This window comes from Robiginitalea sediminis (assembly GCF_002198115.1).
GTDB classification, from domain to species: Bacteria; Bacteroidota; Bacteroidia; order Flavobacteriales; family Flavobacteriaceae; genus Robiginitalea; species Robiginitalea sediminis.
Map to the genome: position 1 here is coordinate 984656 of NZ_NGNR01000001.1, position 115343 is coordinate 1099998.

97 protein-coding genes, 3 tRNA genes and 1 pseudogene (2 of these 101 running past the window's edge) are annotated in these 115343 nt (G+C 56.4%); 49 read left to right on the forward strand and 52 right to left on the reverse strand.

The annotated features are described in order from the left end of the window. A protein-coding gene (locus tag CA832_RS04410; RefSeq protein WP_088340327.1) for a tetratricopeptide repeat protein crosses the window boundary here: on the reverse strand, positions 1-668 show its 5' portion. 1336 nt of this gene lie to the left of the window's left edge; only the first 668 of its 2004 coding nucleotides appear in the window; the start codon lies at positions 666-668; the stop codon falls past the left edge of the window. A 468-nt stretch (positions 669-1136) separates the two neighbouring features. Between CA832_RS04410 and CA832_RS04415 the strand changes: the two genes are divergently transcribed. Further along, positions 1137-1466 carry a hypothetical protein gene (locus tag CA832_RS04415; RefSeq protein ID WP_088340328.1) on the forward strand — a complete coding sequence of 110 codons (330 nt, stop codon included), beginning with the start codon at positions 1137-1139 and terminating at the stop codon, positions 1464-1466. A 97-nt stretch (positions 1467-1563) separates the two neighbouring features. Here the strand turns inward: CA832_RS04415 and CA832_RS04420 are convergent, their stop codons facing one another. Beyond that, positions 1564-3063 carry an NADP-dependent isocitrate dehydrogenase gene (locus CA832_RS04420; protein WP_088340329.1) on the reverse strand — a complete coding sequence of 500 codons (1500 nt, stop codon included), beginning with the start codon at positions 3061-3063 and terminating at the stop codon, positions 1564-1566. Positions 3064-3263: 200 nt separating this feature from the next. On the opposite strand from CA832_RS04420, the gene CA832_RS04425 reads away from it, so the two are divergent. From CA832_RS04425 to CA832_RS04435, 3 genes are all read left to right on the forward strand, one after another. After that, the gene (locus CA832_RS04425) at positions 3264-3590 is read left to right on the forward strand and encodes a TerB family tellurite resistance protein (protein ID WP_088340330.1); all 327 of its coding nucleotides are present in this window, start codon (positions 3264-3266) and stop codon (positions 3588-3590) included. A gap of 94 nt (positions 3591-3684) precedes the next feature. Then, a complete protein-coding gene (locus CA832_RS04430; RefSeq protein WP_088340331.1) occupies positions 3685-4197 on the forward strand; it encodes an AAA family ATPase in 513 nt (170 codons plus the stop codon). Continuing rightward, positions 4190-5197: a phosphotransferase gene (locus CA832_RS04435; RefSeq protein WP_088340332.1), complete on the forward strand. Its 1008-nt coding sequence runs from the start codon at positions 4190-4192 to the stop codon at positions 5195-5197. Before CA832_RS04430 ends, CA832_RS04435 begins: the two co-directional genes overlap by 8 nt. A 6-nt stretch (positions 5198-5203) precedes the next feature. Here CA832_RS04435 and CA832_RS04440 read toward each other — a convergent pair whose 3' ends face one another. From CA832_RS04440 to CA832_RS04450, 3 genes are all read right to left on the reverse strand, one after another. Next, a complete protein-coding gene (locus CA832_RS04440) occupies positions 5204-7567 on the reverse strand; it encodes an nSTAND1 domain-containing NTPase (protein WP_143542331.1) in 2364 nt (787 codons plus the stop codon). A 26-nt stretch (positions 7568-7593) separates the two neighbouring features. Continuing rightward, entirely contained in the window at positions 7594-8937 is a 1344-nt protein-coding gene (locus CA832_RS04445; protein WP_088340334.1) for a toll/interleukin-1 receptor domain-containing protein, read from the reverse strand. Positions 8938-9199: 262 nt separating this feature from the next. Next, positions 9200-10687 (reverse strand): sulfatase family protein, encoded by a 1488-nt coding sequence (locus CA832_RS04450; RefSeq protein ID WP_088340335.1) that lies wholly within the window; start codon positions 10685-10687, stop codon positions 9200-9202. Between the two features lie 84 nt (positions 10688-10771). Here CA832_RS04450 and CA832_RS04455 point away from each other — a divergent pair, with 84 nt between their 5' ends. After that, positions 10772-12223, forward strand: coding sequence for a sulfatase family protein (locus CA832_RS04455; protein ID WP_233131730.1), 1452 nt, complete (start codon positions 10772-10774; stop codon positions 12221-12223). Positions 12224-12273: 50 nt separating this feature from the next. On the opposite strand, the gene CA832_RS04460 is transcribed toward CA832_RS04455, so the two are convergent. Continuing rightward, a complete protein-coding gene (locus CA832_RS04460; RefSeq protein WP_088340337.1) occupies positions 12274-14472 on the reverse strand; it encodes a xanthine dehydrogenase family protein molybdopterin-binding subunit in 2199 nt (732 codons plus the stop codon). 17 nt (positions 14473-14489) lie between these two features. Beyond that, complete coding sequence (locus CA832_RS04465) at positions 14490-14948, reverse strand: (2Fe-2S)-binding protein (RefSeq protein WP_088340338.1); 459 nt, start codon at positions 14946-14948, stop codon at positions 14490-14492. Positions 14949-15053: 105 nt separating this feature from the next. Here CA832_RS04465 and CA832_RS04470 point away from each other — a divergent pair. After that, positions 15054-15161, forward strand: a pseudogene (locus CA832_RS04470) (helix-turn-helix domain-containing protein); the annotation flags it as partial. Positions 15162-15269: 108 nt separating this feature from the next. On the opposite strand, the gene CA832_RS04475 reads toward CA832_RS04470, so the two are convergent. From CA832_RS04475 to CA832_RS04495, 5 genes are all read right to left on the reverse strand, one after another. Next, entirely contained in the window at positions 15270-17546 is a 2277-nt protein-coding gene (locus CA832_RS04475) for a serine hydrolase (protein ID WP_158211880.1), read from the reverse strand. Between the two features lie 126 nt (positions 17547-17672). Next, positions 17673-18509, reverse strand: a complete 837-nt coding sequence (locus CA832_RS04480) for a Rossmann-fold NAD(P)-binding domain-containing protein (protein WP_088340340.1) — start codon at positions 18507-18509, stop codon at positions 17673-17675. A 27-nt stretch (positions 18510-18536) separates the two neighbouring features. Then, on the reverse strand, positions 18537-19028 hold the full coding sequence (locus CA832_RS04485; protein ID WP_088340341.1) for an anthrone oxygenase family protein: 492 nt from the start codon (positions 19026-19028) through the stop codon (positions 18537-18539). A 22-nt stretch (positions 19029-19050) separates the two neighbouring features. Further along, positions 19051-19449: a DUF5367 family protein gene (locus CA832_RS04490; protein ID WP_088340342.1), complete on the reverse strand. Its 399-nt coding sequence runs from the start codon at positions 19447-19449 to the stop codon at positions 19051-19053. An 88-nt stretch (positions 19450-19537) separates the two neighbouring features. Further along, entirely contained in the window at positions 19538-20395 is an 858-nt protein-coding gene (locus CA832_RS04495) for a helix-turn-helix transcriptional regulator (RefSeq protein ID WP_088340343.1), read from the reverse strand. 102 nt (positions 20396-20497) lie between these two features. Between CA832_RS04495 and CA832_RS04500 the strand changes: the two genes are divergently transcribed. Beyond that, on the forward strand, positions 20498-21478 hold the full coding sequence (locus CA832_RS04500; protein ID WP_088340757.1) for a sugar phosphate isomerase/epimerase family protein: 981 nt from the start codon (positions 20498-20500) through the stop codon (positions 21476-21478). A 564-nt stretch (positions 21479-22042) separates the two neighbouring features. On the opposite strand, the gene CA832_RS04510 is transcribed toward CA832_RS04500, so the two are convergent. From CA832_RS04510 to CA832_RS04520, 3 genes are all read right to left on the reverse strand, one after another. Continuing rightward, a tRNA-Asp gene (locus CA832_RS04510) sits at positions 22043-22116 on the reverse strand. Between the two features lie 134 nt (positions 22117-22250). After that, the gene (locus CA832_RS04515; RefSeq protein WP_088340345.1) at positions 22251-23180 is read right to left on the reverse strand and encodes a DUF58 domain-containing protein; all 930 of its coding nucleotides are present in this window, start codon (positions 23178-23180) and stop codon (positions 22251-22253) included. A 20-nt stretch (positions 23181-23200) separates the two neighbouring features. After that, a complete protein-coding gene (locus CA832_RS04520; protein WP_088340346.1) occupies positions 23201-24952 on the reverse strand; it encodes a S41 family peptidase in 1752 nt (583 codons plus the stop codon). Positions 24953-25117: 165 nt separating this feature from the next. On the opposite strand from CA832_RS04520, the gene CA832_RS04525 reads away from it, so the two are divergent. After that, a complete protein-coding gene (locus CA832_RS04525) occupies positions 25118-25996 on the forward strand; it encodes a winged helix-turn-helix domain-containing protein (RefSeq protein ID WP_088340347.1) in 879 nt (292 codons plus the stop codon). Positions 25997-26048: 52 nt separating this feature from the next. Here CA832_RS04525 and trxA read toward each other — a convergent pair whose 3' ends face one another. The 4 genes from trxA to CA832_RS04545 all read right to left on the reverse strand — a co-directional run bounded on the left by trxA (position 26049) and on the right by CA832_RS04545 (position 32289). After that, positions 26049-26366: a thioredoxin gene (gene trxA, locus CA832_RS04530; protein WP_088340348.1), complete on the reverse strand. Its 318-nt coding sequence runs from the start codon at positions 26364-26366 to the stop codon at positions 26049-26051. 115 nt (positions 26367-26481) lie between these two features. Beyond that, a complete protein-coding gene (gene dnaE / locus CA832_RS04535; RefSeq protein ID WP_088340349.1) occupies positions 26482-30843 on the reverse strand; it encodes a DNA polymerase III subunit alpha in 4362 nt (1453 codons plus the stop codon). 145 nt (positions 30844-30988) lie between these two features. Further along, the gene (locus CA832_RS04540) at positions 30989-31681 is read right to left on the reverse strand and encodes a hypothetical protein (RefSeq protein WP_088340350.1); all 693 of its coding nucleotides are present in this window, start codon (positions 31679-31681) and stop codon (positions 30989-30991) included. 152 nt (positions 31682-31833) lie between these two features. Continuing rightward, positions 31834-32289, reverse strand: coding sequence for a ferritin-like domain-containing protein (locus CA832_RS04545; RefSeq protein ID WP_088340351.1), 456 nt, complete (start codon positions 32287-32289; stop codon positions 31834-31836). Positions 32290-32587: 298 nt separating this feature from the next. Between CA832_RS04545 and CA832_RS04550 the strand changes: the two genes are divergently transcribed. From CA832_RS04550 to CA832_RS04560, 3 genes are all read left to right on the forward strand, one after another. Beyond that, positions 32588-33196: a 30S ribosomal protein S16 gene (locus CA832_RS04550; protein WP_088340352.1), complete on the forward strand. Its 609-nt coding sequence runs from the start codon at positions 32588-32590 to the stop codon at positions 33194-33196. Between the two features lie 11 nt (positions 33197-33207). Beyond that, a complete protein-coding gene (rimM, locus tag CA832_RS04555) occupies positions 33208-33741 on the forward strand; it encodes a ribosome maturation factor RimM (protein WP_088340353.1) in 534 nt (177 codons plus the stop codon). 85 nt (positions 33742-33826) lie between these two features. Continuing rightward, entirely contained in the window at positions 33827-36793 is a 2967-nt protein-coding gene (locus tag CA832_RS04560) for a PVC-type heme-binding CxxCH protein (protein WP_088340354.1), read from the forward strand. A 1-nt stretch (position 36794) separates the two neighbouring features. Here the strand turns inward: CA832_RS04560 and CA832_RS04565 are convergent, their stop codons facing one another. After that, entirely contained in the window at positions 36795-37838 is a 1044-nt protein-coding gene (locus CA832_RS04565) for a sugar phosphate isomerase/epimerase family protein (RefSeq protein ID WP_088340355.1), read from the reverse strand. Next, positions 37835-40612, reverse strand: coding sequence for a DUF7133 domain-containing protein (locus tag CA832_RS04570; RefSeq protein ID WP_088340356.1), 2778 nt, complete (start codon positions 40610-40612; stop codon positions 37835-37837). Before CA832_RS04570 ends, CA832_RS04565 begins: the two co-directional genes overlap by 4 nt. A 117-nt stretch (positions 40613-40729) precedes the next feature. On the opposite strand from CA832_RS04570, the gene CA832_RS04575 reads away from it, so the two are divergent. Together CA832_RS04575 and CA832_RS04580 are read left to right on the forward strand one after the other, a co-directional pair. After that, positions 40730-42163 carry a sulfatase family protein gene (locus CA832_RS04575; RefSeq protein ID WP_198944439.1) on the forward strand — a complete coding sequence of 478 codons (1434 nt, stop codon included), beginning with the start codon at positions 40730-40732 and terminating at the stop codon, positions 42161-42163. A 1-nt stretch (position 42164) separates the two neighbouring features. Next, complete coding sequence (locus CA832_RS04580; protein WP_088340358.1) at positions 42165-42869, forward strand: tRNA1(Val) (adenine(37)-N6)-methyltransferase; 705 nt, start codon at positions 42165-42167, stop codon at positions 42867-42869. On the opposite strand, the gene CA832_RS04585 is transcribed toward CA832_RS04580, so the two are convergent. Then, positions 42847-44178, reverse strand: coding sequence for an amino acid permease (locus CA832_RS04585; protein ID WP_088340359.1), 1332 nt, complete (start codon positions 44176-44178; stop codon positions 42847-42849). The genes CA832_RS04580 and CA832_RS04585 overlap by 23 nt on opposite strands. A gap of 52 nt (positions 44179-44230) precedes the next feature. On the opposite strand from CA832_RS04585, the gene CA832_RS04590 reads away from it, so the two are divergent. Both CA832_RS04590 and CA832_RS04595 read left to right on the forward strand, forming a co-directional pair. After that, entirely contained in the window at positions 44231-45319 is a 1089-nt protein-coding gene (locus CA832_RS04590) for an aromatic ring-hydroxylating oxygenase subunit alpha (protein ID WP_088340360.1), read from the forward strand. A gap of 102 nt (positions 45320-45421) precedes the next feature. Continuing rightward, positions 45422-46600, forward strand: a complete 1179-nt coding sequence (locus tag CA832_RS04595; RefSeq protein ID WP_088340361.1) for an acyl-CoA dehydrogenase family protein — start codon at positions 45422-45424, stop codon at positions 46598-46600. A gap of 3 nt (positions 46601-46603) precedes the next feature. On the opposite strand, the gene CA832_RS04600 is transcribed toward CA832_RS04595, so the two are convergent. Further along, a complete protein-coding gene (locus tag CA832_RS04600; protein ID WP_088340362.1) occupies positions 46604-47644 on the reverse strand; it encodes a phosphotransferase enzyme family protein in 1041 nt (346 codons plus the stop codon). Between the two features lie 12 nt (positions 47645-47656). Further along, the gene (locus CA832_RS04605) at positions 47657-48538 is read right to left on the reverse strand and encodes a nucleotidyltransferase family protein (RefSeq protein ID WP_088340363.1); all 882 of its coding nucleotides are present in this window, start codon (positions 48536-48538) and stop codon (positions 47657-47659) included. A 105-nt stretch (positions 48539-48643) separates the two neighbouring features. On the opposite strand from CA832_RS04605, the gene CA832_RS04610 reads away from it, so the two are divergent. From CA832_RS04610 to CA832_RS04620, 3 genes are all read left to right on the forward strand, one after another. After that, on the forward strand, positions 48644-49999 hold the full coding sequence (locus CA832_RS04610; RefSeq protein ID WP_088340364.1) for a Gfo/Idh/MocA family protein: 1356 nt from the start codon (positions 48644-48646) through the stop codon (positions 49997-49999). A 68-nt stretch (positions 50000-50067) separates the two neighbouring features. Further along, positions 50068-51426 carry an oxygen-independent coproporphyrinogen III oxidase gene (hemN, locus tag CA832_RS04615; protein ID WP_088340365.1) on the forward strand — a complete coding sequence of 453 codons (1359 nt, stop codon included), beginning with the start codon at positions 50068-50070 and terminating at the stop codon, positions 51424-51426. 17 nt (positions 51427-51443) lie between these two features. Then, the gene (locus tag CA832_RS04620; RefSeq protein ID WP_088340758.1) at positions 51444-52265 is read left to right on the forward strand and encodes a universal stress protein; all 822 of its coding nucleotides are present in this window, start codon (positions 51444-51446) and stop codon (positions 52263-52265) included. A gap of 73 nt (positions 52266-52338) precedes the next feature. Here CA832_RS04620 and CA832_RS04625 read toward each other — a convergent pair whose 3' ends face one another. The 11 genes from CA832_RS04625 to CA832_RS04675 all read right to left on the reverse strand — a co-directional run bounded on the left by CA832_RS04625 (position 52339) and on the right by CA832_RS04675 (position 65420). Further along, positions 52339-53727, reverse strand: coding sequence for a Gfo/Idh/MocA family protein (locus tag CA832_RS04625; protein WP_088340366.1), 1389 nt, complete (start codon positions 53725-53727; stop codon positions 52339-52341). Between the two features lie 71 nt (positions 53728-53798). Then, on the reverse strand, positions 53799-55064 hold the full coding sequence (locus CA832_RS04630; RefSeq protein WP_088340367.1) for an acetyl-CoA hydrolase/transferase family protein: 1266 nt from the start codon (positions 55062-55064) through the stop codon (positions 53799-53801). Positions 55065-55096: 32 nt separating this feature from the next. Next, positions 55097-56566, reverse strand: a complete 1470-nt coding sequence (locus tag CA832_RS04635; RefSeq protein WP_088340368.1) for a vanadium-dependent haloperoxidase — start codon at positions 56564-56566, stop codon at positions 55097-55099. Between the two features lie 43 nt (positions 56567-56609). Beyond that, complete coding sequence (locus CA832_RS04640; RefSeq protein WP_088340369.1) at positions 56610-57314, reverse strand: sulfite exporter TauE/SafE family protein; 705 nt, start codon at positions 57312-57314, stop codon at positions 56610-56612. Between the two features lie 154 nt (positions 57315-57468). Next, positions 57469-57915: a FixH family protein gene (locus CA832_RS04645; RefSeq protein WP_088340370.1), complete on the reverse strand. Its 447-nt coding sequence runs from the start codon at positions 57913-57915 to the stop codon at positions 57469-57471. A gap of 5 nt (positions 57916-57920) precedes the next feature. Next, positions 57921-59339: a cytochrome c oxidase accessory protein CcoG gene (ccoG, locus tag CA832_RS04650; RefSeq protein ID WP_088340371.1), complete on the reverse strand. Its 1419-nt coding sequence runs from the start codon at positions 59337-59339 to the stop codon at positions 57921-57923. Positions 59340-59389: 50 nt separating this feature from the next. Beyond that, positions 59390-60364, reverse strand: coding sequence for a cbb3-type cytochrome c oxidase N-terminal domain-containing protein (locus tag CA832_RS04655; protein WP_088340372.1), 975 nt, complete (start codon positions 60362-60364; stop codon positions 59390-59392). Then, positions 60361-60552, reverse strand: a complete 192-nt coding sequence (locus CA832_RS04660; RefSeq protein ID WP_088340373.1) for a CcoQ/FixQ family Cbb3-type cytochrome c oxidase assembly chaperone — start codon at positions 60550-60552, stop codon at positions 60361-60363. The genes CA832_RS04655 and CA832_RS04660 overlap by 4 nt, the downstream gene beginning before the upstream one ends. A 3-nt stretch (positions 60553-60555) precedes the next feature. Then, on the reverse strand, positions 60556-62757 hold the full coding sequence (gene ccoN / locus CA832_RS04665) for a cytochrome-c oxidase, cbb3-type subunit I (RefSeq protein WP_088340374.1): 2202 nt from the start codon (positions 62755-62757) through the stop codon (positions 60556-60558). A gap of 10 nt (positions 62758-62767) precedes the next feature. Further along, complete coding sequence (gene ccoS, locus CA832_RS04670) at positions 62768-62962, reverse strand: cbb3-type cytochrome oxidase assembly protein CcoS (RefSeq protein WP_088340375.1); 195 nt, start codon at positions 62960-62962, stop codon at positions 62768-62770. Between the two features lie 85 nt (positions 62963-63047). After that, complete coding sequence (locus CA832_RS04675; RefSeq protein WP_088340376.1) at positions 63048-65420, reverse strand: heavy metal translocating P-type ATPase; 2373 nt, start codon at positions 65418-65420, stop codon at positions 63048-63050. A 199-nt stretch (positions 65421-65619) separates the two neighbouring features. On the opposite strand from CA832_RS04675, the gene CA832_RS04680 reads away from it, so the two are divergent. Continuing rightward, positions 65620-66255 (forward strand): Crp/Fnr family transcriptional regulator, encoded by a 636-nt coding sequence (locus tag CA832_RS04680; RefSeq protein ID WP_088340759.1) that lies wholly within the window; start codon positions 65620-65622, stop codon positions 66253-66255. Between the two features lie 91 nt (positions 66256-66346). Next, a complete protein-coding gene (locus CA832_RS04685) occupies positions 66347-67204 on the forward strand; it encodes a universal stress protein (RefSeq protein WP_088340377.1) in 858 nt (285 codons plus the stop codon). On the opposite strand, the gene CA832_RS04690 is transcribed toward CA832_RS04685, so the two are convergent. Both CA832_RS04690 and CA832_RS04695 read right to left on the reverse strand, forming a co-directional pair. Beyond that, positions 67201-67437, reverse strand: coding sequence for a hypothetical protein (locus CA832_RS04690; protein ID WP_088340378.1), 237 nt, complete (start codon positions 67435-67437; stop codon positions 67201-67203). The two genes, CA832_RS04685 and CA832_RS04690, sit on opposite strands and share 4 nt — an antisense overlap. A 61-nt stretch (positions 67438-67498) precedes the next feature. Next, positions 67499-68653 carry a hypothetical protein gene (locus CA832_RS04695; protein ID WP_088340379.1) on the reverse strand — a complete coding sequence of 385 codons (1155 nt, stop codon included), beginning with the start codon at positions 68651-68653 and terminating at the stop codon, positions 67499-67501. Between the two features lie 598 nt (positions 68654-69251). Here CA832_RS04695 and CA832_RS04700 point away from each other — a divergent pair. Next, positions 69252-70409: a homogentisate 1,2-dioxygenase gene (locus CA832_RS04700; RefSeq protein ID WP_088340760.1), complete on the forward strand. Its 1158-nt coding sequence runs from the start codon at positions 69252-69254 to the stop codon at positions 70407-70409. Here CA832_RS04700 and hutG read toward each other — a convergent pair. The 4 genes from hutG to hutH are packed head-to-tail and all read right to left on the reverse strand — an operon-like array spanning position 70401 to position 76254. Next, complete coding sequence (gene hutG / locus CA832_RS04705; protein WP_088340380.1) at positions 70401-71363, reverse strand: formimidoylglutamase; 963 nt, start codon at positions 71361-71363, stop codon at positions 70401-70403. The two genes, CA832_RS04700 and hutG, sit on opposite strands and share 9 nt — an antisense overlap. A 6-nt stretch (positions 71364-71369) precedes the next feature. Beyond that, the gene (locus CA832_RS04710; RefSeq protein ID WP_088340381.1) at positions 71370-73403 is read right to left on the reverse strand and encodes a urocanate hydratase; all 2034 of its coding nucleotides are present in this window, start codon (positions 73401-73403) and stop codon (positions 71370-71372) included. Beyond that, on the reverse strand, positions 73396-74664 hold the full coding sequence (gene hutI, locus CA832_RS04715) for an imidazolonepropionase (RefSeq protein ID WP_088340382.1): 1269 nt from the start codon (positions 74662-74664) through the stop codon (positions 73396-73398). Before hutI ends, CA832_RS04710 begins: the two co-directional genes overlap by 8 nt. A 9-nt stretch (positions 74665-74673) precedes the next feature. Next, positions 74674-76254, reverse strand: a complete 1581-nt coding sequence (gene hutH, locus CA832_RS04720; RefSeq protein WP_088340383.1) for a histidine ammonia-lyase — start codon at positions 76252-76254, stop codon at positions 74674-74676. A gap of 77 nt (positions 76255-76331) precedes the next feature. Between hutH and CA832_RS04725 the strand changes: the two genes are divergently transcribed. After that, positions 76332-77225, forward strand: a complete 894-nt coding sequence (locus tag CA832_RS04725; RefSeq protein WP_088340384.1) for a LysR family transcriptional regulator — start codon at positions 76332-76334, stop codon at positions 77223-77225. 33 nt (positions 77226-77258) lie between these two features. Further along, on the forward strand, positions 77259-77825 hold the full coding sequence (locus tag CA832_RS04730) for a nitroreductase family protein (protein WP_088340761.1): 567 nt from the start codon (positions 77259-77261) through the stop codon (positions 77823-77825). Here CA832_RS04730 and CA832_RS04735 read toward each other — a convergent pair. Then, positions 77813-78334 (reverse strand): DUF456 domain-containing protein, encoded by a 522-nt coding sequence (locus CA832_RS04735; protein ID WP_088340385.1) that lies wholly within the window; start codon positions 78332-78334, stop codon positions 77813-77815. The genes CA832_RS04730 and CA832_RS04735 overlap by 13 nt on opposite strands. Positions 78335-78498: 164 nt before the next feature. On the opposite strand from CA832_RS04735, the gene CA832_RS04740 reads away from it, so the two are divergent. The 7 genes from CA832_RS04740 to CA832_RS04770 all read left to right on the forward strand — a co-directional run bounded on the left by CA832_RS04740 (position 78499) and on the right by CA832_RS04770 (position 83130). Continuing rightward, a complete protein-coding gene (locus CA832_RS04740) occupies positions 78499-78987 on the forward strand; it encodes a hypothetical protein (protein ID WP_233131731.1) in 489 nt (162 codons plus the stop codon). Then, complete coding sequence (gene ruvC / locus CA832_RS04745) at positions 78980-79546, forward strand: crossover junction endodeoxyribonuclease RuvC (RefSeq protein WP_088340387.1); 567 nt, start codon at positions 78980-78982, stop codon at positions 79544-79546. The genes CA832_RS04740 and ruvC overlap by 8 nt, the downstream gene beginning before the upstream one ends. A gap of 169 nt (positions 79547-79715) precedes the next feature. Beyond that, a complete protein-coding gene (gene hemW / locus CA832_RS04750; RefSeq protein ID WP_088340388.1) occupies positions 79716-80852 on the forward strand; it encodes a radical SAM family heme chaperone HemW in 1137 nt (378 codons plus the stop codon). 9 nt (positions 80853-80861) lie between these two features. Continuing rightward, the gene (locus CA832_RS04755; RefSeq protein ID WP_088340389.1) at positions 80862-81629 is read left to right on the forward strand and encodes a cyclase family protein; all 768 of its coding nucleotides are present in this window, start codon (positions 80862-80864) and stop codon (positions 81627-81629) included. A gap of 60 nt (positions 81630-81689) precedes the next feature. Beyond that, positions 81690-82352, forward strand: a complete 663-nt coding sequence (locus CA832_RS04760; protein ID WP_088340390.1) for a DUF4230 domain-containing protein — start codon at positions 81690-81692, stop codon at positions 82350-82352. After that, positions 82349-82756, forward strand: a complete 408-nt coding sequence (locus tag CA832_RS04765; RefSeq protein ID WP_088340391.1) for a Dabb family protein — start codon at positions 82349-82351, stop codon at positions 82754-82756. The genes CA832_RS04760 and CA832_RS04765 overlap by 4 nt, the downstream gene beginning before the upstream one ends. A gap of 8 nt (positions 82757-82764) precedes the next feature. Continuing rightward, positions 82765-83130, forward strand: coding sequence for an MmcQ/YjbR family DNA-binding protein (locus CA832_RS04770; protein ID WP_088340392.1), 366 nt, complete (start codon positions 82765-82767; stop codon positions 83128-83130). 147 nt (positions 83131-83277) lie between these two features. Here CA832_RS04770 and CA832_RS04775 read toward each other — a convergent pair whose 3' ends face one another. Both CA832_RS04775 and CA832_RS04780 read right to left on the reverse strand, forming a co-directional pair. Beyond that, positions 83278-84378 (reverse strand): DUF4407 domain-containing protein, encoded by a 1101-nt coding sequence (locus CA832_RS04775; RefSeq protein ID WP_088340393.1) that lies wholly within the window; start codon positions 84376-84378, stop codon positions 83278-83280. Between the two features lie 79 nt (positions 84379-84457). Then, positions 84458-85855, reverse strand: a complete 1398-nt coding sequence (locus CA832_RS04780) for a dipeptidase (RefSeq protein WP_088340394.1) — start codon at positions 85853-85855, stop codon at positions 84458-84460. A 194-nt stretch (positions 85856-86049) separates the two neighbouring features. Here CA832_RS04780 and CA832_RS04785 point away from each other — a divergent pair. Further along, positions 86050-86131, forward strand: a tRNA-Leu gene (locus tag CA832_RS04785). Between the two features lie 142 nt (positions 86132-86273). Here the strand turns inward: CA832_RS04785 and CA832_RS04790 are convergent. Beyond that, the gene (locus CA832_RS04790) at positions 86274-86741 is read right to left on the reverse strand and encodes a hypothetical protein (protein ID WP_088340395.1); all 468 of its coding nucleotides are present in this window, start codon (positions 86739-86741) and stop codon (positions 86274-86276) included. Between the two features lie 185 nt (positions 86742-86926). On the opposite strand from CA832_RS04790, the gene CA832_RS04795 reads away from it, so the two are divergent. The 9 genes from CA832_RS04795 (at position 86927) to CA832_RS04835 (ending at position 95872) form a co-directional block, all read left to right on the forward strand. After that, the gene (locus tag CA832_RS04795) at positions 86927-87148 is read left to right on the forward strand and encodes a hypothetical protein (RefSeq protein WP_088340396.1); all 222 of its coding nucleotides are present in this window, start codon (positions 86927-86929) and stop codon (positions 87146-87148) included. A 122-nt stretch (positions 87149-87270) separates the two neighbouring features. Next, positions 87271-88689, forward strand: coding sequence for a glucuronate isomerase (gene uxaC / locus CA832_RS04800; RefSeq protein ID WP_233131732.1), 1419 nt, complete (start codon positions 87271-87273; stop codon positions 88687-88689). Positions 88690-88691: 2 nt separating this feature from the next. Next, positions 88692-89732 (forward strand): sugar kinase, encoded by a 1041-nt coding sequence (locus tag CA832_RS04805; RefSeq protein ID WP_088340398.1) that lies wholly within the window; start codon positions 88692-88694, stop codon positions 89730-89732. A gap of 18 nt (positions 89733-89750) precedes the next feature. Further along, entirely contained in the window at positions 89751-90428 is a 678-nt protein-coding gene (locus CA832_RS04810; RefSeq protein ID WP_088340399.1) for a bifunctional 4-hydroxy-2-oxoglutarate aldolase/2-dehydro-3-deoxy-phosphogluconate aldolase, read from the forward strand. 26 nt (positions 90429-90454) lie between these two features. Beyond that, positions 90455-91399: a TRAP transporter substrate-binding protein gene (locus CA832_RS04815; RefSeq protein ID WP_233131733.1), complete on the forward strand. Its 945-nt coding sequence runs from the start codon at positions 90455-90457 to the stop codon at positions 91397-91399. Then, positions 91396-91854: a TRAP transporter small permease gene (locus CA832_RS04820; protein WP_088340401.1), complete on the forward strand. Its 459-nt coding sequence runs from the start codon at positions 91396-91398 to the stop codon at positions 91852-91854. The genes CA832_RS04815 and CA832_RS04820 overlap by 4 nt, the downstream gene beginning before the upstream one ends. A gap of 4 nt (positions 91855-91858) precedes the next feature. After that, complete coding sequence (locus tag CA832_RS04825) at positions 91859-93154, forward strand: TRAP transporter large permease (protein ID WP_088340402.1); 1296 nt, start codon at positions 91859-91861, stop codon at positions 93152-93154. 18 nt (positions 93155-93172) lie between these two features. After that, positions 93173-94540: a 3-keto-disaccharide hydrolase gene (locus CA832_RS04830; protein WP_088340403.1), complete on the forward strand. Its 1368-nt coding sequence runs from the start codon at positions 93173-93175 to the stop codon at positions 94538-94540. A 3-nt stretch (positions 94541-94543) separates the two neighbouring features. Then, complete coding sequence (locus tag CA832_RS04835) at positions 94544-95872, forward strand: Gfo/Idh/MocA family protein (protein WP_088340404.1); 1329 nt, start codon at positions 94544-94546, stop codon at positions 95870-95872. Positions 95873-95885: 13 nt separating this feature from the next. Here the strand turns inward: CA832_RS04835 and CA832_RS04840 are convergent, their stop codons facing one another. The 3 genes from CA832_RS04840 to CA832_RS04850 are packed head-to-tail and all read right to left on the reverse strand — an operon-like array spanning position 95886 to position 99795. Then, positions 95886-96722, reverse strand: coding sequence for a fumarylacetoacetate hydrolase family protein (locus CA832_RS04840; protein ID WP_088340405.1), 837 nt, complete (start codon positions 96720-96722; stop codon positions 95886-95888). Between the two features lie 10 nt (positions 96723-96732). Next, positions 96733-98067, reverse strand: a complete 1335-nt coding sequence (locus CA832_RS04845) for a GntP family permease (protein ID WP_088340406.1) — start codon at positions 98065-98067, stop codon at positions 96733-96735. A 9-nt stretch (positions 98068-98076) separates the two neighbouring features. After that, positions 98077-99795 (reverse strand): IlvD/Edd family dehydratase, encoded by a 1719-nt coding sequence (locus CA832_RS04850; protein WP_088340407.1) that lies wholly within the window; start codon positions 99793-99795, stop codon positions 98077-98079. 236 nt (positions 99796-100031) lie between these two features. On the opposite strand from CA832_RS04850, the gene CA832_RS04855 reads away from it, so the two are divergent. The 3 genes from CA832_RS04855 (at position 100032) to CA832_RS04865 (ending at position 102039) form a co-directional block, all read left to right on the forward strand. After that, positions 100032-100113, forward strand: a tRNA-Leu gene (locus CA832_RS04855). 67 nt (positions 100114-100180) lie between these two features. Beyond that, positions 100181-101131, forward strand: a complete 951-nt coding sequence (locus CA832_RS04860; RefSeq protein ID WP_088340408.1) for an L-threonylcarbamoyladenylate synthase — start codon at positions 100181-100183, stop codon at positions 101129-101131. A 44-nt stretch (positions 101132-101175) separates the two neighbouring features. After that, the gene (locus CA832_RS04865; protein WP_088340409.1) at positions 101176-102039 is read left to right on the forward strand and encodes a hypothetical protein; all 864 of its coding nucleotides are present in this window, start codon (positions 101176-101178) and stop codon (positions 102037-102039) included. Positions 102040-102106: 67 nt separating this feature from the next. On the opposite strand, the gene CA832_RS15260 is transcribed toward CA832_RS04865, so the two are convergent. From CA832_RS15260 to CA832_RS04900, 4 genes are all read right to left on the reverse strand, one after another. Then, the gene (locus CA832_RS15260) at positions 102107-102235 is read right to left on the reverse strand and encodes a hypothetical protein (protein WP_262502080.1); all 129 of its coding nucleotides are present in this window, start codon (positions 102233-102235) and stop codon (positions 102107-102109) included. A gap of 187 nt (positions 102236-102422) precedes the next feature. After that, positions 102423-104978: an Ig-like domain-containing protein gene (locus tag CA832_RS14995; protein ID WP_158211881.1), complete on the reverse strand. Its 2556-nt coding sequence runs from the start codon at positions 104976-104978 to the stop codon at positions 102423-102425. Positions 104979-105285: 307 nt separating this feature from the next. Next, entirely contained in the window at positions 105286-106635 is a 1350-nt protein-coding gene (locus CA832_RS04890; protein ID WP_088340414.1) for a sugar porter family MFS transporter, read from the reverse strand. Positions 106636-106940: 305 nt separating this feature from the next. Beyond that, positions 106941-108179 carry a 3-deoxy-D-manno-octulosonic acid transferase gene (locus tag CA832_RS04900; protein ID WP_088340416.1) on the reverse strand — a complete coding sequence of 413 codons (1239 nt, stop codon included), beginning with the start codon at positions 108177-108179 and terminating at the stop codon, positions 106941-106943. Positions 108180-108273: 94 nt separating this feature from the next. Between CA832_RS04900 and CA832_RS04905 the strand changes: the two genes are divergently transcribed. The 6 genes from CA832_RS04905 to odhB all read left to right on the forward strand — a co-directional run. Continuing rightward, positions 108274-109434: a DegT/DnrJ/EryC1/StrS family aminotransferase gene (locus CA832_RS04905; protein ID WP_088340417.1), complete on the forward strand. Its 1161-nt coding sequence runs from the start codon at positions 108274-108276 to the stop codon at positions 109432-109434. 27 nt (positions 109435-109461) lie between these two features. Next, positions 109462-110481, forward strand: coding sequence for a UDP-glucose 4-epimerase GalE (gene galE, locus CA832_RS04910; RefSeq protein WP_088340418.1), 1020 nt, complete (start codon positions 109462-109464; stop codon positions 110479-110481). A gap of 25 nt (positions 110482-110506) precedes the next feature. Then, positions 110507-111784, forward strand: a complete 1278-nt coding sequence (locus CA832_RS04915; RefSeq protein WP_088340419.1) for a metal-dependent hydrolase family protein — start codon at positions 110507-110509, stop codon at positions 111782-111784. 25 nt (positions 111785-111809) lie between these two features. Beyond that, on the forward strand, positions 111810-112181 hold the full coding sequence (locus tag CA832_RS04920; RefSeq protein ID WP_088340420.1) for a hypothetical protein: 372 nt from the start codon (positions 111810-111812) through the stop codon (positions 112179-112181). 126 nt (positions 112182-112307) lie between these two features. Beyond that, positions 112308-115124, forward strand: a complete 2817-nt coding sequence (locus CA832_RS04925) for a 2-oxoglutarate dehydrogenase E1 component (RefSeq protein ID WP_088340421.1) — start codon at positions 112308-112310, stop codon at positions 115122-115124. A gap of 56 nt (positions 115125-115180) precedes the next feature. Beyond that, positions 115181-115343, forward strand: partial view of a 2-oxoglutarate dehydrogenase complex dihydrolipoyllysine-residue succinyltransferase gene (gene odhB, locus CA832_RS04930; protein WP_088340422.1) — the beginning only. It continues 1061 nt past the right edge of the window; only the first 163 of its 1224 coding nucleotides appear in the window; the start codon lies at positions 115181-115183; the stop codon falls past the right edge of the window.

Here is a 115343-nt window from a genome sequence, read left to right on the forward strand (position 1 = left end):
CTCAGGTAGTAATCCCCTTCAATGATTTTGGAGGGTTTCAGGTATTCCGTTACCCGGATATTGTTCCTGACCACACTGTTGTCTGCAGGGAGCACGCTGGCGCGTAGGACCTTGGAATAGTCGTCTATGATCTGGGGGGAGATCACCTGCCCCAGTTTGTTGCGCGTAATCCCATGGATAATCCAGTCCACGGCCATTTCCCCGATGATATTCTTGGTGGAATCCCCGGTGAGGTTCTCAAATTGCAACACGGCAATCTTGTTGCTCTGCTCGAAAGTGACCTCGAAGGTGGGTTTTACAAAATTCCGGTTTACGATGACCAGCACGATCCCCGTACAGATCAGGGCGATGATCGCCAGAAAGGAAAAATACAGTTGCTGGAAGGGGCTCTTCTGGAATTTGCCGGGCACCGGGACTCCCTCCGGGTCCAGCAGGGGTTTTTTATTGAGGTTAGGGGCCAGCTGGAATTTCCATACCCCGTAGATGTAAAGTGGAAAGCCTATGAGCAGGGCAATGAGCCCGTATGCGACGATCTTAAGGGAAAAACCCAGGGGTTCTGCGATAAGGGCAATGACCTGAAGCAACACCCAGCTCGATACGATATAGATGGATAGGTTCTTCAGTACATTGTTTTCCCTGCATTCCCGGATGAATTTGTTGAGCTTCATTGCAGCGCGGAGGGGTTGGTTTCAATGAGAGGGAAAGCTCCGATATTGTTTGGTTTAGTGGCTATTTTTAACTAATATAGTGAATATTCAAACCAATCGACAACAATCACATGTCCGATCAGAAACAACCAAACCATCCCCTGAAGCCCAAAAGTGGTCCGGGGGTAAAATCGAAGTCAGGACCCGGGGTAAAGTCCAAATCCGGCCCAGGGGTCAAATCCAAGAGCGGGCCCGGGGTTAAATCCAAAAGTGGCCCTGGGGTAAAGTCCAAATCAGGACCAGGAGTGAAATCCAAATCGGGCCCTGGAGTTAAATCCAAAGGGGGCCCGGGGTTAAAGTCCCAATAGGGCAGTAAGCGCTGTTCCGGTTCTGGCCCCACAGTGTCGGATCAGCATGTATGGCAGTTGATGGCAGGCCCTGGTCCCAGCTGCAGGTAAACCTATGGGATAGTCTTAAAATTCAAGTTTAGTGAAATTCAACCTGGCCGAGCAATTGGCCGTAATCAAGATAGTGGAACAGGTTATCCGGGCGGACAACCTGATCTACGAAGGGGAAGCGGTGTTTATTTCCCAATTGGCAAGTGTCCTCCAGTTCGACCCGAAGCTCTTTAAAAAGGCCCGGGAAGTAGAGGAGGAGCAAGCACTTGCGGTATTGTCGGAAATGCCCGAAAACAAGAAACACGCCCTGGCCATCCTCCTCAACGAGGCGGCAAGTGCCGACGGGCGGGTATCGGAACGAGAGTTGCAACTCATCGCCGGGATCTTCGACAATGTCGGAATCCGGGTAGAGCGGTTGTAATTCCGCCCTTAATAGTCGGGCTGGAATATAAAAAAGGCCCTGGGAATTTTCCCAGGGCCTTTTTTTGGCAATGGTTTTACTGTACTTAGCTAATTCATCATTGCCCCTGCCCGAGGGAATACCCGCGCACGCCGTCGAACCGGTAGAGGTTTTCGGTCTTGATTACGTCGACTTCCGTCAGGGCAGCTTTGTGGAGGAGCTCGATGATGTCCTGGGGCCGGACCCGAACGCCCTCCCCAGAGCTAAAGCGGCACCTCCAGTGGTCCGTGCAGAAGGTTTCCTCAAAACCTTTGGGCCAAACCATAACCCCCCGGTTGGTAATCATGGCAAGTTTCAGGGTGGCATTCTCCAGCAGTTGCAGTTTGTAGGCGAGGTCCCTGGCATCCTGCCCACGCCAATCCACGAACAGGTCTACCCCGTCCAGAGTTTTGGTTTTTTCCTTTGCCCGCCGGTATGCGGGGATTTCAATCCGTTCGAACCCGGAATAATCCGCGGCCTGGAAGCGTCTGGGTTTCTGCCCCAGGTTCTGGCAGACGGCTTCCGCAAATTCCCGGGTCCCTACTTTGCGGGTACTCAGGTCCGGGCGGTAGATATCCCCGGTATGGATCCCGGATTCCAAAGTCCGCAGCCAGGCGTTCTGGATGCGTTCGGCTACTTCGAACTGCCCCAGGTAGTTAAGCATCAGGATAGCAGCCTGCAGCAGGCCGGAGGGGTTGGCTACATCCTTGCCGGCCAGGTCGGGGGCGCTGCCGTGAATGGCCTCGAACATGGCACATTCCCGGCCGATATTGGATGAGCCTCCAAGACCAACCGAACCGGATATCTGCCCCGTGATGTCCGAAACAATATCGCCGTACAGGTTAGGCATGACCACCACATCGAAATCTTCGGGTCTGTCCGCAATCAGGGCCGCCCCGATATCTATGATCATGTGGTTGCTCTCGATGTCCGGATACTCGGCTGCGATTTCGTCAAATACCCTGTGGAAGAGCCCGTCAGTCTGCTTCATGATGTTGTCCTTGGTCAGGCAGGTTAGCTTTTTGCGGTTCTGGCTGCGGGCGTATTCGAAGGCGTAGCGGATGATCTGTTCGCAGCCCGGGCGGGTAATCAGTTTCAGGCACTGTACCACTTCCTGGGTTTGCTGGTGCTCGATGCCTGCATAGAGATCCTCCTCGTTTTCCCGGATAATGACCACATCCATCTCCGGGTGCTTGGTACGGACGTAGGGGGCGTAACTCCTGCAAGCCCTTGTATTGGCAAAAAGACCGAGGCTCTTGCGCAGGGTTACGTTCAGGCTTTTGTACCCTCCGCCCTGGGGCGTGGTAATGGGGCCCTTCAACAGGATCCGGTGTTTCCGGATGGCATCCCAGGCCTCGGAAGGAATCCCGGAACTCACCCCGCTCAGGTAGGCGCGTTCCCCCATTTCGATTTCCTCGAATGCTAAAGGGGCGCCGGCAGCCTTAAGGATTTTCAGAACGGCCGCCATAATCTCCGGGCCAATCCCGTCCCCATGCGAGACGGCTACGGGGATTGGGGTTTCGGAATAGAATTCAGGGGCAGAAGAACCCTGGGTGTACGAAAGGGTAGTGGAACTCATCGGGTGGTATTTTACATTTGTCGGGGACAAAGATGCGGGATTTAATACATATATTTTTATTTATCTTTAATATGTAAAACATAAGCATAATATATGTAAAGAGTATTTTCCTTCATCTAGCAATGGCACCGCCGTTCTGATTTAGTTCGTATATTGTGCGTTCGAAAACGTACCGTTATCCACCTTTACTGATTAACCCCATGGAGTTCAACCTACTAGAAAAGCTCGCTGTTTTAAAGGCCATAGACGAGGTCATTCAAATGGACAATACCGTAAAGCGCGGTGAAGTCCGCTTTATGGACCGCCTGGCCGACGCCATGGATTTCCAACCAGAACTCATCCTGGAGGCCCGCAAGGCGGAACCCGCCGAGGCCCTTGCCGTACTTCGCGAGATGCCCGATCCGCAAAAGCAAACCCTGGCCCGGCTGATGAACGAAGCCGCCAATGCGGATGGGGATGTAGATGAGCGCGAAATTCAGTTTATCTACAGGGTATTCTCTGCTGCAGGAATAGAGCTGGATCTCTGACCCTTTACCTTAATTTTTAGCCTGAGGCGCCTCCGCCTGTCATTTATCATGCTGCCGGCCGCATTTTCTGCGTAGCTTCCCGGAAAGGAAGCCCATGACCCGTAGTACGCCCGTATTGCTGATTGTTTTCGGCCTTCCCGGAACCGGGAAGACCACCCTGGCCGAAGCCCTGGCGGAGCGCCTGGGCTGGCCTCATGCCAATACCGATGAATTACGGGCTTGCCTCGGGCTTCGCGGGCAGTATGACCCCACTACAAAGGAGCAGGTGTATACAGCGCTGGAAACCTGGGTGCGTGAAAGACTCCAAAAAGGGATTAGTGTGGTCATTGATGCCACTTTTCACAGGGCAACCCGGCGGGAACGGTTTATGGCGCTTGCGGCGGGATTAGGAGTAGATTGCATATGGATATGTACAGAAGCCTCCGAAGAAGCCGTTCGCGGACGGGTATCCCGTAGCAGGCCTTTAACCGAAGCGGATTTTGAGGTATTTCTAAGCGTACGCGAGGCCTTTGAACCGCCGGCAACTCCCGTAATCAGGGTCAATACAGAGACCGAGCCGGTTTTCGGGGCAGTTGGGCGGATCCTCAAAATGCTGGGTTATGAATAGGGATGAGGTCCTATCCTTGCTCAAGTATCTAGAGGGCTCTTCCCCTGGCGGGGCCATGCTGGTCGAAACTCATGCTTCCTGGGTACTGCTTACCGACACCCTGGCCTACAAGATCAAAAAGCCCATCCGATTCAGTTTCCTGGATTTTTCCACGAAAGCGCTTCGTAAGATGTATTGCGAAAGGGAGGTAGCGCTCAACAGGAGGCTGGCACCGGACATGTACATAGGTGTTGTTCCGCTATGCAGGGAGGGATCCGGAATACGGATAGGAGCGACGGGCGAAAAAGGGGTCGATTTTGCTGTAAAAATGCGCCGGATGGACGATTCGCGCCAACTGGACCTGCTGCTGGCCAAAGCGGAGGTTTCCGTTGCGGAAATCCGGGAATTGGCCCGGATGGTGGCCGGCTTCCACCGCCAGGCCACCAGGGTTTGGCAGGCCGAAGGCTGGGAGGACCACTTCCGGGAGTTTGCAGACCTCCTATCGGTTAAGGAAACCCTTGAATCTGTTCTTGGGCAAGGCACTGCTTCTTTTTTGGCCCGGGTCATATCCCGGGCGGAAGGCTTTCTTCGGGACCGTTCCCCCCGCATTGAAGCGCGGAAGGCCGCGGGCTTTGTGATCGACGGACATGGGGACCTGCACGGCCGCAATGTGCTCATGACCAACCCGCCTGTGGTTTTTGACTGTATCGAGTTCAGCGATGAACTGCGTACCCTCGATGTCCTGAGCGAAATCGGGTTCCTGATTATGGACCTGGAGCGATTTGGCCGGGAGGATTTGGCCGAGGCGTTCCTGGAGGCGTACCGGAGCCAGTTCGAATGTATCCTATGCGATACCGATCATGAGCTGTTGCTGTTTTACAAGCTCTACCGCGCCAATGTGCGCCTGAAGGTCGGGGCCCTGGCCTTGGGTCCCGAACCACAGCTGGCAGCCAGGGATATGCTGCAGGGCTATTTCAATCTATTCAGGGCTTATGCCGGGGAGCTGTTGGGGGAAGGCTGAGGGGGCTCAGTCCAGGCCGGTTTTCAGGCGGTTGATATCCCGGATGATTTCTTCCTGCTGGCTCTCGCTGAAGTCGGAAAGATCCACCACGGTATAGTGGACCTCGGTCCCTTCGGGATGGTTCCAAAGCACCGCCCCAAAAATATTAAAGGCATTGGTGGTGCCGGACCCATCGTTGCCGCCAACCACATTGTTAAAGGCATTCAGGTAGTACCGGTCGAAGATGAGTTGCTGCCCGGGCTGGTCGATGGTATTGCCGGTAATCCAGCGGATGGCCACGTCGGTTTGGGGGGAATTGTAGAACCCGTTGGTGATATCGGACCCGGAAAGGGATCCATCGGAGTTCAGATCCCTGATGAGTTGTACCCCATTGCGGTAGGGCATCAGGGCCCACCCTGCTTCGGTGGTTTCCTTCCGCAACAGGTGTTGGCCCTTGGGTAGGAATGCCAGGTCCTTACCGTCCGCAAAGTACCCTGTGCCCCCGAGGAAGCGGTAGACCTTTTCGTTGGCCAGTAGGATAAAGTAGGCCTTGGGGTTACGGGCATCGAAAATCCTGCGCGCCGTATTGATCCTGACAGCCACCAGGTGTACGTCTCCCGGGGCGAATTCCCATTGGGAAGGCCCACGGCTGTCGGAGGACCCCTGCCTGGAGGCTACCCCTGTATATTCCGCATCAGGGTTTGCCCTTACCCTGCCTTTAAGGGCGTTGAGTTTATCGATCCATTCGGAATGCCACTGGGCGGGCAGCTTAACGGCTATATTGTCGTTGATGGGGGCCGGAGGGGTTACGGATTTCCCTGTGTCATCGATAAAAACCGTATCGATCCGGACTCCCCGGGCAATCCCCCCGATACTGTCCAGGTCCTGGCGCAGTCCTTCCAGACTGTCGCGCTGTTGCTCGGTGAGCAGCACCAGGGAATCGATCACCGTGACCTCCCCCACAAGGGTATTGGTAACGGTGTCTCTGGGCATGTTCCGGATAACCCCGTTAAGGCTGTCGATCTGCCCTTCCAGGCTTTTAATTTCACGGTACTCCACTATGCCCCAGGAGGCAAAGCCCACGATGGCCAGCAGCATGAGCAGCCCCGCCAGGCGGAGGCGCCGCCACAGGACTTTCTGCCGGTGTTTCCGTGCGGTTTTCTGTATGGGTGCCACCAGGGTATCGTGACTGAGCTCCAGGCTGGTGCCCCCGGTGGAATCCAGTTGGGAACGCAGCAGGCGCCGCTCCACCAGGGTGTTGAGCAGGGCCACGGGAACCTGGTACTGGTGGGTTATGAGACGCTCCGGTAAGGGAATCCGGTTTCCGTTGATGATAAGCCTACTTTCGACCAGGTTCCTGGCTTTACCCCGGTTTTTTCGCGGTAGGCCTTCAATAATTTCCCGGTAGTGGTCTTCAAAGATCGTTTCAGGGTTCCCCAGGTCTGAAGGCGTCAGTTCCAGGGAGGCCGCCCCGGGTTGTTTTTGTGCTTTGGCCATGATGGCTTCCTCCGCATGCTGGGCAATGAGTTGCAACTGGAAGGTTTCAATGCGCTGGGTGCGTTTGTCTTTCAGGCTGGAGAGGATCTTATCCAGGGCACCTTGCGAATAGGTGAAAACGGGGGATGTATAGGGGCCTTCCAATGCGGCGGGCTTTTGGAGGGCCTCCAGGGCCTGCATCCCATTGAGGGGCTTGAGCTCGTAGGTGTGCCTGAAAATATACGGGATATTGGGTTTGAGGGCGTCCAGGGAGCCCAGGTGGTCGTGGCGGACCGAAAGCAGGACCTTGCAATTGAGCGGGGCCAGCCAGCTCTCCAGGTCACTTTCGGTAAAGGTGCCCGCCCCGGAAAGATGATGCGCTTTTATAATCCGGCGGATGGCCTTTGGCGGCTTGGGCCTCAGGACATCTGCCAAAGCCCTCCCAAAGGATTCCACATGGGGTTGGTGAAAATGGAATAACTCCTCAAACTGGTCGAAGACCAGGGTGTTCCAGGGGGTTTCAGGCCCGGCAATCTGCAGGGACTTCAGGTAGCACCAGAGCAGGGCGGAAAGATCGTCCGGAAGTTCCTCGGAGACCTGAAGGGTATCTCCCAGAAAAGGAGCCGCACCCAGATGGGTTTTGAGCTGCTCCAGGACCAGGTCCAAGGGGTTTTTATCCGGCTCGTTGAAGCGAAGTTCCAGGATACGGTGGTTTTCTGTATCGCGCAACCTGGGCAGGACCCCGGCCTGCAGCAGGGATGTCTTCCCGTATCCCGACTTGCCGAAGAGGACCACCAGGGGTTCCAGGGCCACCCGCGCAGACAGGGCGCGAATGTCCGCATCCCTGCCGAAGAACAACTTGCGGTCTTCTTCGGAGAAGGGTCTTGCACCGGGATATCTGAATTGTTTTTCCACTGCTTTTTCCTTGCGGGCCTTTTGGGCTACCGGGTACCTTCCCGGATTGCTTTTATGAGTTCCTCAAAATGGGTGCTTTTGTGAATGTCCGGCGTGAGGACATTCATGTCGGCCACCTTGTTGATGATGGTGTCGAAATCGTCGTAAATCCGCTTGAAGCGTTCGTATTCCACCCCGATGGTCTTCAGGGCTTCGGCCCCGGAGCGCTTGATTTCCTCATCGAGTTCATCGAGCTTCTTTTTCCATTCCTGTTTGTATTCCAGGCGCTTGTTCACGTCAAAAATCATGGCATCTTCCAATACGATGGGGAAGATGCGGCCTTCAAAGTCTTTGTGCCGGTAGATTTCCGTCAGCTCATACATACAGTACCCGGATTTCAGGTATTTATCGCTGACGATAACCACTACCCCCTTGGCCTCCCCGATCCGGTTCATGAATTCCATAATGCCGCCCTTGTACCCCAGGTCGTTCTTGTCCCGTACCAGGCGGATCTGGTTGGCCTCCAGGGTGGTTTCAATCAGGTTGGCCATTTCCTCGCTGGCGCCCTTCCAGGCATAGGAGATAAAAATTTCGGTAGGGGCAACCTTTTGTGCGGGTGGTTCTCCTATTTGCCCCTCGCTCCAGGCCTGGTGAAGGGCATTGATAATCTCTGCCGCTGTGCTGTTTTCAAAAAATTCCACATCGAATTCCGCATGGAAGAAATTCTTGATGTTGTCCTGGGTGATATCGTGGGAGTTCAGGAGTTTGTCCTCTATCTGCATGAGCCAGAGCAGCAGCTGGAAATACCATTTATCGAAGCTGAACCCGAAAAAGAGGACCGTTTTGGCTTCCCGAAGGATGCTTTTAATCTTCAGTCCGTTGTCTCCCATAATGCTGTGGAGGTACTCATAGAGGTCCCGGTAGGTGAGGATCATGGAGTCCAGCTCCCGGTGGTCCCCAAAGATGTTGTAGATGTATCGGGCCTGGGTTTTGTTGGGCTCCTTGGGCGCCTGCCCCTTGTGGTAGAAATCATAGTCGAACCCAATACCCTTGTCTTTCAGCACCTTGTTGAGGGTAACGTCCGGGGCGGTATTGATGATTAGGGGGAAGGGGATGTCCGCAATTTTCTGGTACAGCTCGTTGGGCTGCAGGGCTTCGAAGAAATCCGATACTTCATCCTCTATTAGGAGCTCCCTGGTTTTGGTATCGAAACTCACAAATTCCTGGTCGTCGTAGTAGCGCACCTTGTCGCCCAGGCTTTCCGCTAGGTACTCGTTCAGCCGGGCATGGATACTCCGGCCGTCTTCGCTGAGCAATTGCGGGCCCAGGATCACCAGGCAGGAACCTTCGTTGATCCGTTTTACAATACGCTGTAAGGTGGCGTCCTTCATATCCGGGGCATTAGCCCCCGGAAGCCAGAGGGTCCTGAGTGCTTCATAGGGTGCGAGTAACCTGTTTTAGCAGGCAATAACTGAATAACCGAAGCAAAGTCGGGTGGAACGGGGCAAGAAGATGGGGGCTCGGCCTGGGGCCGGAGTTCTACAATTTAACAGTTTTCCGCAAACGGCCGCCGGAATTCGGACAAAATAACGCTTTGGTCGGTCGAAAACCGCTGATAGCAGTCCTTTTGTAGGAAAATACGCCAGTCCTTGTTTAATATTCCCCCTGGTGTTTAAAATCGCCCCACCGCGGCCTTGAAGTGCGTTTCAGGGGGATTTGCATCCCACCGGTTCCTTCGAGCCAGGTATAAAGGGAGTCCAGCATGCTTTTGGCCAGCTCCTGTTTGTCCGGGTCCCCGATGAGGTTGTACATTTCAAAGGGGTCGTTTTCCAGGTCGTAGAGCTCGTTCTGGTCCCATACCCCGTTGTAGCGGATGTATTTGTACTTGTCGGTCCGCATCCCAAAGACAGTAGGGGTCATGGGGAAATCGTTTTCCCAGTAATACTCATAGAAAATCTTGTCGCGGTTGCCCCCGGGCTTTTCCCCTGTAAGGATGGGGATAAATGATACCCCTGGCATGTGATCCGGTTTAGCGACCCCGGCCTCTGCCAGGATGGTGGGCCCGATATCGATGTTCTGCACCATGGCCGTTGGTGTCTTGCCGCCCTCAAAGAGATCCGGGCAACGCACCAGCAGAGGGACTTTCACCGATTCCTCGTAAAAGTGCCGCTTGTCTATAAGTCCGTGTTCGCCCCAGCTGAAGCCATTGTCTCCCATATAGATCACCATGGTTTCGTCTGCCAATCCTTCCGCTTCCAGGTACCCCAGTACGGAACCAATGCTCTCGTCTACCCCAAGCAGGGTTTCGCAATAGGCCTGTACCAACTCCTGCATATCCGTATTGCTGTGGTACATATAGTCTACCCCATGCCAGCTGACCCGCTGTTTGGCCACCCATTCCGGCCATTTGAGCTTGCGCCATTCCCCGGTTTTGGTCTGGTCGTAGGTAGGGGGCAGGGCAATTTGCTTGCCGGCATACCTTCCCTTATGCCGACGGGCCGGCTGGAATTCGGCATGGACGGCTTTGTGGGAGAGGTACAGGAAAAAGGGTTTGTTTCTGTCGCGGTTTTTAAGCCACTCCACGGCATGTTCGGTAAGCAGGTCGGTAATATAGGTGGAGTCTTTGTAGGCGATGCGTTCCCCGTTGATGTTCAGGGTAGGGTTGTAGTAGACCCCCTGTCCGAAAAAGCTCTCCCAATGGTCAAAGCCCGGGCGGGGCTCATCGGTGTGGCTGCCCATGTGCCATTTGCCCAGGAAGGCGGTCTGGTAACCTGCCTTTTGCAGGTATTCCGGAAAATAGGTGAGGTTCCCCGGGTTAGGCGCCTGGTTGTCTACGATGGTATGGGTATGGGAATAGAGGCCTGTTAGGATGGAAGCCCGACTGGGGGAGCAGAGGGAAGTGGTCACAAAGGCGTTCGGCAAATAGGCCCCTTCCGCAGCCATCCGGTCCATATTGGGGGTTTCCAGCCACGGGACCTTCCCTGTAAAGCCCATGTAGTCGAAGCGATGGTCATCGGTGAGGATAAAGATCACATTGCGCTGTTTCTTTTGGGGTCCGGGGCCTGCGGTCAGGGTGGAGGGTATCAGGACAAAGCCCAGTAACAAGGTAGTTAAACACAGGCGTAAGCGGCTCTTTTCCATGGTTTGGTTGGTTGGTTCCTCCTAAAATAAACAATTGTGCTTAAATTGATAGGTATCTGGTTATTTCCTTAAAATCAACCAACTATGAAAGCAACAAACCCACTCCAAAAGATCCGTATTCCCACTTGTCTGACCAGGCCCCTGTGCTTTCTGGGAATGATGCTCCTGCTCCAGGCGGTAATGTTAGGTCAGCAAGGGTCCTCTACCCCCAACTTTATCGTCGTGTTTGCTGACGACCTGGGGTATGGGGACCTTGGGGTCTTCGGGCATCCGACCATTCGTACCCCAAACCTGGACCGAATGGCCGCCCAGGGGCAGAAATGGACGAATTTCTATGCCGCAGCCAGTGTGTGCACGCCCAGCCGGGCTGGGTTGATGACCGGCAGGCTGCCCGTCCGCAGTGGCATGGCCTCCTCAGTAAATAGGGTGCTCTTCCCGGATTCGCACCACGGCCTGCCCCAGTCGGAGGTTACCTTGGCAGAACAGCTTCGAAAGGCGGGTTATGCTACAGGGATGGTCGGGAAATGGCACCTGGGCCATCAAGAGCAGTACCTGCCCACTAACCATGGGTTTGACTATTATTTCGGGATCCCGTATTCCAACGATATGGATAGGACCCGTCCGCTTACTTCCGCCAGGGGGTACTGGGAACTCTGGACCCGGGAATGGGATAACCTGACCCCGACGGATTTTAATGTCCCGCTCATGCGGGGAACCGAAATCGTTGAAAGGCCGGCCGACCAGAATACGCTTACAAGGCGGTATACCGAAGATGCGATTAGATGGATACGCGAGCATAAGGACGGTCCGTTCTTTATGTATCTGGCGCACAACCTTCCCCATGTTCCTCTTTTTGCCTCCGAGGCGTTTCGAGGTACCAGCCGAAGGGGCCTGTATGGTGATGTGGTGGAGGAGATCGACCACGGGATTGGGCTGATACTAAAAATGCTCGAGGAAGAAGGCCTGGTGGGCAATACCATTGTGGTCTTTACCTCGGATAACGGTCCCTGGCTGCCCACGGAAATCTCGGGCGGTACGGCAGGTATGTTGCGCGAAGGCAAAGGAAGCACTTGGGAAGGGGGGATGCGCGAACCGACAATCTTCTGGGGCCCCAGGCTCATCCAACCCGGAGTGGTCATGGATATGGGCAGCACCCTCGACTTGCTCCCGACTTTCAGTAGTTTGGCTGGGGTTCCGGTACCCGGGGACCGGATTCTGGACGGGACGGACTTGGGGCCGGTGTTGCGGGGTAACGGGCAAAGCCCCAGGAAGACGATGTTCTATTACAGGGGAAGTGAACTCTATGCCGTACGGATGGGCCCTTATAAGGCCCACTTTATAACAGAAGCAGGCTACCGTCCGAATACGCGCCAAGAACATCAGGTGCCATTGCTGTTCAATGTGGAAGAAGACCCTTCAGAGCGGTTTGATATTTCGGAGGCCCACCCTGATATTTTGGCCGTCATCCGCAAGATGGTTGCCGAACACCAGGCAAATATGGTGCGTTTACCAGACCAGCTGAAAGACAGGGGTTAAAAAAACGGCGGGGTATCCCCGCCGTTTTTCAATGGTTGAATCGGTCCGATCTACCCTACCAGAGGGGGTTTGTCGGTTGCGAAAGGGATGTTGTATACGCGGCGTCCTGTGGCCTTGTACATGGCACTGGCCATAGCCCCGGCAGCTGGTGGCAACCCGGGTTCCCCCAGTCCGGTGGGGGAGACGTCGCTGTCCACGAAGAACACCTCGATCTCCTTGGGCGCCTGACTGTGCCGTATAAGCTGGTACCGGTCGAAATTCTGTTGCTGGGGCACGCCATTCTCGAAGGTGAGCTGGCTGTACATGGCATGGCCAATCCCGTCTACCACGCCCCCCTGGATCATGTTGGCGGCTGCATCCGGGTTAATTACGATCCCGCAATCTACGGCACACCATACTTTCTGGACCTTGAGTTCCCCGTCTTCCTGCACCATATCGAAGACTTCGGCCACATAGCTGTTGTGGCAGAAATAGGCGGCTACTCCGCGGAAAACCCCGGGGGTATTGGTGCCCCATCCGGCTTTTTCCTTGACCAGTTTCAGTACCCCGGCATAGCGCTCGGCATCGTAGTCGTGCTCCTCCCCAACAGGGTTGTTCTTGGCTCGTTCAAAGAGCTCCAGGCGGAACTCGATGGGGTCCTTGCCGGCAGCTTCCGCTACCTCGTCCAGGAAGGACTGTTCCGCCCCGGCTGTAAAATGGGAACGGGGGGCGCGCCATGCTCCTGTGGAGATATTGGTTTCGGACATGATGTTCTCGGCAAGGTAATTGTCCACCGTCCCGGCCGGGAAACGACTCGGGAAAATGGCTCCTTCCGGCAATCCGGTACCCCGTACGGAAAAGGCGATCAGGTTGTTATTTTCGTCCAGGCCTGCCTTGTAGGTGCTGGCGTATGCCGGGCGGTATACCCCGTTGGCCATATCGTCCTCCCGGGTGTAAATCAGTTTAACCGGGACGCCGGCCTGTTTGGAGATGGCGGCGGCCCTCAGGCCGAAGTGCGTGTAGAGCCTGCGGCCGAAACCACCCCCCATCCGCGTCATCCCCACGCTGAATTTTTCTTTGTCCATATCCAGCAACAGGGCAGCCAGGTCCCGCAGTGCGTTCGGCGTCTGGGTGGGCCCGAATAATTCGGCCCCGTCTGCCGTTACATGCGCAAAGAAATTCATGGGCTCCATGGTGTTGTGTGCCTGGAAGGGCGAGGTATACGTCCTTTCAATCACCTTGGCCGCGCGGGCAAAGGCCGCTTCCGGATCCCCGTCCCGGCGGACATCCCGGGGGGTGCCGCTGCGCAGGACTTCCTCCATCCGCTCGGTATGCATGCGGGAATCCTCCAGGGCGCCAACGGTTTCCCATTGGGCGCGGACGGCTTTTTTGGCCTGCATCAATTCCCAGGTGGTGTCTCCCACAATGGCGATACATTTGGGGAAGGCGCTCACGTTTCCGAAGAGTTCGGAATCGATCCCGGTATCGATCATAAAGGCGTCGGTCACGCCATTCATACCTTTGATCTCCTCCTGGTTAAAACCGGTAGGCGTCATCCCGAAGGCGGGCGGCTGCACGATCATGGCGAGTTTCATGCCTTCCCGCTGGTAATCCAGCCCGAAAAGCGGCTTCCCGGTAACGATATCCTTGCCCACCACGTTTTTCTGGGTGGTACCAATAAGGGTAAATGTTGTCGGGTCCTTCAACTCCACCTCCTCGGGGATTTCTATACCCACGGCCTTGGAGGCGATTTCCCCGTAACCGATGCTGCGCTCCCCGTTAACTTCTTTGATGATACCCTGGCTGGCGGAAAGGTCCGAAACGGCAACTCCCCATTCTTTGGCAGCAGCCTCCAGGAGCATCCTCCTGCCGGCGGCCCCGGCCATGCGGAGTGGTTCCCACCCGAGCATGATGGAAAGACTTCCCCCTGCAAATTGCGGGTTTTTGAAGGCATCGGAATCCAGCATGCCCTGTTCCACTACCACGTGGTCCCACGGGACATCCAGTTCCTCGGCCACGATCATGGGCATGGAGGTCATTACGTTCTGGCCGATTTCCGGGTTCGGGTTGTAAATGGTTACCATTCCGGTATCCCCGATTTTGATATACCCGTTAATCTCAAACCATTCGTTGGGGATGGCGATGGCTGGTTTTTCTTCTGCCCGGGTGCAACTCATCATCCAGTTGAACCCAATCAGCATCCCGCCCCCCGCGGCTGCGGAGACCTTCAGGAAGGAACGGCGGTTATATTGTGTCTTAATACGTGTCATGTCTCAGCGTTTTGGGTTCAGGAATTGGCGGCTGCTTTCTTGATGGCTTCTTTGATGCGCACATAGGTGCCACACCGGCAGAGGTTGCCGTTCATGGCCATTTCGATCTCGGCATCGCTCGGGTTGGGGTTTTGCTTGAGCAGGGCGGCCGCAGCCATGATCTGCCCTGACTGGCAGTACCCGCACTGGGGCACGTCCACCTCCAGCCAGGCTTGCTGTACCGGGTGGTCGCCGTTTTCAGAAAGCCCCTCGATGGTGGTCACCTTCTGGTTACCAACAGAGGAAACCGGGAGCATACAGGAATAGGTTGCGGTATCCCCCAGGTGCACCATACAGGAGCCGCATTGCGCAATGCCGCAGCCATATTTGGCGCCGACGAGGTTCAGGTGGTCCCTCAGGACCCAGAGCAGCGGGGTGGAGGGGTCTACGTCCACTTCCCGCTGGGTGCCGTTGATGTTTAAGTTGAATTTTGCCATGGTCGTTTTATATTCCCTGGAAGATACGGATTTTCATTCAAAGAATCGGTTTAAATTATCGGGAGCCCCGGGGGCGGTGGGGAGGAATTTAAACCCGGAATCGGGATCCGGGAAATAGCCTACGAACTGGGCTTTAAATACCCCCAGCACTTTACCCGCCTGTTTAAAAAGAAGACCGGGCATTCCCCAAATGCGTTCCGGATGCTGAAGTAGGGGGGTGGTCAACTCCTGCAATCAGTCGGAATAAGGGAATTCTACCCATGCTTTCTAATGGGTTGACCGGTTTTCAGCCGAGTCCCTTTTGGTCCTTACATGCGCCTGCTAGTTGTTTCTCAACCCCTCCAGCACCCCGGCATCCACCCAATGAATATTGGCAAATCGGATGGGCCGGGTGGTATCGATGGTCTGGTAGATCAAATAGTTCCCGTCCGGGGTCACGCTGCCGAAAATGTCCTCGTGCTCGGTATTGATTTCCGGGCCCAGGTTCAGTGCCGGCCCCCACGACCCATCCGCCTGCCGGAAACTCACATATAAGTCCGAGTCCCCGAAGCCGCCTTCGCGCTCGGCATCCCAAATGAGATAGCTTTCGTCCGGGGCAATAAAGGGGTGGGCAATCCATTTCCCGGAGTTGATGGTTTCGGGGAGGACCTCCGGGGGTTGGCGCGTGCCGGCAACCAGGCGGGAAACCCGGATGGCACCGACCTCCTCCCGTACATCGAAGAAAAAGGTGCCCGCCTCCGATGCGGTCAGGCGCATGATGGGGTAGGGCTCAAAGTGCGTCCCCAGGGATTGGGGCCCAGACCAACCGGAAGGCAGACGCTCCCTGTAGGTGTTGCCGTGGTACATGGTTCGGTTGTCTGGTGCAATAAAGACCTCGCCCCCCTGGGAGGTCTCGATTTCCTCCGGGCCTGACCAGGTCCCATCCTGGTAGTGCATTACATAGTTCTTCGGGGCCTCGCCTTCCCGTTGGCGCATAAAATAGAACTCCCTGCCATCCGGGGAAAAGGCCGCCTCGGCCTCCAAATGTTCCGTGGAGACTATCCCGGGGGCGAATACTTCCGGGTTCTGTCCAGGCGGGTCCTGCCCCATGTAAGGCCCTTTGGCTGCTGCTTTGGCATCTTCCAGGGTCTGCAGGCGCTGTATGGCATTCCCGCACCAATGGCAAGGGACCCCATCCCCCAGTTCCAGGGCGTGGGTGAAGGCCGCGGCAGCTTCCGACTTCCTGCCCAGGAGGTAGTATGCTTCTCCAAGGGAATCCCACAGGTTCCCGTCTCCCGGGAACACCTCCGTGTTCAGGCGGAGCAGGGCAAGACCCCATTTGGCATCCCGCCCATGGGTAATCTGACGCAGGCCGATGCGGTTCAGCAGCCCTTTGTCCGGGATACCCGAACCGGTACGCTCTGTTAGGAACTCGTTTAACCCGGAAGCCTGGGCAGGGGAATGGCTGCGGATATATTCAAAGACGAGTTCATGGGTGTTTTTCGGGATGGATGCCGGCTGATAGGCAGTGTCGGAGATCATCCGGGATACCTCCCAGGCCACTCCTTCCGAGGCATTGTTAAGCCGGATGTTCGAAAGGGATATCACCACCCACCCGCTGTCTACAAACCTCAGCAAATCGGCAAAGTAGATCCCGTTGCTCCCGTTGTGGGTGACGACTTTCCCCAGGGCTGGGTCTTCCATGATGGCCCAGCCATACCCGTAAAAGGAGGTACCCCCTTCGGATTCCGGTACGTGTGGGGTTTGTAAGAGCGCTGTGGAAGCCTCTCCCAGCACGCGCCTCTCCTGCAAGGCCTGGTGCCAGGTCAGCAGGTCGCCTGCCGTGGAATACAAGTCCCCTTTCCCAATGCTGAACCAGTGGTATTCCGGGGCGGGCAAGTGGTCCTGGGTGGTCCCCCAGTCCTGCCAGGCCCCGCGGACATCATCGAAATAGTACCCGTGGGCCAGCCGGGCAGTGTCCCGGACGCCTTGCCGGTACCCTGTATCCGCCATTCCAAGCGGTTCGAAAAAGGTTTGCCGCAGGTAGGTTTCATAGGCCATTTCGGCGGCGGCCTCTACGGCGGCGGCAAGCAGGATATAGTTGGCATTGGCATAGGTGTGCCGGGTTCCGGGTGCGTATAACAGTTCGGATGCTGCCACTACCCCGATAAAGTCCTCCAGGCTGGCCGCATCGTACCGGAACCCGCCGGTTGCGGGAGAAATCCCGGAGATCTGCACAATGAGCTGGTGCAGGGTTATGTTCGCTTTACCTTCGGGCAGCCCCGGGACGTAGCGCCCTATAGGGTCGGAGGGGTGCAGTTTTCCTGCTTCCGCGAGTTTCAGGACGGCAGCGGCGGTAAACTGCTTGGTGACGGAGCCGATATTGAAAACGGTCTCCGGGGTATTGCGGATCCCGGCTTCCCGGTAGGCCATTCCGTAGCCTTTGGTAAATATGATGTCTTTGTTATGGGCGACCAGAATTGTGCCGGAATACCCGTTGGCCTCCGCCTGAGTCAGGTAGGAATCGATCCGGCTGGCTAACGCTATTTTGTGTTGACTGCCCTGGCCTGAAACCCAACAGGCACCCAGGAGCCAAAAGAATATAATGAGATATTTCATGACGGTTGTTTTTTGATTATCCATCCCTTTCAGGCAGATGTGATGAAGAAAAGGAAGGGGGCAGGCTTCCTGCCCCCTTTAGTAGGTGTGGTAATTGCCTCTGGTGTTACAGGAGGCACCCCGGGTTTATTCCGCGGCAACGGCATCCCAGATACCACTGGCGGCCGTTTCCCGGGCAAAATCGGCAAAGTCTTTGGGCTTGCGGCCCAGGATCTTTTCGATATCCCCGGTAACCACCTGGTTTTTCGGATTGGCCAGCACCTCGGTAAAGAGGTATTCCATGAGCCAGATGAGGTCCTCCGGGAGGCCCTGCTGGCGCATGCCTTCCACGTATTCCGGAAGGGTAATGGGGATAAAGGTGAGCTCCCTTCCCGTGGCTTGGGCTATCTCGGCTGTAACCTCCCGGAAGGAGAGCAGGCGGGGCCCGGTAAGCTCATAGATTTTACCTCCATGTCCTTCTCCGGTCAAAACGGCCACGGCAGCGTCTGCCAGGTCGTTGGCATCTACGTAAGGGGCCTTGCTATCTGCCTTGGGCAGGGCCACAACCCCTTGCAGGATGGGCTCCAGGAAAAAGCTCTCGCTGAAATTCTGGTTGAACCAGCTGGCCCGGATAATGGTGCTTTCTATTCCGGAGCCCAGGACGATCTGCTCGCACTGCTCGGCTTCCGTTTCGCCTTTTCCGGAGAGCAAGACCAGTTGCTGTACCCCTTTTTCACGTGCAACCCTGGTCAGGGCGGCAATGGCCTCCTTGGCTCCGGGTACAGCCAGATCCGGCTGGTAGGTAATGTAGACCTTTTCCATCCCCTCAAGGACAGCAGGCCAGCCGGCAGGGTGGTGCCAGTCGAAGGACGGGGTGGCACCCCGGGACCCGATGCGTACGTGGTGGCCCTGGGCGGTTAATTTTTCTGCGATGCGGCGCCCGGTTTTACCGGTGCCTCCTAAAACTAAAATGTTGCGTTTCATAGTATGATGGTTTTAATGATGAGATACTTATTTCATGAGGCCTGCCAGCGCCAGCAGCGCAAAAGACAGGATACTGCTTACCACCCGGATGCTGTGAAAGCGGTTCCAGGGGGTTTCAAATTTTTTGCGAAGGGCTGCCAGCTCCTCCAGGGTACTGCCGGCCAGCTCCGTCTTGTCCAGAATCTGGTTGAGCGGGACATTCCCGAAAACCGTCACCAGGACCACCCCGATGCCGTAGAGGATGACCGCGACCAGTACCAGGCGGAAGTGCAGGGGCGACTCTCCCCGGGCAGCCAGGACTGCTGCAATTCCCACGGGCAGGGCTCCCAGGAAAACCAAAAAGAAAGGCGGGTTAAGGATGCTCCGGTTCATTTGCTGGAAGGCCTGCAGAAACCCCGTGTCGTCCAGGTTTCCGATGCCGGGGGTTACGGCATTGCCCCAGGTGAAGCACAGTCCGGCCGAGAGCCCGACCAGAATTATGGTGGCCAGGAGAGAAATGTTGCTGATAGAAAATTCCATGATATTGGTTTTTAGCTGTGGATTAAAGTGTCTTAAGGGTTCTGGGATAGACCTTGATGTAGTAATAGGCCGTGGCTACCGCCAGGAATTCCAGGGCAATGATCCAGAACCCGGGGTCGGTGAAGAATTCGTAATGGCTGCCGCCGCTGGGAATGATCAGCAAGGGCACTGTAATGAGGGCGTCCAGGAAGGCAGCGGTCAAGAGGAAGGTCTGGCCCACGAGGTAACCGTGGGTTTTGGATCCGCTCTTATAGTAGATTCGCGACCCGAACCAAACCAGGGGGCCAACCAGGAGGAACAGCACGAGGTTCCCCTGCCGTGCGGCATCTTCCATAACAGGGATGGAATAGGAAAGGAGGAAGGCGCCCACGCCGAGGAACCAGATCCCCGCTCCGATTGAAATTGCTCTTTGTGTTTTCATGTCCGTAGGTTTTTAAGTACGGAACAAAACTAGAGCACCCCCGGGCGGGGCATTTGTCCGGGAAGGAGTAAGATTTGTTCGAAAAGGATCAGGCCTTTATTTCGCTGGGTCGGAAGCCGAATTTCTTCTGGAAGGCATTGGAAAAGGAACTCAGGCTGTCGTAGCCCACGTGCCAGGCGGCTTCCTGGACTGTGGCCTTCTGGGTGCGGATCAGGTCGTGGGCGGTAGTCATGCGCTCGTTCTGCAGGTACTTGAAGACGGGGACGCCGAAGTACTCCTTGAATTCCTTTTTCAGTTTAAAGGTGTTCAGCCCGATTTGCCGGGCCAGCTCGGCCAGGGAAGGGGGGGCGTCCAGGTTCTGGGCCAGGATCTCCTTGGCCTGGTAGAGCTTTTCGCGTTCCGGGGTTTTGATCGCTTCGGATTCCCGGGTGGAGAGCTGCCAGAAGAAGTGGGAGAGCAGGGCAGTGATCTGTGACCGGAAGAACATCATTTTTGCCTTCCCCTCATACTGGTTGTTGAAGATATTGTCTACGATCTGTTCCATTTCCGGGGTCATATAGAAGCGGGGGCCCTCCACGTAGGCGTCTTTGGGTTTTACCAGCTGCTGGAGCAGGTCGGTGAAGAGTTCGCCTTCCCCGTTGGGCAGGTTCTGCAGGTTCCTGGGGGCCGTGGCGATCAGGACACATTGCAAGGGTTTGCCTGCAGACACCGTATGAATGGACTCTACGGTGGTATCGGCATAGAAAGAGATGGCCAGCCCCTTGGTATTGGTGTAATCGGCCTGGGTATCCCCGTATTTCATGCTGAGCTGTACATTGCCCGACCCGTAAAAGGCCACGGCAATAAGGGGCTCGTCAAAATAGCAGGAATCCACCACCACCTTGTCGGAATGGGCTTCTTCCACCAGGACGATAAAGTCGTTGATGTTGATGATGTCGCGGACCATGGCACGTGAAGGTACTAAAAAATGCAGGGAGTCCGGGTCCTGGAAATTTTAGTACTTTGGAACGATGGGGCTATTACTATGCTCCCTATAACCCACAAGCGTATGTCAACTTCTTCCTTCTCCCGCAGAAACGCACTGAAAACCGGCCTTGCCGCCTCCCTGGGCCTATCTTCCGGGCTGGCCTTTTCCATGGACACCAAAGTGTCCCGGAAGGAGTCCGACACCAAGGGACACAACCTACCGTTCCGGGTAAGCCTGAATACCTCTACGCTCATGGCCTACGAGTTGCCGGTAGACCAGCAAATTGACCTGATTGCCGGGGCGGGCTTTGACGGAACCGAACTCTGGATGCGGGACATACAGGCGTACCTGGAAAAAGGGGGTTCCAGGGCCGGACTTAGGGAAAAACTGGAGGCCGGAAACCTGGTCCTGGAGAATATCATTGGCTTTTCCAACTGGTGCCACGATGATCCGGAGGAGCGCAAAAAGGCCCTTGAAGTATTGCGCCAGGAGATGGAAATTATCGCCGACCTGGGCGGGGGCTACATCGCCACCCCGGTAATGGGAATGACCCAACTGGACCCCGCCAACTTCGACGCCTATGCCGAACGCTACCGGGCCATCCTGGAACTGGGAGACCAGACGGGGGTATACCCCCTGCTGGAACTCTGGGGGATGGGCGCCCTGCACAAAGTGTCCGACTGTGCGCAGATAACCATTGCCTCCGGCCACCCGAAAGCGGCCATGTTACTGGACATCTACCACGTGCACCGGGGCGGGAATACCTGGGATACGGTGGATGTGCTCAACGGCGGCCGCATGCCCGTGATCCACATGAACGATTACCCTGCCACCCCGGCCTGGAACGAACTCACAGATGGGGATCGGGTGCTTCCCGGGGAAGGGTCCTGCCCGTTCGGGACCGTGATCCCCAAACTCTACCACGCCGGCTTCCGCGGCGGGTTTTCCGTGGAACTCTTCAACCAGGGATACTGGGCCAAATGGGATGCAGCGGAAATGCTGGCGCAGAGTTATGCCTGTACGGTTGAGGTGCTGAGGAAGGCGATGGAGGGGGTGGGCTAGAATAGTGACGGGATTCTTTTCTCGCCTGTGGCTCGAAAGCGGCCTGGGGGGTGGGCCTGCAGAGAAGCCGAGCCCTCTCTTGGAATTTGGTGTTTGGGATTTGGAATTTGGCCGCAGTGGCCGGGATTGTTTTTCCGCCTTCAGCGGAAAAACGGCCCATGGGGGTGGGCCTGCTGAGAAGTGTGGCCGAGCCCTCTCTTGGAATTTAGCCCCGATAGCTATCGGGGTGGGATTAGGAATTTGGCCGCAGTGGCCGGGATTGTTTTTCCGCCTTCAGCGGAAAAACGGCCCATGGGGGTGGGCCTGCAGAGAAGCCGAGCCCTCTCTTGGAATTTGGCCCCGATAGCTATCGGGGTGGGATTTGGAATTTGGCCGCAGTGGCCGGGATTGCTTTCTCGCCTGTGGCTCGAAAGCGGCCTGGGGGTGGCCCTGCTGTGAATCAAAACCCTTCCGCCAACTACGTTGGCGACGGATTTTTTCTTTTATCCGCGCTTTTGAGCAAGCTCAAGCGCTCCTAAAAGAAAAAACCCTCCACGCTTTCGCGTGAAGGGCTCTGCTTTACAGCGGTCTGGACGGGACTCGAACCCGCGACCCCCTGCGTGACAGGCAGGTATTCTAACCAACTGAACTACCAGACCAATATTCCAACCCGAGGGTACTAACAACAGTTAGTTTTGTGGAAATTGTCAGCGCTTTTTCTTCAAAAGCGTGGGCAAATATACGGTACTATTTCAATCCCGCAAACAAAAAACCCATTTTTAGGGGAGGGATTTCAGGCGAAGCGCTGGCGCTGTACCATAAAGCTGTTGAAGACCCGGGCAAAGGGCTCTGCAATGTCCACGCCCACGTAGGTAATACCATAGCGGGCACAGACCAGTTTGATCTCCCGCAGGTACCCCGTTACGGCCTCCCGGTAGGCCTCCCGCACTGCGTCCGGGTAAAGGTCCACGGTTTGCCCGCTTTCAACGTCTACGAATTTGCGCGGGGTATTCTCAAAGTCGAATTCCAGTTCCGAGGCCCCGTCGGTCACGTGGAAAATCACCACCTCGTGTTTGTTGTATTTCAGGTGGCGGAGGGCCTCAAAGAGCTGCTCGTCTTCTACCCGGTCCTGGAAGAGGTCCGAGAAGAGGACGACCAGGCTGCGGCGCTTGAGTTTCTCCGCAATTAAGTGCAGGTGGGTGTGCAGGTCCGTCCCGGCGGGTTTGCCCGGGTCCGAACCGATGCGGCCCAGGGCGGCCAGGAGCATCTGGTAGTGCCGTTCACTGCCCTTTTCCGGGGCATAGTAGGGGTAATGGTCGGAAAAGACGCTCAGCCCTACCGCGTCCCGTTGTTTTTTGAGCAGTTCCATCAGGGCGGCGCAGGCCAGGACGGAAAACCCCATCTTGTTGAGGCGGTCCAGGCCCTGGCTGGCAAGAGCAGGGTAGTACATGGAGGCGGAACTGTCCAGGATGAGGTGGCAGCGCAGGTTGGTCTCCTCCTCGTAGCGCTTGGTGTAAAGTTTGTCCGTGCGGGCGTAGAGCTTCCAGTCGATGTGCTTGGTGCTCTCCCCCGGGTTATAGATCTTGTGTTCGGCGAACTCGGCCGAATAGCCGTGGAAGGGGCTTTTGTGGATCCCGCTGATGTAGCCTTCCACCACCTGCCGGGCCAGCAGCTGCAGGTTCTCAAAAAGGGGGGCCTTATGGAGTTCGCCTTTCAGATCCATGTCCTAAAGATACGAAAGCATCATGGTACGAGTTCCATCGCATATTTCAGAACGGTGTCGATACCATTCAGGTAGTCATCAATATCTTGATTTATGGCGAAATCCGGAAGTATCCCACGATCGTCCGGAAGGGATTTGACCAGTACACTTGAGGCTGTGTTAGCCACATAAAATTCCAGTCGGGTGTTTTTAAGTCTCAGCAAGGTTTGGCCCGCGGTACAAAAGTGATTGGATCCCAATTCCTCTCCTACGATTATCCCTAATTTATGTTCTTTAACAAGAGCCATTACATGCCCGGTGGTAGATTTGCCGTCACCATCGATTAGGAAAAGTACCTTACCGCCAAACCGGTTTTCAATGGGTTGCACGGTTTGTGTGTCATTATCTGCCTGTGGGAAGTAAACAAAGGGCTTTTCTGTCAAATGGCGGAGCAGATAGACGCCAGCCTGGGGAGAACCGCCTCCATTACCCCTAAGATCAATAATCAGCTTTTCGGTTGTGTTCTCACGGATCTGGGCAAAGCTGGAATCCAGGAATTCTTCGAATAAATCCAGGTTATTCCAGGGATAAAAATTGAAAGAAGGAAGTGTAAGGACAGCAGTTTTCTTGGCATCCAACCAGTCAAGACAAAAGTCTTTCATACAAGTTGTATAGGGAGCGTCCATAGTGGGTGCCCCGGCGGAAGCACTTGCGGAAATAGCGATCGGTTTGGGATGGGAAGCTATCTGAATTTCGAAGTGCTCTGGAAAGTCCAGGGCGTAGGGGATTAGCACACTGGACCACCGGTTGAAACTATGCACTTTGGAAGTGGAAACATTCCCCTGGGATTGCATGTGCCTGAAAACGTCTTGTACAAGATCCGGGACAGATTCGCCGTTTATGGCAACTATTCGGTCTTTGGTTATTATACCTGCTTCAGGGGCGTCTTTCGTCAGGTACAGCTCATTTTCAATAAGACGAACTCTCAGGGGGAAGCGCCTGTCTGGCGGTAGCATTTCCGATTCCAGGAAAAAACTCCCCATCCCGGTATGGGAGCACTTGATCAGGGCGATCAATTCGCTGCAATGCCATGCAAATTCGGCAAAGGTCGTTGTCTCATCTATCAAACGTTGCTTTGCATTTAGGGTGCGTTGGAATTCTTCCAGGGTTGTAAACTTAAGCGCATGTGGATGATACTTAAGTAGTTTTTCACCGAGTTCCACAAGGTCTTCCCGATAGGCTGCGGCGCCGTATTGCATGCGGAATTTTTCACTGAGGCTTGGAAACTTGATGCCCGGGTTTTGGATTCTTGCTATCTGGTCTTCGGCATTAAAATTCTCCGGGTTTATCTTAAGGGATATGTTATAATTTTTGAGGGCGCGAAGAGAATCCCCTAGAACCAAATAAGCCTCTCCCAGGCTGTCATAGGGGTTCGAAGATTCCGGGAATACCTCCACGATCAGCTTAAAAATTTGAAGGGCTTTATCCGGCTCATCGTTCCATAGAAGGCGATAACCGTACATGGTCATTTCGTCCTCATTGTCAAAATTATATCCCATGGGATCTTCTTTTCGCAACCTCCGATATAGGGCAATCTGTTCATCGATAGAAAGGTCAGGCCTGCCCTGCAAGGTTTGGGCTATGGATTTTTTTATTGTAGGCGGTGCAAAACCAGGATCATCAGACGCATAGCCGGTAGGGATACGGTTTGTTTCTTTATCCTGCGTCAGGCAATTGAAGCATAACAGTGTGCAAAGGAGCGGCAGTAACGGGAAGCGTGGAACGTACTTCATGCGGGGAGTGTTCTGGTAGATTAAATCCTTGTGTTATTCTACAAAGGCATGTGAAATGTATTGAGACCAAAACTAGAGGAAGTAGGGATTCAAGATGTCAAAAAAGTGTCAAAAGGAAGTAAAATAAGAGTCATTTCTGGGGAAATTTCGCTTCTTTGAACCACTATGGAAATTAAGAGGACGTTCTTATTTGCTTTTCTGGCCGTTCTTACGGGCTTACTTTGGTTTATGGCTATTAAATATAGTCCCAACCGAACCGATCCAAAGATGGTAAAGGTGGCACTTAGGGAGGTCGGGCACCACATCCTGTTAGCCAACAAGGATACCACATCGAGAGTTTTGCCAGTAAGGGCAAACCCTGCCCAAACGTTTGAGTTATCATTCGAGCGCGACGTTCCTATCCACCCGGATACCTTGGTGTTTCATGTTAAATCCAGTATTGCCCGGGCCGGTTTGAGTGAGAATTATTTGGTAGAGGTGCGGGACTGCGATTCAGAGGAAGTTGTGTATAGTTATCGCATTCAGGAAGAAAAGAATCAAATTGTTGTCCCATGCGGTAGTCGGGTGCTACCTGAGTCTTGCTATCTGATAAATCTGAGCTTTATCCCCCTGCCAAGGCTGTTGTCCTGGGTAACCATATTTCCGATAGCCTTACTAGTATTTCTTGCGCTATTGATTTGGGAATTGGTATCTACAGTCCGATTTAGGAACTTGGATGTGACGGCTGGCGAGCCGAATTGTCTTACCCTCGGGAAATTCCGGTTTTACCCGGAGCAACATACCTTGGTTTATCAGGAAAGTCAGGTAAATCTGTCTCGTAAGGAGGGGGAGGTCCTGGCTATTCTGGCCGATCAGGTAAATCAGGTCGTACGCCGGGAGGAATTATCAAAAAGAGTATGGGAAGATCAAGGTGTTGTGGTAGGCCGCAGTTTGGACACTTATATTTCTAAACTTCGCAAGCACCTGAAAAAGGATCAGACCATTCAACTTACCAATGTCCATGGGGTAGGATATAAACTTGTAGATCAGAACAAGGCCAAATAAAAATCCCGGCTTTCTGCGCCGGGATTTTTAATGTATTCAGGGTAGGGAAGGCCTACATGGCCGCGTCGATGGCATCGGCGTACACCTGCTTGGGGCTCACCCCAACCTGGCGGTTTACGATTTCACCATTTTTAAACACCAGTACAGTGGGGATGTTGCGCACGCCGTACTTGGCGGCGAACTCCATATTGGCATCCACGTCTACTTTGCCTACCACGGCCTTGCCGTTGTATTCCTGGCTCAGCTCCTCGATGATCGGGCCCACCATACGGCAGGGGCCGCACCAGGCTGCCCAGAAATCGACCAGAACCGGTTTATCGCTTTTCAGTACTACCTCGTCGAAGGTAGCATCGGTTATTTCTAAAGCCATTGTAAATCAGATTTTGTTATTGTGCAAAGTTAGTCAATAAATCTGCCCGAACATTACAGCCGGGGCATTCGTTTTGGCTATCAGCCCATTGACCCAGGCTATTTGCGCCACCTGGCTAGTTGAGTTTGTAATGCACCTCCTGGGCCTTGAGGTGATCCAATAGCTCCGAGGTAATATGCACTTTCTGCTTCCTGCTGGCCAGATTTACCTTAAGGGCCTCCTCGGGCTGGTACACCACAAAACTAAGGGGGTGCTTCCCCTTGTGGGAGCGCAGCGTGTCCTTGAGGGTCTGGATCCGGCTTTCCTGCAACTGGTGGATGTCCAACTGGATGGTAAGCTTCTTGGCGTAGGTTTCCATTACATCCTGCAGCAGCATGATGTGGTTGTACTGGATGCGCGGGTCGGACTTGGCCCCGGTGTCGTGGTTGGTCCACCCTTCCCGTACAAAGACCTTCATATAGGCAAAGGCATTGATGGTGAGGAAGTGGCGGAATTTCAGGTAGTCCTCCCCGAAAATCCGGAATTCCTTGCTGTCGGTATAGTCCTCCAGGGTAAAGAGGCCCCAACCCTTGCCGTTCTTGGAAACCCGGTGTTGCACATCGGTGATGACACCTGCCAGGGAAACCTCCCGGTTGATGAGGGGCTGGAGGTCCTGCAGGTCCTGGAGGGTGGCATTGCAGAAGCACTGCATTTCGGTCTTGAAGTCGTCCAGGGGGTGCCCAGAGATATAGATGCCCACCACTTCCTTTTCCCGTTTGAGCGTTTCCAGGGTCCCCCAGGTCTCGCAGGGCGGGATTTCCGGTTCGGCGATCTGCACTTCGCTGCTGGCCCCGAAGAGGCTCACCTGGGAAGAGTTCTCGCTTTCCTGGAACCGCGCCCCAAAGCGGATGACCTTTTCCAGGAAACTCACCCCGTCATTCTCGGCGTGGAAGAACTGGGCCCGGTGGGCGTCGCCCAGGGAGTCGAAGCCCCCGGCCAGGGCCAGGTTCTCAAAAGCCTTTTTGTTGGCGGCCCTGAGGTCGATGCGTTTGGCCAGGTCGAAAATACTGCTGTACGGGCCGTCCTTTTTGCGGTTCTCCACGATGGTTTCCACGGCGGAGCGCCCCACCCCCTTGATGGCCCCCATCCCAAAGCGGATCTGGTTTTCCTTGTTTACGGCAAACTTGTAATAGGATTCGTTGACATCCGGACCAAGCACGTCCAGGCCCATGCGCCGGCATTCCTCCATAAAGAAGGTCACCTGCTTGATGTCGTTCATGTTGTTGGAAAGCACCGCCGCCATGTATTCGGCCGGGTAGTGGGCCTTCAGGTAGGCTGTCTGGTAGGCGATGTAGGCGTAGCAGGTGGAGTGGCTCTTGTTGAAGGCGTAGGAGGCAAAGGCTTCCCAGTCCTTCCAGATTTTCTCCAGTACCTCCCTGGGATGGCCGTTGCCCTCTCCCCCGTCCAGGAACTTCGGTTTGAGTTTCTGCAGCAGGGCAAAGATCTTTTTCCCCATGGCCTTCCGCAGCACGTCGGCCTCGCCCTTGGTAAAACCGGCGAGTTTCTGTGAAAGCAGCATCACCTGCTCCTGGTATACGGTAATCCCGTAAGTCTCCTTGAGGTACTCTGCCATCTCCGGCAGGTCGTAGGTGATCTCCTCCCTCCCGTGCTTGCGGGCCACGAAACTGGGGATGTATTCCATGGGCCCTGGCCGGTAGAGGGCGTTCATGGCAATAAGGTCGTCGAAGACGGTGGGCTTGAGTTCCTTGAGGTATTTCTGCATTCCCGGGGATTCGTACTGGAAAATCCCCACGGTGTCGCCCCGCTGGAAGAGTTCGTAGGTGGCCACATCGTCCAGGGGGAATTCGTCCGGGACCAGTTCGATGCCCTGGCGTGCCTTGACGATTTTCACCGTATCCTTGATCAGGGTAAGGGTCTTCAGCCCCAGGAAGTCCATTTTCAGCAGGCCGGCGCTCTCCACCACGGAGTTGTCGAACTGGGTTACGTAAAGTTCGGAATCCTTGGCCGTGGCCACGGGCACGAAGTTGGTGATGTCGTCCGGGGTAATGATCACCCCGCAGGCGTGGATGCCGGTGTTGCGCAGGGAGCCCTCCAGCACCCGGGCCATGTTGACAGTCTGGGCCTCCAGGTCATCCCCTTCCGAGATATTCAGCAGCTGGTTGACCTTGTCCAGCTCGTCCGAGCGGAACTTCTTGCGCAGGGCATCCTCCGGCTGGCCGAAGATCTTGCCCAGTTTGGACATGTTCGGGATGAGTTTGGCAATCCGGTCGGCATCGCCCAGGGGCAGGTCCAGCACCCTGGCTGTATCGCGGATGGAGGACTTGGCCGCCATGGTGCCGTAGGTGATGATCTGGGCCACCTGGTTGGCCCCGTATTTCCCGATCACGTAATCCATGACCTTGGAGCGGCCCTCGTCGTCGAAGTCGATATCGATATCGGGCATGGATACCCGGTCCGGGTTGAGGAAACGCTCAAAAAGCAGGTCGTACTTCAGGGGGTCAATGTTGGTAATCCCCAGGCAGTAGGCCACCACCGACCCGGCGGCAGAACCCCGCCCCGGGCCCACGGAGACCCCCATATTACGGGCCTCCCGGATAAAGTCCTCCACAATGAGGAAATACCCCGGGTACCCGGAGTTCCGGATCGTATCCAGCTCAAACTCGATGCGCTCGCGGATTTCTTCGGTAATTTCCCCGTAGCGTTTTTCCGCTCCCTGGTAGGTGATGTGTTTCAGGTAGGCATTTTCCCCCCTTTTGCCCCCGTCCTGTTCGTCTTCGGCCACCCGGAAGTCTTCCGGGATTTCGAATTTGGGGAGGAGTACGTCCCGCGCCAGATCATAGGGTTCTATTTTTTCGATAATCCCTTCAATGGATTGGATGCTCTCCGGGAGGTCGCTGAAGAGTTCCTTCATCTCCTCGGGGGACTTGAAGTAGTATTCCTGGTTGGGCAGCCCGAACCGGTAGCCCCGCCCCCGCCCGATAGGGGTGGCCTGTTTTTCCCCTTCCTTCACACAGAGGAGGATGTCGTGGGCCTCGGCTTCCTGCTTTTCGCAGTAGTAGGTGTTGTTGGTGGCCACCAGGGGTACCCCGTGTTTCCGGGCCAGGGCCACCAGGGTCTGGTTGGCCCGGTCCTCGTCTTCCTGCCCGTGCCGCATGAGCTCCACATAGAGGTCGTCCCCGAAGCGCTCCTTCCACCAGAGCAGGGCTTCCTCGGCCTGTTTTTCCCCTTGGTTGAGCACCTTGGAGGGCACTTCCCCATAGAGGTTTCCGGTAAGTACAATGACATCCTTGCCATATTGTTCCACTACTTCCCGGTCTATGCGGGGGACATAATAGAAACCTTCGGTATAGGCAATAGAGGACATCTTGGCCAGGTTGTGGTAGCCCTGTTTGTTCTTTGCCAGCATTACAATCTGGTACCCGTAGTCCTTAACGGATTTGTTGTGCCGGTCCTCGCAGACAAAGAATTCGCAACCCAGAATGGGGATGAGGTCTTCCTTGCCCGCCGCCCGGTCTTCTTCGGTGAGGGAGGCATTATGCGTCCGCACCTCCCGGACAAAGTGGAAGGCGCCCATCATGTTGGCGTGGTCGGTAAGGGCAACGGCCGGCATATTGTGCCGGGCTGCCGCAGCTACCAGGTCTTTGATCCGGATGGTCGATTGCAGTACCGAGAACTGGCTGTGGTTGTGCAGGTGGGCAAAGGGCACCTCCGCCAGGGCCTTCTCGTTTTCCCTGAGTTCCTCCCGGCTCAGGTCCGGGGTGTCTTCCGCAGCCCGTGCCACGAGTTTCTGGGAGGCCTTCTTCAGGTTGAGGTGCTTGAGGCCTATAGGAGCGATGGGCCCCGGATTGGCGGCCTCGAATTCCTTGAAATATTCCGGATCTACCCCGAGTTGTGCAGCCGAATAATTGCGGGTGCGGAGCAGTTCCAGGAAACACCGGGTGGTGGCCTCCACGTCTGCCGTGGCATTGTGGGCCTCTTCAAACGGTTCCCCGAAAAGGTGCTGGTGGAGTTCGGTGAGGGTGGGGAGCTTGAATTTGCCGCCCCGTCCGCCCGGGATCTGGCAGAGCTCGGCCGTGTCTTCCGTACAGGTGTCCAGCACCGGCAGGTGTTCAACCGGGTTGGCCTTCCCGGCCCGGAGGAATTCCGCCCCCATGATATTGATGTCGAAGCCCACATTCTGGCCCACGAGGAAGCGGGTCTTGCCCATGGCGGCTTCGAAGGCCTCCAGGACTTCCCCCAGAGGTAGGCCGCGCTCCCGGGCCAATTCGGTGGAAATCCCGTGAATCTGTTCGGCGTCGTAAGGGATGTTGAACCCCTCGGGTTGCACCAGGGCGTCGTACTGCTCCAGCAGGGAGCCGTCGGCCGCGTGGAGTTGCCAGGCGATCTGCACACAGCGGGGCCAGTTGTCGGTATCGCTAACGGGCGCATCCCAGCGTTTGGGCAGTCCGGTGGTTTCCGTGTCGAAGATCAGGTACATGGGCTGAGGCGGCATTTGAAGGGATTAAAAATATGCAAATGCCCCCACGGATAAAAGCCGATTTTTTAGGAGTTATCAACGGGAGAAAAAAGGGCACTCTGGATTACCATACAAAGCAGGAAATCAGGTAGCCTGCACTTAGTTTCTAATCTGCAGGGCGGTTACTAAGCACTACTTCAGCAGCCAAGTGCTTGTATCTGTGCTTAAAACGTTTAATCTCCCCTTGAAATGGGTTTATCTGGGACCAAGCCTTGTTTTTAAGTACCCAGCTGTGATTGGCACTGTCCAGTACCATAAATCCTATTTCAGGTTCGAATGTATTAAAGATCAGCGTCTCATTTGCTTTGCTTAAGGACCATTCTATGCCAACAAAAAAACCTTTTTCAGGGAAACGGATATGCCTCTTGCCCAAAGATACTTCGGTCCATCTGTGACCTTTCCTGGCAATTCCTGTAAGCTCCTCATCGAGCATGGCCTTACCCGGTTTGCCCTGCCTATTGGCTTCGTAGAGCTGCACCCGGAAGTAAGCCGTTTCTTGTCGGGTTCTGGTAATAAACCGTATGGAGGCTATAAAGGGCGTTGTAGCATAAGTGTCCTTATGCGGAAAAAACCGGGCGAATTGCAGGGTGTAAGGTTGGGCGAATCCCGGAAGGAAATGGTCTACTTTACCACGCAGGACCCTTCCTGCTACTCGGTTTTTGTTTTTCCCTTTAATCTGGGATACAACTACCTCGCTTAAAAATATCGTATCTCGGTGAGGAAACGGTTTTTCTGCTATTTGGCTCCTGATCAATGCCGGATTCAGGACCAAGAATACAATTGCCCATTTAAAAATCATAACGGTATCTTTTGGAAAGATGGGTCCAACTGGATCTGTCGAGCGATTTCACCCTTTCAAGATTACTGCAAAAAGTACCATGTACAACAATTCAGCGTAAAAAACCCGGCTCAGGGCCGGGTTTTTCCAATGGTTTGTGTTTATGCGGGGCCTTATGAGGCCAGGGTTTCATACATCCGGGCCGTGTTCAGGGAAGCCTGGATACTGTCCCGCTGGCGCTCGAGCATTTTCTTCGTGCTCGGGGGCAGGGTCATGTCGGTATTTGTGAGGATCTCATTATAGTTTTCCAGGCTGGCTTTTTCGCCACGCTCCACTTCTTCCAGGATGCGTTCGGTTTGGTTGGTACTCAGGGCACCGCTGAGCTTCATCCAGCTGCGGTGCAGGTCGCCTTTCAGGCTCCCGTCCTTTTCGGGCAACTTCCCGAATTCCCGGATTTCGCTTTTGAGTTCGTGGCCAAAGGCATTGCGCTGTTTTACTTTATCCCTTAAAAAGGCTTTCACTTCCGGAGCATCCACTTTTTCGGATGCCACAGAAAAGCCTTTTTCGGCATCGATGGTTTTGGTTAAGAGGTCGTTGAGTTGGTTTGAAATTTTTTCAGAATACGTCATTTATCTTACGTCATTTTTTAGCGGTTATGCGGTTGCCGGCTTTCGACAACGCATCTATAGTATAAGAAATAAAATATTGAAAATCAAGTAATTAAGTCATTTTAGTATTGCTTTAACAGGTTGGGCGGCCAAATGGGAGGCCCACTTGGCTCATTTTTAAGCCCTTCAGGTGTGGCAGATCTTGAAAAGAACTGTATATTTGCACCCGCTTTCATCGTAAAGCCACGGCTGAACAACGGGCCTGACGTTGTACAAGAATTAATAACCGGGGTCGGGCACCCCAAAAATTTAATGTGATATGCCAGTTAGAATCAGACTTCAAAGACACGGTAAAAAAGGAAAACCCTTTTACTGGATTGTAGCCGCAGACGGTCGTGCCAAGCGCGATGGCCGCTTCCTCGAGAAACTCGGGATCTACAACCCCAATACCAACCCTGCCACTATCGAGCTCAACCTCGACCAGTCCGTAAAGTGGCTGGAAAACGGGGCGCAGCCTTCTGAGACCGCACGCCGCATCCTCTCCTACAAAGGAGCCCTGATGAAGCACCACCTCAACGGCGGTGTTCGCAAAGGCGCCTTCAGCGAGGAGGAAGCCGAGAAGAAATTCCAGGCCTGGCTGGAAGAGAAAGGCCAGAAAATCTCCGCTAAAGAGGAAGATATCGCCAAGGCTAAGGAAGAAGCCAAAGCCAAAGCCCTGGAGGCCGAGAAGGAGGTCAACGAGAGCCGTGTGAAAGCCGCTGCTGCCGAAGCGGAAGAAGCCGCTGCAGAAGCTGCTGCCGAGGAGGCCGAAGTACCTGCCGAAGCCGAAGCACCTGCCGAAGCCGAAGCCGCTGCCGAGCAACCGGAAGCTGCTGCCGAAGAGGCCGCCGAAGCTACCGAAGAAGCTGCCAGCAGCGAAGAAGAGTAAACCCAACGTACATGCGCAAGGAAGACTGTTTTTACCTCGGTAAGATTGTCTCCCGCCACGGATATAAAGGAGACCTGCTCGCCAAGTTAGATACAGACGAGCCGGAATCATACGAAAATCTGGAATCAGTGATGCTTGCCCTGGGCAACCACCTGGTTCCTTTTTTTGTGCGCCAGAGCCGCCTGCATAAATCGGCCCTGCTGCGCCTTTCCTTTGAGGATGTGGAGGGAGAAGCCGCCGCCACGGAGCTCATTGGGGCGGAACTCTACCTGCCACTGGACCAGCTGCCCCCCCTGGAAGGCAACCGGTTTTACTACCACGAGGTCATCGGCTTCCGCCTGCAGGACGAAACCCATGGCGACGCCGGGGAAATCCGTTCCATAAACGACCATGCCGCCCAGGCCCTGTTTGTGGCGGAAAAGGACGGGAAGGAAGTCCTGGTGCCCATAAGCGACGAACTCATCCTGAAGGTAGACCGAGAGGCCCGGGAGATCCACGTCCGCACCCCGGAAGGCCTTTTAGACCTCTATCTGGGGGAGGGTTAACAAGGCGTCCTCCTGAGACTTAGGGATTTGCATCTGTTTTGTATCTTTTGCGGGTTGGCTGTAAGGCCTTAAACCCTGAAAAGTTATGCGTCATTCATGTTTCATCGGGCTGCTGGCGATAGTCCTATTTCTTGGTTCCTGTTCGCAAACGAAGGATTATGTTCCTCCGGGTTTTGAATTGCACCCGGATTTCCAGATGGCACTCGCGGCCTCTGAACCTTTAGTGTTCGATCCCGTGGAGATGCATTTCGACCGGTATGGCGTGGCCTATGTCCTGGAGATGCCGGGGTACCCGCTTCGGGATGAGGAGAGCCGATTGGTGCGCCTCACGGATTCGGATGGCGATGGGGTTTTCGACCAAAGGGCGGTCTTTAGTGAAGGCCTGGGGGTGGCGTCCTCCTTTATGCCTTACCGCGATGGGTTCCTGGTGGCCAGCCCCCCGGAGCTCCTGTGGATTGCAGACCGCGATGCCGATGGGGTTTCCGACTACAGGGAAGTGATCCTGGAAGGCTTTAGCAACGAAAACCTCCAGCATAATTTCAATGGTCTCACCTACGGCCTGGACAACTGGATTTACATGGCCAACGGGGGGAATTCCGGCACCCCTTTCTTCCCCGGGCGACCGGAAACCCAGGTGCCCCTCAGGGGGGGCGACGTGCGTCTGCACGCCAGCCTGGATAGCCTGCAACGAGTTGGGGAATCCTCCGGGGGGTATAAATTGACCTTCGACCCGTGGGGTCACCTGTTTCAGACGCATAACCTCGAGCACAACCTGCACCTGGTATTTGAAGACCGTTACCTGGAGCGCGTCCCCGGAAAACCGGACCATGCCCTGGTGAATATTTCGGACCACGACCGGGACGGGCTCTCGCGTATTTACCCCATAGGTGAACAACAGACTAGGGTGAACCACCCGGAGCAATCCGGCTATTTTTCGGGTTCCTGTGGGATTACCTATTACGGTGGCGGCCGTTTCCCCGGCGAATTTAACCACGGCCTTTTTGTGGCCGATGTTGTCCTGAACCTGGTTCATTTCGACGCCCTTCGCGATTCGGCTTCCGCATTTGCTACCAGCCGCTATGGCCAGGGGACCGAGTTCCTGGCCAGTGCAGACCGTGCCTTCCGCCCCGTCAATTTCACCGTGGGCCCCGACGGGTCCCTGTATGTGCTGGATATGCACCGGGAAGTCATAGAGCACCCGGAGTGGATCCCGGATGAAATAGAAAAGGATCTGGATCTGAAAGCCGGGAGGGACCAGGGCCGAATTTATCGCATATGGCCCAGGGAATGGAATCCCGATCCTTCCTGGGAATTGCAATCTCCTGAGGGATTACTCGCTGCCCTAGCGCATCCGAACCAATGGGTGCGTACTACAGCCCAAAGGCTCCTGGTGACAGAAACAAATCCCCTGCCAACGGCTCAGCTGGAAGCCCTTTTGCTTAAATCGGAGAATCCCTTGGCCCGGTTGCATGCTATGTGGGTGTTGGAAGGAGTCGGGAAACTAACCGATGCCAGGCTTCTGGCCGCTCTAACGGATCCTGTGGCGGCGATCCGGGAGAATGCCCTGAAGGTTGCTGAGCCCCGTTTGGATTCCCGGGATGGACTCCTGCAAGCCGTACTGGTATGTATTTCGGATCAGAACCCCCGTGTCCGGTTGCAGGCGCTTTTGACCCTTCAGGGATTGGAATCCGGAATCGGCGAATCCCGTACAGAAGGCTTGCTCGATACCATTGGCGCGGTCCTGGACCGACCCGATACCGACCTCTGGATCCGCCGGGCTGCCACCGCGGCTTTGATGCCCGAAGCGGGAACCTTCCTAGGTAGCAACCTGGAAAAATGGGGGGGCTCGGACCCTTGGAAGCTAACCCTAAGGGACCTTGCCGAAGCATTTGGCAGGACGGCCCGCGAAGCTGAAGTTGCCCACCTGGTTGCGGTCCTGAAAGAGGAAGGGCATACCGGGGCTGCAGGGGAGATCCTCGATGCCGTTTCCCGCGGCTGGGCTTCCGCAGGCCGGCCGGATCCTGCCCTGGCAAGCCCGGAGCGCGGGCAGATGGCCCGGGACCTCAAAAGCCTTGAGCCTGGCATGTCGCGCCGTGATATGATGGCAACAGCACACTTCAGGGAGGTTATGGGGCTACCTCCTTCCGAGACGTTCCGGGAAATGCTGGCCCTTTCGCTCCAAAAGGCACAGGACGCCAGCTTATCCGCTGAGGAGCGCGTTGGCTGGCTGGAACTTGGCGCCCGGACACCCTTAGAGGTTCGGTTGCCGCTTCTGGGGGGCTTCCTGGATAGCAGGGTCCCCGTGGGCTTGCAGCGGGGCGCCTTGCAACAACTCTGGGATTCGCAGGACCCTCGCGTTCCCGAGTTGCTGCTGGCCACCTGGGAAAACCTGGGCCCGGAGGCCCGTAAACACGCTACGGATATCCTGCTCTACCGCCCGGCCTACCACCCGGACTTGCTTACGGCAATGGAATCCGGGAGGGTGCGTCTCGGGGAATTCAACCTGGACCTGGAGCGACGGCGTGTGTTGTTGTTTTCGGACGATGAGGAAATTAAAAATCGGGCAGAAAGCCTCTTTTCCGATGCCGGGGTGGTACAGCGTGCCCAGGTGGTAAAGGCCTACCGCCCGGCCCTGGAACTGCCCGGGGACGCGAAGGCTGGCAGCGGCCTGTACCAGGCCCGTTGTGCGTCCTGCCATAAGATAGGTGCCGTAGGCGTTTCGGTGGGCCCTGCCCTGACCGAAATAGGGCGGAAAAGCCGGGAAACCCTGCTTCACGATATCCTGGACCCGAACGCGGCTGCAGATGTGGCCTATTTAGCTCACACGGTCGTCGATGCCTCCGGGGCCCTGCACACAGGGGTAGTACTACGGGAAACCGACGCCTCGATCACCCTTCAGCTCATGGGAGGGGAGGAACGGGAATTTCCCAAAAACAGCATCCAAAAGTTCAGCAGTTCCGGGCTTTCCCTCATGCCGGAAGGGCTGGAACAGGGGCTTAACCCCCAGGACATGGCCCATTTGCTGGCCTACCTGCAAGCCCCTAAGGAATAAATCAACCCAGGGCCTCCCTGCAAAAATCCAGACATTTCCGCACCTCGGCCACCGCATTGGAGCCCTCGGGGATCTGGTATTCCAGCTCTATTGTGGCCGGGAATTCATAGCGGTTGTCACGCATGAGTCTCAGGGCATCCCCCATGGGGGTATCCCCTGTGCCCCAGGCCACATTCCCCTTGCCGTTGGCCGGGGTCTGCCGGTCCTTCATGTGCATACTTTTAATCCGGTAATATTTGTCCCGGATGATGTCCAAGGGTTTGCTGTTCCCCGCCGCTACGTAATGGCCGAGGTCCAGGTTGAGGGCATTGAAAGTAGACTGTTTCAAAGCGGTGTCCCAGAAGGTGGGGGTTTGCTGTTCGTGCCCGTGGTATCCGATAAAAATACCGTGGTTGGCACCCATCCAGCCCAGTTTTTCCGTGTGGGCGTCATCGTCCGGGTGCTCCAGGGTCACATGGGTGGCCCCTAAAGCCTTGGCTGCCCGGATGCCCCAGTCGATTTCCACATTGGAGTTGTCCTGGCCAAAGGCCCTGGGTTTAAAAGCGTAGATGGAAACCCCGGCATCGGCATACATCCTGCGGAGTTTCTCAAAGGGCTCCATAGAGGTTTTGCCCCTCCAGGCGGCCACCTGTTTGTTGTAGTCCTCGGCCTGGGCCCGCAAATCCGCCAGCTCTTTGGCCTGGTCTGCGGTAAGGGCCCCGTCCCGCTTGGCACGCATCAGCCCGAAGAGGGTGCGGCGGTCTACCGGGTTTGCCGGCTTGCCCGCAAAGGATTCCGCGGGGTCGCCCATCAGTTCGATGGCATTGATGCCGCAGTCCTTCACGTATTGCAGGGTGGCCTCCGCACTTTGGTCTTCCATGCTGCGGAAGGAATAGGTGATGACCCCAATTTGTACCCCGTTTATAAGGGAATAGGCCCTGCGTGGGTATTTCAGGATGGCAGGGCCGGCAAAGAGGCCGGAGGGTTTCAGGGCCAGGCCTGTGGCCGCCAGGGCAGCCGTCCCGAGGAATTTCCGCCTCCCGGGGCGTTGGTGTTTGGTACTCATGGGTTCTTGGTATTAGGGTTGTTCGATAAGGGTGTTTCCCCGGGTTGCCCGTAAAGCTTCAGTTGACGGATAGACCAGGGGATACCGGCCATATCGGCCGGTATTTCTTCCAGGGTCAGGCGCAGGAACCGGACCGTTTCAGGGGAGAATTTAAAGCCCACCTGCTGAGTTTGCGGGTAGGTTTCAAGCAGGGGTTCCCATCGGGTTCCGTCTGCGGAACCGGAAACCACAAGGCCTCTGGGATAGGCCGGGGGTTTCTCGGAAGCCTGCCAGGGCAGGCCATTGGCAGGGGCGTTGAAGTGGACCTCGGAAATGGAAACCGGCTGGCCGAAACCTACCTGGAACCACATCCCGTTTTCCTGATCCTTGCCGGTAGTCCAGCCTTCGTGCGAAAAGGCAGCCCTGGGGTTGGCGGAGCCACCGATGATAACCGGACCGGAGTGACTGGCCGTAACCTCCCAGGAGTCCTGGGGTTCCAGGATGCGGGGAACGGATGTGGTCAGGCCTTCGAACGAATACGGTCCGGACTGTCCGCTGGTTTCGGCACGGATTTCGGCCACATCGGCTTCGGGTACCATGCTGGCACCATTGCCCAGGCCCATGCGGATGTAAGAGGCGATATCGGCAATCCATTGGTCGGTCTGCCCGGCATTGCCCACCATGATGCCCCCGGCGTAATTCTGGCCCTGCAGCGGGCCTTCCATGCCGTGTAAAATGGTTTTGACCGTGTAGTCCGGGTGCCCCTGGATCCGTAGGGAAGCGGCCAGTACCGGCGCCATATAGGTCCCGTTCCCCGCCGGCTGGCCATTGCCCCCGGGGCCGTGACACTGCACGCAAAGCTCGTTGTAGATCGCCTTTCCACGCATCAGGGATTCCTTTTCGGCATCGGTAAGGGGGAACGGATAGGAGTCCTCCCTTTGGTTTTTGACCCCTTCCAGCATCTGGGACCCTACCAATTGTATCCCCCGTTCGCTGCGTTGCCCCAGGGTTTCGGCCACCGCCTCCTGCCAGCCCGGGGCTTCCATCCAGCCCAGGCTCAGAAGGGCCTGCATGGCCACCTCGCCGTTGGGGTCTTCCAGGGCCTTGAGGTAGGGTTCCATAAGCGGGTTCTGGCCTTTTGGATACAGTCGCTCTCCTGCCCTGAGGGCCTGGATACGCATGCGGGGGCTCGGGTCTGATGCCAGGGTCCGCACGGCCTCGGGGGTCAAACGACCCAATCCTTCCAGGCACCACAAGGCGTGGATGCGCGCCTGCAGGGTAGCTCCCCCAAAGGCGATTTTTTCCAGGTCAGGCGCCAGGGAGGCCTCCCCGGAGAGGACAATAAGCTGCTGGGCCTTGTCGCGCCACCAGCCGTTCGGGTGCCCCAGGTAGGCCAGAAGCTCAGCCGGGGATTGGTCCAGCATTCTGGGTTTGGTCTGGTCCCGTGGGAAATCCTGGTGGGACAGGCGCCAGATCCGGCCCAGCCCAATGACCTTATCCAGTTGGTACTGTTCTATTTTGGTGCGGAGGTAGGTCCCCTTCTGGGCCCATTCCCCTTCCTGTATAATCCCGTGGTACATATCCGTTACGTACAGGGTGCCATCCGGGGCCGTGGTCAGGTCTACCGGCCGGAAAAGCGGGTCTGCAGACCGCAGGAATTCCGATTGGGCTTCCTGGTAGGGGTTGTGCAGGCGGGTGAGGCCTTCGCTCATCTCCGGGTTGGCCTGCCGGACAATGCGTGCCACGGGTTCGCCGTAGAAGAGTTTCCCGTAGAGTTCCTTCGGGAGGCGGTCTCCCCTGAAAATATCATTGCCGGCCGAGCCGGTTACCCGGTTGAGTGCCCCCCCGGGCTGACGGACCTCGTCCATCCCCCCTTGAACATCGGCAATACCTATGGGTGCCCCCCAGGGGACTTCAAAACCATCTGCAAACTGGTCTTCCACCTCAAAATTCCCATAGTGTATGGGGAATTGGAAATAGGAGGGGAGCCCGCTGGCCCCGCCCAGGAACCACAGCTTACCGTCGTCGTCGTGGGTAATCCCCCACTGGGCCCGGTTGTAGCCGGTGGGTTCGCGGATAACCCCTGCGGGGGTTTCCCGTACCCGGAAGGCATTGACCGTGCTGTAGAGCCAGTTGTCCATCCCGTAATAGAGGAAAGCCTGCTGGTGTTCCACATTCCCGAAGCGCCCGAAGCGCGTGGTAAACAGTTCTTTTTTATCGGCCCGCCCATCACCATCTGTATCCGTATACCGGTATACATTGTCTTGGTTGGTTTCCATAGCCAAAATGCAGTCCTTGCCATAGGGGAGTACAAACCTGGGGAAGACCAGGCTGTCCAGGAAGACGCCCCCGGTTTCATAGGTGCCGTCCCCGTCGGTATCTTCCCAGCGGGAAATCCGGCTGACCGGGTCCAGGGTACCGTCGGAATCGGCTGTGAGCATATAGGTGCGCAGCTCCAGGACATACATGCGCCCGTTGCCGTCGAAGGCAATGGCTCCCGGCTGCTCTATTTGGGGTTCCGTCAGGACGGGTTCTATCCGGTAACCTTCCTGCAACAAGAACTTGCTGGCCGAGGCCTCCGGGTATAGAGGGGCAACCGGGGCTTTGGGCTCCAGGTCTATGCCCGCCCAGTTCTCGTGTTCCGGGTCTGCACCTTCGGGCAGTGCCGGGATCGGCAGGGAATCCGAAAAACTGCCGATTACGCGGTCTACCGGGTGGGGCTGGGGGTCCCGGCAGGCTGCTGCCAGCAGGAAAACGGCCAGGATCCGGCCTGTTACCTTCAAAGTTGGGAACATAGGGTGGTCTTTTGCAGGTTATTTCCCGGAAGGGGAGGAATACCCTGAAGACAGAAATTTAATTACTTTACACACATCTATCAAGCTTTTAACAGTATTTGCCTTATGCACAGGAGTATGGTCTGGCTCTTTCTGCCCCTTGTTTTGTCTTTGAAGGCGTGCCATTCCGTAGTGGAAGCGCCCCCGCAGGACCCGCAGCGCCCCAATATCGTACTCATCTTTACCGATGACCAGGGCTACGGGGACGTTGGGGTTTTCGGCGCCGCGGATATCCCCACCCCAAACCTCGATGGGTTGGCGGCAGAAGGGTTGCTCCTGACCCAGTTTTACGCGTCCCAGCCCGTTTGTTCCGCATCCCGGGCCTCCCTGCTTACCGGGTGTTATGCCAACCGGATTGGGATTCACAATGCCCTGATGCCCGATAGCCCGGTGGGGTTAAACCCCCGGGAGGAAACCCTGGCCGAGGTCCTGAAGGCCCGTGGTTACCGCACCGGGATATTCGGGAAGTGGCACCTGGGTGACCACCCGGCATTCATGCCCACCCAACAGGGCTTCGACACCTTTTTCGGGATACCCTACTCCAACGATATGTGGCCGCTCCACCCGCAGCAGGGGCCGGTATTCGATTTTGACCCCCTCCCGTTATACGAGCAGCAGACCGTAATCGACACCCTGGAGGACCAAACGTTCCTGACCCGGGAAATTACCCGCCGCAGCGTGGCGTTTATTGAGGAAAACAAAGAAACCCCCTTCTTCCTCTATGTCCCCCACCCGCAGCCTCATGTCCCTCTTTTTGTCTCCGACAGGTTCCGGGGGAAATCCGGGCGCGGCCTCTATGGTGATGTCATCATGGAACTGGACTGGTCCGTGGGGGAAATCCTCGGGGCCCTGAAAAAGCACGGGTTGGAAGACAATACCTGGGTCATCTTTACGTCAGATAACGGCCCGTGGCTTTCCTACGGGAACCATGCAGGTAGTGCCGGCCCCCTGCGGGAGGGTAAGGGCACAGCCTGGGAGGGCGGGGTACGGGAACCCACTATTATGCGCTACCCGGGGAAACTCCCGGCGGGGGAGGTGCGGGATACCCCCTTTATGGCCATTGACCTGCTCCCTACCATAGCAGGGCAGGCGGGCGCCCCCCTACCGGAGCAGCCCATAGACGGGAAGGATATCTGGCCGGTGCTTACCGGAAGGGAGCAGGCCTCCCCACATGAAGCCTATTTCTACTATTACCGGGTCAATGAACTCCACGCCGTCCGCAGCGGCCCCTGGAAATTGTACTTTCCACACCGCTATCGGTCCATGGAAGGACAGCCCCCAGGGAGTGATGGCCTCCCCGGGGAGTATGTTTATTTCGAACTACAAGCCCCGGAGCTGTACAATTTGCAGGAAGACCCCTCCGAAACCCGGGAGGTCTCCGGTTTACATCCGGATGTGATGGACCGGCTCACGCGGCTTGCAGACAGCGCAAGGCTCAGGTTTGGGGATGCTCTTACCGGGGTGGAAGGAACGCAGACCCGACCCCCGGGCCGGGTAGAGGAAAGCCAGTGATATGTCCGTTTTTCGGTTTAAAACGTTTGCCGTTGCCCAGGATGGGGCAGCCATGAAGGTGGGGACCGACGGGGTCCTTCTGGGGGCGTGGGCGCCCCTTGACGGGAACCCTCAGGCCATCCTGGACGTGGGTGCCGGGACGGGACTCCTCGCCCTTATGCTGGCCCAACGGTCTGCAGCCGATACCATCGATGCTGTGGAAATCGATGCCGAAGCCCATGCCACCTGCGTGCAGAATTTTGAGGCCTCTCCCTGGGCAGACCGCCTGTTTTGTTACCATGCCAGCCTGGCGGAGTTCGCTGCCGAATTCGGCCCGGAGTACGACCTGGTCATTTCCAACCCCCCATTTCATGCCGAGACGGTAAGCAGCGGGAAACCGGCCCGGGACCAGGCCCGCCAGCAACACGCCCTCCCGTTTCCCGAGCTTCTGGAAAGTGTCGCTGCCCTGCTGCGTCCCTCCGGACAGTTTTCCCTTATCCTGCCCTACAAGGAGGAAGGGCCCTTTTTGTCGCTTGCTGCCAGGTATGGGTTTTACCCGCAAGACGTTTTACGGGTGTGCGGGAGGTCCGGTGCCCCTCCTAAACGCAGCCTGCTGCACCTGTTGCGCCACCCCGTGGAAACCCGTGTCCGGAACCTGTGCATCCACGACGCCGGCGGGGCGTATTCCGAAGCCTACCGGCATCTTACCCGGGATTTTTATCTGTAGGTGGGGGTTCCTTTTTCCGGGTGGCCATATAGGCATAGACCGGGACCCCCGAAAGCAAAAGGACCATGCCCCAAAGGACGGCGTTTTGCCCTGCCCCGTAAACCGCCCAGGCCGAGAATGCCAGGGCAAGCCACCCCAGGACCCATACCCCTGCTTTCTGACGGGATTTCCCCGACTGGCCCGAGAGGCGAAGATAGGCTGCAGCGCTGAAGAGATAGGGGACCAGGGTGCAGAGGGTAGAGAGCAGGATCATAAAGCTGAACTGTTCCACCAGGCTTTCCGAGAGGTGCATCAGCACCAGGAGGGAACTCAGGACACTGCCTGCAACAAGCCCGAAAACCGGGACTTCGTGTTTGTTTTCCCTGCTGAAAACAGCCGGGAAAAGCCCGTCCCGGGCTGTAGCGCGGCCGACCTGGCTTTGGATCAGGATCCAGCCGTTGAGCGCCCCGAAGGCGGCAACAGCCATCCCGCCGGCAACCAGGCCCCCGCCCCAGGGCCCTGCCAGGAGCCGCATGGCATCGGCAAAGGGGGCGGGGGATGTGGCGAGTTCGGCCAGGGGGATCATCCCCATAACCGCCAGGGTACTCAGGACATAGACCACGGTGGCAACCAGGGTCCCCAGCAGGGTGGCTCTCGGGATGGTTTTATTCGGGTTCCGGACCTTGTCTGCAGGAACCGTGGCGCTTTCCAGCCCCAGGAAGGCATATAGAGTAAGGGCTCCGGAGGCGGCAATAGCCCCGAGGCCGGTACGGCCGCTGGTATTAAAGGGCAGCAAGTGCTGGGGGTCGAACATCAGGAGCCCGCCGAAGATTACCGCTGCCATCGGGAGGAGTTTCAACAGGGTGGTGACCACCTGCATACGGCCGGAACGGGTAATGCCCAGGGCATTGACCCAGGTGAGCAGCCATAAAGCCGCAAGGCCGGTGCCCACACCTGCCAGGGGGTGGGTTTCCAATGCGGGGAACAGGACTCCCATGGCGCCGATGAAGGCCACCGTTATGGCGCCGTTGGCAATCCAGATTGAATTCCAGTAGCCCCATGCCACCAGGAACCCGGCAAACGGCCCGAACCCGGCACGCGCATAGGCATAGGGCCCGCCGATACTTCCCCGGACAATGGTGCTGAGCCTGCCCAGCACGCGTGCCAGGATCAGGGCCCCAACGGCAGATACCCCCCAGCCCACAAGGCCAATCCCTCCCAGGCCGGCCAGGGCGGCGGGGAGCAGAAAAACCCCGGCCCCGATCATGTTGCCCACCACCAGGGAGGTGGTCATCCATATGCCAAGCTTGTTTTCTTTACCGGTATCCATGGCCTGGGGTTAGGGGGAAATCCATACATTTAGGGGTATTGAACTGGCGCAGATGGCAACATCATTTTTTATAGACCCGGACATCCGGAAGGCTTCTACCCTGCCTGCTTCCTTTTACAGGGACCCTGAGGTATTCGAGGCCCTTAAAGAAAAGGTTTTTTACAAATCCTGGCAATGTATTGGCGATACCGGGCTCCTGGGGGATGAGGATACCGCCTGCCCGCTGGTCCTGTTGGAAGGGTTCCTGGAAGAACCCCTGCTGCTGACGCGGGCCGCTTCGGGAGAAATGCATTGCCTCAGTAATGTATGCACCCACCGGGGCAACCTGGTGGTGGGGCAGAAGGGCCGGTACCGGAAACTGGTATGCGGGTATCACGGGAGGCGGTTTGCCCTGGATGGGCGCTTTGAATTCATGCCCGAATTTGCAGAGACGGAAGGCTTCCCGTCTGAGTGCGACCATCTGCCTGTGCTGCCCTTGAAGCAGTGGGGGCCCTTTTTGTTCGCCGGGTTGGAGCCGGGCTATGACCTCGACCCGGTGCTTGCCGCCATGGAGGAGCGAGTGGGCTTTATGCCGCTTTCCGCGTTGGTGGAGGATCCGTCCCGGAAGAAGGAATTTAAAGTGAAGGCCCACTGGGCGCTGTACTGCGATAATTTCCTGGAGGGGTTCCACATCCCCTTTGTCCACGAGGCCCTCAATGAGGTGCTGGATTACGGGGATTACCAGACCCTGCTTTTCGAACATTGCAACCTGCAGATCGGATATGCAGACGGGGAGCAGGAGGTTTTTGACCTTCCGCCTGGGCACCCGGATTACGGCCGGGATGTGGCGGCGTATTACTACTGGGTCTTTCCAAACGCCATGTTTAACTTCTACCCCTGGGGCGTTTCCGTCAATTGGGTGGAGCCTGTGGATAAGGGGCTTACCCGGGTGGTTTTCAGAAGCTATGTCTGGGATGCCGACAAGCTGGATAAAGGTGCCGGCTCCGGGCTGGAACAGGTCGAACTGGAGGATGAAGAGGTGGTGGAAGGGGTGCACAAGGGGATTCGTTCCCGGTATTATAAGGCCGGTCGGTTTTCGCCCACCCGGGAGATGGGTGTCCACCATTTCCACCGCCTGCTTGCCGATTTCCTGGGCCGGTAAAAGGGGTGTATTTTTGTACTGTCAGACACGCGTTAAATTTGTAACAATACATAGGCCGTTTGTTGGTTTTATCTACCTTTGGGCCTGTTAAATGTCCTTTGCATGAAACCCGATCTTTTTGAAGCCCCCGACTATTACCTTCTGGATGATTTGTTTACAGAGGAGCACAAGTTGGTCCGCGACGCAGCCCGCAGCTGGGTCAAGCGTTCGGTATCCCCCATCATTGAAGACTACGCCCAGAGAGCGGAGTTCCCGACCGAAATCATCGCCGGGTTAGCCGAAATCGGAGCCTTTGGGCCGTATATCCCTATGGAATACGGGGGGGCTGGCCTGGACCAGATTTCCTATGGGCTGATCATGCAGGAAATAGAACGCGGAGACAGTGGGGTCCGCTCCACGGCTTCCGTGCAATCTTCCCTGGTGATGTATCCCATCTTTGCCTATGGCACGGAGGAGCAGAAGCAGAAGTACCTCCCCAAGCTGGCCACAGGGGAACTCATGGGTTGTTTCGGGCTTACCGAACCGGACCACGGTTCCAACCCCGGGGGGATGGTCACCAACTTTAAGGATAAGGGCGACCACTTCCTGCTCAATGGGGCCAAGCTGTGGATCTCCAACGCCCCCTTTGCGGATATCGCCGTAGTGTGGGCCAAGAATGAAGAAGGGCGCATCCACGGGCTCATCGTGGAGCGTGGAATGGAAGGGTTTACCACCCCGGAAACCCACAATAAATGGTCGTTGCGGGCTTCTGCCACCGGCGAGCTGATCTTCGATAACGTCCGGGTGCCGAAAGAGAACCTGCTTCCCGGTAAGAGCGGGTTGGGCGCCCCCCTGGGCTGCCTGGATTCGGCCCGGTACGGGATTGCCTGGGGAGCCATTGGGGCTGCCATGGACTGCTACGATACCGCCCTGCGCTATGCCAAGGAGCGGGTGCAGTTCGACAAACCAATTGCCGCCACCCAGCTGCAGCAGAAGAAGCTTGCCGAGATGGTTACCGAAATTACCAAGGCTCAGTTACTGGCCTACCGCCTGGGCCAGCTCAAGAACGAGGGGCGCGCCACCACGGCCCAGATTTCCATGGCCAAGCGCAACAATGTGGAGATGGCCCTGAAAATTGCCCGGGAGGCCCGGCAGGTACTCGGCGGGATGGGCATCACGGGCGAATACCCCATCATGCGGCATATGATGAACCTCGAGTCGGTGGTAACCTACGAGGGTACTCACGACATCCATTTGCTTATTACGGGAATGGATATTACCGGAATAAGCGCCTTTAAGTAGGCCTTACCGGACTTGGGTCAGGTTTCGGAGTTCCTTTATCCGGGCCTTGCTGGCTTCGGCCAGTGACAGGAGGTTCCTGGCCCTGACCAGGTTTTGTTCCCGGTAGGTGATCTGGTAGTAAACGTCTCCGGCGAGAAAATCCGCAAGGGCACGAATCCCGTGCAGGAGCGGCATCAGGACCAACCCCCAGTGCAGCCAAAGCTGTTCCGACGGGGTAATTTCCACCCCACTTTCCATAAAGCCCCGTGTAAAAGCCGCATAGGCCTCGAGGTCGGGCACAATAGGATCCTCGCCCCTGTAATCTTCAGGGTATACCGTTACCACGCTCCTCACCGCATCGCCGAAATCCCAGAGCAATACCCCGGGCATGAGGGTGTCCAGGTCTATCAGGCACAGGGCTTCCGGGCGGTCTTCCCGGAAGAGGATGTTCTTCATGACCGGGTCGTTGTGGCAAATGCGCAGGGGAAAGTCCTTCAGCGGGATGTCCCGGCATGCCTGGGTCAGGGAGGTGGCCAGCTCCAGCCAGGCGCTGGCCTCCCGCTTCCGGTCCGGAGCAGCCTGTCCTTCAGCTTCAACCAATTCCCGGAACCTTTTCTCAAGGTCGTGGAAGCCCGGCAGGGGCGTACTCAGGTGCTCCACCGGTACATCGCGAAGCAACAGGTGGAATTGCCCCAGGATGCGCCCGGCTTCCCGGGCAATGGCCGGATCGGAGCTGTTGGGGTATGTCCGGGTCCCGGGGATATAACTAAACACCCTCCAGAATCCCAATTCAGGATCGGACACCCAGGAGTTGCCACCGGAGGTTTGCATCAGTTCCACCGTCGCATAACCCGGCCCTTTAAGGTGGGGCAGTACCACCTTCATATTGTCCATCATGGCTTCCGGTTGCGGAAATACCTCAGAATTCAGCCGTTGCAGGATGTAGGCCGGCTGCCCGTCTTCCCATACCTTGAAGGTCTGGTTGATGAGCCCACCCTCGAGGGGTTCCACCTGCCCGGGGCGGATCCCGTAGCGGTGCAGGACGGAGGTGAGGGCGGTATCCATTCGGATCGCTGTTTACCAGAGGGGAGAGGGGTACTTGCCGCCCTGGGTGAGGGACTTCAGGGTAGAGACCGCAAGGTCCTTGTCTGCCGCATAGGTGACCCCGAACCAGTCGCTTCCGGAAGGGATGACTTCTACTTCTGCCATCCCCTGCCGCAGCATATCCTGGATTACGAATGGGAGGTAGATTTCCCCTTTGGTGGGGTCAGCTGCATGTTGCAGGAAGGCCCTGAAATCGGATTCGATTTTAGGGAAGATACTGGGCTGGCAAACCCAGAAATTCATGCTCACCAGTTCCTTGCCGGTAAATTCCAGGCCGCTGTCTGCGTCGTGCACCCGGTTGCCTTCCCGGATGATTTCGGTGCGCTCATCCACAGACTGCAATCGGTTGCCATCCTGGCTGCAAACCCCGCGCGAAACCGAACCGTGGGGAGACAGGGTGTCTTCCAGGGTATAGGCCACCAGTCCAAAGGAGGCGCCGGAAGACGCGCCCGAAATAAAGGAAGCGGCACGGGCATAGGCCGGTTGTCCGTAATAATCGTCTGCATTGATCACGGCAAAAGGGTTGGTAATGACGTTGCGGGCCGTCCAGACGGCATGGGCGGTGCCCCAGGGCTTGGGGCGTTCCCCTGCAAACTGGGTACCCGCAGGCAGGTCGGTGAGTTCCTGGGCCAGGACATCGAGGCTCACATGGCCCGGTAGGCGGGAACCGAGGTATTCCTGGAGGAATCCTACGTTATCTTTTTGGGTGATGACTACAATATGGTTGAACCCGTTGGCGATGGCGTCGTAAATGCTGAATTCCATGAGGAACTCGCCATTGGGGCCCAGGTCGTCGAATTGTTTGAGTTTTCCGTAACGGCTGCCGCGTCCGGCGGCCATAAGCAGTAGGGTCATACCAGGTATCCTTTTGGTGCCCAAAAATAAGGTTTTGAATGGGAACTCCCCCCCGGATGCCCATTATTTCATACCTTCCAGTACACAAAACCAAACCCAGTTTTTATGGAAACCCGCCGATCCTTCCTGCGTAAATCTGCCCTTGCGGCAACCGCTGTTGGCGTCTACCCGCTTTCCGAATCTGCACTGGCCGGGGCACCTTCCGGGGAACTCCGTGTTGGGCTTATAGGGGTAGGCCTTCGTGGGACCAACCACCTGCGCAACCTTTTGCTGCGAGACGATGTCCGCGTCACGGCTCTCTGCGATACGGACCCCGCCCGCCTGGAGCTGGCAGCCCAGGCCATCTTGGAGGCCGGGAAACCCAAGGCGGCGGTCTTTGGGGAGCACGAGCATTCTTACCGGGATCTCCTGGCGCTTGAATCTGTAGATGCGGTCATTATTTCCACCCCCTGGCTCTGGCATACGCCTATGGCCGTAGACGCCATGAAGGCGGGGAAGTACACGGGCCTGGAAGTGTCTGCCGCCACCACCCTGGCCGAGTGCTGGGATCTGGTGGATACCCACGAGGCCACCGGAACCCACCTGATGCTGCTGGAAAACGTGAATTACCGCCGCGACATCATGGCCGTATTGCGGATGGTCCGGGAAGGGGTGTTCGGGGAATTGGTCCATTTTCGCTGCGGGTACCAGCACGACCTGAGGGAAGTGAAGTTCAACAACGGGAAACAGCCTTATGGGGGTGGGGTGGAATTTGGAGAAAAGGCGATTTCCGAAGCCCGCTGGCGTACCTTCCATTCCCTGAAACGCAATGCCGATGTTTACCCCACCCACGGCCTGGGTCCTGTGGCGGCCATGGCCAACATCAACCGGGGCAACCGCATGGTAAGCCTGACTTCCTCGGCCACCAAAGGAATAGGACTGCATAACCATATTGTGGCCCAGGGAGGCGAAGACCACCCCAACGCATCCCTGAAATTCATGCAGGGGGACGTCATCACCACCACAATAGGGACCGCCCAGGGGGAAACCATCATTGTGACCCATGACTGTAACCTGCCCAGGCCGTATTCCCTGGGGTTCCGGGTACAGGGGGCCCGGGGGCTCTGGGAAGTAGACGGCAGCCGGATATATATTGAAGGCCGCTCCGAGCCGCACCGGTGGGACGAGGCAGCCCCCTGGCTGGAGCAGTACGACCACCCCCTGTGGCAGAAATACGGGGAGTACGCCACCGGCGCCGGCCACGGGGGGATGGACTTTTTTGTCCTCCACGCCTTTGTGGAGTCTGCCAAGGCCGGGATCACCCCGCCCATAGACGCCTACGACGCGGCGGCCTGGAGCGCGATCACCCCCCTCTCTGAACGCTCCATAGCCGAGGGAGGGGCACCCCAGTATGTCCCCGATTTCACAAGGGGCCGCTGGATTCGCCGCTCGCCCTATAACTGGATCAAAGACACCTTTTAGCGCCCGGCTGATTTTTATCATATTTTCCACACAGTGGCCTTGGTAGATTTGTATCAAACAGCAACATCATGTGTGGATTGGTACAAAAATACAATGTCCCGGGGCCGCGGTATACCAGCTACCCTACCGTGCCGTATTGGGACCCCGAGGGCTTCTCGGGCCGGAAATGGAAGGAGTCCGTTACGCGTACCTTTAACGAGACCAACGACTCCCAGGGGATATCCCTTTACATCCATTTACCTTTTTGCGAAAGCATGTGCACCTTTTGCGGGTGCCATAAGCGCATCACCCGCCAGCACAGCGTGGAAGTCCCCTACATCCAGGCCCTTCTGAAGGAATGGAAACTCTACCGCGAACTTTTTGGCAAACGCCCCGTTATTCGGGAATTGCATTTGGGCGGCGGTACCCCTACCTTCTTCTCCCCGGAAAACCTGCAAATGCTCATCCGGGGGCTCTTCCGTGAAGCCGACAGGGCTGCCGATTGGGAATTCAGTTTTGAGGGCCACCCGGGCAATACCACCCGGGAACACCTGCAGGCCCTGTACGACGAGGGCTTCCGCCGGGTATCCTTCGGGGTGCAGGACTACAACCCGTCGGTGCAGCGCGCGATCAACCGCATCCAGACCTACGACCAGGTAGCCGATATTACCCGGATCTCCAGAGAGATTGGCTATACCTCAGTGGGGCACGATATCATCTACGGCTTGCCGTTGCAAACCACGGCCCACATGGCCGAGACCATCCGCAAAACAGCGGAGATCCGGCCAGACCGCATCGCCCTCTACAGCTATGCGCATGTGCCCTGGCTCAAAGGCAATGGCCAGCGCGGGTTCCGCAAGTCGGACCTCCCGGCGCCCAAAGAGAAGTTGCGGCAATACCAGCTGGGCAAAAAGGCCTTGCAGGATGCCGGGTACTCCGAGATCGGGATGGACCATTTCGCCCTCCCGTCAGACGGTCTGTACCGGTCTATGAAAGCCGGGCAGCTGCACCGGAACTTTATGGGCTATACCGTCAGCAATACCCGCCTGATGATTGGCCTTGGCGTATCGAGCATTGGCGACAGCTGGTATGGTTTTGCCCAGAATGTAAAAAGTATTGAAGAATACGAGCATTTGGTCTCCAACGGCATTTTACCGCTCATGCGGGGCCATGCCCTAACCGCAGAGGACGAGCAGGTGCGCCGGCACGTGCTGGACCTGATGTGTCGCTTCGAAACCAAGTGGGATAAAGGACTCCCCGAGGAGACACGCCGGGAAATTGAAGACCGGCTGCGGGAACCCGAAGCGGACGGCCTGGTGGTCCTGGGCCCGGATCGGTTGTCCGTAACAGAAGACGGCCGGATGTTTATCCGGAATATCTGTATGGCCTTTGACTTGCGTTTACACACGAAAGCTCCGGAAACGAGGTTATTCTCTATGACGGTTTAACCCCAAAAATGAAAGCCATGAAAACGATTATCGTACCTGTTGATTTTTCCCACCAATCCGAATATGCGCTGAAGACTGCAGCGTCCCTGGCCCGCAAGCACAAGGCAGAGATCATTGTCTTGCACATGCTGGAACTGAATTATGCCATGATCACCTCTTCGGAGGCCTACCATCCGGAACAAACGGTTTTCCTGCTGAAAGCCGCGGAAAAACGTCTGTCCGAATTCCTGGACCAGTCCTATCTGAAGGGTATTAAAATCACACCGGTAATTAAACATTACAAGGTGTTTTCCGAAGTGAACGACGTTGCCGAGAACCACAATGCGGATCTTATTGTAATGGGGTCCCACGGCACCGACGGCCTGCAGGAGATCTTCTTCGGCTCCAATGCCGAGAAGGTGGTGCGCCATTCGGATATCCCGGTACTGGTGGTCAAGAAGGACCGGCCGGACTTTAAGATCGAGACCTTTGCCTTCGCCTGCGATTTCCGGGAAGACTGCCAGGAGGCCTTCCGCAAGGCCAAGTCCTTTGCCGATAAACTCGGCGCGGAATTCCGGGCGGTGTATATCAATACCCCGGGCGACCACTTTTTGAGCACTTCCGACATCAACCAGCAAATTGCCGACTTTTTAAAAGGCGCCAAGGTGGGTATGGAGGTAGACCATTACAGCGATTACAGCGTGGAACGCGGCGTACTGAACTATTCCGAAAGCATAGGGGCCGACCTGATCGGCATCCCCACCCATGGCCGAAAGGGGATCTCCCATTTCTTTATGGGAAGCATCGGGGAGGATATCGCCAACCATTCCGGGATCCCGGTGATAACCTTCAAGATTTAAGATTTTAGTTGCTGTTATGAGAAGGGAGGTACGTCCGAAAGGATGTCCTCCCTTTTCTATTGCGGGTCTTTTCTCAGGTGAGCTTCATTGCAGAAGGGTCCCACCCCACGGCTTCGCCCCGGTAATAGCTCTCGTTGGCCAGCAGGGCAGCCCCGGCAGCCCTCAGGCCGAAGGTAGCGTCCTGTACCACCTTCCGGTTCCCTCTTATGGCGTCGAAGAAATTGAAGAAGTGGTCGTGGTGTGCCCCTTTGTATTCACGGGGCGCCTCCCATACGGTTTCCCCCAGGTCCAGTAACGCCTCCCGGCCTGGTGCGAGGGTTTTGGCGTATTCGGCGTTGAGGGCTTCCTGGTTGGCTTCCGTCTGGGCCACCATGGAATATCCTCCGGGCGCCATACCTAGGGCGGTCCGGCTTAGCTTGACCGAGCGCTGCCCCACTTCCATAGACCCCTCGGTGCCCACCATGCGGAACCCTCCGCCACCCCCGCCCCCGGCGATGAAGTTTACGCGGAAAGCTGCGTTAAAAGCGGCATGGGTAGCCGTCTTGGGGTAATCGTAAAAGGTAAGGGTTACATCCGGCACGTCCCGGCCATCGTTCCAATAGCGCAGGCCTCCTGTGGAGATAGCACGGACCGGGCCCTGGCTGTCCAGGATATGGTGCAGGGTGGAAAAGGCATGGACAAAAAGGTCGCCTGCTACCCCGGTGCCGTAATCCCGGTAGTTGCGCCAGCGGAAAAATCGGGTGTTGTCATACGGGCGTTTGGGAGCATGGCCCAGGAAGGTATCGAAGTCTACTGTATCAGGGTTGGCATCCGGGGGGATGGGGTATTGCCAGGCCCCTTCGGCCGAATACCGGTCGTTGTACATGTCCAGCATGACGATTTCCCCAATGGCTCCCGCCTTGTAAAGCTCCCGTGCCTTCTCGTTGCCGAGGGAGGACATCCCCTGGCTGCCGACCTGGAGGATGCCGCCAGTCTCCCGTTCTGCAGCGATAATTTCGTGCCCCTCGGCAGGCTTTTGTACCATGGGCTTTTCGCAGTATACCGCCTTGCCCGCCTTGAGCGCGTCGATTACGATCCGTTTGTGCCAGTGGTCCGGGGTGGCCACAATGACTGCGTCTATATCCTTTCGGTCCAGGAGCTCCCGGTAGTCGCGGGTCAGGAACAACCCGTCCCCCCAGAGTTCCCGGGCGCGCTGCAGCCGTCCGGTATAAAGGTCGCAAACAGCCGTGAGGCGTACCCCATCTACCGAAAGGGCAGACCGGGTATCGTAGATACCCTGTATCCCACACCCGATGAGCCCGAGCTGGATGGTGTCATTTGCAGCAGTCTGAATAGGGTAGTTTCTAACCAGGGGTTGGGTGCCCCGGGGGGCTGCGCTGAGGTACGGTCCTGCCGCGAGTCCCGCGGTTGCCAGCCCTGCTTTTTTGAGGAAGGCCCTGCGGTTGGGGGTAGTGTGCTTCATGGTATCTAATGGATTTTGGTCACCAAAAGATACATCAAAGCCTTGTGTGTCACAAACACTTATTTTATTCCCTACCCGAAACGCTCGTGTGCGGCTGCTTCCAGGGTTTCCCGGTGGTCCGGGTGGGCAATGGAAATCAGGGCTTTGGCGCGCTGCTGGAGGTTCTTCCCAAAAAGGTCCACGCACCCGTATTCGGTAACCACGTAGTGCACGTGGGCCCGGGTAGTGGTGACCCCGGCCCCGTGTTTCAGGAAGGGGGTTATTTTGGAGACCCCTTTGGCGGTGGAGGAGGACAGGGCGAAAATGGGTTTCCCCCCTTCGGAAAGGGATGCTCCACGGATAAAGTCCATTTGGCCTCCCACGCCGGAATACTGGTAGCTCCCGATGGTATCGGCGCAAACCTGGCCGGTGAGGTCAATTTCAATGGCGCTATTGATGGCCGTAACCCGGGGGTTGGTCCGGATATTGGCGGTGTCGTTGGTATAAGCCGCCTCCCGGAAGTGGACCAGGGGGTTGTCGTCTATAAAGTCGTAGAGTTTTTGGGAGCCTGCAGCAAAACTCGTTACAATCATGTTGGTGTCGATTTTCTTGCAGGCCCCGTTGATGACCCCGGAGTGGACCAGGGGGAGGATCCCGTCTGAGAACATTTCGGTATGGATGCCCAGGTTTTTATGTCCCCCCAGGTTCTGCAACACAGCGTTCGGGATGTTGCCGATCCCCATCTGCAGGGTGGCCCCGTCCTCTACCAGGGAAGCGACGTTGCGGCCTATCTGGGCCTCGGTCTCCGAAATGGGGAGTACGGGGTAGGCGTGGATGGGTTCCGAAACTTCCACCAGGGCGTCAATCTGCTTGATATGGATGATCCCATCCCCATGGGTCCGGGGAACCATGGGGTTGAGCTGCGCAATAACTTTCTTGGCTTTCTGAACCGCAGGCAGGGTCACGTCCACCGACGCCCCAAGGGAGCAGAAGCCGTGCTTGTCCGGAGGGGAAACCTGTACCACGGCCACATCTACGGGCAGGATGTCGCGCCGGAACAACAGGTGGATTTCACTCAGGAAAATGGGGATGTAATCCCCCTGGTTGGTATTGACCGCCTTGCGGACATTCCCCCCTACAAAACAGGTGTTGATGCGAAAGGCTTTCCGGTAGGGTTCCTGGGCAAAGAGGACTTCCCCGTCGGTATGGATGGAGATGATTTCCACATCCCGGAGCTCCTCATGCCGCCGGCAGATCGCATTGATAAGGGTGTTCGGGGTCATGGCTGCGCCTTGTACAAAAATGCGGGTGCCGGATTGTACATAGGCTGCAGCCTGTTCTAATGAGACTACGTTCATGGTTGTTTTTTATGGGTGGTGTTCCGGGCAGCTTATGGCTTCTCTGCCCCGATATGCTCCTGGTAAAATGCCCAGGCCCTTCGGGCTACGTCTCGGCCCAATTCCAGCCCGGCGATATTATCGGCCTGGATGTGGTATCCGCCCATAACCCGGGAGATACCCGCCATTTCGGCGGCCTCGGTAAAGGTGGGGAACTCCAGTACCACCGTATCGCCGTAATGGGCAGGGTCTGTTTCCGTAAGAGAGCCCGGGACCAGGGAAACCTTCTCCCCGAAATAATCGTCGCCCGTAAACAGGCGGAGGGCTTCCCCGCAGGCGCCGCTAACGGTACTGTGGCCGGAGGTATAGCTCGGGAAGGGCGGGCAGAGGAAGGTCTCAGGGGAGTAGGGCCTCCATTGCTCTCCGGGCATGTCCATCATCCCCTTTCCGGGGCCGCCCCAGGCTTTGATGACCTGCCCCTGGTAATAATCATGCACCAGGGCGTATGGCCTGGCAAAGTCATAGAACATCTTGGAATCCCAGGAGGCGATAAAGGCATCCATGGCCGTAACCTGGTTCAGGAAGTACATTTTTACATCCTGGTCGAGGGTGTGCTGGTCGCGGCGGCTTACATCCTGTGCGAACTTGAGCCAGTGCCCGGCCTGCTGTACGGATTTGGGCCCGTCCCGCATGAATTCCACCAGGGCCTTGTCTGCATCGGTCAGGTTGGCCTGCATCTCGATCACTTCCTGCACTTCGCGCTCCAGTTGTTCGGAACCCACCATGGGTGGGGGTCCCGGGCGGAACTGGCTGGCGGAATCCAGGGCAATAGGCGCTACTTCCTGCCAGTAGGGGGTAAGGCATTCGGGGGCGTACCGCCCGCCCTTGCCATCCGCGAAATACTTCGGCTGCCAGCGGTTGATATCCGTGTTGTTATCCGGGCTGTTTACCGGTTGGTACCCCGAGTAGTCAAAATAGGGGGTGCCCTCAGATCCGGGTTCCTCCCCATACTGGTTGGCGCCATCGCCCTTTCGGGCTGCGATGACGGCCTGGGCAGCCAGGTTGCCGATCCCGGCTGGGGTAGTGGGGTCTGTACTGTGGTTGTCCGGGTCCAGTCCCAACTCCTTCATAAAGTCCCGGAAAAGGGTGCTGTCGGAATAGTAATATTCATTCATGGCCCGCAGCGCGGCATAGCTGATGGCGACCTCCTTGTTTTCCAGGGTGCGTTCTGCTTCGGGGACTCGTGCTACCCCTTGCAGGTAAACCGGGGTGGCATTGGCGTCGTAGCGGCTCCAGGCGTCGAAGACCGCAGTAAAAATCAACCCGAGGTAGCGGGAGGTAATGGTGGGTCTTGGGTTGAAGCGTTCCGTATCCAGGGCAGTGGCCTCCAGTGCCATCTCCCCCCATTGGTAGGCGATATTTTCGGCTCCCGTGGGTTCCGGTTCCTGGGCCTGTTTTTGGGTTGCCGGCCCGCAGGCGGCAATAGCGAATAACAAAAGCGGGAAAATCAGTAACCTTTTCATCGGATCTGGTAGTTGTTTTAGTAGACGCGGCAAAAATACAATTTTAACTGTGGCAGGCCTGAGCCGCGGTAACCTGCGTCCCCTGGGGAGGTGGTGAGATGTAAGGGATGCCCAGCCCCATGCCCCTGAGGATAAACAACATCCCTATGATCACCACAAACACGGGAATGGCCTTCCTTAAAACAGGCGCCCATTTTCCCTTAAAAAATTTACCCAGGAGTGCTGCTGCACTCATCAGCGGGATGGTGCCCGCCCCAAAGAGCATCATATACAATGCGCCCTCCGGGGCCGAAGCCAGGGCCAGGGCGCCCACAAGGGCCATATAAACCAACCCACAGGGGAGAAAGCCATTGAGGAAGCCGATACTCAGGAAGGTGTCTGCACTGCCCTCCCGTAATTGCTTACCCAGGGCAGCCTGTAATTTGCCCACCCAGCGGTAGAGGGGGCGGGTAAGCCCCCAGTTCCGGAACCAATGCCCCGGAAGCAGGACCGTCAGGATCATAATGACCCCAACGGCAATGGACAGTTTTTGCTGAAAGCCAAACAGGTAGAGCCCTTTCCCTACGAGCCCGAAAACCAACCCGATAACCCCGTAGGCCAGGATACGCCCCAGGTGGTACAACCCCAGCTGGGCGTACTTCAGGGCCGGCCGCTCCCGGTGCAGGGGCAGCATAAAGGCAATGGGGCCGCACATGCCGATACAGTGCAGGCTTCCCATAAGGCCGAGGATTAGTGCGGTTGCGAGCATGCTTTATGTGCTAATGTGTTAATGTGCTAATGTGCAAATGTGCTAATGTGTTAATGTGCAAATGCTATGATTCCTATTCTTATAAAGGTTAATTTGATTATCCTATCAGTTTACCATCCAATTAGCACATTAGCAATTTTTCAAATCAGCATATTCAATAGGTAAACCTGCCCCGGTACAGGTAGGGCTTCCCCTGGTATTCCCATTCCAGACGAATGTCCCAGCGGCCATCCACCAAGCGGCTTTCGGGTATGAGCAACAAAGTATCGGAAATTGTAATGGAGGTAACAAAATCCAATTGCTTGTTGGATGGCCTATAAAGGGACATGGTTCCGGTTATATCTGAGGGGTTCATTCCTTCGGGGAATTGGATGCCAAGGCCGCCATCTACATGCGCAATGCGCACTTCGCCCCCAAAGGCTTTCAGGTTGGCGGAAGCATCGAGGTCTCCCTGGTATTTCAACTCTTTCCGGTAATATTCGTCGGTAACCATATCGTGGTCTGCCTTCGGGTCGCTGCTGGCGATGTACACGAAGTACAGGATAAAGCTGATAAAGGCTACAAAGGCGAGTACGATGCCGGTTCCCCAGTTGATTTTCATATTTACTATTTATAAGCCCTTGGTGCCAGGAACCGGGTCTTGGCTGTCTCGATGAGCCGGTCCCCGCTGTACACCCCTATTTCCAGCTGGTCTTTGTCCCCGCTGAGGGCCGCGTTATTGATTTCTATAAACAGGGTGCCCTCGCTCAGGTCCTGGGCGGGCACCTCAAACCCATCGCCCTTCACCATCCTGAGGGTTCCCTTGTGGGAAAGCAGCTCAAAGCGGATATCGGGGATGGGATCGCTGGTTTTGTTTACCAGTTTGTAGGTATATACATTGCTGATGATGTTGTCTGCCTTCCGCTCATAGAGCTGCCCCGGCAGGCGGAGGATGGTCGCTTCCAGGTCGTTGCGCAAAAAGAGCATGCCAATCAGGGTGCCGGTCAGGATAAACAGCACGGCCGCGTACCCCTTCATCCGGGGGGTAAAGCGAAATTTTTCTTTTTTGACAATCTCGTCCTCGCTGGCATAGCGGATAAGGCCTTTGGGCAGGCCAACCCGTTCCATGATGGTGTCGCATTCGTCTATACAAGCCGTACAGTTCACACACTCCAGCTGGGTGCCATTGCGGATATCGATCCCGGTAGGACATACGTGCACGCATTGCTTACAATCGATACAATCTCCGTATCCCTGGGCCTGGCGGTCTTCGCCTTTCCGGAATTTCTTCCGGCCGTTTTTGCCTTCGCCCCGTTTGTGGTCGTAGGCGACCACCACGGTTTTATTGTCGAGCAGGACGCCCTGCATCCGGCCGTAGGGGCAGGCGATGATACAAACCTGTTCGCGGAACCAGGCAAAGACAAAATAGAAGACTCCCGTAAAAATGAGGAGCGCTACCAGGGTTCCGGTATGGGCAGCCGGCCCCTCGGTAATGTAGCGGATAAGGGTATCGCTGCTAATCAGGTAAGCCAGGAAAATGTTGGCAATAAGGAAGGAGATCGCAAAGAAGACCACCAGCTTCAGGCCGCGCTTGCGGATTTTCTCCGCATTCCAGGGCTGTTTGGCCAGTCGCATCTGGGCCCCGCGGTCCCCTTCGATCCAGTACTCGATCCTACGGAAGACCATCTCCATAAAAATCGTCTGGGGGCACATCCACCCGCAGAAGATCCGCCCGAAGGCCACTGTAAACAGGGCCACAAAAATCACCCCGATGATCATGGAGATCACAAACAGGTGGAAATCCTGGGGCCAGAACGGAAACCCGAAGATGTTAAAACGCCGCTCCAGGACGTTGAACATCAGGAACTGGTTTCCGCCTACTTTAATAAACGGGGAGGCAAACAGGAAGGCGAGCAGGAAATAGCTCACCCATTTCCGGTAGGTGTAAAACCGTCCGCTGGGTTTTTTAGGAAAGACCCAGGCGCGTTTGCCTTCTTCATTGATCGTCGCGATCGAATCTCTGAATCGATCTTTGTCTTCAGCCATAATTTCGGTTGCTTCAGGGGTTCCCGGAACCTGCCCGGCCTGTCAGGAGCTTACTGCTCGGCTCCTTCCCCGACAGGGGCAACAGCATCGGCTTCCGATGGCGCTTCTGCTGCGGTGGAATCCACTTCCATCTCGCCCATAGCAGGGGCATCAGGGTCCTCATAGAGGTCCCCTTCCGCAGCCTTGGCGTCCGGCGGGTTGGTTCCGTGTAAACTAACTACATAACTGGCGACCTGGGCAATTTCTCCCGGCTTGAGGGTGGTCTTCCATGCGACCATCCCCTTGCCGTCCCGGCCACCTTCCGAAATGGTGTTGAAGATGTTTTTAATGCCTCCCCCGAGGATCCAGTAGTCGTCTGTGAGGTTGGGGCCAATGCTCCCACCCCCGTCAGCTTTATGGCAAACGGCACAGTTACCGGTAAAAATGGCTTCCCCTGCACTCAGGTCTGAGGCTTCGGTAAGCAATTCCACCGAACTGGCATCTACCAGGTCCTTGGCGGTTTTCTTGTATTCCTCCACGGCCAGCCGGGCCTCGGCCATTTCCTGCTCGAATTCCTCCTTCTGGGTGTAATCGCCCATAATGTGGAAACGGACCAGGTAAATGGCACCGAAGATGATGGTGGCGTAGAAGAGGTAAATCCACCACGGCGGGAGCCGGTTGTCTAGCTCCTTGATGCCGTCGTAGTTGTGGTCGAGGACAATCTCGCCCTCCTGTTCAATCGGTTTACTTGCGGTAAGCTTATCGTAGATGCGCTTGCCCCAGGCCCACTGACGCGGCTTGCTCTGGGCCGCGAGGTAGCGCTCCTTGGCCTCCTCCGAGAGGGTCTGGAACATGATGTTCTCGATGGACTTCAGAATGAGTTCTATAGCGATCAGCAACAGGAGCACCATCAGCAGGAAGAACTGCGTGATGGGATAGGTGATAAATGCGGGTTTTTCTCCCGAGTCGATAAAGTATTCCATCAACGCGAATACGAGGAAGAATAGCACGGTAACCCGGATCCATGACGGTACTGAATTTCTCATTGGTCTGAAGCTTTAGTTGGTTGATCGTCTAAGGGCAGTTCGCTCATTTTCTTAACGTGCTGCTTGGAGGTAGTGGCCACCCACCAGAACAACACCACGAAGAAGACGAAGAATATAATCAGGGAGATCATGGGGTAGGTCGCTACCCCGTCGATGGTCTCCATATGTTCTTTGACAAACTTTAGCATGGCTTAGCGTTTTTCGGATGCGATCTCCGTGTTCTGTTCTACTTTGATGTCGGTACCCAGGCGTTGCAGGTAGGCGATCATCGCTACGATTTCCCGGTTACGCATCTCGATAAACTCCTCACCGTTGTCCCGGGCATATTGCTTCTGCTCTTCATAGCTGCGGGCAAATTCCGGGTCGGTATAGAGGTTTTGCTCAATTTGTGCGGCCTGGGCATCCATGGACTCAAAAGCCCCGGCAATATCCTCATCCGTATAGGGCACCCCAAGTGTGACCATGGCCCGCATTTTATCCTGTACCGCGCTGCGGTCGTGCTCGTTGCGCACCAGCCACTGGTAGGCCGGCATGATGGAGCCGGAGGAGGTACTCTGCGGGTCGTACATGTGGTTCAGGTGCCAGCTGTCTGAATACTTGCCTCCCACGCGCAGCAGGTCGGGCCCGGTGCGCTTGCTTCCCCAAAGGAAGGGGTGGTCGTATACAAATTCCCCGGCTTTGGCGTATTCCCCGTAGCGTTCCACCTCACTGCGGAACGGTCTGATCATCTGGGAGTGGCAGCCCACGCAGCCCTCGCGGATATACAGGTCACGTCCCTCCAGTTCCAGGGGCGTATAGGGCTTCACGCTGGTAATGGTCGGGATATTGGACTCCACCAGCAGGGTGGGGATGATCTGGACGATCCCCCCAATGAGGATGGCAATAGTGGTTAACACTGCAAAGCGCACGGGCAGGCGCTCCAGCCAGGTATGGTATTTTTCCCCGGCCTGGCGGCGGGAATTCACCCGCGCCAGGGCTGGGGCCTCGGCCAGTTCGTCTTCCACCCCACTACCGGAGCGAACTGTGGCAATAATGTTGTAGAGCATCACGAACATCCCGATCAGGTACATAGTACCACCAATGGCACGCATCCAGTACATCGGGAGGATTTCGTTGACAGTTTCCAGGAAGTTACCGTACACCAGGGTGCCATCCGGGTTGAAATCTTTCCACATAAGGGCCTGGGTAAATCCGGACACGTACATGGGCAGGGCGTAGAGCACGATACCCAGGGTGCCGATCCAGAAGTGGAAATTGGCCAGGGGAACAGAGTGCAGGCGGGTCTTGAACATTTTGGGGATGAGCCAGTATACCATCCCGAAAGTCAGGAACCCATTCCAGGCCAGTGCCCCAACGTGTACGTGGGCAATAATCCAGTCGCTGAAGTGCGCAATGGCGTTCACGTTCTTCAGGGAAAGCATGGGCCCTTCGAAAGTGGCCATACCGTAACCGGTAATGGCGACTACCATAAACTTCAGGACGGGGTTGGTCCGAACCTTATCCCAGGCACCCCTGAGGGTAAGCAATCCGTTGATCATACCTCCCCAGGAAGGGGCGATCAGCATGACGGAGAAAACAACACCCAGGTTCTGTGCCCAGTCCGGAAGGGCGGAATACAGCAAGTGGTGCGGCCCGGCCCAGATATAGATAAAGATCAAAGACCAGAAGTGGACAATGGAAAGGCGGTAGGAGTAAACCGGCCGGTTAGCCGCCTTGGGTACAAAGTAATACATGAGCCCCAGAAAGGGAGTGGTCAGGAAGAAGGCCACCGCATTGTGGCCATACCACCATTGCACCAGGGCATCCTGTACCCCTGCGTAAACCGAATAGCTCTTCAGGGCGCTGACCGGCAATTCCAGGCTGTTAAAAATATGGAGGACCGCCACGGTAATAATGGTGGCCAGGTAGAACCAGATGGCCACGTAGAAGTGGCGTTGGCGCCGCTTCAGCAGGGTCCCTATGAAGTTCCAGGCGAAAACCACCCATACCACGGCTATTGCGATGTCTATGGGCCACTCCAGTTCTGCATATTCCTTGGAGGTGGTGTACCCCAGGGGAAGGGTCAGGGCAGCCGATACAATAATGAGCTGCCAGCCCCAGAAGTTGATGTTGCTCAACACGTCGTTGAACATACGGGCCTTAAGCAGGCGCTGGGTGGAATAGTACACCCCGGCAAACATGGCGTTGCCCACGAATGCAAAAATCACCGCGTTGGTGTGCAGCGGTCGGAGGCGGCCAAAACTCAACCACGAAATCCCGTCGGTTAGGTTCGGGAACAGGAACATAAAGGCGAGAAGCAAACCTACCAGCATACCCACCACGCCCCAGAGTAGGGTGGCGTACAGGAACTTCTGCACAATTTTGTTGTCGTAATGAAACTGTTGGACTTCCATAAAAGCGAATTTAGTTGGATTGTTCTGAGGGTTCGGCAGACGGGACTTCCCCTTTGTCCTTCACCACTTCGTCTTCGAATAACATGCGTACCGAAGGGGTATACGCGTCGTCGAACTGGCCATTGCGCACCGAGAAGACAAAGGCGGCAAAGAAAACCAGGGCTACCAATAGGCTGATAGCCAACAACATATAAATTACGCTCATACCCTTACGAAATTTAGGTGTAAAACTATACGGAAGCCTTCCGTCAAAATATGATATATATCAGTCTTTCTGTGATTCATTTCTATTACTCCAGTTTACGGCTAACCCAATTGCTGGCGGCGGTTGTAAAGGCCACGATGCTAATGGAGCTCAGCGGCATCAGGATGGCGGCTATAACGGGTTCCAACTGGCCGGTTACGGCAAAATACAGCCCTGCCAGGTTGTAGAGCAGGGACAGCGCAAAACTCACGCGGATAACCTGCATCCCTTTGCGCGAAACCTGCAGAAAACGGTCCAGCTGCGGGAACTGCCGGTGGTCCAGGATGGCGTCGCAGGCCGGGGTGAACAAATGGGCATCTTCGGAGATTGCAATCCCTACATGGCTCTGGGCCAGCGCCCCGGCATCGTTCAGCCCGTCGCCAACCATGGCCACCTGCTTTCCTTCCTGTTGCAATTCCCTGACAAAATGCAGTTTTTCCCGGGGGGATTGGTTGAAGTACATGGGGGTCAGCGGTGGCAAAAGGCTTTCGAGCGCCTCCTGCTCTGCGTTGTTGTCTCCGGAAAGGACTGCCAGGCTGTAGCGTTCCCTAAGCCTTTCGAACAAGGGGCCGGCGCCGTCGCGGTATTTGTTGCGGATCACGAAGCACCCTTTGTAGTCGTCATTCGCGCTGACATGTACTTCCGTACCTTCGCCTTCCGAGTTGCTGCCCCCTTTTACAAACCGGCGTGAGCCTACCCGGAGGGATTGCCCCATGGCGCTGCCTTCCAGCCCCATCCCCAGGTGTTCTTCGAAATGGTCCAGGGGGACGATGCGGAAGGGTTCCAGTTCCCGGTACAAGGCCTGGCTCAGGGGGTGGCCCGAGGCGCGCAGCAGGTTTTTGAGGGCCCCGGCTTCCTCCTCGCTTAATTCTATCCCGTTATAGGTAATGCTGTTTTGCTGGGCGGTACTGATGGTACCGGTCTTGTCGAAGATCAGGGTGTCTGCCTGGGCCATCCGCTCCAGGGCGTCTGTATCCTTGACATAAAACCCCTTGCGGCCGAAAATGCGCAGGAGGTTCCCCAGGGTAAAGGGCGCGGCCAGGGCAATGGCACAGGGGCAGGCGATGATCAGGACCGCGGTAAGAACATCCAGGGAGCGGGAAGGGTCTATCCAAAGCCAGGTGGCGGCGGCCACGGCGGCAATGGTGATCACGGCCAGGGTAAAGCGCTTGCCAATACGGTCTGTCAGGTTGCGGAAGGCTGAGCGGTGCCCTTTTGAAAAGGCGCTGTCGCTCCAGAGTTCGGTCAGGTAACTCTGAGAAACGGGTTTGAGTACCTCCACCTCAATAGGCCCCCCGAGTTGTTTGCCGCCGGCATAGATTTTCTCGCCGGAGGCCTTGACCACCGGGCGTGCCTCCCCGGTAACGAAGCTGTAGTCGATCTCTGCACTCCCGCGGATCAGGATGGCATCGGCCGGGATGAGGGATTGGCTGCGGATCAGCAGGCGGTCTCCGGTCTCCACCTCGTAAACGGGAACGTTCTCTTCCCTTCCGGAGATCAGCCGGGTGACGGCTATGGGAAAATAGGAGCGGTAATCCCGCTCGAAGGACAGATAGGAATAGGTGCGCTGCTGGAAATATTTGCCGAGGAGCAAAAAGAACACCAGCCCTGTGAGGCTGTCAAAAAAGCCACTTCCCCAGTCGAAGGCGATTTCCACCGTACTGCGGATAAAGAGCACGGCAATACCCAGGGCAATGGGCACATCGATGTTCAGTATCCGGCTGCGCAGCCCTTTATAGGCGGCCTTCATGTAGCCTGAGGCAGAGTAGATAACCACGGGGAGGGAGAGGGCAAACATGAGCCACCTGAAAAACCCCTTGTACTGCTCAATCCAGTATTCCCCGGTTTCGAAATATTCCGGGAAGGACAGGAACATGATATTGCCAAAGGCAAAGCCCGCAATGCCGAGTTGGTAGATGAGTCGGCGGTCCTTTTTCTGGTCTCTTCCGCTGTAGTGTTCCAGGGTGATGGAGGGCTCGTACCCGATGGCGGCCAGGAGCTGCACCAAATGCTTTAACCCGATCTTCTCCGGGTTAAAATGTACCCGTGCTTCTTTCCTGGGGAAATCGACCTGGCTGGAGAGTACCCCGGGGTTAAGCTTGTGCAGGTTTTCCAGGATCCAGATGCAGGAGCTGCAGTGGATGTGCGGGATATTCAGGGTGATTACCTGGTGGCTGGTGTCCTGAAAATCGAGCAGGCGGCCGGCGATGTCCGGGTCGTCCAGGAAATCGAATTTCCCTTCGATGGCCCGGGGGGAACTCCCTGCCGCACCCTCCAGCTCGTAGTAATAATCCAGTTGGTGGTCGTGCAGGATTTGGTAGACCGTTTTGCAGCCGGCACAGCAAAAATCCTTTTCATCGTACTGCACGGCCTGATTGCCACAGGGGTCGCCGCAGTGAAAGCAAGAGCTTCCTTCCATTCTGGTTAGTTGTTACCTCCTAAGTTAAGGGTTTGTCAATACCCCTGCAAAAATCGAATTTGTCAAAAAGGCAAAAGATGACATCTGTCAACTTTCAGAAATGTTCAAATTTGGCTACATTTACATAGGTTTTTTTTCGGGTATGGAAGAACATCGTTGCGAAAATTGCATTGTCAGGAAGTTCAACGCCCTGAGAGCTATGAGTAAGGAGGAACTCAAGGCTGTTTCCGATGCAAAGATCACCAAGTCCTTAAAAAAGGGCGACCCGCTTTTTGAGGAAGGCGAGAAGCTGAACGGCGTCTTTTGCGTAAGGGCAGGGGTCTCCAAACTGTCCAAGCTCAGTTCCAACGGCAAAGACCAGATTGTAAAGCTCGCTACCAAGGGCGAGGTTATCGGCCAGCGCTCGGTAGTGGCAGAGGAGACTTCAAACCTCAGTGCCAAGGCTGTAAGCGATATGGAAGTCTGCTTTATTCCCAAGGAAGCCATTGTCAGCACCCTCCACAAAAACCCGGACTTCACCTTTGAGGTCCTCAGGCATATGGCGCACGACCTTCGCGAGGCGGACGACGTTATTGTAAACATGTCCCAGAAGACCGTCAAACAACGTATTGCAGAAGCCTTGTTGTATCTCAAGACCAACTTCGGGGAAGACAGCGAGGGATTCCTGGCCCTGGTGCTTTCCCGGGAGGATATCGCCAATGTGGTGGGTACGGCCACCGAGTCCTGCATCCGCATCCTCTCCGAATTCCGCTCCAAAGGGTATATTGAAACCTCTGGAAAACGGATGGCCATTACCGATGAGCGGAAGCTCAGGGACCTGGCTGAAGGTTTTTAGGCCGGTTTAAAAAAAATACCAAACCTGACCATTATCATTATTTACGGCGCCTGCCACGGCTATATTTACCCCATGTTAGCCGGCATACGCCATGGAAATCGAACATCTTCTCATCCCGACCGACTTTTCGGATACCGCCCGAAACGCCACTGAGTATGCCCTTGGGTTTTTCCGCGAGGCTCCATGCACCGTCCACTTCCTTAATACCTATACCCCGGACTTTGTGCACAGCCGCGTGATGGCGGTGGCCCAGAACTCACCCTTTGAGGAAGACCAGATGGAACGGTTTTCCCGGGACGGCCTCGAACACCTGGTAGATGAATTGAACCAGGACGATGCCGCAGCCCGGTTTACGTTTACCACCACTGCATCCTTTAACCTGCTAACAGAGGAAATCCGCCAACAGGTGGAACTTCGGAATATAGACTTGATTGTTTCCGGCACTTCCGGTGCCAGCGGGCTTAGGGAAGTCTTCCTGGGTAGCAATACCGTCAGGATGCTTCGGGCCGCTTCCGACACCCCGGTACTGGCCGTACCCCGGGAGGCAGAATTTCGCATCCCCAGGAAGATAGGTTTTGTAACGGATTTTAACCGACCCTATTCGGTACGCCAGCTGGAACTCCTCTTTTATTTCGCCGAGCGGTTCGGGTCCGAGCTGGAAGTGATGCATATCGGCAAACCGGAATACCAGTCCGACCTCCAGGATTTTCACCGGGATCGGTTGTTCCAGGAACTAGACACCCTGCAACCCACCTTGTGTTGGATGGCTCCCGAAGCAGCAAAATCCCAGGTTATTGAAAACTATATCACGGATTCCGGGGTAGACCTCCTGGTTATGGTGCGCAATGAGCATAGCCCCCTGGAAGAACTCCTGCGCGAGCCCGTAGTCAAACGCGTGGCCTTCCATACCCGGGTTCCCCTGTTAGTACTACCCCCGGCCTGTATTTAACGCAGCAATTCCTCCTGTTTCCCAATCGGGTAGTCCTCATAGAAGTCCTCGAAGGTTTTATCGGTATGGTAGTGGTCCGTCAGGACCCTGTAAACCATAAAGACAACCATGGCCTGCCCGAGCACAGTGGCCCAGAATATCCAGTGGAAGGCGTAGCCCATGGTAGCTGCAATGGTAAGGAGTACCAGGAAGAGGGTGGTGAGCCCCACCCAGGTCATAGCGGAAATTTTCATTTTTGTTTTAAAAATACGCAATGCCTGCCCGGCCGGGTGTTAAAGGAACGATAATCCTGGCCTAGAGCATGGGGGAGCCAGAAGGCTTGCTGGGGTCTTTGGGCTGGATGGGATTAATCCCCAGGCGGGCAAAGAGGTACCACGCAGTGGCGGAAAGGCAGGGTTTGGTGTGGGCATGGTCCCAAAGGGCCACTGCCCCGTAGGAACTTCCGGGGTTGGTACTGTAGGGCAACCCCAGGGTATTGGAGTCCTCAAGACCCTGTATCATGGAGGCATCCAGGCTCCGAAGGGTGGTGCGGTAGGTAGTGCCCATCTCCATCTCGTTCTGGGCAACGGCGATTTGAGCTGTTCCCTCCAACCAGACCACATCGAGGTCCAGGTCAAAGCAATAGCCGGAAATCATGGCGTTGTTCATATAATGCCATTGTTCGGTCTGGAATTGCTGGGCACGGGAAAGGAATCCCGTAGCGTTTTCCGGCCAGATTAAGGCGGCGAGGGAATACAAATCGAGGGCCTGGGCGTACCGGGAAGACGGGGCTTCGGCCAGGAAGCCCTCTGCCTCGGCATCCCAGCGATGGGTGCGCAGGTAGTTTGCCAGGGACTCGTGGAAGGTATCATAGCCCGCAACAGCCTGGTAGGCGGTAATCATGCCCTCGGTTACCCTGACTATAGGGGTGCCATCCGCATTAAAGCCACTGCGCAACCCCCCATCGGGTTCCTGAAGGCTGCGGATCCAGGTATCCAGGGCCAGGATAACGGTGTCGTACCGCGAGTCCGTAAAGGTCTCTCTGTATTGCCTCAGGGCCAGTAGCAGCCAGGCATTATCCCCGAGCCAAATGCGGGAGGGCTCGGCCCCGGCCAGGTTCCGGAACTGGTAGAACCCCCCGCCGGTAGCGGCGAATTCGGACTCCAGGGTGTTTTTGTAATAATCGAAGATCCCCCGTGCCAGGTCAGGTTGTCCGGTTTTGGTGTAAAGGATGGCCGCCAGGGCATTGTCGTACAGGGAAACAAAGGAGGTTTGTTCGGCGCTTTCCAGCAGGCCGGCAGGGCCCTGCAGGGATGCTACCCAGCTCAGGGCTGCTTTAAGGGTGTCTACCGGTTGCCCTTTCTGGGCGGCAAAGGAGTCTGAGGTTCCTTCCGGAGTGGCCGCTTCTGGTTTCTGGCAACCCGTTAGGGTTATCATAAGCAGAAATATAAGGACAACGTTATTTTTCATGCGTTTGGGGTGTCTATCAAAAATAACTGCACCTTTCCGGAAATACCCCTACCGTGGGATGAAGGACCTTGGAGTATCGACCAATGCCGGGGTAAGTATCGATAATCCCAAAAACAGGGTATTCATCGGATAGGGGGGATGGGCGTCATAACGGAGGGACCGGGCCGTTGACCGAATCACAACAACGGTTGGCGGACCGGAGTTGTAGTGCAATTCTGCCCCTGGGATGAGGAACTTTTGAAAAGCTTTTTTATCTTTGCCGTGTTGTGTTGTGTTCCCATAACAGGGAACCAAGGTCAGCGGCCGAAAGGTCGCTTCCAATGAAAGGCTTTCCGTTTCGGGAGGCTTTTTTTGTTTCGGACATGTTGTAAAGGCCTGAGTCAATCCCATTTTTCCTGGGCCTTCAGTTCTTTCGGAGTGGGCTGTTTGGTAAAAAGGGCCGTGTTTGGAGGAGCGATTCATGCTTCGGAGTTGGCTGGCCCACGCCCCCGGGGCATCCTGCCCTGCCCCCGCCAACAACCTAACCCCTTTCCCTGCAATCTCCCTTCGGGGAACCCTGAAATTTGTCGTATTTTTAAGGTGGAAAAAATCCGAACAAATGCCATTGTACCACAAGCTGGGGAAGATCCCCCATAAACGCCACACCACTTTCCGAAAGGCCGACGGGAGCCTGCATTACGAACAGCTCTTCGGGACCATCGGTTTTGACGGGATGTCTTCCCTGCTCTACCACCTGCACCGGCCTACCCAGGTAAAGGAAGTACTGGATGCCCTGGATGTAAGCCCCAGGGCTGCCGTGTCACACAATATGCATTCCCGCCTGTTGAAGGGTCTGGAGCTGACCCCAACAGACGATTATCTGGACAGCCGCAAAGTAGTCCTCTTCAATTCGGATGTCCATGTAGGGCTGGCAGCTCCCCGGAAATCCCAGACCGAATACTTTTACAAGAACGCAGATGCGGATGAGTTGCTCTTCGTCCACCAGGGTTCCGGCGTACTCAAGACTTTTATGGGGCAGATCCCCTTCGAATATGGGGATTACCTGCTTATCCCAAGGGGTATGATTTACCAGATCCACTTCGACGGGCCGGAGAACCGCCTGCTGGTGGTAGAATCCTACCACCCCATTTATACGCCCAAGCGCTACCGGAACTGGTTTGGGCAGCACTTGGAACACAGCCCGTTTTGTGAGCGGGATTTCAAACTCCCCCGAGATCTGGAAGCCTGGGATGAAAAGGGCGATTTCCTAATCAAGGTCAAAAAACAGGGGAAACTCCACCACCTGGTCTACGCTACCCACCCCTTCGATGTTGTAGGGTGGGACGGGTACAACTACCCTTACGGGTTTTCCATCCACGATTTTGAGCCCATTACGGGGCGCGTGCACCAGCCGCCTCCCGTGCATCAGACCTTTGAGACCTCCGCTTTTGTGGTTTGTTCCTTTGTGCCCAGGCTATACGATTACCACCCTGAAGCTATCCCGGCGCCCTATAACCACTCCAATATCGACTCGGATGAGGTCCTGTATTACGTGGATGGTGATTTTATGAGCCGTAAAGGTATCGACAAGGGGTATATTTCCCTTCACCCTGCGGGGATCCCCCATGGCCCGCACCCAGGTACTTACGAAGGCAGTATCGGCAAAAAAGGGACTGCGGAACTCGCCGTGATGGTAGATACCTTTAAACCCCTGATGCTCACCCAGGCCGCCCTGGACCTGGACGATGGGAAATACTACAAGTCCTGGCTAGAATAACCCTGGCCGGTGAGCCGAAAAATGGATCAGGCTGGCAGCGAGCCTCGCAGTCTGGCCATCCCGGTCCAACCCAGGGTTGCATTCGGCCAGATCCATGCTGATCACCTTCCCGGAATCCAGAAGCCAGCCCAGAAGGGGCAAGAGGTCTTCCGGGGCATACCCCATGGGCGAAGCTGCACTTACCCCGGGGGCAAAGGCAGACGAGAACCCATCCAGGTCAATGCTGATGTAGAGGGCGTCCAGACCTTCGCAAAATGCGCGGAGTTTGCGGATGACGTCCTTCTGATAGGTCCCTCCCATCTGCGCGCGTTCCACGACCAGAACCTCCCATTCCCGGGCACGGTCCCAGAGCTCCTGGGTATTGGCGTCCGGGCGGGCTCCTATGCAGGCATAGCGGAAGGACATGGCGTGCTCCTTGCAGGCCTCTGCCATCTGGAAATACGGGCTGCCGGAATGGGGCAGGGGAAGGGGGCGTCTCAGGTCAAAATGCGCATCGAAGTTAACCATGCCTAACCGGGTGCCCGCGGGCAGGAAGTCCACCAGGCCCTGGAAGTGGGCAAAGGCCATATCGTGACCACCCCCCAGGCCAATGGGGAAATACCCCAAACGAAGCAATTGGGAGACAGATTTTGCAAATCCGCGCTGGGCCGATTCCATGTCCGGGGCTGGGAGGAGGTTGCCGGCGTCGGTCCAAAGGGCCGGGCCACCGGAAAGGGCAGGTAACTTACCGAGGGCTGCACGGATGGCATTCGGGCCCCCGGCCGCGCCAACCCGGCCCTGGTTCCGGTGTACGCCAATATCGCAGCTGTACCCCAGCAGGGCAGGCGACCGCTGGTCCTGGACTCCGGTCTTCTGGTCCTGTAGGTCCAGCAGGCGGATGTGCTGATAGAGGTAGTCCCGTTGCTCTGTAGTCCGTCCGGTCCACCATCCGGCAATGGGTTTTTCGTATTTCATGAGTATTCAGGGTTTTGCCGGGTAGGCTTCGTTGAGGATTTGGTCTTCTACGCAGGCGGGGAGTTTTACGTCCAGTCCGGGGCTGCGTCCCAGCTCCCTTTCCATGGCGCGCATGGCCTCCGGGTTCCGGGCCCAGCTGCGACGGGCAATCCCGTTATTGACATCAAAAAAGAGCATGGATTCCAGCCGCCTCAGGGCAGTATCGGAACCATCCAGTACCAACCCGAACCCGCCGTTGATTACCTCGCCCCAACCCACACCTCCACCGTTGTGGATGGAAACCCAGGTGGCTCCGCGAAAACTGTCGCCCAGCACATTGTGGATGGCCATATCTGCGGTAAACTGGCTCCCGTCCCGGATGTTGCTGGTTTCCCTGTAAGGGCTGTCCGTTCCGCTTACGTCGTGGTGGTCCCTCCCCAGGATGACCGGGGCGGATATCACACCTTCCGAAATGGCCCGGTTAAACGCCCGCGCAATGGCTATGCGACCTTCGGCATCTGCGTAGAGGATCCGCGCCTGGGAACCCACTACCAATCGGTTTTCTTCGGCCTGTTCAATCCATCGGATATTGTCGTTGAGCTGGCCGCGAATTTCCAGGGGTGCTGCGCCCTGCTGCTCGCGCATCACTTCCAGTGCAATGCGGTCGGTGAGGCGGAGGTCCTCCGGTTTGCCTGAGGCGCATACCCAACGGAAAGGCCCAAACCCATAATCGAAACAAAGCGGTCCGAGAATGTCCTGTACGTAGGAAGGATACCGGAAATCGGTACCGTTGGCCGCCATGACCTCGGCCCCTGCGCGGGAGGCTTCCAGCAGGAAGGCATTCCCGTAGTCAAAGAAATACGTCCCCTTGGCCGTGTGGAGGTTTATGGCAGCCGCGTGCCGCCGCAAAGAGGCCTGTACCGCCTCCCGGAAGCGCTCCGGGTCTTCGGCCATCATCCGGTTGGCCTCGTCAAAGCTAAGGCCGGCAGGGTAATAGCCCCCGGCCCAGGGGTTGTGCAGGGAGGTCTGGTCGCTGCCGAGGGTCACCGGGATTTCCGCCTGGGCGAAGGCTTCCCAGACGTCCACCACATTGCCCAGGAAGGCGAGGGAAACCACTTCCTTCCCGTCAATGGCCTTGCGGGTCCGTTGTACCAGGTCTTCCAGGTCTTCCAGGAGTTCATCTACCCAGCCCTGCTCGTGTCGTTTTCGCGCAGCAGCCGGGTTGATTTCGGCACATACGGTTACGCAGCCGGCAATGTTGCCCGCCTTGGGCTGTGCCCCGCTCATACCCCCCAGGCCGGCCGTTAAGAAAACGCGTCCCCCAAAATCCGATTCCCCGGGCAGTACCCTTCGAAACGCATTAAGGACCGTAATGGTAGTGCCGTGAACAATGCCCTGGGGCCCGATATACATATATGAGCCAGCGGTCATCTGCCCGTACTGGGTAACCCCAAGGGCATTGAAGCGCTCCCAGTGGTCCTGGGAGGAATAGTTGGGGATCATCATCCCATTGGTGACCACCACCCGTGGGGCCCAGGGGCTGGACGGGAAAAGCCCCATCGGGTGGCCGGAATACATATGCAGGGTTTGGTCCTCCTCCATCTTGCTGAGGTATTGAATGGTAAGCAGGTACTGCACCCAGTTCTGGAAAACCGCCCCGTTGCCGCCGTATGTGATCAGCTCGTCGGGATGCTGGGCCACGGCCGGGTCCAGGTTGTTCTGGATCATCAGCATTATGGCAGCTGCCTCCCTGGTTTTGGCCGGGTAATGGGATATGGGCCGGGCATAGAGGGGGTAGTCGGGTTTAAACCGGTACATATAAATCCGGCCATAAGCCTCCAGTTCTTCTTTAAACTCCCGTGCTAACTCCGCATGCCAGCTGCCTGGGAAATACCGGAGTGCGTTGCGCAGGGCCAGTTTTTTCTCTTCCAGGCTGAGGATATCCTTTCGTCTTGGGGCATGGGAAACATGGGGGTCCCTCGGTTTTGCAGGGGGCAGTTCGGCAGGGATGCCTTGCCTAATGGCGTCCTGGAAATGTGACAGGGTTGCGGTATCAGTCATGACCTTCGGCTTTAGCCTCCAGGATAGAGCGCCCGTCTTTCCAGACCGAATGGGGCTTGAGCTGTCCCTGGTGGTAGGTGATTTCGTTATAGTGTTCGGTGTGATAGATGTTAAAATCGGCCCGGCTGCCGGGGGCAAGGGTTCCCCGGTCTGTCAGGCCCAGGGCTGCCGCGGCGCGGAAGGTTACCCCGGCCAGGACTTCCGCATTGCTGAGTTTTTCGGATGCCCCGAGGATGGAGGCCTGGGCGATGAGGTCTCCCATAGGGGCGGAGCCCGGGTTGTAGTCGCTGGCTATTGCCAGGGCAGCCCCGGCATCGAGCAGGGCCCGGGCAGGGGTGTAGCCGCAACCCAGTCCGAGGCTGGCGCCGGGCAGGGCCACGGCGATGACCCCGCTTTCGGCCAATGCCTGTACTTCTTTCGGGCCGCTGGCTTCCAGATGGTCGGCACTGCGCGCCCCGCTTTGGATGGCCACCCGGCTCCCACCGGTGGTGAACTGGTCTGCGTGTACGGTAAGGTCAAACCCCATGGCAGCGGCTTTTTTCAGGTAGGCCAGGGCCTGGTCCGGGGTAAAGGCGCTTTCTTCCACGAAGATATCCACCCGGGGTGCCAACCCTTCCGATTTCACAACCGGTAGCAGGTCGTTTACCAGGGAGTCCAGATAGGCCTCCGGGGTGCCGCTGAAATCGCGCGGAACCATATGGGCGGCCAGGCAGGTGGCCACCAGGTCCTGCCCCGTCCTGCGACCCGCCTTCTCAATAGCGCGAAGCATTTTGAGCTCCCCTTCCGAATGTAGGCCATAGCCGCTTTTGATCTCCAGGGTGGTGACCCCGTCTGCCGCGAATTTCCGGCAGCGTTCCACGATGCGGTCTTCCAGGGAGGACTCCGGGGCTTTTCGGGTTTGCCGGACCGTGTCCCAGATGCCCCCTCCGGTCGCTGCAATTTCGAGGTAAGTACTGCCGCTGTTGCGCAAGGCGTAATCCCTGGCGCGGCTACCCGCAAAGCAGGTATGGGTATGGGCATCGACCCAACCGGGGGCGACCACGGCTTTTTCCGTGATCTGTATGACTTCCAGCCCTTCCCTTAGGGCTTGCTTTTCCATAGGGGTAAAGGGCCCCACGGCTTCGATCACCCCGGCGCGAACCCGGATGCCGGCATGTGCCAGGCATTCCAGTTGGTCGTCCTTCAGGGCCCCTTTTAAGGGAAGGCCGGCCAGGGTCAGGATTTGGGTAAAGGGTCCTATCAGGAAGGGTTTATGGGTCATGGCAACAGGTTAATAGGTTTCAAACAAGGGGTCGAAGGCCGTGGCCAGGGATTGGTCTCCCCGTGCGGCCGTCTTGTCTATAAGCCGGATGAGTGCCCCGGAGCGGATCAGCTCCAACCCTACTTCGATATCTTCTGCAAAAATCCGGTCCTCTTTCGCGAAAGTGACCCGGGAACGCACCAGGGCGTGGGCCTGTTCCAGTAACCACCCCGATTTAAGGGGTTTGCGGAACTCGAAGGCCTGGGCTGCGGTCAGCAATTCGATGGCCAGGATCTTCTCCACATTGCCCAGGACCTGCAGGGCCTTACGCCCGCTAATGGACCCCATGCTCACGTGGTCTTCCTGGCCCAGGGAAGTGGGGATGCTGTCGGCGCTGGCCGGGAAGCACAGGCCCTTGTTTTCGCTGGCCAGGGCAGCGGAGGTGTATTGCAGGATCATATATCCCGAGTTTAGCCCGGTATCCTTCATAAGCAGGGTAGGCAACCCGGTATTGTTGCCTTCCAGGGCCAGGTAAATGCGGCGGTCTGAGATATTCCCGATTTCCGATGTGGCCAGGCAGGCGTAGTCCAGGGCCATGGCCAGGGGTTGCCCGTGGAAGTTTCCGCCACTGATGGAGAGCTCCTGGTCTATGATCACGGGGTTGTCCGTAACGGCATTCAGCTCCACTTCCAGGAGTTCTTTCAGGTGGAGCCAGGCATTGCGGGAAGCCCCGTGTACCTGGGGGATGCACCTCAGGGAATAGGGGTCCTGAACCCGGTCGCAGTCTATGTGGTCTTCCAGGATTTCACTGCCCTGGAGCAAGTTTCGGATCCGCTCGGCAACATGGAGGGTGCCTTTATAAGGCCGGAGTTGGTGCAGGGCCTGGTGGAAGGGTTTTACGGAACCTTGAAGGCCTTCGATCATCATGGCCCCTATGATGTCTGCCTGGGAAAGGCAGGCGCACATTTTCTCAATGACCGCCACGGCATGGGCGGCGATAAACTGGGTCCCGTTGATCAGGGCCAGACCTTCTTTGGGCCCGAGTTCCAGGGGGTTTAAGTGGTGTGCTTCCAGGACCTCCGCCGCAGGTTTCACGCCTCCATGGTACCGGACACGTCCCAGCCCGATAAGCGGCAGGAACAGGTGGGCCAGGGGGGCCAGGTCTCCGGAGGCACCCACGGACCCCTGGGAAGGGACTTCCGGCAGGACATCCTCTTCCAGGTGCCACAGGATGCGGTCCAGGGTCTTTTCCCGGATCCCGGAGTAGCCCTGGGCCAGGGATTGGATTTTGAGGACCAGCATCAGACGCACCAGTTCGGGTTCCAGCAGGGGACCTACCCCTACGCTGTGGCTTTTCAGGATGTTGACCTGTAACTGGCTGGTGGCCCCGGGGGATATCCGGGTGGTGCAAAGCGGGCCAAACCCGGTATTGATCCCATAAACGGGGTGGCTGCCGTCTGCGATGTTCCGTACGATGGTTTCGCCCATTCTAAGGCGGCTCCGGGTGTCCGGGGCCAAAACGCCTTTAAGGGTTCCCCTGGCCAGGGCCAGGGCCTGTCCGGCTGTGAGGGTGTCTTTTCCGAAATGGAATACAGGAAGGTTTTTGCCCATGAGATTGCTAGGTTGTCCCTCAAAATTAGGCATCCTATTGATACTTATTGATTCATAATATGATATATTTGATAACTATGAGTAATCAGATAGAGGTTCGCCATTTACGGTACTTCATGGCGGTTTCGGAGCACCTGAACTTTCGCCGGGCCGCGGAAGCCCTGCACATTTCGCAGCCCGGGCTCAGCAGGCAGATCGGCCGCCTGGAATACCACCTGGGTACCCCGTTGCTGCGTCGCAACCGACGCGAGGTAGTCCTGACCCCGGCCGGGCAGTACCTGAGGGAACAGTTGCAGCCGCAGCTAAACCGCCTGGAGCATATCTACCGCCAAACCCTGCAGATCGGAGAAGGCCGCTCCGGGGAGATCCGGATCGGGTTCCTGGGCTCTGCCATGCAGGAGGTGATTCCCCGCATGCTCCTGGACCTGAAAAAAACCTTTCCGGAATGGCACAGCAGCCTGGAAGAGCGCTCCAACCTGGCCCAGGTGAAGGGCCTGATGGAGGAAGAACTCGACCTGGGCTTTGTCCGCCTCTCCCAGCTGCCGGCGGAGCTCGATTCCTGCCCGGTGGTGCGGGAGACCTTTTCGGTGGTACTGCCCCAAAGCCATCCCCTTTCCCGGAAAGGAACTCCCGCCATTGACCAACTCCGGGAGGAGTCCTTTATCCTGTTCAGCCCGGAGTACAGCCCGGATTACTATAGAACCGTACTGAGTATTTGTGAGGATGCAGGCTTCCATCCGCGGGTGGCCCACAAGTCGGTCCACGCCCATACCATTTTCAAACTGGTGGAAAGCGGGCTGGGGGTCGCTATTATCCCTTCTTCCCTCCAGCAGGGGTTCGACCTGTCTGTGCGCTGCCTGGAACTTTCCGCCATCCGGCAGCGGGCCGTCCTGTCTGCGGTTTGGAAAAAGGGCCAGCACCCGCGTGCCCTGGAGTACTGTATTGGCTGGCTGAAAGGCCTCAAGGCCTGAATGGGAAACCCTATCTTTGGAAAAAATGGTGCTATGATAGAAAACTTGATAAGGAACAGGCGGTCGGTCTTCCCGCCCCAATACAATGAAAAACCCATCGAAAGGGAAATCCTGGAACGCATCCTGGAGGCGGCCAATTGGGCGCCCACCCATAAGCGGACGGAGCCCTGGCGGTTTTATGTATTGCAGGGCACGAGGAAGGAAGCCCTCGGGCGGTTCCTTCAGGAGAAATACAGGGAAACCGAGCCCCAGCCCAAGGAATTTAAGGCCAGGAAACTCCTGAACAACCCGTTGCAATCCGGCGCGGTCATCGCCATTTGTATGCAACGCGACCCTCAGGAGCGGTTACCGGAGTGGGAGGAGGTGGCTGCTACGGCTATGGCCGTCCAGAATATGTGGTTGGTCTGCACAGCATTGGGGATAGGCTGTTACTGGAGTTCCCCTGGGCTTATCCGCCATATGGATGCGTTTTTACCCATGTCCGAAGGCGAGCGTTGCCTCGGATTTCTCTATATGGGCTATTACCACGGGGATGCGCCTGAGGGCACCCGGACCCCTTGGCAGGAGAAGGTCACCTGGCTGGAGGATCAACCCGAATAGAGGAAGGGAAACAGCCCCTCTCTGTACGCCCAGGCGTCCATTACAAACAAGCCCAGGTACACCATACAAACCACGAATTTCAGGAAGGTGCCCGTGAGGAAGCCGATAAAGGAGCCCACTGCGGCTTTCATGGCCTTTTTGTGATCGGATTTGTTGAGGAGTTCCCCCACTACGGCCCCGACAAACGGCCAGATGATGATGCCTGCCACCCCCAGTACCGGGAAAACGATGGCGATAATGAGCCCCACTGTGGTGCCTATCATACCGGCCCGGCTGCCCCCGAACTTTCGTGTCCCCAGGGCAGGAATCCAGTAATCCAGGGCGGTTATCAGCAGGGCAACGACTGCTGTGATGCCCAGAAACCACCAGTTGTCCGGCACCGCAGAGGTCAGGGTAAGCAAAAGCAACCCGACCCAGCTGATGGGAGGCCCCGGCAGCACAGGGAGAAAGCTGCCCAAAACCCCGATGACCATACAGGCCAGTCCCAGTAAGAGAAGTGCGATGTCCATAAATGTGTTGTTCGGCAAATCTGACGCATTCCAAAGGTAGTTGTTACAGGTTGCATTCAATACCATTTAAGTGGAAAGGAGTTGAAATGGACCCTAAACAGATTCAATTGGGCCAAACCTGCCTCGAAAAAAAACCTTAATTTCCGCCTCGCGGAAGGACTATTATGAGAATCGGGAGAACTGTAGTTATAATGATGGCCCTTGGTCTTATGGGTTCCTGCCAGTGGTTTGCCTCCAGTGAAGCGCGAACCCGGGAGCGGGTGGCGCGCGAACTCAATGCCATAGACTGGAACCGGGTAGACCAGTTCCCGTTGTTCGACACCTGCGATGAACTGGCCGAGAAACAAGAGAAACGCAGGTGTTTTGAACAGACCCTGGTGATGCACCTGACCATGACCCTGCAGGACTTCGAGTTTCGGTCTGAAGGCGCCTTGAAGGACACCCTCTATATCGATTTTATTATCGACAACCAGGGGGGGATTTCGGTCCTGTCCATCGAGAATCTGCCGGAGCTTGAACGGGAGAACCCCCAGTTTGAGGGGATTATTTCCAGAAGCCTGAAAAGTCTGCCGCGCCTGCAACCGGCCCTGAAGCAGGGCATCCCGGTGGCTACCCAGTACCGGCTACCCCTTATCCTCAGCACGGATGAATAACAAACCCCCATCGGAGACCATAATCCTCGGGATTGACCCGGGAACCACCATCATGGGTTTCGGCATTATCCGGGTGGTGGGCAAGCGGATGGAGTTTGTTCAAATGAATGAGTTACTGCTGGCCAAATACAAGGACCCCTTTACCAAGCTCAAACTGATTTTCGACCGCACCATTGAACTGATTGACACCTACCACCCTGATGAGGTAGCCATTGAGGCGCCTTTTTACGGGAAAAATGTGCAGTCCATGCTCAAGCTGGGGCGGGCACAAGGGGTGGCTATGGCAGCGGCCCTTTCGCGCCAGGTGCCCATTACCGAGTACCTCCCCAAAAAGATCAAGATGGCCATTACCGGCAATGGAAACGCCAGCAAGGAGCAGGTGGCCCGGATGCTCCAGTCTACCCTGGGCCTGCGGGAATTACCCAAAAACCTGGACAGCACCGACGGCCTGGCAGCCGCTGTTTGCCATTTCTATAACCAGGGCAGCCCGGCCGGGCAGAAATCGTATTCGGGCTGGGCTTCTTTTGTGAAGCAAAATTCGGACCGGACCAAGGGCTGAAACCCAGCGTGAAGGGGTTCGCCATGACGGGTACTCCTTATGGGGGGTCCCCTCTCCCCCCCGTTCACAAGATACGCTCCTTCTATGCCATTGTCCAGCAGTGGCCGTCCCGGGGGAAAGCACTATTTTTGCAGGCGGGCCGGGCAGGCCCTGAACAAAGTACCAGGCCATGACCGGAATCTACCTCCATATCCCGTTTTGCAAGCAGGCCTGCCATTACTGCGATTTCCACTTTTCCACCTCCCTGAAGCACCGCGATGCCCTTTTGGGGGCTATACACCAGGAGCTCGCCATGCGGGCGCCGGAAGCAAAGGGCCAGCCGGTACACTCCATTTATTTTGGAGGCGGGACGCCCTCCTTGTTGCACCCGGATGAAATAGACAGCATTATCCAGCAGGTAAAGCAACTTTACGAGGTAAGCCCGGATGCGGAAGTTACCCTGGAGGCGAACCCGGACGATTTGGACGGAAACCGTATGGCAGCACTGGCCCAAACTGGCGTCAACCGGCTGAGTCTGGGAATCCAGAGTTTTCGGGATGAAGAGCTGCAATGGATGAACCGGGCACATTCGGCCCGGCAGGCACACCAGGTGCTGGAAGCTGTGGCCGTGACATTCGAAAACTACTCTATCGACCTGATATATGGCATCCCCGGGAGTAGCCCGGAAACCTGGGAACAAACCCTGCAAACGGCACTGGGGTACGCCCCTCCCCATATCTCTGCCTATGCCCTTACGGTGGAGCCCAGGACGGCCCTTAAGGCCATGATTGACAAGGGCAAAAGCCCGGACGTGGACGATGAGCGGGCGGAGTCGGATTTTCGAAGGATGCTGGAAGTGCTGGAGGCAGCCGGTTACGTACACTATGAAACCTCCAACTTCGGCCAGCCAGGTGCCTTTGCGGTAAACAATACCGCCTACTGGCAAGGAAAACCCTATATCGGGATCGGCCCCTCGGCCCATTCCTATAACGGGCGGCACCGTCGGTGGAATGTTGCGAATAACCTGCGTTATCTCCGGGCCATTGAAGCCGGAGAACCCTTCTTCGAAAAGGAAACCTTAAGCACCCGGGACCGCTACAACGAAGCTGTCATGACCGGACTCAGGACCATGTGGGGAGTTTCCCTGGAGGGGATTCGCACGGCATTCGGGCCGAGATACGAGGACTACCTCCTGATGCAGGCCGAGCCTTACCTGGAGCGGCATTTGCTATACCGCGACGGGGATAGCATCCACACTTCCCGAGCGGGCAAATTCCTGTCGGACGGGATTGCAAGTGACTTATTTATGGTTACATTGGACCGGTAAACCCACCAGATGGAATTGCAAATCACCTTTTGGGAGACCCTTTTCACCGCGAATACGGACGAGGCCATAGATTGTTCCATCCCCACCCGCAATGGCGGGGTCACAGCCTGGGGAATCCCCCCGGCAGAAATCGTCCCCCACCGGGAAGGGGACTTTGTGGGGAGCGTGGCCAGCGGGGCATCGGTCAATTTCAACACCATCCGCTTCAATCCTCATGCGCATGGGACGCATACCGAATGCCTGGGTCATATTACAAAGGCTGCCGCCTCGGTAAATGACCTCCTGCCACTGCCCCTGATGCCGGCACTCCTGGTGACCCTGGAGCCCGAACGCGGGCCGGATGGTCCAAGTATCCATTTGGAGCAGTTCCGGAAGGTGCTCGGTGAGCGGGTCCCCCCGGCACTGCTGATTCGCACTGCTCCCGGGGAAAACCGGCTGGAAACGGATTCCTGGAGCGGGGCTGGCGCGGAATACCTGGAGGAAGCGGGAGCGGCCTACCTCGCACAGGCCGGGGTGATGCACCTGTTGATTGACCTGCCATCGGTAGACCCGGAATCCGACGGGGGTGCCCTGGCGGCACACAAGGCTTTCTGGGGACTCCCGGAAAACCCCCGGCACGGGGCAACCATTACCGAACTGATCGCGGTACCCAAGGCAGCCGCGGATGGGCTCTACCTGCTGGACCTGCAGGTTGCCGCCTTCGAGAACGATGCTGCGCCCAGCCGTCCTGTAATTTACCCGCTGCACAGGGCAGGAATGGGGCAGGCCTTAGGGTAGATTCGGAAAAGCGCTGTACCTTTAAGCACCTCCCTTGCCGGGCGGGACAACAAAGACGATATGCTGGAACTCTTTTTGGGATTGGTTCTCGGGGCCTTGCTGATGTTCGGCGTATACTCGCGGTTTAGCCGCAGGAAAAGCCGGTCTGCAACCCTGAAGCAGTCTTCGGTCCTGCTCGAGAAAATACGGGCAGTGGCCAAACTCATCACCGTGGAGGGCGATTTTGCCGAGATATTCCGGTATGAAAACCAGAAGGAGCATTTCGGGAGGCTTTTCAGCAGCAAGAAAAAAGCCCTTATCATCGTAAAAGCCCGCGCCCATGTGGGATACGATTTTAAGAAACTCGACATTGAAGCCGACCCGGAACGCAAAACGGTGGTGCTCCGGAATTTTCCCCAGCCTGAAATCCTTTCGGTCGAACCCGAACTGGAGTTCTACGATATCCGGGATGGGATTTTCAACCGCTTCAACCCGGAAGACCTGACAGCCCTGAACCGGGAAGCCAAGGAGCACATCCGCGATAAAATCCCGGCCAGCGGGCTCATGGAGGCTGCCCGTCAGGAGGCCCTGGAAGCCATTATGGTCATGGAGAATATTGTAGGCACCATCGGCTGGACCCTGGATTATGAAGCCCTGAAGACAGGAGTGTCCTATCCCGATAAAACCCTGAACCCATCGCAAGGGTCCCGCCAGGATCCCCTTTTGAAACAGAACAACCCATGAAAACAATTTATGCATTTGCCGCCCTGTTGCTCCTTTGGTGTGCTCCGGTGCAGGCCCAATCCGAATCCGACATGAAAACCTTCGACCCCGCTTTTGCCCATACGGTGTATTTCTGGTTGCAGAATCCGGACAGTGCCGAAGACCGAAAGGCCTTTGAGGATGCGCTCAGCACCTTCTTGTCCAAATCCGCCTACGCCAAAACCAAATTCATCGGTACTCCTCCCAAGGCGACCAGGGACGTAGTGGACGGCTCTTTCACCTACAGTCTTATTGTGAGTTTTGAGTCTTCGGAAGCCCAGGCGGCCTACCAGGTAGAACAACCCCACCTGGATTTTGTTGCCCAGGCACAGCACCTTTGGAAAAAGGTCATCGTTTACGATTCCATGGGTATCCCTGGGGAATAATTCGCGCTATGCATATTGAGGCCTTCCGGGAGTATTGCCTGCAAAAGAAAGGGGTTACGGAGAGTTTCCCTTTCGATCAGTATACGCTGGTTTTTAAGGTGATGAACAAAATGTTCGCCATTGCACCCCTGGAGCGGCTGCCCCCTCAAGCCAACCTTAAGGCCCATCCGGACAGGATTCCGGAACTCCGGGAAACCTATGACGGCAGGATTCTGCCAGGGTACCATATGAATAAAAGCCACTGGAATACCGTGCTCATCGAACAAATACCAGAGGAAATATTGAGGGGTCTTATAGACGAATCCTACGACCTTATTGTGGCATCGCTCCCCAGGAAAATCTGGGAAGCGCTCGATGCCATGGAAGGGGGTTAATTGGGCTTGGTGGTGCTGTGATGGGTGTTTGCAGGAAGCCGGCATACCTTGCGGCTCAAGGGGAGGCGGGTATTTTATTTCCCACAACGCTTTTTCGCTGCAAGCGCCAATCAGCCCGCTCCACTACCCAAATCGCATTCCCAACCCCTAAAGGTTCCCCACTTCCATATCGTGGAAGCGGTCTGCCTGCAGGCGCATAAGTTGCTCGGCCTTCTGTTTTTTATGCCGGTATACGGCCTCTTCTTCTGCGATCTCGGCGTAGATTTTTTCATTGAGGACCCGGTCGGTATCGGCCAGCTTAAAGCGTTGGTCCACTTTCTGCCGCACCCAGGACTCCACTGCGGTTTCCTGGTCTTCCAACTTCATGTCGTACGGGCCTTTGGGCGTCATGAGCTTTACCAGGATAGGCGCGGTTTCAATAGAGAGGAACAGCAGGAAAATAAAGAAGGACGGAAACCAGGGGAGGGTCCCCAGGGCATCGATCCGGGCCATAAGCCCGTCAAAACGATCAATAACCGGTTGGCTATCGGTTACGGCCTGGGCATAGCCCTGTTCCAGACTCCCTATTTCGGCTTCAATGGCCGAAATACGCTCCCGGTTTTCGGTCCGGAGGGCCTGGAGTTCGGCCAGGGAGGCATCGTGTTTTTCCCGTTTTTCCGCATAAACCGGCCCTTTGCCTAATATCCCGGTGCCTTCCCGTCCCTCTGCTTCTGCAATGTAGGTGTCGTAAAGGGCATTCGTCTCAGCTTCCTTGTCGGCAATTTCGGTTTTAAGCGCTGCGATTTCTTCGCGTTTTTCGGCAATGGTCGGGTCAAATTGCGCTGCCACCTGGTTCTGGTTTTCCAGGGTCAGCTGGTTTTTGCGCTCCAGCAGTACCTGGTCGATTTCTTTCTCAAATATTTTAAGCTCCAGGGGTTTGGAGATAACCACGGCGATGATTACCGCCAGGAGGATCCGGGGCGCCGCTTGCAGCAACTCCCTTCCAAACCCATTGCGCTTGCGCATGGTCGAGACGATATACCGGTCCAGGTTAAAGATGAGCAGGCCCCAGACCAGTCCAAAACCGATGGCGGCCCAAACGTTGTCGAATACGGTGTAGAGGGCATATCCCGCAGCGAGGAACGCCATCAGGGCGGTGAAAAATACCGTGGCACCCACCCCGGCGTATTTGTTTTGTTCCCCTGGGGAACAGGAATCCAGCAGCTCCCTGTCCGCGCCGGAACAGAGAATGAAAAAGCGGCGTAACATATAGCGTTCGTTTTTGATCTACCTATTAGAACGCAGCCTTTCCCTATTTGTTACGTCCGTCCGCCTTTATTTCAAGGGGTTAGGCCCCGGATTGGGCCAATGCGGTGTAATGCCGGTAAAAATGCGGGATGGTCTCTATGCCTTTCAGGTAGTTGTAGAGGCCATAGTGTTCATTGGGGGAGTGGATGGCATCGCTATCCAGGCCGAAGCCCATCAGGATGGTCTTGCTCTGCAATTCCTTTTCGAAGAGGGCCACAATGGGGATGCTGCCGCCCCCGCGCTGGGGTACGGGTTTTTTCCCGAACGTTTCGGCATAGGCAAGGCTGGCGGCCTGGTACCCGATATGGTCCATGGGCGTTACATAGGCCTGCCCGCCGTGGTGGGGACGAACCTCCACCCTGACCCCTGCCGGGGCGATTTTCCGGAAGTGGGAGGCGAAGAGTTCGGTGATTTCCTTCCAGTCCTGGTCCGGTACCAGCCGCATGGATATTTTGGCGTGTGCCTTGCTGGGGATAACGGTTTTAGCCCCTTCCCCGGTATAGCCGCCCCATATCCCGTTCACATCCAGGGTGGGCCGGATGGCGTTCCGCTCATTGGTGGTATAGCCCTTTTCCCCATAGACGGCATCTATATCCAGGGCGGCCTTGTAGGCTTCCAGCCTAAAGGGGGCCTCGGCCAGCAGCTCGCGCTCTTTGGGATTCAGCTCCCGGACCTTGTCGTAAAATCCGGGGATGGTGATGCGGTTGTCTTCATCGTGCAGGGAGGCGATCATTTTAGCCAAAATGTTGATGGGGTTGGCCACGGCACCCCCGTAGAGTCCGGAGTGGAGGTCCCGGTTGGGGCCGGTCACCGCCACTTCCACATAGCTAAGCCCCCTGAGGCCGGTTGTAATGGAAGGCACATCCCGGTCGATCATCCCGGTATCGGAGATCAGGATGACATCGTTGGCCAGCTTCTCGCGGTTGGCCTGCACAAAAGCCGAAAGGCTGGTGCTCCCCACTTCTTCCTCCCCTTCTATCATAAACTTGACATTGCACGGAAGGGCGTTGTGGCGCACCATGTATTCCAGGGCCTTGATGTGCATAAAAAACTGCCCCTTATCGTCCGAGGCGCCCCGGGCAAAAATCGCACCTTCCGGGTGGAGGGCCGTTTTGCGGATCTCGGGCTCGAAGGGTGCGGTTTCCCAAAGATCCAGCGGGTCCGGGGGTTGTACATCGTAATGCCCGTATACCAAAACGGTAGGCAGGTCTTCCGAGACATTCTTCTCCCCGTAAATAATGGGGTAACCCTCCGTTTCACAGACCTCTACAGCATCGCACCCTGCATCCCGCAGGGCCTCTGCCACCGCTTCGGCTGTGTTGAGGACATCCTGGCTGTATGCCGAATCCGCGCTTACGGAAGGGTGCCTCAGCAGGTGGATCAATTCATCGATAAAGCGTTCGCGATTTGCGGCTACGTATTCGGAAATAGTGGACATTGGCCTGTGGCTTTAAGGTTGTAACGAAAGTACAAAAGCACCCCGATTAAAGAAAGCACCTCGGCTGTTGTATCCCGAAAATTCCGCTATATTTGCAGACCCTATGCAGGCGTGGTGGGCCCGTCCCGATAGCTATCGGGATCGGGGGCTAGACACGCCAAATCACATTGCTAGCCGATGTGTTGTAGTGCAAAGCAGGCGTGGTGGAATTGGTAGACACGCCAGATTTAGGATCTGGTGCCGCGAGGTGTGTGGGTTCGAGTCCCTCCGCCTGCACGAATAAACAAAGGCCTCCACTTTGGAGGCCTTTTCTGTTTTAAGTGGTCGAATAACAGCGTAGTTCCAGGGCTTCCGCCTGGGACGTATACCAAGAGAAAAGCCTCCGGTAAAGGAGGCTTTATTTTTTGGACTATTGGGATCAGTTCCCTTCGCTCAGGGAAAAACTCCCGTCCCCATCGAAATTCCGTACCCGTATGGTGACCGTCCAGATCCCCGATGCTCCGGAAGCGGTTACCCCTCCAATAGTATCGGGTTCTGCGCCACCCTGAATCGTTTGGTCCAGGACCACCTGTCCTTCGGAATCCGCCACGATCATCTGGAAGCTTCCTTCGGATCCAAGCGTAACATCGGCATTATAATCTGCCGTATTCAGGTTATTATTCCAGCTAAAGACCCGGTCGGTGGTACCTCCATTGCCTGTAAAACTTGCATCGATATCCCCGTTGAAATCCGAACGGTCCCCAACAGTGAAGTCTGAAGGGCTTATTTGCAATTGGGTGCCATTTACGGTTACCCTGGCAAAGGTGTCGTCGTCCTTACTGCAGCTGGTAAGGCTTATGAGGGCCAGAGCCAATACAATAGGTTTAAAAATTTTCAGGTTCTTCATGATAATAAGATTTAGTAAAAGCTAAGAACGCCGTGCGCGATTATCTTGTTTTATTAATCTTAATTAGAATAATCATAAATAAAATTTATGAAGCCTTCTTCCTGGTTTTGGATTTGAGGACTCAATCCCTTTACTGGGATATGTGTACATTAGACATTATAAAAGTTCCCTAACCCAACAACCACATGAAAACAAAGACTTCCCCCGCCGAGTTTGCAGAGCAACAGCGCTTCCTGGACTCCAAGGACATTCAGATTTCCCAATTGTTCTACCAGACGGAAACCTATAAGGTGGTCCAGCAATTCGGGACATCCATGTCTGCCATGTTCAAGCTGATCATTACCCTTTTGGTGGTATGCTGCATGCTCATTACCCTGATCATCGCCTTACTGCTGGAAGTGTTTTAAGCAGATGGCCGCCGGTCCCGGGGGAGGTTTGGGAGGAATCCCACCGGTGAAGCCCTCCGGATCGGCGGCTTTTTGTTATTTTTAAGCAGGTGTGCTTCATTACCGTAGGGCAACCGAGGACCATGACCAACCCAATGCCGCTGATTACCGAAGATTTTCTCCTGGAGAACCGCTATTCCCGAGAACTCTACCACGAGTATGCCGGGGGGCTGCCCATCCTGGATTACCACAACCATCTCTCCCCCGAACACCTGGCAACCGACCGCCATTTCGAGTCCATCACCCAGGCCTGGTTGGCGGGGGACCATTACAAATGGCGCGCCATGCGAACCCTGGGGACAGACGAGCACTATATCACAGGTGCTGCCACGGATCTCGAAAAATTCAGGAAGTGGTCCGCTTGCGTGCCCTACACTGTTCGAAACCCGCTATACCATTGGACCCACCTGGAGCTAGACCGCTACTTTGGCTGGCAGGGGTATCTCAATGAACACACAGCCAACGAGGTCTACGAACATACTTCGGCCCGCCTTTCAGAACCCGGATTCGGTGCCGCAGGCCTGCTTCGGCAAATGAATGTGGAGGTGGTTTGCACCACGGACGACCCTGCCGATTCCCTCCAATGGCATTCGCAAGCCAGGGCAAATAACCTGGTTCCAGCCATGTTGCCGGCCTTCCGGCCAGACCGCGCCTGGGCGGCGCAGGACCCTGAGCCTTACAGGACCTACCTGGACCGGCTGGGTGTAGCCAGTGGTATGGAGATACAAACCCTGGGCGACCTGCTCCGGGCCCTGGAAACCCGGATGGATGCCTTTGCGGCCTGCGGGTGCCGGATCAGTGACCACGGGTTGGAGCGGATGCCGCAAGCCCCGGATGAGGTCAACCCGGAACAAGCCTTCCTGAAGGTGCGTGCGGGCTACCCCATCTCCGATGCGGAACAGGAGGGACTCACTTATACCATTTTACTAGAGCTATGCAGGCTTTACCACCGGAAGGGATGGGTGCAGCAGTTCCACCTGGGAGCTCTGCGAAACACCAATTCGCGCCTTTTGGCCACCCTGGGCCCGGATACGGGTTTCGATTCCATAGGGGATTTTCCGCAGGCACGGTCCCTGGCGGCTTTTCTGGACGCCCTGGACGCTACCGACCAATTGGCGCGAACGGTACTCTATACCTTAAACCCCGCCTGGAACGAGGTTTTTGCCACCATGGCAGGGAATTTCAATGACGGCAGACTAAGGGGAAAGGTACAGTTCGGGTCCGGGTGGTGGTACAACGACCAGCTCGACGGGATGAAACGCCAGATCGATGCCCTTTCGCAAATGGGCCTTATCAGTTGTTTTATCGGGATGCTTACCGATTCCAGGAGTTTCCTTTCCTTCCCCAGACACGAATATTTCCGCAGGTTGCTCTGCCAGCTTTTCGGGTCGGAAATGGACCGGGGGTTGCTCCCGTCCGATACGGCCTTTATTGGGGGCATTATCCGGGATATCTGTTATTTCAATGCAAAACGCTATTTTGGTTTTGAAGACCTGACCTGAGAATGAAAAAAACAGTCACTTTCGGGGAAATCATGCTGCGGCTGTCCCCTCCCGGATTCCTTCGGTTTTCCCAGGCCCATCAGTTCGATGTGGTCTATGGGGGAGGGGAGTCCAATGTGGCCGTATCCCTGGCAAACTTCGGGATGCCGGTCGATTTTGTCACCCGCCTGCCAGACAACGACCTGGGCCGCTGTGCCCTCATGGAACTCCGCAAACGGGGGGTGGGCACCGGCAAGATCCTTTTCGGGGGGCAGCGACTGGGCATTTACTTCCTGGAAACGGGGGCGGTGAGCCGGGGCAGCCAGGTCATTTACGACCGGGCGCACTCCGCCATGGCGGAGATTGGCCCGGGGATGGTAGACTGGGAAGCGGTCTTTGCCGATGCCGGATGGTTTCACTGGACCGGGATTACCCCAGCCATTTCCCAGGGTGCTGCCGATGCCTGCCTGGAGGCTGTAAAAACTGCCCGCAAGATGGGGCTAACGGTATCCACAGACCTCAATTACCGGGCCAAGCTTTGGAAATACGGCGTACCCTCGCAGGGCATCATGACCGAGCTTACCGGCTACTGCGACATTATTCTGGGCAACGAGGAGGATGCCGAGAAACACTTCGGGATCAAGCCCGAGGGTCTGGATGTTTCCCGCCATGGGGATTCGGTAAAGGCCGAAGCCTTTCGCAGCGTTTGCGAGCAGATGATGGAAAGATTCCCCAATGCCAAAAAGGTGATTACCACCCTGAGGGGTTCCCTGTCTGCTTCTCACAATACGTGGGCGGGGATCCTCTACGACGGTGAAACCATGTACGCTTCCCGGGAGTACCAGATTACCCATATCGTAGACCGGGTTGGCGGGGGCGACTCCTTTATGGCAGGCCTTATTTACGGCCTGCAGACCTACCCGGCAGACGATCAGAAAGCCCTGGACTTTGCGGTAGCGGCGTCCTGCCTGAAACATACCATAGTGGGCGATGCCAACCTGGTTTCAGTCGCAGAGGTGGAAAAACTTATGGGCGGCGACGCCTCCGGACGCGTGGTCCGTTAACCTAAAAAGAAGCACAAAATGGCCGGATTCTCGAGGATAGAAGTGGTGCAGAAAATGGAAAGTACCGGGCTCGTGCCCCTGTTTTACCACCCCGATCCGGCGCATTGCCGCCAGGTGGCAGCGGCCTGTTACCGGGGCGGCGCTCGCCTGTTGGAGTTTACCGCCAGGGGGGATATGGCCCATGAGGCCTTTGCCGACCTGAGCCATTATGTGCGCACCGAACTTCCTGAAATGGCCCTGGGCGCCGGATCGCTGACCGATGCACCTGCGGCCTCCCACTACATGCGGATGGGGGCCGACTTTATCGTAACCCCGGCATTGCGGGAAGATGTGGCCCTTTTGTGCAACAGGCGCAAGGTACTATGGTCTCCGGGTTGCGGGACGCTAACCGAGATCAACAGGGCCGAGGAACTGGGCTGTGAAATCATCAAACTTTTCCCTGGCTCCGTGTACGGGCCGGAGTTTGTAAAGGCGATAAAGGGCCCTCAGCCCTGGACCAGCATTATGCCTACAGGGGGGGTGAGCACCGACCCGGAAAACCTGCGTGCCTGGTTCCAAGCCGGGGTGACATGCGTGGGGATGGGTTCCCAGCTGGTCCCCTCAGATCTGGCTCGGACACAGGATTACCAGGGGCTGGAAGCCCGGGTACGCCAGGTGCTCAAGACTATTGCCCAACTTAAATCCGGTTCGGCCTGAGGGCCCTGGTTCCCATAGCTCTGGTATTGCTTCTGGTTTCGTGCCGGAACGAATCCTCCAGTACCACTATCCGCCTGGCCCATGGCCTGGACGTTACCCATTCGGTACACAAGGCCATGGTCTTTATGGGCGAAGACCTCCTGAAGCGTTCCGGGGGGCGTATGCGGTTGGAGATCTACCCCAACCAGCAACTCGGAAGCGAAAGGGAAATCCTGGAACTCCTCCAGATCGGGACCCTGGATATGACCAAGGTTTCGGTGGCCACCCTGGAGAATTTTGCGCCTAAAACCCGGATCCTCGGTTTACCCTATTTGTTCCGGGACCGCCCCCACGCCTTTGCCGTACTGGACGGGCCTATCGGGCAGGAACTGCTGGACGACGGGTTGCAGTACTGGCTCAGGGGCCTGGGATTCTACGATGCCGGATACCGTAGCTTTTATACCATGGACCGCCCGGTGGCCCACCCGGACGACCTGCAAGGGATGAAGGTACGCGTCATGGAAAGCGTTACCGCCATCAATATGGTCCGCAGCATGGGCGGGTCGCCAACGCCGATATCCTGGGGGGAGCTGTATACGGCCCTGCAACAGGGGGTGGTGGATGCCGCTGAGAACAACCCCCCGAGTTTTTACCTGGCCCGCCACTATGAGGTCTGTAAGTACTATGCCCTCGATGAGCACACCTTCTCCCCGGATGTCCTGATCGCAGGGACCCGATTCTGGGAGACCCTCACCCCGCAGCAACAGCAATGGGTCCGGGAGTCCGCCCGCCTGTCCATCGGGTACCAGCGGGAACTTTGGGCCCGGGCCGAGACTGAGGCCCTGGATGCCGTCCGCGACGCCGGGGTCACCATCACTACCCCGGATAAGGAGCCTTTTGCAGAGAAGTCCCGCGGGGCTTATGAGCTCTATGAATCGGACAGTACCCTTAACCGCCTTATCCGCCAAATCCAGAATACCCCTTCCCTATGACGTTCAGAGCGCGCGTAGACCGGATCCTGGCCGGCACCCTGGTGGTGCTGATGACCGCCATGTTCCTCAATGTCTTGTGGCAGGTTTTCAGCCGGTATGTACTTGGCGCCCCCAGTTCCTTTACCGACGAGCTGGCCAGGTACCTGATGATCTGGCTTGGGGTGCTCGGGGCAGCCTATGCCTCGGGCCAGCAGCTGCACGTGGCTATCCGTGTCCTGCCTGACAGGCTTTCGGAGAAGGGGCAGGCCCGCATGAACCGGGTCGTGCACTGGGTAGTCCTGGTCTTTTGCCTGTTCGGCCTGGTGCTGGGTGGTGCCAGGCTTGTCTACATCACCTATGTTTTGCAACAGTATTCCCCCGCACTGGGGGTACCCCTGGCCTATGTCTACCTGGTGCTGCCGTTGAGCGGGATACTCATCATCTATTACAAGGCGGAGGCCCTGCTAAAAACCTGAACCTATGGAATACATCCCCCTTCTGGTCCTGGTGCTGAGCTTTATCTGCCTGTTGGCAATTGGGACTCCTGTGGCATGGAGTATCGCCATTTCCGCAACCCTCACCATGCTGGTGAGCATCCCGGCCCTGCCAGCCCTTACAACCGTGGCCCAGCGTATGGCAGCGGGCCTCGACAGTTTTGCCCTGTTGGCCATCCCCTTCTTTGTGCTTTCCGGGGAGCTGATGAACCAGGGGGGGATTGCCCGCCGCTTAATCGCCTTTGCCAAAACCCTGGTGGGGGCGCTGCCCGGTGGGTTGGCGCTGATCAATATCATCTCGGCCATGCTCATGGGGGCTATTGCGGGTTCGGCCCTGGCCTCCGCCTCTGCCATGGGCAGCATGCTGGGCCCTGAAATGGAGAAACAGGGGTACGACCGGGAATTTGGTGCAGCGGTAAATATCACCTCTGCGACCACCGGGCTGGTGATCCCGCCCAGCAATATCCTTATCGTTTATTCCCTGGCCAGCGGGGGCGCCTCTATAGCCGCCCTTTTCCTGGCGGGTTACATCCCCGGGATCCTTACGGGATTCCTGCTTATGGTGGTGGCGGCACTCTGGGCCAGGCGCAAGGGGTATGGGGTAGGACGGCGCAGCCGTCTTTCGGAGGTATTGAAAACCTTTGTGGATGCCGTTCCCAGCCTGTTCCTGCTGGTTCTGGTCATCGGAGGGATTGTGGCCGGCATCTTCACCGCAACCGAGGCCTCTGCCATAGCCGTATTGTACAGCCTGGTTCTGGGGTGGATTTACCGGGAATACACCCCGGAGAAACTCAGGGCTATCGCCCTGAAGGCCTCCGCAACCACGGCCATAGTCATGTTGCTCATCGGGGCATCCATGTGTATGTCCTGGGTCCTGTCCTACCAGCATATCCCCCAGGGGATCAGCGATGGCCTCCTGGGGCTGACCGATAATAAGATTGCCATCCTGTTGCTGATTAACCTGATCCTGCTTTTGGTAGGGATATTTATGGATATGACCCCGGCGGTTTTGATTTTTACCCCTATCTTTTTGCCTGTGGTGACCCGGCTGGGGATTGATCCGGTGCATTTCGGCATTATCATGATCCTGAACCTCTGCATCGGTCTTTGTACCCCTCCTGTAGGCTCGGTGTTGTTCGTTGGGGTAGGTATTGCCCGGACCAGTATCGAAAAGGTGGTCCGGCCGCTGCTGCCACTGTTTCTGGCCATGATCGCAGCCCTTTTCCTGGTCACGTATTTTCCGGAACTCAGTCTTTGGCTACCCGGCTTGTTCGATTTATAAACAACATAACCTATACATATGAAAACACTACGCGTAATTGGTGGTCTGGCCCTGGCCCTGGCCCTTGGGTGCAGCCGTGCTCCACGGGACGAGGCACCCTGGCAGGACCTCTTCAACGGTAAGGATTTAAGCGGTTGGGAGCAACTGGGCGGCTCGGCCGAATACCTGGTGGAAGGGAACGAAATTGTGGGGCGCACGGTCCACGATTCCCCCAATTCCTTTTTGACTACCGGGCAGGAGTACTCCGATTTTATCCTGGAACTGGAATACCTGGTAGACACCACCATGAATTCCGGGATCCAGATCCGCAGCAACAGTTTCCCCTACTACCAGAATGGCCGGGTACACGGCTACCAGATTGAGATAGACCCTTCCGAGCGCAGCTGGAGCGGGGGCATTTACGACGAAGCCCGCAGGGGGTGGTTGGTCCCGATGGATGGAAACCCCGAAGCCCAGCAGGCGTTCCGCAGGACGGACTGGAACCATTACCGGATCGAAGCCATAGGGGATACCCTGAAAACATGGGTCAACGGGGTGCCTGCCGCCCACCTCATAGACGACAAAACCCGCACCGGCTTTATCGCCCTGCAGGTCCACAGCATATCGGAGGAGCAGCAAGCGGGTACAGAAATCCGCTGGCGCAACATCAGAATCCTCACCGACAGTCTCCACCGCTATTCAAAACCCACCCCGCTGGAGCCGGTACGAACGCTGAATGAACTGACGCGCACCGAAGCAGACCAGGGCTGGCAGCTCCTGTGGGACGGCAAGACCACCAAGGGGTGGCATGGCGCCCGCCTGGAAGGCTTTCCCCAGCAAGGTTGGACGGTTGAAAACGGCATCCTGACCGTCCTGGCTTCCGGAGGGGAGGAGTCGGCAGCCGGAGGCGATATTGTGACAGATGCCACCTATGGCGATTTCGAGCTTCGTGTCGATTTTAGGATAACCGAAGGGGCGAACAGCGGTATCAAATACTATGTGGATACCCAGCTCAATAAGGGAGAAGGATCGGCCATTGGCCTGGAATACCAGATCCTGGACGATGCCCGCCACCCGGATGCGAAACTCGGAAACCACGAGGGGAGCAGAACCCTGGCCTCCCTCTACGACCTCATCGCGGCAGATGCAGCCAAACCCGTCAACCCGATAGGGGCCTGGAACACCGCCTACATCCGTTCGGATAAGGGGCATGTGGAACACTGGCTCAATGGGGTAAAGGTCCTGGAATACGAGCGCGGGAGCGAGGCCTACCGACAACTGGTTGCCGAAAGCAAGTATAAGGTCTGGCCGGGATTCGGGGAGGCCGAAAGGGGGCATATCCTCCTGCAGGACCACGGAGACCGGGTCCAGTTCAGAAATATCAAAATCAAAACCCTAAACCCGTAGGATATGGAAACCCGCAGAAGCTTTATCAAGAAAACATCGGCCGGCTCAGCTGCCCTTGGCTTGTCCGCAGTGCTCTTCCCCAGTGCAGGCTATAGCCGGATCCTGGGCGCAAACGAAACCATTACCTGTGCGGTTATCGGCATCCGGAGCAGGGGAAAGGCCCATGTCATGGCCATCCACGCCTGTCCCGATACCTATATCAAATACAGCTGCGACGTAGACGACGTGATCCTGGAAGCGCACAACGCCTGGTGTGAGAAGCAGATTGGTGAGGTGCCCAAGGTGGAGAAGGACTTCCGTCGTATCCTGGACGACCCGGAGGTGGATGCGGTTTTTATCGCCACCCCGGAGCATTGGCATGCGCCCATGGCCATCGCGGCTCTTCAGGCGGGGAAGCACGTTTATGTGGAAAAGCCCTGCAGCCACAATCCACATGAGAATGAGCTGTTGGTGGCTGCCCAGAAGAAATACGGGAAGGTGGTGCAGATGGGTAACCAGCAGCGTTCGGCCGAAACCTCCATCCGGGCCATTAGCGACATCCGGGAAGGAGCCATAGGCACCGTTTTCAAAGGGGAGGCCTATTATTCCAACAACCGCGGATCCATTGGGAAGGGAACAGCCATGGAGGTGCCGTCCACGTTGGACTGGGAACTCTGGCAGGGACCAGCCCCCAGGACCGGCTACCGTTCCAATATCCACCCGTACAACTGGCACTGGTTCCGCCGCTGGGGCACGGGGGAAATCCACAATAACGGCACCCATGAAATCGACATCTGCCGGTGGGCACTCGGGGTTGACCTGCCGGAAACCGTTACCTCTTTCGGCGGTACGTATACCTACGACGACGACTGGGAATTTCCGGACAACCAGCAGGTAACCTACACCTTTGCCGAAGGAAAGTTCATTACCTGGACCGGGCACAGCCGGGGGTTGCTCAAGCCCGAACGCCCGGGCCGTGGCGTAACCCTTTACGGGGAGAAGGGAACCATTGAGCTGAGCCGGAATTTTTATAAACGCTACGACCTTGGGGGTAACCCCGTTGCCTTCTTTTTCGAGCGCAGTGCCAGTGAGACCACCGACACTCAGGGAATGGGCGGGCTGGATGTGTCCCACGTTTCGAATTTCTTCGATGCCATCCGCAGGGGCACCCCCCTAACCGCTCCCATTGCGGATGCCAGTATCTCCACCATGTTATGCCATCTGGGGAATATGGCCCAGGACGCCGGGCATACCCTCAAGGTGGATACTCAGAGCGGAAGGGTCCTCAATAGCCCGGAAGCCATGAAGTCCTGGAAGAGGGAATATGAAAAGGGCTGGGAACTGAAAATCTAGCCCCTGTTTCGGTTTAATCGGCAGCAACCGTATTGACCAGGGTCCCTATCGGAGGAATGGTAATCCGGATTTCATCCCCGGCCTGCAGCGTAAAGGCATTGGGAGGTACTACCCCGGTCCCGGTCATCAGCAGGCAGCCCTCCGGGAAGGTGAGTTCCCGGAAGAGCCAGGAGGCGAGCTCGTCAAAGCCACGCCTGATCTGGCCAAGGTCCGTGCTGCCTTCAAAGACAAGCTGGTCTGCCCGCCGGATGGCAATCCGTATTTCGGTTTCAACCGGCAGTGCCCCATCCGGCAGGTACAGACAGGGGCCCAGGGCTGCAGCCCCATCGTAGGTCTTCGCCTGAGGCAGGTAAAGCGGGTTTTCGCCTTCAATGCTCCGCGAACTCATATCATTGCCAATGGTATACCCCGTTATGCGACCTGTGGGGCTCAGTAACAGGGTTAGCTCCGGCTCTGGGACATCCCAACCGGAATCCCTCCGGATCCGCACATTTCCGCCGTGCCCGCTAACCCGGTAATAGGGGGCCTTAAAAAACAGCTCGGGCCGGCTGGCTTCGTATACCCGGTCGTAAAAGGTGCCTCCGCCGGCCTCCTTCGCTTCTTCCATCCGGGCGCTGCGTGACCGCATATAGGTAACCCCGCTGGCCCAGACCTCTTGTTTTCCTATTGGGGGCAAAAGCGATTGAGGTTGGTCCAATGGGTTGGGTGCAGGAGCAGAGTGGTCTATGGACTCCAGGGCGAGTTGCCTGGGGTTTTCGGACCGGGACAGTTCGTTCCAGGAAAGGTCGCTGGTGTAAAAGGTGCCTTCGAATTCCAGGATTGTTCCGTTTTGGGTGTGGTATGCTCGCATTGGGATGGGTTTAGAGGATGAAAAAACTCAGGAGACTGAGAACTGCCATGGCGCTCAGGCCAAGAACAGCCGTACCGGCGGTGTGCCCCAGATATCCGTTTCGGGTGTCGAGGCCGATGAGCTGGGTGGCAATCCAGAAAAAGCTGTCGTTCGCATGGGAGACCACGGCAGAACCTGCCCCAATGGCGATGACGGCGAGGGCCTTGGCTTCCGGAACCTCCAGGCCAAGCGGTCCCAACAAGGGGGCGATTATAGAAGCTGTGGTAATCAGGGCTACAGTGGAGGAACCCTGGGCCGATTTAATGGTAGCGGCAATCAGGAAGGGCAGCCAGATCCCCAGGGATGCCGATTGGACCTGAGCTCCCAGTAAATCCCTGATTCCGGCTTCCTGGAGTACTTTCCCGAAGGCGCCTCCGGCCCCGGTAATCAGGATAATGACCGCCGCTGAAGTAAGGGCTTCTCCCACCCAACCGGAAGTGCTTAACATTCGTTTCTCAAATTTTGCCGGCAATAACAGCGCGAATAAAAGACCTATTGCCAGCGCTGCTACCGGTGTCCCGCAAATGGCCAGTATGCCGGGGATCAGGCCACTGCCGAAGGGCTGGGAGGGAAGGGCGGCAACCGAATTCAACAGGATAAGGACTATGGGGATCAGGATGGGCAGGCTGGCTTTAAGGGCCCCTGGGGGTTGCTGGGCAGCTGCTTCTTCGGCTGCGGTTTCAGGGGTGCTTCCCGTCAGGCGTAGCCGGGGACCAATCCATTTGGCATACAGCACACAGGCAGCCAGGGCCAAGACACTGGTAACCAGCCCGAAGAGCATGACCTGCCCCAGGTCCGCCTCAAGAATGCCGGCTGCTGCAATGGGCCCGGGAGTAGGGGGTACCATGGTATGACTTGCTGTAAGGCCTAGTGCCAGAGCAATCCCGGCTCCGGCCAGGGGTACTCCTGCCTTTCGGCCCATGGCGCGTGCCAGGGGGTGCAGAATGATAAATCCGCTATCCGCATATACGGGGATAGACACGATGTATCCGACCAGTCCAAGGGCAGCATGGACGCGCCTTTCCCCGATCAGGCCCAGGACACGCCGGGCCAGGACGGCCGCCCCTCCGGATTTCTCCAGAAAGGTGCCGATAATAATCCCCAGGATAATCAAAAGGCCAATATTCCCGATTGTGGCCCCGAACCCTGCATTGATAATGGCCAGCACCTGGGGTACGGGCACCCCGCTAAGGACGCCGAAGCCAAAGGCCGCTGTGAGCAGGGACAGGATGGGGTGCCAGCGCAGCCGTGTGCCGGCCAGGATAATAAAGGCGATACTGAGAACAATGAGCAGGATTAAATACATCCGGGCAGGTTAATGGAGGTTGCGTGAAACGTCACTGCCGGACCCGCCCTTCAGAAAGCCGAAATCACAGCCCTTGTGCGCCTGCTCTACTTCCCGGATATACATGCTGGCATAGCCGCGCTGTGCTACCGGTGGTGGGGGCGTCCACTGCTCTTTTCGTTGGCGCAGTTCTTCCTCCGGCACACAAAGGGTAAGGGTTCTGGCGGGCACGTCCAGCTCTATCAGGTCCCCATTCCGGACCAGGGCGAGATTTCCGCCTATGGCAGATTCCGGTGCCACGTGTAGTACCACCGTGCCGTAAGCGGTTCCGCTCATGCGCCCGTCGGAGATCCGCACCATGTCGGTTACACCGGCCCGGATGAGTTTTTGCGGGAGGGCAAAATTGCCCACCTCGGGCATTCCCGGGTAGCCAACTGGGCCCACCCCTTGCAGTACCAGGACATCGTCCGGCTGGACATCCAGGTCCGGGTCGTCTATCCGCCTGTGGTAGTCCTCCACGGAGGTAAATACCACGGCGCGCCCCTTGTGTTTGAGCAGTGCCGGTGTTGCTGCTGCGGGCTTAATGACGGCTCCGTCCTCGCACAGGTTTCCCGTGAGCACGGCAATGCCTGCCTGCTCTTTTACGGGCGATTCCATCCGGGCGATCACCTCCCGGTTGTAACACGGGATACCGCTGTTGTTTTCTCTTAGGGTTTTCCCATTCACGGTAATGCAATCCATATGCAACTCCCCGGCTAATTCCTCGAGGATTACGGGCAAGCCCCCGGCGTAGTAATAGTCTTCCATCAGGTATTTCCCGGAAGGCATCAGGTTCAGCAAAAGGGGGAGGTTGCTGCCCAGCCGGTCGAAATCCGCCAGGTTGAGGTCAACCCCAATCCTGCCGGCAATGGCTGTGAGGTGAATGATGAGGTTGGTGGAGCCGCCCACTGCCGAATTTACCTTGATGGCATTCTCAAATGCCTTGCGCGTCAGTATCCGGGAGAGGTTCAGCCCTTCCTTAACCATCCCGACAATGCGGTTTCCGGATAAGTGGGCCATTACTTTTTTGCGTGCGTCCACGGCAGGTATGGCCGAGGCCCCCGGCAGGGTCAGTCCCAGGGCTTCTACCATGGTGGCCATGGTGGAAGCCGTTCCCATGGTCATGCAATGCCCGGCAGAACGGGACATGCACGATTCTGCCTCCAGGAATTCTTCCTGGGTTAGTGTTCCCGCTTTCCGTTGCTCGTCCAGTTGCCAGGTTGCGGTTCCGGAACCGATATCCCGTCCGCGGAATTTACCATTGAGCATGGGTCCCCCGGGAACCACGATGGTAGGCAGGTCCACACTGGCTGCCCCCATCAGGGTGGAGGGGGTGGTTTTATCGCATCCGGTAAGCAGTACAATCCCATCCAGCGGATTGGCCCGGATACTCTCCTCGGTATCCATGCTGACCAGGTTGCGCCAAAGCATGCTGGTTGGTTTCATAAGCGTTTCGCCAAAGGACATCACCGGGAATTCCAGGGGAAAGCCTCCTGCCTCATAAACGCCTCGTTTTACGATGTCGGCAAACTCCCTAAGGTGGGCATTACAGGGGGAGAGGTCGGACCATGTATTGCAGATTCCTATTACGGGTTTACCCCGGAACATATGATCCGGATGCCCCTGGTTCCGCATCCAGCTCCTATGGACGAAGCCCATTTTATCGTCCCGGCCGAACCATTCGGCGCTCCTAAGTTTTTTCTTCGTCATCCCAGCATTGGCTATGAGGCCTAAAGTGTTGCTCAAAGTGTGAATTCAACACGATACCTCTCTCTAAATATAGGTGAAATCTTTAATTGTCTACGGGCCCGGACAGGCGGCCGGGTGGAATGCATTAATGACGAAGGTAAAATCGAATAATTCTTTGTTCGCATATTCAAAAAACATTACATTTGTGCCCCGATTTAGAGAAATCTGGGCCGTTGGGAAAACAGTCCTTTCGGAATGCAGGTGTGGTGGAATTGGTAGACACGCTAGTTTCAGGTACTAGTGCCGCGAGGCTTGGGAGTTCGAGTCTCCCCACCTGTACAGAAGACCCATCCGGACGGATGGGTTTTTTTGTGGATACAATACAAGGGGTTTCCTTGGCTTGGGTATGAACGATATCAAAAAAGCGGCGCAATTGATCCGGGACGGAAAAGTGGTGGCTTTCCCCACGGAAACCGTCTATGGGTTGGGTGCCAATGCCCTGGATCCGATGGCAGTTGCCCGCATTTTTGAGCTTAAGGAGCGTCCTGCTTTCGATCCGTTGATTGTCCACGTTTCAGACCTGGAACAGCTTTACGGGCTTACTCCGGACAGGGACCCGCGAATTGCCCTCCTGGCGGAGGCCTTCTGGCCGGGGCCCCTTACCCTGGTCCTTGAAAAAACCAGCCATGTTCCGGATATAGTCACATCGGGCCTGCCAACGGTGGGCTTGAGGATGCCGGACCACCCGGTTGCCCAGGAACTGATCCGTAGGGCCGGTTGCCCCATTGCCGCGCCCAGCGCCAACAAGTTCGGCCGAATTAGCCCAACCGAAGCCTGGCATGTGAGTAAGAACCTGCCGGAGGCCGATTATGTTCTGGATGGCGGGCCTACCCGGGTGGGTATCGAATCGACCATTATAGGGTTGCGGCCAGACGGCTTTGTAATTCTGAGGCCCGGGGGAATTACCCGGGAAGACCTGCTTGGAATCATCCCGGAGTCCTCCGAAGCACCTGCCCCGGGTAGCCCCGAAGCACCGGGGATGCTGGCCTCCCATTACAGCCCTGCCAAACCTTTTTATCTTTACTCGGAGGCACTTGCAGGCCGGATAGACCCCTCCCGGGCGGGTTACATCCGCTACAGTGGAGAAATACCCCTGTCCTTTGCCCGTGTCATTACGCCCACACAGACCGCAGACCTGCGGGAATACGCCACCCGGATCTTCGGAGCCATGCATGAGCTGGAAGCATCGGATGTGGACGTTTTGGTTGCGCAACCGGTCCCGGAAAACGGAATCGGGATTGCCATTATGGACCGCCTGCGCAAAGCTGCCCACGATTGGGAAGCCGGAGCAGTATAATCCGCGGCCTTATTTGTACCTTCAACCCATAAACTTTTTCGGCCATGTTCCGATACCTCCTGACTACCTTGATGGTCCTATCCCTATCCGCTTCACTGTTTGCACAGGAAACGGTTACCCTCACTTTTGCATACCGGCCCGAGTCCGTCTATACTATGGAAATGACGAACCGGATATTAGGCACCATGGATGTGGAGGTGCCGGATTCCCTGCGGCAGGCCCTGGGCGGGAACCTCGACGGATTCCCTATGGAAATGGAAATGGTAAACCACATTCCCTCTACCATGACCACGGGTAAAAGGACCCCCAAGGGCACATTTCCGGTGCATCTGGCCTATGGTGAAATCCGCTCCTCCTCCGCGATGAACGGGGAAGCCATGGAAAGTGAGGAAAATCCCCTCTCCGGGATTTCGGTTTACGGCATCTTCACCAATGGCCGGTCTTTTACCCTGGATTCCCTTTCGGTGGACCAGCCCAACCCCATACTGGAACAGACCATGAAAGGTATCCTGGACCAGATGGAACGCTTCATGGTAATGCCACAGAAGCCCATTGCAGTGGGAGAGGATTTCACGGCCGAAGTGCCCATGGAGTTCCCCATGGCCGGGATGCAACCCATCGAAATGAAAATCCGGATGACCTACACCCTTACAGCGCTTCGCGATGGACGGGCGTACTTCGATTTGGATCAGCGTTTGGAGGCCCTAACCAGCCAGCAGCAGTTCCGGATGCGCGTGGAAGGGGTCGGGACCGGAACGGGCGTTTTCCAGGTAAAGAAAGGCTATTGGGAATCCATTCGCTCCCAGATCCCCATGGAAGTCGAAATCCTGATGGAGGGGGGCATCCGGTTTATTTCCCAAATGGAAACACAATCTACGGTAGTCACAACCCTGAAACCGGCCCAATAAAAAAGCCCCCAGCATTCCGGGGGCTTTTTTAGCTTCAGATTCGATCGATTCGAAGAAAAAAATCAGTTTAAAACACCCCGAGGGCAGCCAGAAGCAGGCACACAACCACGGCTCCCAGCACGAGGATTAGCAGGAGGACCATAACGCTCAGAAAACCGTTGAGCAGACGGGTCCCCATAGAAAGTGAACGTTCCATTTTCAATAGTATTTAGCACAAGATACTAAAAACCAGGTACAAGCGATTCGATATTCGACCAAAGGACCCCTGGGTGCCGAACTCTTCGATTAACGGGTCGGCTTCCCCGATAAGGCGTGGTAGCGTTCGAATTAAGACAAAAAAAAACTCCGGCATTTGCCGGAGTCCTTTTTGTATAATGCAGGGGTTATTTCTTGACCACAGGGACAGAGAAGGTGTGGACCCCATCTGTAAGGGTGAGGTAATAAATCCCTTCCTGGCTTTGCTCCAGACCCTTCAGGTAAAGTGAAGAGGTGTCTGACGCACTGGCGTTTTCCTTCACACCGTAGTCTACAATCTGACCGTTGGGTGCCATAAGCTGGTAGGCATAGGTAGACTGCAGGGGTACCGGGAGTTTCACCGTGACTTGCCCATCCGGAACCGGGTTGGGGTAAACCACGACCTTGGCCAGGTCCACAACCGTTTTGCCGGAATTGCTTCCCGACCCTACGGAGAAACTAACACTACGGCTTGCCAACTGAGTACCACTGGCATTGCCCCCGGAGTAGAAGGTGGCTGTCAGGGTATAATTCCCATCGGGCAAGTTAGTAGGGGCATAATCGCCATTCACATCCCCAAAGGCCGAATAAGGCGCTACACTTTCGATACGGTTGGAATTCAAGGCGCCGGATAGCTGGATGCGAACAGATGCTACACCGGCCACTGTGGTGGTTGCCTGGAAGTTCCTGGCCTCCCCGAACTGGATGTTAATGCCAGGCTCGACGGAGCGTACTACCTGGTCTGTGTTGGCGTTGATCAGGTTGAGGGTGACGTTATTGGCCGGGGGAGGTGTTCCATCTCCTCCGCCATCACCAGACCCGCCACCGCTTCCGGCAGAACCGCCTACGGTAATATTTACGGTGCTCTCGCCTTGGTTGCCGTTATTATCGGTTACCACTGCGCGTATAGTGTATGCTCCATTCTCTATATTCCTGATTACATGGGGCGTGTATCCGGAACCATCGGTATCGACCAGGGCCCCATTGACGAATATCTGGTGTCTGACCACACTGCCGTCGGAATCACTGGCTGCCAACTCGATGCGGACATCATTGCCGGCATTGAAGTTCTCACCATCTGCCGGGTTTGTAATGGCAACCACTGGGTCACCACTTCCACCTCCGGTGTCGCCTCCTCCGGTGTCGCCTCCGCCGGTGTCACCACCGCCAGTATCTCCGCCACCTGTATCACCGCCGCTGCCGCCAACTGTGATGGTTACGGTAGCTTCCGCAGTCGCGCCGTTGTTGTCTGTAACCAGCGCCCTGATGGCATAGGTTCCGGCTGCGATGTTTTCAATAACATGGGGTGTGTAGTTGGGTCCGTCCAAATCGACCCGGCTGCCGTTTACAAAAATCCGGTGCTGGGCAATGCTCCCATCTGAATCGGCAGCATCCAGTTCTACTCTCACATTGCTTCCAACCGCTACATTTTGACCATCGGAAGGGCTGGTAATACTTACACTGGGAGGGGTGTTGGAGCCATCGTTGCCCCCTCCGGTATCACCCCCTCCGGTATCACCCCCGCCAGTGTCTCCACCGCCAGTGTCTCCACCCCCGGTATCTCCACCGCCGGTATCGCCACCACCAGTGTCTCCACCTCCGGAGCCTCCGGCAGTGATGTTCACTGTAGCTTCTGCTGTAGCCCCGTTATTATCCACAACCACAGCCCTAATAGTATACGCTCCTGCAGTTATGTTTTCGATAACATGTGGGGTATAGGTTGATCCATCCAGATCCACCCGGGTGCCATTGACGAAAATCCTGTGTTGGGCAATGGTGCCATCGGAATCACTAGCGTTCAGGTCGATACGAACGTTGCTGCCTGCAGCTACATTCTGCCCATCTGCCGGACTTGTTATACTAACGGAAGGGGGGGTATTCGGGCCGTCGTTGCCGCCGGAACCTCCACCGCCGGTATCACCGCCTCCGGTGCCACCTCCGCCGGTATCACCACCTCCGGTGCCTCCACCGCCGGTATCTCCGCCGCCGGTATCACCGCCTCCGCCTCCGTCTGGGGGTGGGTTGTTGGTACCGCCACAACGGGTTTCAGCAAGGTTGTTACTACGTGCTGCGTTATCGCTCCACTGGCTTTCCTTATACATCACGATTTTATCGATCTGGTGTCCCCGTGAACGGGCAGAAAGTTGGATGGTGTAATTTCCGGCGCTGTTAAATCGGGCATAAATGTTGTGCCCATTGAAGTCGCTGGTCCGGGTAGACCAGGTCCAACTGGTGGTTCCGCTAAGGAAAACCTTAAACCAGCCACCAGCTCCCGCTCCATTCGGGTTCGGGGTTTTTCCAGAACCTTTGGGGTAGAGAATACTGCTACCGTTCTGCGCAAAAAAATCTGCGGCATCCGGAATTCGCAGCCAGGTATCATTGTGCTCTGTAGAGACGTCGCCGATTCCTACGCGGCTTCTCCAAGTGAAACGATAGGTCCCGGGGGAGTTTATGCGCACCGTATAATTGATGACACCATTCCCGGGGTTATTGAAATAATCCGATCCGTTCCATACGATGTAACCGCTTCCTGTAAAACCGGAAGCGGAGCTCTGCCGCTGCCAGGAACCGCTGAGGTTCCCGGACTCGGCCTGAATGACTACAATGCCATTTTCCTCTTCGAAGGTTGCACCGTTACACTGGGCGCGTCCCTGGAGGGAAAATAACAAGGTTAGTGCAAGCAAAAGGGTAATTTTCACTTTCATTTAAAATAGTGTTAGTGGGGTTCAAAGAATTGATTGTATGTACTAAACTCATTAGTTCAAACATCAGTGGGGTATTCTAATGTCGACTATTTAAATGCGTGTTCGGGGGGAACGATATGGAAACGCATTTGGAGGTATATACGACCAAAAGTGCGTTTTTGTCTACGAACAGCAAAAAAAAGGAATAAACTCTGGAAAAACAAATGGTCTTCCCGAAATAATGAATTGATAATAAAAGTTTTACCCTCCGATTACGAAAGGATGGCCGTATGCCCTACAAAAAGCTGTAAGAACGGCCTTGGCGTCTTTAGGATTTTCCGGACAGCCGCTTGCCCAGTTCTTCGAGGGACACCCCTTTGGTCTCCGGCATCCGGAATACCACCCAGAGCAATTGCAGGACCATCATGGTGGAAAAGAAGGCAAAAATAGGCCAGGGGTTCTCCCCGAATATCCCTTTCTCGGCATCCAGGAATATGGGTGTTACCAGAGTAATCAGGGCCGCGAACACCCAATGGGTCCCGGTGCCCCAGGATTGCCCGTATGCCCTTACTTTGTTGGGGAAGATTTCCGAGATAAAGACCCAGATCACAGCGCCCTGCCCCACGGCATGGGACGCGATAAAAACCAAGACGAATACCAGCAGGAGTGTTGACCCTGCCCCGCTGTAGAAACACCAGCCCACCATCGCCAGGCTGATAATATATCCTACCGAGCCTACCAGCATGAGTTGACGGCGGCCCAGCTGGTCAATAAGCCGTACCCCTACCAGGGTAAAGACCAGATTGATGATCCCGATGGAGATCGAATTAAACAGGGATTCACTGGAGGCCAGGCCTGCCCGCTCCAGGATTTCCGGGGCGTAGTACAGCACGAAATTGATTCCGCTAAGCTGGTTGAAAAACGCAATCAGAAATGCGAGTGTCAGGGGTTTTCGGAAGGTTTTGGAAAATAATCGCACCTGACCAGGGTCCTTCCCTGCCGCCTGTTGTACCTCCAGAACTTCCTTCTGTGCAGCTTCTTCGCTGAAGCCAATATGGCGCAGGATACGAAGGGATTCCTCGATGTTCCCCTTAGTAGCCAGGATCCACCTGGGGCTATTGGGGATTTTCAATACCATAAGGGTGTAGATCGCTGCAGGTATGGCCTCCACCCCCAGCATCCAACGCCAGTCATTGGCTCCTCCAACCCCTTTCAGGAGGTAGTTGGAGATAAAGGCTATGAAAATCCCGAAGACGATATTAAACTGGTACATGGCGGTAAGCCTGCCCCGGTTTTCCGAAGAGGAGATCTCAGAGATATAGATAGGGGCAGCAACCGATGATGCCCCCACGCCCAGCCCGCCTATGAAACGGAAAAAGGAAAAGATATAGGGGCCGGAAGCAAGCGCAGAGCCCACAGCGGAAACGGTATAGAGGACCCCTATCCAGAAAAGTGTTTTTTTCCTACCCAGGATGTTGGATGGAATCCCGCCAAAAATAGAACCGATTACCGTGCCCCAAAGGGCCATGGACATGATAAAGGTGCCGTGGAACCAGGGGCTGGTATTCCAGAGTTCCTTAATAGGGAGGTTGGCGCCGCTGATCACCACAGTGTCGAACCCGAACAGGAAACCGGCCAATGCGGCCGTTAGGGAAATGCGGAGGATTTTGGATTGCATGGCCGCTGAAAGGTTGGTCAGTTGGGATAAACATAAGAAAAAATGACCATTTCAATACGGCCTCAGGGATGTTTGGCGATTGCCAGTACGGGTAAAAGGGTATCGCGGTTTCTGGCCTTCCTATCCGGAGTGTCTCCTGGGATTGGGGTGCGCAGGCCAGCCGTATCAGGGAAGGACCTTTCAGGATAAGATTCCCGCCCGCGGGTGCCAGGCCTCCCGGAGTTATCCAGGCAGCCGGTCAGCATCAAGAGGAAACTGGCCAGGCAAAGGGCAAGGCAGGTAGGAGGTGTCATAGCAAAGGGGCTCTATACTAACGTACGGACCCCCTGGGTAATCTGGATGCTGGCACCTGTGTTTTCTTCCACATATCGGCGGTTGATGGCCCCGATTCTTTGGCGTTCTTCTCCGTCTTCCAACAGGGGAAGTATGGCCTCCCGAAAGGATTGGGCATCCGATACGGGAAGGATTCCACCCTCCCGGACCAGGTCGCAGGCTTCCCGGAATTTGTCGAACCGGGGTCCTATCAGGATGGGAATCCCGAATACGGCCGGTTCCAGGGTATTGTGCAGGCCTGTCCTAAACCCGCCCCCAACATAGGCTACGGCAGCGTAGTCATAGACCTTGGTGAGCAGCCCTATGGTATCCAGGATCAGGACATCGGCGCGCTCCAGATCCTCCTGGGTAGCGCTGCTGAAGCGAATTGTTTTTGCCTGAAGTCTGGTTTCCAGGTGCTCTATATGCGATGCGCCCACCTGGTGGGGTGCAACCACGGCGCAAACCCCTTTGGGGAGGTGGTTGTTCAGGAAGGGGACGATGACTTCCTCGTCCTCTGCCCAGGTACTTCCGGCCACCAGGCAAATGCGGTTGCCCGCAAAGCGGTCCATGAAATCGAGCCGGTTGTCCTGCCCGGCGATTACCGAAACCCTATCCAAACGCGTGTCCCCGGCAATCCGGGCATCGGGCAACCCTATTCCACTTAGCAAGTCAATAGAGGCTTGGTCCTGTACGTAGACCAGCGATACCTTTTTCAGGCTTTTGCGCAACAAACCGCCGTACCATCTGAAGTAGGCCTGATCCGGACGGAACAATGCCGAAAACATGACAATGGGGGTTTGGTTCCTACCCAGTTCGCGGAAAAGGTTGGGCCATACCTCGTATTTGACAAACAGGGCGATCTCCGGGCTTACCTTATCGAGGAACCGGCGGGCATTTCGGGCGGTATCAAGTGGGAGGTAGCATACGGCCACTCCGGGAAGCTTGTCTTTTTTGATTTCATACCCCGAGGGGGAAAAGAAGGTCACGAGGAACTGGTGGCCGGGATAGGCTTCCCGGAGGTGTTCCAGCACGGGAAGCCCCTGTTCAAATTCGCCCAGGGAGGCCGTATGCATCCAAATACGGGGTTTGCCGGGTTCCAAGTATGTTTCCAGGTAGTGCCAGACCTGCTTCCGGCCATTCAGGAAGGACCGGAGCTTAGGCTTGAACAGGGCAAGGACAGGAAGCAGCAGGCCTGCGATCCGGACCAGCAGATCATAGAGGAAATACACCTGTAGAAGGGTTTTCGGCTAAATTACGGTTCTTTGAGAAATCCGTTGACGAGGGCCCTGTATTTTTGTATGTTTGTCTGAGAAACGTCCCTTCATGCGCAAAATTCAGATGGTCGACCTGATTGGCCAGTATGCGGATATCCGGGAGGATGTCCAGGAGGCCTTCGACCGCATCCTCCAGTCTGCAGCCTTCATCAATGGGCCCGAAGTGGCCGCTTTTCAAAAGGACCTCGAAACGTATCTGGGCGTCAAGCACGTCATACCCTGTGCCAACGGCACGGATGCCCTTCAGATCGCTATGATGGGCCTGGGCCTGAAGCCCGGTGATGAGGTCATCACCGCCGATTTTACATTTGCTGCCACGGTAGAGGTAATTGGGCTGCTGCAGCTTACCCCTGTGCTGGTCGATGTGGACCCCCACCATTTCAATATCGACCCGGAAGCTATTGAGCGCGCCATTACCCCACGAACAAAGGCCATAGTGCCCGTGCACTTGTTTGGCCAATGCGCCGACATGGAACGGATTATGGAGATTGCGCGCAAGCACGACCTCTTTGTTATAGAAGACAATGCCCAGGCCATTGGCGCGAATTACCAGTTCTCGGATGGGAGTCGTAAAAAGGCCGGCACAATTGGTCATGTTGGGGCGACCTCCTTCTTCCCCTCCAAAAACCTGGGGGCCTACGGAGACGGTGGCGCCATTTTCACCGACAATGACGACCTGGCCCATACCATTCGCGGGATTGTTAACCACGGGATGTACGAGCGCTATTATCACGATGTCATTGGAGTCAATTCCCGGCTGGACTCCCTGCAGGCCGCTGTCTTGCGGGCCAAACTTCCACACCTGGACCGGTACTGCGACCGGAGGCGTGAGGCAGCCCGGTACTACAGCAGGGCTTTTGAGGGTCATCCGATGCTGACAGTCCCCGAGACGGTGCGTTCCTGTTCGGGTATTTGCGAAACCTGCGACTGCCATGTGTTCCACCAGTACACCCTCCGCGTAGGGGGAGGCAAGCGGGATGCCCTCGCCCAGCACCTGGGCAGCAATGGGATTCCCTATGGCATCTACTACCCTGTACCGCTTCACCGTCAAAAAGCCTATACAGACCCGAGGTTCAGGGAATCGGATTACCCGGTTACCAACCAGTTGTCCGAAGAGGTACTATCCCTTCCCATGCATACGGAACTGGATAAAGAACAATTGGAATATATCACCAAAACCGTACTGGCCTTCCTCAATGGGGAAGATTGACCGGCGGCGGTTCTCAACGTTTGATCTATGAAAATACTTGTTACCGGGGGCCTTGGTTTTATCGGCTCCCACACCGCTGTTGAATTACAACAGGCCGGATTTGAGGTAGTTATTATCGATAACTGTTCCAACGCCTCGGAATCCGTTTTGGACGGAATTGAAGGCATTACCGGGAAGCGTCCGGAGTTTGTAAAAATGGACCTGCGGGATAAGGCTGCCGTGGAGGATTTCTTCAGCCAGCACCCAGAAGTGGACGGGGTCATCCACTTTGCGGCATCCAAAGCCGTAGGTGAAAGCGTGGAGAAACCCTTGCTCTATTACGAGAATAATCTGGGCACCCTGGTGTACTTACTAGGCCAGCTTTCGACCCGGCCTAAGGCCCACTTTATTTTCAGCTCCTCCTGTACGGTTTACGGGCAGGCGGAGAAAATGCCCATTACGGAAGACGCCCCTGTACAGCCTGCCGAATCGCCCTACGGGAACACCAAGCAGGTAGGGGAGGAGATCATTCGGGACACCTGTAAGGTTACGGAGCATTTGCAGGCGATCGCCCTGCGCTATTTCAACCCGATCGGGGCACATCCTTCCACCGAGATCGGCGAACTCCCCCTGGGGGTGCCGCAAAACCTGGTGCCCTTTATCACCCAGACCGCTGCGGGTATCCGGAAGGAACTCTCGGTCTTCGGGGACGACTACCCCACGCCCGATGGGACCTGTATCCGCGACTATATCCATGTGGTGGACCTGGCACGGGCGCATGTGGTGGCCCTGCAGCGGTTACTGGAGGGAAAAAACAAGGCCAATTACGAAGTATTCAATATCGGGACGGGAACCGGGAGTTCGGTCCTGGAGGTTATCCGCAGTTTTGAACGGGTTTCCGGAAAACCCCTGAATTATAAGATAGTTGGCCGTCGTGCCGGGGATGTCATTTCGGCCTATGCCGATACCATGCACGCCAACCAGGAACTCGGATGGAAGGCGGAGTCTACCCTGGACGACGCCATGCGCTCGGCCTGGGATTGGGAAAAGAAAATACGCGGACTGTAGCCCCTAATTATAAACACCGACAATAATGAAAAAAGCACTTCTTTTTGCAGCCCTTCTGGCCAGCAGCCTCTATGGGTTTTCCCAAAAGCAATACCTGCAATGCGGGGCGATCCTGGATATGGAAACCGGCCGGTTGCAACCCGGGGTAACCCTGGTGGTGGAAGGAAACGAGATCCGTGAGCTGCTTAAAGGCTACCAGTCCGGAACCGATTCGGACGCGGTGGTAGACCTAAAGGATTACACCGTACTCCCGGGTCTCATCGACATGCATGTGCATATCGAAAGCGAATCGAGCCCGCAATCCTATATCAAACGCCTCACCATGAACCCCGCGGATATCGCCTACGAGGCTGCGGTCTATGCCGAACGGACGCTTATGGCCGGGTTTACCACGGTCCGGGATCTGGGCGGCAGCGGGGTGAATATCGCCCTGCGGAAAGCGGTGGATAAAGGCCTTGTGCCCGGCCCCAGGATTTATACCGCAGGGAAATCCATTGCCACCACCGGGGGTCATGCGGACCCCACAAACGGCCGCCGCCTGGACGAAATGGGGAACCCGGGGCCCGGGGAAGGGGTTGTAAACTCCCCCGAGGACGGACGGCAGGCAGTACGCCAGCGCTATAAGGAGGGGTCGGATGTGATCAAGATAACCGCAACCGGGGGCGTCCTGAGTGTGGCCAAAAACGGGCAGAACCCCCAGTTTACCATAGAAGAAATCCGGGCCATAACCGAGACTGCCAAAGACTACGGGATGCTGACTGCTGCCCATGCCCATGGGGACGAAGGGATGCAGCGGGCTATCAAGGGCGGGATCCGCACCATTGAACACGGGACGCTTATGAGCGAGGAAACCATGGCTTTGATGAAAGAGTACGGGGTCTATATGGTACCTACCATCTCCGCTGGTAAAGAGGCCGCCCGCCTGGCGGATGTTCCGGGGTATTTTCCGGAAGTTGTGGCTATCAAAGCCCGGGAGATCGGCCCCCAGATCCAGAATACCTTCTCCAGGGCCTACAAAAAGGGAGTGCCCATTGCCTTTGGCACCGATGCCGGGGTGTTTAAGCACGGTACGAATGCCCAGGAATTCGGGTATATGGTTGAGGCTGGGATGCCGGCTGTGGAAGCCCTGCAGGCTGCAACCCTTACCAATGCCTCATTGCTGGGAATGGGTCAGCGCCTCGGTCAACTCAAGGCGGGCTTCCTGGCGGACATCATAGCGGTCCCGGGCAACCCCCTGGAGGATGTCGGCACGCTTATGGATGTGCGTTTTGTAATGAAGGACGGCAGGATCTTCAAGCAGTAGCCCAGTTGTTTTAATGCCCGGACCCATGGGGCCGAACACCCTTCGATGTATTGAAATCCTGGAATCCGCCCGACAAGCAGGGTTGGAATCGGACCTGAAGGGTCAGGTCGTCAAGGATTTTCAACGAGCAGGCCTGAATGTTCCGCGGGCGCTGGGGACAGGTTCCGATACCCAATGGGCCCTGGAACTGCGGGAGGCCTTATACCGGATCCTGATGGAGCGCACTTCGTCCTACCTGAACCTGATGTATGCTGCCGGCGTGCCGGAAAAGGCCTTTAAGGGCATCCCATTAACAGACCCGGTGGAGGTCGCCGATGCAGCGGCCTGCCTGTTGCTCTCCAGGGAGTGGGAGAAAGTATGCCTGAGAAAGCGATACAAGAAGGGTCCCGGGGAATAGGGCGGCGGCAAAGCCTTCATTTGCTGGAGCTATTCCCCTGAAATTAAGATGCAGTACATTTATTATCCGTTTGTTTTATTGTATTTTTGGTAAAATTTTCTGCCCAGGGGCATATTTCTGGATTTAATGGATAAGTATTCCTTTTTAAACGCGGCTCACACCGCTTTTTTTTCAGACCTGTACGACTTGTACCTTACCCATCCGGACCGGGTTGAACCCAGCTGGAGAGCCTTTTTCCAGGGGTTTGATTTTGGGATGGAAAGTGCCCTCGGGGAACTGGGTATCGATTCCGACAACGGGATGGTCATGGCACCGGACGGCACCGAGCGCAGTATGCCGGAGACCCTGCAAAAGGAGTTTCAGGTGGTCCGTCTTATAGATGGCTACCGCAGCAGGGGCCACCTCTTTACCCGGACCAACCCCGTTCGTGAGCGCAGGACGTATACCCCGAGCCTGGATATTGGAAATTTCGGCCTGGACCAGGAAGACATGGATACCGTTTTCCGGGCCGGCCAGGTCATAGGGATCGGGCCCAGCACCCTCCGGGACATTATCGGGCATCTCACCCGTATTTATTGCGACGCCATTGGAGTCGAATACATGTATATCCGCAAGCCGGAGCGCATCCAGTGGATTCAGGACCGCCTGAACATCAACGACAACCACCCGGATTTCAGCCCGGAGCGGAAAAAACATATCCTTAAAAAACTCACCGAAGCCGTTTCTTTCGAAGGCTTCCTGCATACCAAATACGTTGGGCAGAAGCGCTTTTCGCTGGAAGGAAATGAATCCCTGATCCCGGCAGTCGATGCTATTGTGGAGCGCGCCGCGGAAATGGGGGTAACGCAATTTGTGATGGGGATGGCCCACAGGGGCCGCCTGAACGTACTGACCAATATCTTCGGGAAGCCCGCCACCGATATCTTCAGCGAATTCGATGGAAAGGACTATGAGCAGGAGATTTTCGACGGGGACGTCAAATACCACCTGGGGTGGACCTCGGAGCGGAAGACCGATTCCGGGAAGAGCATAAAGATGAATATTGCCCCCAACCCCTCCCACCTGGAAACCGTGGGGGCGGTGGTAGAAGGGATCACCCGGGCCAAGCAGGACCGCAACTGCCCGGATAACCTCAGTGGGATTCTCCCGATTGTCGTGCATGGCGACGCCGCCATTGCCGGGCAGGGGATTGCCTATGAGGTGGTACAGATGGCAGGTCTTGATGGTTACACCACCGCCGGGACCATCCATATCGTGGTGAACAACCAGATTGGGTTTACGACTAATTACCTGGATGGGCGGACTTCCACCTATTGCACCGATGTGGGCAAAGTAACACTCAGCCCCGTACTGCACGTAAATGCGGACGATGCCGAGGCGGTGGTACACGCTGCCCTGTTCGCACTGGAGTACCGGATGGAGTTTAAGCGGGATGTCTTCCTGGATATGCTCGGGTATCGGAAATATGGGCACAATGAAGGAGATGAACCCCGGTTTACCCAGCCCAAATTGTACAAGATTATTGCGAAGCACAAGAACCCCCGCGATATTTATGCTGCCAAGCTTATTGCGGAAGGGGTTATAGACAAGGACTACGTCAGCCGGCTGGAAACCGCCTATAAGGAAAGCCTGGAGGAGGAACTGAAGGATAGCCGCAAGGAAGAGAAAACCCGCATTACCCCTTTTATGGAGGAGGAGTGGAGCGGTTTCGACCACGTACGGGAGTGGGAGATGATGGAGCCCGTAGACACCGGTTGCCCGCGGGAGAAACTCGAGCAAATTGCCGAGGTCATCACCCGCCTGCCCAAAGGCAAGAAATTCCTGAGGAAGGTGGAACGTCTTATCGACGACCGCCGCAAGATGTTTTTTGAAACCAACCGCCTGGACTGGGCCATGGGAGAATTACTGGCCTATGGCAGCCTCCTCAGCGAAGGGTACGGGGTCCGGATTTCCGGGCAGGATGTGGAACGGGGGACCTTCTCCCACCGCCATGCCGTACTGAAGGTAGAAGACAGCGAAGAGGAGGTGCTGCTGCTGAACCACCTGTCGGAGGACCAGGGCAGTTTCCAGATCTACAATTCCCTCTTGTCCGAATACGGGGTCCTCGGGTTCGAATACGGGTATGCCATGGCCAGCCCGAGTACCCTCACCATATGGGAGGCGCAGTTCGGGGATTTCAGCAATGGCGCCCAGATCATGATAGACCAGTATATCTCGGCAGCGGAGGATAAGTGGAAAATCCAGAACGGGGTGGTCCTGCTCCTGCCCCACGGGTACGAAGGTCAGGGGGCCGAGCATTCCTCCGCACGGATGGAGCGCTACCTGCAGCTTTGCGCCCGCGACAATATGTTTGTGGCGGATGTAAGTACCCCTGCCAACCTGTTCCACCTGCTGCGGCGACAGATGGTGGTGAATTACCGAAAGCCGTTAATCGTGTTTACGCCTAAAAGCCTTCTGAGGCATCCCAAATGTGTCTCCACAGTGGAGGAGTTCACCGATGGCCGCTTCCAGGAAGTCATTGACGACGCGGGTGCAGACCCGGCCAAGATCAAAAGCCTGGTCTTCTGTACCGGAAAGTTTTATTACGACCTGCTGGAGCAGCGGGAGTCTCTGGGCCGGGAGGACGTTGCCCTGGTCCGCCTCGAACAGCTGTTCCCCCTGCCTGTAGACCAGATGAATGCGATTATTGAAAAGTACAAGGGTGCGGACGACCTGGTCTGGGCCCAGGAGGAGCCCCGCAACATGGGCGCCTGGACTCATTTGATGATGCATTTCCCCGGCGCGTCCCGTTTCAGGGCAGCCTCGCGCAGGTACTATGCTTCCCCTGCTGCGGGAAGTGCAGTCCGTTCGCGGATGCGGCATCAGCAGGTTATCGATTACGTTTTCGATAAAACCAAAGACAACCAGACCCGCCCACAACTCAAAGAAGAAACAACAAAATAACAGGTGCGTAAGCCCTCCATAAAACGGATTACCCCTACATTCCAAACAGCAGACGCATGATATTAGAAATGAAAGTCCCTTCGCCGGGAGAATCGATTACCGAAGTCGAAATAGCCCAGTGGCTTGTACAGGACGGAGATTATGTGGAAAAGGACCAGGCCATTGCCGAGGTAGACTCGGACAAGGCGACCCTGGAACTCCCTGCCGAAGAGAGCGGGA

Excerpts from the sequence above, each read along its gene's own strand:
- CA832_RS04520 (WP_088340346.1), bottom strand. The coding sequence starts at position 24,952 with ATGAAGTACGTTCCACGCTTCCCGTTACTGCCGCTCCTTTGCACACTG.
- CA832_RS04635 (WP_088340368.1), bottom strand. The coding sequence starts at position 56,566 with ATGAAAAGGTTACTGATTTTCCCGCTTTTGTTATTCGCTATTGCCGCC.
- CA832_RS04710 (WP_088340381.1), bottom strand. The coding sequence starts at position 73,403 with ATGACTGATACCGCAACCCTGTCACATTTCCAGGACGCCATTAGGCAA.
- CA832_RS04865 (WP_088340409.1), top strand. The coding sequence starts at position 101,176 with ATGTTCCGATACCTCCTGACTACCTTGATGGTCCTATCCCTATCCGCT.
- CA832_RS04700 (WP_088340760.1), top strand. The coding sequence starts at position 69,252 with ATGCCATTGTACCACAAGCTGGGGAAGATCCCCCATAAACGCCACACC.
- uxaC (WP_233131732.1), top strand. The coding sequence starts at position 87,271 with ATGACCAACCCAATGCCGCTGATTACCGAAGATTTTCTCCTGGAGAAC.
- galE (WP_088340418.1), top strand. The coding sequence starts at position 109,462 with ATGAAAATACTTGTTACCGGGGGCCTTGGTTTTATCGGCTCCCACACC.
- CA832_RS04490 (WP_088340342.1), bottom strand. The coding sequence starts at position 19,449 with ATGAAAACACAAAGAGCAATTTCAATCGGAGCGGGGATCTGGTTCCTC.
- hemW (WP_088340388.1), top strand. The coding sequence starts at position 79,716 with ATGACCGGAATCTACCTCCATATCCCGTTTTGCAAGCAGGCCTGCCAT.
- CA832_RS04500 (WP_088340757.1), top strand. The coding sequence starts at position 20,498 with ATGTCAACTTCTTCCTTCTCCCGCAGAAACGCACTGAAAACCGGCCTT.
- CA832_RS04675 (WP_088340376.1), bottom strand. The coding sequence starts at position 65,420 with ATGGAAGGAAGCTCTTGCTTTCACTGCGGCGACCCCTGTGGCAATCAG.
- CA832_RS04905 (WP_088340417.1), top strand. The coding sequence starts at position 108,274 with ATGCGCAAAATTCAGATGGTCGACCTGATTGGCCAGTATGCGGATATC.
- CA832_RS04435 (WP_088340332.1), top strand. The coding sequence starts at position 4,190 with ATGAATAGGGATGAGGTCCTATCCTTGCTCAAGTATCTAGAGGGCTCT.
- CA832_RS04560 (WP_088340354.1), top strand. The coding sequence starts at position 33,827 with ATGCGTCATTCATGTTTCATCGGGCTGCTGGCGATAGTCCTATTTCTT.
- hutG (WP_088340380.1), bottom strand. The coding sequence starts at position 71,363 with ATGAAATACGAAAAACCCATTGCCGGATGGTGGACCGGACGGACTACA.
- CA832_RS04420 (WP_088340329.1), bottom strand. The coding sequence starts at position 3,063 with ATGAGTTCCACTACCCTTTCGTACACCCAGGGTTCTTCTGCCCCTGAA.
- CA832_RS04480 (WP_088340340.1), bottom strand. The coding sequence starts at position 18,509 with ATGAAACGCAACATTTTAGTTTTAGGAGGCACCGGTAAAACCGGGCGC.
- ruvC (WP_088340387.1), top strand. The coding sequence starts at position 78,980 with ATGAATAACAAACCCCCATCGGAGACCATAATCCTCGGGATTGACCCG.
- CA832_RS04475 (WP_158211880.1), bottom strand. The coding sequence starts at position 17,546 with ATGAAATATCTCATTATATTCTTTTGGCTCCTGGGTGCCTGTTGGGTT.
- CA832_RS04850 (WP_088340407.1), bottom strand. The coding sequence starts at position 99,795 with ATGACGAAGAAAAAACTTAGGAGCGCCGAATGGTTCGGCCGGGACGAT.
- CA832_RS04590 (WP_088340360.1), top strand. The coding sequence starts at position 44,231 with ATGGCAACATCATTTTTTATAGACCCGGACATCCGGAAGGCTTCTACC.
- CA832_RS04545 (WP_088340351.1), bottom strand. The coding sequence starts at position 32,289 with ATGACGTATTCTGAAAAAATTTCAAACCAACTCAACGACCTCTTAACC.
- CA832_RS04425 (WP_088340330.1), top strand. The coding sequence starts at position 3,264 with ATGGAGTTCAACCTACTAGAAAAGCTCGCTGTTTTAAAGGCCATAGAC.
- CA832_RS04780 (WP_088340394.1), bottom strand. The coding sequence starts at position 85,855 with ATGTCCACTATTTCCGAATACGTAGCCGCAAATCGCGAACGCTTTATC.
- CA832_RS04860 (WP_088340408.1), top strand. The coding sequence starts at position 100,181 with ATGAACGATATCAAAAAAGCGGCGCAATTGATCCGGGACGGAAAAGTG.
- CA832_RS15260 (WP_262502080.1), bottom strand. The coding sequence starts at position 102,235 with ATGGAACGTTCACTTTCTATGGGGACCCGTCTGCTCAACGGTTTTCTG.
- CA832_RS04600 (WP_088340362.1), bottom strand. The coding sequence starts at position 47,644 with ATGGATACCGCCCTCACCTCCGTCCTGCACCGCTACGGGATCCGCCCC.
- ccoS (WP_088340375.1), bottom strand. The coding sequence starts at position 62,962 with ATGAGCGTAATTTATATGTTGTTGGCTATCAGCCTATTGGTAGCCCTG.
- CA832_RS04925 (WP_088340421.1), top strand. The coding sequence starts at position 112,308 with ATGGATAAGTATTCCTTTTTAAACGCGGCTCACACCGCTTTTTTTTCA.
- CA832_RS04685 (WP_088340377.1), top strand. The coding sequence starts at position 66,347 with ATGGAAATCGAACATCTTCTCATCCCGACCGACTTTTCGGATACCGCC.
- CA832_RS04570 (WP_088340356.1), bottom strand. The coding sequence starts at position 40,612 with ATGTTCCCAACTTTGAAGGTAACAGGCCGGATCCTGGCCGTTTTCCTG.
- CA832_RS04755 (WP_088340389.1), top strand. The coding sequence starts at position 80,862 with ATGGAATTGCAAATCACCTTTTGGGAGACCCTTTTCACCGCGAATACG.
- CA832_RS04820 (WP_088340401.1), top strand. The coding sequence starts at position 91,396 with ATGACGTTCAGAGCGCGCGTAGACCGGATCCTGGCCGGCACCCTGGTG.
- CA832_RS04655 (WP_088340372.1), bottom strand. The coding sequence starts at position 60,364 with ATGAGAAATTCAGTACCGTCATGGATCCGGGTTACCGTGCTATTCTTC.
- CA832_RS04465 (WP_088340338.1), bottom strand. The coding sequence starts at position 14,948 with ATGGCAAAATTCAACTTAAACATCAACGGCACCCAGCGGGAAGTGGAC.
- CA832_RS04735 (WP_088340385.1), bottom strand. The coding sequence starts at position 78,334 with ATGGACATCGCACTTCTCTTACTGGGACTGGCCTGTATGGTCATCGGG.
- CA832_RS04485 (WP_088340341.1), bottom strand. The coding sequence starts at position 19,028 with ATGGAATTTTCTATCAGCAACATTTCTCTCCTGGCCACCATAATTCTG.
- CA832_RS04645 (WP_088340370.1), bottom strand. The coding sequence starts at position 57,915 with ATGAAAATCAACTGGGGAACCGGCATCGTACTCGCCTTTGTAGCCTTT.
- CA832_RS04765 (WP_088340391.1), top strand. The coding sequence starts at position 82,349 with ATGAAAACAATTTATGCATTTGCCGCCCTGTTGCTCCTTTGGTGTGCT.
- CA832_RS04690 (WP_088340378.1), bottom strand. The coding sequence starts at position 67,437 with ATGAAAATTTCCGCTATGACCTGGGTGGGGCTCACCACCCTCTTCCTG.
- CA832_RS04605 (WP_088340363.1), bottom strand. The coding sequence starts at position 48,538 with ATGACCCTACTGCTTATGGCCGCCGGACGCGGCAGCCGTTACGGAAAA.
- CA832_RS04770 (WP_088340392.1), top strand. The coding sequence starts at position 82,765 with ATGCATATTGAGGCCTTCCGGGAGTATTGCCTGCAAAAGAAAGGGGTT.
- CA832_RS04725 (WP_088340384.1), top strand. The coding sequence starts at position 76,332 with ATGAGTAATCAGATAGAGGTTCGCCATTTACGGTACTTCATGGCGGTT.
- CA832_RS04805 (WP_088340398.1), top strand. The coding sequence starts at position 88,692 with ATGAAAAAAACAGTCACTTTCGGGGAAATCATGCTGCGGCTGTCCCCT.
- CA832_RS04640 (WP_088340369.1), bottom strand. The coding sequence starts at position 57,314 with ATGCTCGCAACCGCACTAATCCTCGGCCTTATGGGAAGCCTGCACTGT.
- CA832_RS04460 (WP_088340337.1), bottom strand. The coding sequence starts at position 14,472 with ATGACACGTATTAAGACACAATATAACCGCCGTTCCTTCCTGAAGGTC.
- CA832_RS04775 (WP_088340393.1), bottom strand. The coding sequence starts at position 84,378 with ATGTTACGCCGCTTTTTCATTCTCTGTTCCGGCGCGGACAGGGAGCTG.
- CA832_RS04495 (WP_088340343.1), bottom strand. The coding sequence starts at position 20,395 with ATGGTCCGCGACATCATCAACATCAACGACTTTATCGTCCTGGTGGAA.
- CA832_RS04660 (WP_088340373.1), bottom strand. The coding sequence starts at position 60,552 with ATGCTAAAGTTTGTCAAAGAACATATGGAGACCATCGACGGGGTAGCG.
- CA832_RS04580 (WP_088340358.1), top strand. The coding sequence starts at position 42,165 with ATGTCCGTTTTTCGGTTTAAAACGTTTGCCGTTGCCCAGGATGGGGCA.
- CA832_RS04610 (WP_088340364.1), top strand. The coding sequence starts at position 48,644 with ATGGAAACCCGCCGATCCTTCCTGCGTAAATCTGCCCTTGCGGCAACC.
- CA832_RS04920 (WP_088340420.1), top strand. The coding sequence starts at position 111,810 with ATGGGGCCGAACACCCTTCGATGTATTGAAATCCTGGAATCCGCCCGA.
- dnaE (WP_088340349.1), bottom strand. The coding sequence starts at position 30,843 with ATGTACCTGATCTTCGACACGGAAACCACCGGACTGCCCAAACGCTGG.
- ccoN (WP_088340374.1), bottom strand. The coding sequence starts at position 62,757 with ATGGAAGTCCAACAGTTTCATTACGACAACAAAATTGTGCAGAAGTTC.
- CA832_RS14995 (WP_158211881.1), bottom strand. The coding sequence starts at position 104,978 with ATGAAAGTGAAAATTACCCTTTTGCTTGCACTAACCTTGTTATTTTCC.
- hemN (WP_088340365.1), top strand. The coding sequence starts at position 50,068 with ATGTGTGGATTGGTACAAAAATACAATGTCCCGGGGCCGCGGTATACC.
- CA832_RS04845 (WP_088340406.1), bottom strand. The coding sequence starts at position 98,067 with ATGTATTTAATCCTGCTCATTGTTCTCAGTATCGCCTTTATTATCCTG.
- CA832_RS04695 (WP_088340379.1), bottom strand. The coding sequence starts at position 68,653 with ATGAAAAATAACGTTGTCCTTATATTTCTGCTTATGATAACCCTAACG.
- CA832_RS04515 (WP_088340345.1), bottom strand. The coding sequence starts at position 23,180 with ATGGATCTGAAAGGCGAACTCCATAAGGCCCCCCTTTTTGAGAACCTG.
- CA832_RS04550 (WP_088340352.1), top strand. The coding sequence starts at position 32,588 with ATGCCAGTTAGAATCAGACTTCAAAGACACGGTAAAAAAGGAAAACCC.
- CA832_RS04585 (WP_088340359.1), bottom strand. The coding sequence starts at position 44,178 with ATGGATACCGGTAAAGAAAACAAGCTTGGCATATGGATGACCACCTCC.
- CA832_RS04575 (WP_198944439.1), top strand. The coding sequence starts at position 40,730 with ATGGTCTGGCTCTTTCTGCCCCTTGTTTTGTCTTTGAAGGCGTGCCAT.
- trxA (WP_088340348.1), bottom strand. The coding sequence starts at position 26,366 with ATGGCTTTAGAAATAACCGATGCTACCTTCGACGAGGTAGTACTGAAA.
- CA832_RS04430 (WP_088340331.1), top strand. The coding sequence starts at position 3,685 with ATGACCCGTAGTACGCCCGTATTGCTGATTGTTTTCGGCCTTCCCGGA.
- CA832_RS04630 (WP_088340367.1), bottom strand. The coding sequence starts at position 55,064 with ATGAACGTAGTCTCATTAGAACAGGCTGCAGCCTATGTACAATCCGGC.
- CA832_RS04730 (WP_088340761.1), top strand. The coding sequence starts at position 77,259 with ATGATAGAAAACTTGATAAGGAACAGGCGGTCGGTCTTCCCGCCCCAA.
- CA832_RS04890 (WP_088340414.1), bottom strand. The coding sequence starts at position 106,635 with ATGCAATCCAAAATCCTCCGCATTTCCCTAACGGCCGCATTGGCCGGT.
- CA832_RS04540 (WP_088340350.1), bottom strand. The coding sequence starts at position 31,681 with ATGATTTTTAAATGGGCAATTGTATTCTTGGTCCTGAATCCGGCATTG.
- CA832_RS04680 (WP_088340759.1), top strand. The coding sequence starts at position 65,620 with ATGAGTAAGGAGGAACTCAAGGCTGTTTCCGATGCAAAGATCACCAAG.
- CA832_RS04760 (WP_088340390.1), top strand. The coding sequence starts at position 81,690 with ATGCTGGAACTCTTTTTGGGATTGGTTCTCGGGGCCTTGCTGATGTTC.
- CA832_RS04790 (WP_088340395.1), bottom strand. The coding sequence starts at position 86,741 with ATGAAGAACCTGAAAATTTTTAAACCTATTGTATTGGCTCTGGCCCTC.
- CA832_RS04450 (WP_088340335.1), bottom strand. The coding sequence starts at position 10,687 with ATGGAAAAGAGCCGCTTACGCCTGTGTTTAACTACCTTGTTACTGGGC.
- CA832_RS04595 (WP_088340361.1), top strand. The coding sequence starts at position 45,422 with ATGAAACCCGATCTTTTTGAAGCCCCCGACTATTACCTTCTGGATGAT.
- CA832_RS04445 (WP_088340334.1), bottom strand. The coding sequence starts at position 8,937 with ATGAAGGACGCCACCTTACAGCGTATTGTAAAACGGATCAACGAAGGT.
- CA832_RS04840 (WP_088340405.1), bottom strand. The coding sequence starts at position 96,722 with ATGCGAGCATACCACACCCAAAACGGAACAATCCTGGAATTCGAAGGC.
- hutH (WP_088340383.1), bottom strand. The coding sequence starts at position 76,254 with ATGGGCAAAAACCTTCCTGTATTCCATTTCGGAAAAGACACCCTCACA.
- CA832_RS04830 (WP_088340403.1), top strand. The coding sequence starts at position 93,173 with ATGAAAACACTACGCGTAATTGGTGGTCTGGCCCTGGCCCTGGCCCTT.
- hutI (WP_088340382.1), bottom strand. The coding sequence starts at position 74,664 with ATGACCCATAAACCCTTCCTGATAGGACCCTTTACCCAAATCCTGACC.
- CA832_RS04525 (WP_088340347.1), top strand. The coding sequence starts at position 25,118 with ATGGAAATTAAGAGGACGTTCTTATTTGCTTTTCTGGCCGTTCTTACG.
- CA832_RS04455 (WP_233131730.1), top strand. The coding sequence starts at position 10,772 with ATGAAAGCAACAAACCCACTCCAAAAGATCCGTATTCCCACTTGTCTG.
- CA832_RS04915 (WP_088340419.1), top strand. The coding sequence starts at position 110,507 with ATGAAAAAAGCACTTCTTTTTGCAGCCCTTCTGGCCAGCAGCCTCTAT.
- ccoG (WP_088340371.1), bottom strand. The coding sequence starts at position 59,339 with ATGGCTGAAGACAAAGATCGATTCAGAGATTCGATCGCGACGATCAAT.
- CA832_RS04835 (WP_088340404.1), top strand. The coding sequence starts at position 94,544 with ATGGAAACCCGCAGAAGCTTTATCAAGAAAACATCGGCCGGCTCAGCT.
- CA832_RS04825 (WP_088340402.1), top strand. The coding sequence starts at position 91,859 with ATGGAATACATCCCCCTTCTGGTCCTGGTGCTGAGCTTTATCTGCCTG.
- CA832_RS04625 (WP_088340366.1), bottom strand. The coding sequence starts at position 53,727 with ATGAAGCACACTACCCCCAACCGCAGGGCCTTCCTCAAAAAAGCAGGG.
- CA832_RS04620 (WP_088340758.1), top strand. The coding sequence starts at position 51,444 with ATGAAAACGATTATCGTACCTGTTGATTTTTCCCACCAATCCGAATAT.
- rimM (WP_088340353.1), top strand. The coding sequence starts at position 33,208 with ATGCGCAAGGAAGACTGTTTTTACCTCGGTAAGATTGTCTCCCGCCAC.
- CA832_RS04740 (WP_233131731.1), top strand. The coding sequence starts at position 78,499 with ATGAGAATCGGGAGAACTGTAGTTATAATGATGGCCCTTGGTCTTATG.
- CA832_RS04565 (WP_088340355.1), bottom strand. The coding sequence starts at position 37,838 with ATGAGTACCAAACACCAACGCCCCGGGAGGCGGAAATTCCTCGGGACG.
- CA832_RS04810 (WP_088340399.1), top strand. The coding sequence starts at position 89,751 with ATGGCCGGATTCTCGAGGATAGAAGTGGTGCAGAAAATGGAAAGTACC.
- CA832_RS04795 (WP_088340396.1), top strand. The coding sequence starts at position 86,927 with ATGAAAACAAAGACTTCCCCCGCCGAGTTTGCAGAGCAACAGCGCTTC.